General features: G+C 63.6%; 101 protein-coding genes, 2 tRNA genes and 1 pseudogene (2 of these 104 cut by a window edge). 45 read left to right on the top strand and 59 right to left on the bottom strand.

Features of this window, described 5'->3' with window-relative positions; translation table 11 throughout:
- Window positions 1-1,266 carry the 3' end of a hybrid sensor histidine kinase/response regulator gene (locus IFT98_RS09370; RefSeq protein ID WP_192048166.1) on the top strand. Its footprint begins 1,500 nt before the window's first position, so the window shows 1,266 of its 2,766 coding nt (coding positions 1,501-2,766); the start codon falls outside the window, past its left edge; it ends in the stop codon at window positions 1,264-1,266.
- Between the two features lie 140 nt (window positions 1,267-1,406).
- Here the strand turns inward: IFT98_RS09370 and cobJ are convergent, their stop codons facing one another.
- From cobJ to cobG, 4 genes are read right to left on the bottom strand one after another with little or no spacing between them, the layout of a single operon-like run.
- Window positions 1,407-3,098 carry a precorrin-3B C(17)-methyltransferase gene (gene cobJ, locus IFT98_RS09365; protein ID WP_192048164.1) on the bottom strand — a complete coding sequence of 564 codons (1,692 nt, stop codon included), beginning with the start codon at window positions 3,096-3,098 and terminating at the stop codon, window positions 1,407-1,409.
- On the bottom strand, window positions 3,098-3,829 hold the full coding sequence (locus IFT98_RS09360) for a precorrin-2 C(20)-methyltransferase (RefSeq protein WP_122796484.1): 732 nt from the start codon (window positions 3,827-3,829) through the stop codon (window positions 3,098-3,100). Before IFT98_RS09360 ends, cobJ begins: the two co-directional genes overlap by 1 nt.
- Window positions 3,829-4,455 carry a precorrin-8X methylmutase gene (locus IFT98_RS09355; RefSeq protein WP_192048162.1) on the bottom strand — a complete coding sequence of 209 codons (627 nt, stop codon included), beginning with the start codon at window positions 4,453-4,455 and terminating at the stop codon, window positions 3,829-3,831. The genes IFT98_RS09360 and IFT98_RS09355 overlap by 1 nt, the downstream gene beginning before the upstream one ends.
- Window positions 4,448-5,965 carry a precorrin-3B synthase gene (gene cobG / locus IFT98_RS09350; protein WP_244650913.1) on the bottom strand — a complete coding sequence of 506 codons (1,518 nt, stop codon included), beginning with the start codon at window positions 5,963-5,965 and terminating at the stop codon, window positions 4,448-4,450. Before cobG ends, IFT98_RS09355 begins: the two co-directional genes overlap by 8 nt.
- Before the next feature lie 42 nt (window positions 5,966-6,007).
- Between cobG and cbiE the strand changes: the two genes are divergently transcribed.
- From cbiE to IFT98_RS09265, 17 genes are all read left to right on the top strand, one after another.
- Window positions 6,008-7,216 carry a precorrin-6y C5,15-methyltransferase (decarboxylating) subunit CbiE gene (cbiE, locus tag IFT98_RS09345; RefSeq protein WP_192048160.1) on the top strand — a complete coding sequence of 403 codons (1,209 nt, stop codon included), beginning with the start codon at window positions 6,008-6,010 and terminating at the stop codon, window positions 7,214-7,216.
- The gene (locus IFT98_RS09340) at window positions 7,209-8,306 is read left to right on the top strand and encodes a cobalt-precorrin-5B (C(1))-methyltransferase (RefSeq protein WP_192048159.1); all 1,098 of its coding nucleotides are present in this window, start codon (window positions 7,209-7,211) and stop codon (window positions 8,304-8,306) included. The genes cbiE and IFT98_RS09340 overlap by 8 nt, the downstream gene beginning before the upstream one ends.
- On the top strand, window positions 8,303-9,025 hold the full coding sequence (locus tag IFT98_RS09335; protein ID WP_192048158.1) for a cobalt-precorrin-6A reductase: 723 nt from the start codon (window positions 8,303-8,305) through the stop codon (window positions 9,023-9,025). The genes IFT98_RS09340 and IFT98_RS09335 overlap by 4 nt, the downstream gene beginning before the upstream one ends.
- A 183-nt stretch (window positions 9,026-9,208) precedes the next feature.
- Complete coding sequence (locus IFT98_RS09330) at window positions 9,209-9,691, top strand: copper chaperone PCu(A)C (RefSeq protein WP_446730819.1); 483 nt, start codon at window positions 9,209-9,211, stop codon at window positions 9,689-9,691.
- Window positions 9,692-9,695: 4 nt separating this feature from the next.
- Window positions 9,696-10,130, top strand: coding sequence for a DUF2946 domain-containing protein (locus tag IFT98_RS09325; RefSeq protein WP_192048157.1), 435 nt, complete (start codon window positions 9,696-9,698; stop codon window positions 10,128-10,130).
- A gap of 158 nt (window positions 10,131-10,288) precedes the next feature.
- Window positions 10,289-11,650 (top strand): PepSY-associated TM helix domain-containing protein, encoded by a 1,362-nt coding sequence (locus tag IFT98_RS09320; RefSeq protein WP_244650912.1) that lies wholly within the window; start codon window positions 10,289-10,291, stop codon window positions 11,648-11,650.
- 329 nt (window positions 11,651-11,979) lie between these two features.
- Window positions 11,980-13,245, top strand: a complete 1,266-nt coding sequence (gene urtA, locus IFT98_RS09315) for an urea ABC transporter substrate-binding protein (protein ID WP_192048155.1) — start codon at window positions 11,980-11,982, stop codon at window positions 13,243-13,245.
- Between the two features lie 330 nt (window positions 13,246-13,575).
- Window positions 13,576-15,141, top strand: a complete 1,566-nt coding sequence (gene urtB, locus IFT98_RS09310; protein WP_192048152.1) for an urea ABC transporter permease subunit UrtB — start codon at window positions 13,576-13,578, stop codon at window positions 15,139-15,141.
- A complete protein-coding gene (gene urtC, locus IFT98_RS09305; protein WP_122796493.1) occupies window positions 15,141-16,220 on the top strand; it encodes an urea ABC transporter permease subunit UrtC in 1,080 nt (359 codons plus the stop codon). The genes urtB and urtC overlap by 1 nt, the downstream gene beginning before the upstream one ends.
- Window positions 16,217-17,077, top strand: coding sequence for an urea ABC transporter ATP-binding protein UrtD (gene urtD / locus IFT98_RS09300; RefSeq protein WP_192048145.1), 861 nt, complete (start codon window positions 16,217-16,219; stop codon window positions 17,075-17,077). The genes urtC and urtD overlap by 4 nt, the downstream gene beginning before the upstream one ends.
- Before the next feature lie 64 nt (window positions 17,078-17,141).
- Window positions 17,142-17,840 carry an urea ABC transporter ATP-binding subunit UrtE gene (gene urtE, locus IFT98_RS09295; protein ID WP_122480328.1) on the top strand — a complete coding sequence of 233 codons (699 nt, stop codon included), beginning with the start codon at window positions 17,142-17,144 and terminating at the stop codon, window positions 17,838-17,840.
- Window positions 17,841-17,870: 30 nt separating this feature from the next.
- Window positions 17,871-18,710: an urease accessory protein UreD gene (locus tag IFT98_RS09290; RefSeq protein WP_192048144.1), complete on the top strand. Its 840-nt coding sequence runs from the start codon at window positions 17,871-17,873 to the stop codon at window positions 18,708-18,710.
- Between the two features lie 169 nt (window positions 18,711-18,879).
- Window positions 18,880-19,182: an urease subunit gamma gene (locus tag IFT98_RS09285; protein WP_049861996.1), complete on the top strand. Its 303-nt coding sequence runs from the start codon at window positions 18,880-18,882 to the stop codon at window positions 19,180-19,182.
- A gap of 9 nt (window positions 19,183-19,191) precedes the next feature.
- Window positions 19,192-19,710 carry a GNAT family N-acetyltransferase gene (locus IFT98_RS09280; RefSeq protein WP_192048143.1) on the top strand — a complete coding sequence of 173 codons (519 nt, stop codon included), beginning with the start codon at window positions 19,192-19,194 and terminating at the stop codon, window positions 19,708-19,710.
- Window positions 19,711-19,744: 34 nt separating this feature from the next.
- Window positions 19,745-20,050, top strand: coding sequence for an urease subunit beta (locus tag IFT98_RS09275; protein ID WP_192048142.1), 306 nt, complete (start codon window positions 19,745-19,747; stop codon window positions 20,048-20,050).
- A gap of 41 nt (window positions 20,051-20,091) precedes the next feature.
- A complete protein-coding gene (gene ureC / locus IFT98_RS09270) occupies window positions 20,092-21,792 on the top strand; it encodes an urease subunit alpha (protein WP_192048141.1) in 1,701 nt (566 codons plus the stop codon).
- A gap of 128 nt (window positions 21,793-21,920) precedes the next feature.
- On the top strand, window positions 21,921-24,506 hold the full coding sequence (locus tag IFT98_RS09265; RefSeq protein WP_192048140.1) for a membrane-targeted effector domain-containing toxin: 2,586 nt from the start codon (window positions 21,921-21,923) through the stop codon (window positions 24,504-24,506).
- Between the two features lie 5 nt (window positions 24,507-24,511).
- On the opposite strand, the gene IFT98_RS09260 is transcribed toward IFT98_RS09265, so the two are convergent.
- Window positions 24,512-25,483, bottom strand: a complete 972-nt coding sequence (locus tag IFT98_RS09260) for a DnaJ C-terminal domain-containing protein (protein WP_192048139.1) — start codon at window positions 25,481-25,483, stop codon at window positions 24,512-24,514.
- A gap of 235 nt (window positions 25,484-25,718) precedes the next feature.
- On the opposite strand from IFT98_RS09260, the gene IFT98_RS09255 reads away from it, so the two are divergent.
- Window positions 25,719-26,990 (top strand): Hsp70 family protein, encoded by a 1,272-nt coding sequence (locus tag IFT98_RS09255; protein ID WP_192048138.1) that lies wholly within the window; start codon window positions 25,719-25,721, stop codon window positions 26,988-26,990.
- An 89-nt stretch (window positions 26,991-27,079) separates the two neighbouring features.
- On the opposite strand, the gene IFT98_RS09250 is transcribed toward IFT98_RS09255, so the two are convergent.
- Window positions 27,080-28,090, bottom strand: a complete 1,011-nt coding sequence (locus IFT98_RS09250; protein WP_122801427.1) for an AI-2E family transporter — start codon at window positions 28,088-28,090, stop codon at window positions 27,080-27,082.
- Between the two features lie 238 nt (window positions 28,091-28,328).
- Here IFT98_RS09250 and osmE point away from each other — a divergent pair, with 238 nt between their 5' ends.
- Both osmE and IFT98_RS09240 read left to right on the top strand, forming a co-directional pair.
- A complete protein-coding gene (osmE, locus tag IFT98_RS09245; protein WP_122480337.1) occupies window positions 28,329-28,676 on the top strand; it encodes an osmotically-inducible lipoprotein OsmE in 348 nt (115 codons plus the stop codon).
- A gap of 169 nt (window positions 28,677-28,845) precedes the next feature.
- The gene (locus IFT98_RS09240; RefSeq protein WP_122714645.1) at window positions 28,846-29,385 is read left to right on the top strand and encodes a ferritin-like domain-containing protein; all 540 of its coding nucleotides are present in this window, start codon (window positions 28,846-28,848) and stop codon (window positions 29,383-29,385) included.
- A gap of 333 nt (window positions 29,386-29,718) precedes the next feature.
- Here the strand turns inward: IFT98_RS09240 and IFT98_RS09235 are convergent, their stop codons facing one another.
- Window positions 29,719-31,791: an AsmA family protein gene (locus tag IFT98_RS09235; protein WP_192048137.1), complete on the bottom strand. Its 2,073-nt coding sequence runs from the start codon at window positions 31,789-31,791 to the stop codon at window positions 29,719-29,721.
- Window positions 31,792-32,306: 515 nt separating this feature from the next.
- Between IFT98_RS09235 and IFT98_RS09230 the strand changes: the two genes are divergently transcribed.
- From IFT98_RS09230 to IFT98_RS09200, 7 genes are all read left to right on the top strand, one after another.
- Window positions 32,307-32,804: a hypothetical protein gene (locus IFT98_RS09230; protein ID WP_192048136.1), complete on the top strand. Its 498-nt coding sequence runs from the start codon at window positions 32,307-32,309 to the stop codon at window positions 32,802-32,804.
- Window positions 32,805-32,951: 147 nt separating this feature from the next.
- Complete coding sequence (locus IFT98_RS09225) at window positions 32,952-33,578, top strand: TetR family transcriptional regulator (RefSeq protein WP_122796504.1); 627 nt, start codon at window positions 32,952-32,954, stop codon at window positions 33,576-33,578.
- A 157-nt stretch (window positions 33,579-33,735) separates the two neighbouring features.
- Window positions 33,736-34,236 carry an urease accessory protein UreE gene (gene ureE, locus IFT98_RS09220; protein WP_122714641.1) on the top strand — a complete coding sequence of 167 codons (501 nt, stop codon included), beginning with the start codon at window positions 33,736-33,738 and terminating at the stop codon, window positions 34,234-34,236.
- A complete protein-coding gene (locus tag IFT98_RS09215; protein WP_192048135.1) occupies window positions 34,233-34,907 on the top strand; it encodes an urease accessory protein UreF in 675 nt (224 codons plus the stop codon). The genes ureE and IFT98_RS09215 overlap by 4 nt, the downstream gene beginning before the upstream one ends.
- A 10-nt stretch (window positions 34,908-34,917) precedes the next feature.
- Complete coding sequence (gene ureG / locus IFT98_RS09210; protein ID WP_122714639.1) at window positions 34,918-35,532, top strand: urease accessory protein UreG; 615 nt, start codon at window positions 34,918-34,920, stop codon at window positions 35,530-35,532.
- Window positions 35,533-35,589: 57 nt separating this feature from the next.
- Window positions 35,590-36,162 (top strand): HupE/UreJ family protein, encoded by a 573-nt coding sequence (locus IFT98_RS09205; RefSeq protein ID WP_192048134.1) that lies wholly within the window; start codon window positions 35,590-35,592, stop codon window positions 36,160-36,162.
- Window positions 36,163-36,256: 94 nt separating this feature from the next.
- Window positions 36,257-37,345, top strand: a complete 1,089-nt coding sequence (locus IFT98_RS09200; RefSeq protein WP_192048133.1) for an AGE family epimerase/isomerase — start codon at window positions 36,257-36,259, stop codon at window positions 37,343-37,345.
- A 12-nt stretch (window positions 37,346-37,357) separates the two neighbouring features.
- Here IFT98_RS09200 and IFT98_RS09195 read toward each other — a convergent pair whose 3' ends face one another.
- The 6 genes from IFT98_RS09195 to IFT98_RS09170 all read right to left on the bottom strand — a co-directional run bounded on the left by IFT98_RS09195 (window position 37,358) and on the right by IFT98_RS09170 (window position 43,939).
- On the bottom strand, window positions 37,358-38,125 hold the full coding sequence (locus tag IFT98_RS09195) for an SDR family oxidoreductase (RefSeq protein WP_122796509.1): 768 nt from the start codon (window positions 38,123-38,125) through the stop codon (window positions 37,358-37,360).
- Window positions 38,126-38,854: 729 nt separating this feature from the next.
- Window positions 38,855-39,571: an ABC transporter ATP-binding protein gene (locus tag IFT98_RS09190; RefSeq protein WP_122714635.1), complete on the bottom strand. Its 717-nt coding sequence runs from the start codon at window positions 39,569-39,571 to the stop codon at window positions 38,855-38,857.
- Window positions 39,568-40,443 (bottom strand): ABC transporter ATP-binding protein, encoded by an 876-nt coding sequence (locus tag IFT98_RS09185; RefSeq protein ID WP_122796510.1) that lies wholly within the window; start codon window positions 40,441-40,443, stop codon window positions 39,568-39,570. Before IFT98_RS09185 ends, IFT98_RS09190 begins: the two co-directional genes overlap by 4 nt.
- Window positions 40,440-41,744, bottom strand: coding sequence for a high-affinity branched-chain amino acid ABC transporter permease LivM (gene livM / locus IFT98_RS09180; RefSeq protein ID WP_192048132.1), 1,305 nt, complete (start codon window positions 41,742-41,744; stop codon window positions 40,440-40,442). The genes IFT98_RS09185 and livM overlap by 4 nt, the downstream gene beginning before the upstream one ends.
- A 2-nt stretch (window positions 41,745-41,746) precedes the next feature.
- A complete protein-coding gene (locus IFT98_RS09175) occupies window positions 41,747-42,661 on the bottom strand; it encodes an ABC transporter permease subunit (RefSeq protein WP_122480658.1) in 915 nt (304 codons plus the stop codon).
- A 144-nt stretch (window positions 42,662-42,805) separates the two neighbouring features.
- The gene (locus IFT98_RS09170) at window positions 42,806-43,939 is read right to left on the bottom strand and encodes a branched-chain amino acid ABC transporter substrate-binding protein (protein ID WP_192048131.1); all 1,134 of its coding nucleotides are present in this window, start codon (window positions 43,937-43,939) and stop codon (window positions 42,806-42,808) included.
- Window positions 43,940-44,434: 495 nt separating this feature from the next.
- On the opposite strand from IFT98_RS09170, the gene pncB reads away from it, so the two are divergent.
- Window positions 44,435-45,634, top strand: a complete 1,200-nt coding sequence (gene pncB, locus IFT98_RS09165) for a nicotinate phosphoribosyltransferase (protein WP_192048130.1) — start codon at window positions 44,435-44,437, stop codon at window positions 45,632-45,634.
- Between the two features lie 132 nt (window positions 45,635-45,766).
- On the opposite strand, the gene azu is transcribed toward pncB, so the two are convergent.
- The 4 genes from azu to IFT98_RS09145 form a co-directional block, all read right to left on the bottom strand.
- Window positions 45,767-46,216, bottom strand: a complete 450-nt coding sequence (gene azu, locus IFT98_RS09160) for an azurin (RefSeq protein WP_192048129.1) — start codon at window positions 46,214-46,216, stop codon at window positions 45,767-45,769.
- A gap of 105 nt (window positions 46,217-46,321) precedes the next feature.
- Window positions 46,322-47,212 (bottom strand): transglutaminase family protein, encoded by an 891-nt coding sequence (locus tag IFT98_RS09155; RefSeq protein WP_122714630.1) that lies wholly within the window; start codon window positions 47,210-47,212, stop codon window positions 46,322-46,324.
- On the bottom strand, window positions 47,212-49,698 hold the full coding sequence (locus IFT98_RS09150) for a circularly permuted type 2 ATP-grasp protein (RefSeq protein ID WP_122796515.1): 2,487 nt from the start codon (window positions 49,696-49,698) through the stop codon (window positions 47,212-47,214). The genes IFT98_RS09155 and IFT98_RS09150 overlap by 1 nt, the downstream gene beginning before the upstream one ends.
- A gap of 84 nt (window positions 49,699-49,782) precedes the next feature.
- A complete protein-coding gene (locus IFT98_RS09145; RefSeq protein WP_192048128.1) occupies window positions 49,783-52,155 on the bottom strand; it encodes a transglutaminase family protein in 2,373 nt (790 codons plus the stop codon).
- Between the two features lie 227 nt (window positions 52,156-52,382).
- On the opposite strand from IFT98_RS09145, the gene IFT98_RS09140 reads away from it, so the two are divergent.
- On the top strand, window positions 52,383-52,622 hold the full coding sequence (locus IFT98_RS09140) for a hypothetical protein (protein WP_192048127.1): 240 nt from the start codon (window positions 52,383-52,385) through the stop codon (window positions 52,620-52,622).
- Between the two features lie 30 nt (window positions 52,623-52,652).
- Here the strand turns inward: IFT98_RS09140 and IFT98_RS09135 are convergent, their stop codons facing one another.
- From IFT98_RS09135 to rnr, 8 genes are all read right to left on the bottom strand, one after another.
- Entirely contained in the window at window positions 52,653-54,956 is a 2,304-nt protein-coding gene (locus tag IFT98_RS09135; protein WP_122714627.1) for a YgiQ family radical SAM protein, read from the bottom strand.
- A 237-nt stretch (window positions 54,957-55,193) separates the two neighbouring features.
- On the bottom strand, window positions 55,194-56,591 hold the full coding sequence (gene dnaB / locus IFT98_RS09130) for a replicative DNA helicase (protein ID WP_122480359.1): 1,398 nt from the start codon (window positions 56,589-56,591) through the stop codon (window positions 55,194-55,196).
- 127 nt (window positions 56,592-56,718) lie between these two features.
- Entirely contained in the window at window positions 56,719-57,165 is a 447-nt protein-coding gene (gene rplI / locus IFT98_RS09125) for a 50S ribosomal protein L9 (protein WP_122480360.1), read from the bottom strand.
- 21 nt (window positions 57,166-57,186) lie between these two features.
- The gene (locus IFT98_RS09120) at window positions 57,187-58,083 is read right to left on the bottom strand and encodes a hypothetical protein (protein ID WP_192048126.1); all 897 of its coding nucleotides are present in this window, start codon (window positions 58,081-58,083) and stop codon (window positions 57,187-57,189) included.
- Window positions 58,084-58,121: 38 nt separating this feature from the next.
- Window positions 58,122-58,352: a 30S ribosomal protein S18 gene (gene rpsR, locus IFT98_RS09115; RefSeq protein WP_008368574.1), complete on the bottom strand. Its 231-nt coding sequence runs from the start codon at window positions 58,350-58,352 to the stop codon at window positions 58,122-58,124.
- A 28-nt stretch (window positions 58,353-58,380) separates the two neighbouring features.
- Entirely contained in the window at window positions 58,381-58,806 is a 426-nt protein-coding gene (rpsF, locus tag IFT98_RS09110; RefSeq protein WP_056844368.1) for a 30S ribosomal protein S6, read from the bottom strand.
- Between the two features lie 234 nt (window positions 58,807-59,040).
- Window positions 59,041-59,790, bottom strand: coding sequence for a 23S rRNA (guanosine(2251)-2'-O)-methyltransferase RlmB (gene rlmB / locus IFT98_RS09105; protein WP_192048125.1), 750 nt, complete (start codon window positions 59,788-59,790; stop codon window positions 59,041-59,043).
- The gene (gene rnr, locus IFT98_RS09100) at window positions 59,787-62,432 is read right to left on the bottom strand and encodes a ribonuclease R (protein WP_192063051.1); all 2,646 of its coding nucleotides are present in this window, start codon (window positions 62,430-62,432) and stop codon (window positions 59,787-59,789) included. The genes rlmB and rnr overlap by 4 nt, the downstream gene beginning before the upstream one ends.
- Before the next feature lie 226 nt (window positions 62,433-62,658).
- Between rnr and IFT98_RS09095 the strand changes: the two genes are divergently transcribed.
- The 4 genes from IFT98_RS09095 (at window position 62,659) to IFT98_RS09080 (ending at window position 65,838) form a co-directional block, all read left to right on the top strand.
- A tRNA-Leu gene (locus IFT98_RS09095) sits at window positions 62,659-62,745 on the top strand.
- 186 nt (window positions 62,746-62,931) lie between these two features.
- A tRNA-Leu gene (locus tag IFT98_RS09090) sits at window positions 62,932-63,018 on the top strand.
- 253 nt (window positions 63,019-63,271) lie between these two features.
- Complete coding sequence (locus IFT98_RS09085) at window positions 63,272-64,288, top strand: extracellular solute-binding protein (RefSeq protein WP_192048123.1); 1,017 nt, start codon at window positions 63,272-63,274, stop codon at window positions 64,286-64,288.
- On the top strand, window positions 64,285-65,838 hold the full coding sequence (locus tag IFT98_RS09080) for an ABC transporter permease (protein WP_192048122.1): 1,554 nt from the start codon (window positions 64,285-64,287) through the stop codon (window positions 65,836-65,838). Before IFT98_RS09085 ends, IFT98_RS09080 begins: the two co-directional genes overlap by 4 nt.
- A gap of 182 nt (window positions 65,839-66,020) precedes the next feature.
- On the opposite strand, the gene IFT98_RS09075 is transcribed toward IFT98_RS09080, so the two are convergent.
- The 12 genes and pseudogenes from IFT98_RS09075 to IFT98_RS09020 all read right to left on the bottom strand — a co-directional run.
- Window positions 66,021-67,955, bottom strand: coding sequence for a methyl-accepting chemotaxis protein (locus IFT98_RS09075; protein WP_192048121.1), 1,935 nt, complete (start codon window positions 67,953-67,955; stop codon window positions 66,021-66,023).
- 141 nt (window positions 67,956-68,096) lie between these two features.
- A complete protein-coding gene (locus tag IFT98_RS09070; protein ID WP_192048120.1) occupies window positions 68,097-69,386 on the bottom strand; it encodes an adenylosuccinate synthase in 1,290 nt (429 codons plus the stop codon).
- Between the two features lie 54 nt (window positions 69,387-69,440).
- Window positions 69,441-70,628, bottom strand: coding sequence for an ATP phosphoribosyltransferase regulatory subunit (locus IFT98_RS09065; RefSeq protein WP_192048119.1), 1,188 nt, complete (start codon window positions 70,626-70,628; stop codon window positions 69,441-69,443).
- A gap of 235 nt (window positions 70,629-70,863) precedes the next feature.
- A complete protein-coding gene (hflC, locus tag IFT98_RS09060) occupies window positions 70,864-71,733 on the bottom strand; it encodes a protease modulator HflC (RefSeq protein ID WP_122480370.1) in 870 nt (289 codons plus the stop codon).
- On the bottom strand, window positions 71,733-72,917 hold the full coding sequence (gene hflK, locus IFT98_RS09055) for an FtsH protease activity modulator HflK (RefSeq protein WP_192048118.1): 1,185 nt from the start codon (window positions 72,915-72,917) through the stop codon (window positions 71,733-71,735). The genes hflC and hflK overlap by 1 nt, the downstream gene beginning before the upstream one ends.
- A gap of 96 nt (window positions 72,918-73,013) precedes the next feature.
- Window positions 73,014-74,315 carry a ribosome rescue GTPase HflX gene (gene hflX / locus IFT98_RS09050; protein ID WP_122480372.1) on the bottom strand — a complete coding sequence of 434 codons (1,302 nt, stop codon included), beginning with the start codon at window positions 74,313-74,315 and terminating at the stop codon, window positions 73,014-73,016.
- Between the two features lie 12 nt (window positions 74,316-74,327).
- Complete coding sequence (gene hfq / locus IFT98_RS09045; RefSeq protein ID WP_043191144.1) at window positions 74,328-74,588, bottom strand: RNA chaperone Hfq; 261 nt, start codon at window positions 74,586-74,588, stop codon at window positions 74,328-74,330.
- 94 nt (window positions 74,589-74,682) lie between these two features.
- A complete protein-coding gene (gene miaA, locus IFT98_RS09040) occupies window positions 74,683-75,654 on the bottom strand; it encodes a tRNA (adenosine(37)-N6)-dimethylallyltransferase MiaA (RefSeq protein ID WP_192048117.1) in 972 nt (323 codons plus the stop codon).
- A 2-nt stretch (window positions 75,655-75,656) separates the two neighbouring features.
- On the bottom strand, window positions 75,657-77,552 hold the full coding sequence (gene mutL / locus IFT98_RS09035; RefSeq protein WP_192048116.1) for a DNA mismatch repair endonuclease MutL: 1,896 nt from the start codon (window positions 77,550-77,552) through the stop codon (window positions 75,657-75,659).
- Entirely contained in the window at window positions 77,552-78,961 is a 1,410-nt protein-coding gene (locus tag IFT98_RS09030; RefSeq protein WP_192048115.1) for an N-acetylmuramoyl-L-alanine amidase, read from the bottom strand. Before IFT98_RS09030 ends, mutL begins: the two co-directional genes overlap by 1 nt.
- 16 nt (window positions 78,962-78,977) lie before the next feature.
- Entirely contained in the window at window positions 78,978-79,448 is a 471-nt protein-coding gene (gene tsaE, locus IFT98_RS09025; RefSeq protein ID WP_192048114.1) for a tRNA (adenosine(37)-N6)-threonylcarbamoyltransferase complex ATPase subunit type 1 TsaE, read from the bottom strand.
- A pseudogene (locus IFT98_RS09020) lies at window positions 79,436-80,242 on the bottom strand (NAD(P)H-hydrate dehydratase); the annotation flags it as partial. The pseudogene IFT98_RS09020 and the gene tsaE, both read right to left, overlap by 13 nt.
- Window positions 80,243-80,383: 141 nt before the next feature.
- Between IFT98_RS09020 and queG the strand changes: the two are divergent.
- Entirely contained in the window at window positions 80,384-81,454 is a 1,071-nt protein-coding gene (gene queG, locus IFT98_RS09015) for a tRNA epoxyqueuosine(34) reductase QueG (RefSeq protein ID WP_192048112.1), read from the top strand.
- Here queG and IFT98_RS09010 read toward each other — a convergent pair.
- The 6 genes from IFT98_RS09010 to IFT98_RS08985 all read right to left on the bottom strand — a co-directional run bounded on the left by IFT98_RS09010 (window position 81,439) and on the right by IFT98_RS08985 (window position 85,829).
- Entirely contained in the window at window positions 81,439-82,047 is a 609-nt protein-coding gene (locus IFT98_RS09010; protein WP_122714612.1) for a trimeric intracellular cation channel family protein, read from the bottom strand. The two genes, queG and IFT98_RS09010, sit on opposite strands and share 16 nt — an antisense overlap.
- A gap of 103 nt (window positions 82,048-82,150) precedes the next feature.
- On the bottom strand, window positions 82,151-83,230 hold the full coding sequence (locus IFT98_RS09005; RefSeq protein WP_244650911.1) for a 2Fe-2S iron-sulfur cluster-binding protein: 1,080 nt from the start codon (window positions 83,228-83,230) through the stop codon (window positions 82,151-82,153).
- Window positions 83,231-84,133: a diiron oxygenase gene (locus IFT98_RS09000; protein ID WP_192048265.1), complete on the bottom strand. Its 903-nt coding sequence runs from the start codon at window positions 84,131-84,133 to the stop codon at window positions 83,231-83,233. It abuts the gene before it with no gap.
- Window positions 84,134-84,193: 60 nt separating this feature from the next.
- Entirely contained in the window at window positions 84,194-84,421 is a 228-nt protein-coding gene (locus tag IFT98_RS08995) for a hypothetical protein (protein WP_192048110.1), read from the bottom strand.
- Between the two features lie 5 nt (window positions 84,422-84,426).
- Entirely contained in the window at window positions 84,427-85,134 is a 708-nt protein-coding gene (locus IFT98_RS08990; RefSeq protein WP_192048109.1) for an MOSC domain-containing protein, read from the bottom strand.
- Window positions 85,131-85,829: a glutamine amidotransferase gene (locus tag IFT98_RS08985; RefSeq protein WP_192048108.1), complete on the bottom strand. Its 699-nt coding sequence runs from the start codon at window positions 85,827-85,829 to the stop codon at window positions 85,131-85,133. The genes IFT98_RS08990 and IFT98_RS08985 overlap by 4 nt, the downstream gene beginning before the upstream one ends.
- A gap of 28 nt (window positions 85,830-85,857) precedes the next feature.
- Between IFT98_RS08985 and IFT98_RS08980 the strand changes: the two genes are divergently transcribed.
- Window positions 85,858-87,168 carry an aminotransferase class I/II-fold pyridoxal phosphate-dependent enzyme gene (locus IFT98_RS08980; RefSeq protein WP_192048107.1) on the top strand — a complete coding sequence of 437 codons (1,311 nt, stop codon included), beginning with the start codon at window positions 85,858-85,860 and terminating at the stop codon, window positions 87,166-87,168.
- A gap of 113 nt (window positions 87,169-87,281) precedes the next feature.
- Here IFT98_RS08980 and orn read toward each other — a convergent pair whose 3' ends face one another.
- A complete protein-coding gene (orn, locus tag IFT98_RS08975; RefSeq protein WP_122480385.1) occupies window positions 87,282-87,824 on the bottom strand; it encodes an oligoribonuclease in 543 nt (180 codons plus the stop codon).
- Between the two features lie 95 nt (window positions 87,825-87,919).
- On the opposite strand from orn, the gene rsgA reads away from it, so the two are divergent.
- A complete protein-coding gene (rsgA, locus tag IFT98_RS08970) occupies window positions 87,920-88,951 on the top strand; it encodes a small ribosomal subunit biogenesis GTPase RsgA (RefSeq protein WP_122714605.1) in 1,032 nt (343 codons plus the stop codon).
- Here rsgA and IFT98_RS08965 read toward each other — a convergent pair.
- Window positions 88,945-89,883 (bottom strand): LysR family transcriptional regulator, encoded by a 939-nt coding sequence (locus IFT98_RS08965; RefSeq protein ID WP_192048106.1) that lies wholly within the window; start codon window positions 89,881-89,883, stop codon window positions 88,945-88,947. The genes rsgA and IFT98_RS08965 overlap by 7 nt on opposite strands.
- Before the next feature lie 98 nt (window positions 89,884-89,981).
- Between IFT98_RS08965 and IFT98_RS08960 the strand changes: the two genes are divergently transcribed.
- Window positions 89,982-91,157, top strand: a complete 1,176-nt coding sequence (locus IFT98_RS08960) for an aspartate aminotransferase family protein (RefSeq protein WP_192048105.1) — start codon at window positions 89,982-89,984, stop codon at window positions 91,155-91,157.
- Between the two features lie 197 nt (window positions 91,158-91,354).
- Window positions 91,355-91,822 (top strand): toll/interleukin-1 receptor domain-containing protein, encoded by a 468-nt coding sequence (locus IFT98_RS08955; RefSeq protein ID WP_192048104.1) that lies wholly within the window; start codon window positions 91,355-91,357, stop codon window positions 91,820-91,822.
- A 34-nt stretch (window positions 91,823-91,856) separates the two neighbouring features.
- Here the strand turns inward: IFT98_RS08955 and motB are convergent, their stop codons facing one another.
- Both motB and motA read right to left on the bottom strand, forming a co-directional pair.
- The gene (gene motB / locus IFT98_RS08950) at window positions 91,857-92,882 is read right to left on the bottom strand and encodes a flagellar motor protein MotB (RefSeq protein WP_192048103.1); all 1,026 of its coding nucleotides are present in this window, start codon (window positions 92,880-92,882) and stop codon (window positions 91,857-91,859) included.
- A 3-nt stretch (window positions 92,883-92,885) separates the two neighbouring features.
- Complete coding sequence (gene motA, locus IFT98_RS08945) at window positions 92,886-93,737, bottom strand: flagellar motor stator protein MotA (protein ID WP_122480391.1); 852 nt, start codon at window positions 93,735-93,737, stop codon at window positions 92,886-92,888.
- A gap of 169 nt (window positions 93,738-93,906) precedes the next feature.
- Between motA and IFT98_RS08940 the strand changes: the two genes are divergently transcribed.
- The 4 genes from IFT98_RS08940 to IFT98_RS08925 all read left to right on the top strand — a co-directional run bounded on the left by IFT98_RS08940 (window position 93,907) and on the right by IFT98_RS08925 (window position 99,138).
- Window positions 93,907-95,433: an HDOD domain-containing protein gene (locus IFT98_RS08940; RefSeq protein ID WP_342214144.1), complete on the top strand. Its 1,527-nt coding sequence runs from the start codon at window positions 93,907-93,909 to the stop codon at window positions 95,431-95,433.
- Between the two features lie 43 nt (window positions 95,434-95,476).
- Window positions 95,477-96,292, top strand: a complete 816-nt coding sequence (locus tag IFT98_RS08935; RefSeq protein WP_192048102.1) for a rhodanese-like domain-containing protein — start codon at window positions 95,477-95,479, stop codon at window positions 96,290-96,292.
- A 9-nt stretch (window positions 96,293-96,301) separates the two neighbouring features.
- The gene (gene asd, locus IFT98_RS08930; RefSeq protein WP_192048101.1) at window positions 96,302-97,201 is read left to right on the top strand and encodes an archaetidylserine decarboxylase; all 900 of its coding nucleotides are present in this window, start codon (window positions 96,302-96,304) and stop codon (window positions 97,199-97,201) included.
- A gap of 155 nt (window positions 97,202-97,356) precedes the next feature.
- Window positions 97,357-99,138, top strand: coding sequence for a molecular chaperone (locus IFT98_RS08925; RefSeq protein WP_192048100.1), 1,782 nt, complete (start codon window positions 97,357-97,359; stop codon window positions 99,136-99,138).
- A gap of 12 nt (window positions 99,139-99,150) precedes the next feature.
- On the opposite strand, the gene serB is transcribed toward IFT98_RS08925, so the two are convergent.
- Window positions 99,151-100,101 (bottom strand): phosphoserine phosphatase SerB, encoded by a 951-nt coding sequence (gene serB, locus IFT98_RS08920; protein ID WP_244650923.1) that lies wholly within the window; start codon window positions 100,099-100,101, stop codon window positions 99,151-99,153.
- A gap of 192 nt (window positions 100,102-100,293) precedes the next feature.
- On the opposite strand from serB, the gene IFT98_RS08915 reads away from it, so the two are divergent.
- A complete protein-coding gene (locus IFT98_RS08915) occupies window positions 100,294-101,796 on the top strand; it encodes a HAMP domain-containing protein (RefSeq protein ID WP_122714598.1) in 1,503 nt (500 codons plus the stop codon).
- A 59-nt stretch (window positions 101,797-101,855) separates the two neighbouring features.
- Here IFT98_RS08915 and IFT98_RS08910 read toward each other — a convergent pair whose 3' ends face one another.
- The 9 genes from IFT98_RS08910 to IFT98_RS08870 all read right to left on the bottom strand — a co-directional run bounded on the left by IFT98_RS08910 (window position 101,856) and on the right by IFT98_RS08870 (window position 111,178).
- On the bottom strand, window positions 101,856-102,560 hold the full coding sequence (locus IFT98_RS08910) for a PqiC family protein (RefSeq protein ID WP_122714597.1): 705 nt from the start codon (window positions 102,558-102,560) through the stop codon (window positions 101,856-101,858).
- A gap of 169 nt (window positions 102,561-102,729) precedes the next feature.
- A complete protein-coding gene (gene parC / locus IFT98_RS08905; protein WP_192048099.1) occupies window positions 102,730-104,985 on the bottom strand; it encodes a DNA topoisomerase IV subunit A in 2,256 nt (751 codons plus the stop codon).
- Window positions 104,986-104,992: 7 nt separating this feature from the next.
- Window positions 104,993-105,517: a retropepsin-like aspartic protease family protein gene (locus IFT98_RS08900; protein WP_192048098.1), complete on the bottom strand. Its 525-nt coding sequence runs from the start codon at window positions 105,515-105,517 to the stop codon at window positions 104,993-104,995.
- Window positions 105,514-106,500, bottom strand: a complete 987-nt coding sequence (locus tag IFT98_RS08895; RefSeq protein WP_446730826.1) for an esterase-like activity of phytase family protein — start codon at window positions 106,498-106,500, stop codon at window positions 105,514-105,516. Before IFT98_RS08895 ends, IFT98_RS08900 begins: the two co-directional genes overlap by 4 nt.
- Before the next feature lie 8 nt (window positions 106,501-106,508).
- Window positions 106,509-108,413, bottom strand: coding sequence for a DNA topoisomerase IV subunit B (gene parE, locus IFT98_RS08890; protein ID WP_043191207.1), 1,905 nt, complete (start codon window positions 108,411-108,413; stop codon window positions 106,509-106,511).
- A 35-nt stretch (window positions 108,414-108,448) separates the two neighbouring features.
- Window positions 108,449-109,057 carry a YqiA/YcfP family alpha/beta fold hydrolase gene (locus IFT98_RS08885; protein ID WP_192048097.1) on the bottom strand — a complete coding sequence of 203 codons (609 nt, stop codon included), beginning with the start codon at window positions 109,055-109,057 and terminating at the stop codon, window positions 108,449-108,451.
- A gap of 152 nt (window positions 109,058-109,209) precedes the next feature.
- The gene (gene cpdA, locus IFT98_RS08880; RefSeq protein WP_192048096.1) at window positions 109,210-110,025 is read right to left on the bottom strand and encodes a 3',5'-cyclic-AMP phosphodiesterase; all 816 of its coding nucleotides are present in this window, start codon (window positions 110,023-110,025) and stop codon (window positions 109,210-109,212) included.
- A gap of 92 nt (window positions 110,026-110,117) precedes the next feature.
- On the bottom strand, window positions 110,118-110,606 hold the full coding sequence (locus IFT98_RS08875) for a DUF1249 domain-containing protein (RefSeq protein WP_197976610.1): 489 nt from the start codon (window positions 110,604-110,606) through the stop codon (window positions 110,118-110,120).
- Entirely contained in the window at window positions 110,561-111,178 is a 618-nt protein-coding gene (locus IFT98_RS08870; protein ID WP_122796546.1) for an NUDIX domain-containing protein, read from the bottom strand. Before IFT98_RS08870 ends, IFT98_RS08875 begins: the two co-directional genes overlap by 46 nt.
- A gap of 198 nt (window positions 111,179-111,376) precedes the next feature.
- Between IFT98_RS08870 and IFT98_RS08865 the strand changes: the two genes are divergently transcribed.
- Entirely contained in the window at window positions 111,377-112,123 is a 747-nt protein-coding gene (locus tag IFT98_RS08865; RefSeq protein ID WP_185794968.1) for an RsiV family protein, read from the top strand.
- Here IFT98_RS08865 and cytX read toward each other — a convergent pair.
- Together cytX and thiC are read right to left on the bottom strand one after the other, a co-directional pair.
- Entirely contained in the window at window positions 112,092-113,375 is a 1,284-nt protein-coding gene (gene cytX / locus IFT98_RS08860; protein WP_192048095.1) for a putative hydroxymethylpyrimidine transporter CytX, read from the bottom strand. The genes IFT98_RS08865 and cytX overlap by 32 nt on opposite strands.
- A 161-nt stretch (window positions 113,376-113,536) precedes the next feature.
- Window positions 113,537-114,607: the 3' portion of a phosphomethylpyrimidine synthase ThiC gene (gene thiC / locus IFT98_RS08855; protein WP_192048094.1), read on the bottom strand. The gene runs 834 nt beyond the window's last position; only the last 1,071 of its 1,905 coding nucleotides appear in the window; its start codon lies off the right edge, out of view; the stop codon is at window positions 113,537-113,539.

The raw sequence follows: 114,607 nt of genomic DNA, 5'->3' as shown, positions 1-114,607 counted from the left end.
CAGGTTCCGCGAGTCATCAGCGGGGATCCGACGCGTCTGCGCCAGGCGCTGCTGAGCCTGCTGGACAACGCGCTGAAGAAGACCGACCAGGGCGAGATCCTGCTGGTGGTGGCGCTCGACCAGCGCAGCGCTACCCCGCGCCTGCGCATCGCCGTGCAGGACAGCGGCGAGCCGATGCCGGGCGCCGAACGCGAAGCGCTGCTGCACACCGAATTGCGCAGCACCAACCTGCTCGACGGCAACCGCCTGAGCGGGCACCTGGGGCTGGTGATCGCACGCCAACTGGTGCTGTTGATGAAGGGTGATTTCGGCATCAAGAGCGGCAGCGAGCATGGCAGCACCCTGTGGCTGACCCTGCCGCTGGATCCGCAACGCCTCGAGCAGCCTGCTTCGGACCTTGATCTGCCGCTCAAGAACGCGCGGGTGCTGGTGGTCGACGACAACGAGACATGCCGCAAGGTGCTGGTGCAGCAGTGCAGTGCCTGGGGCCTGAATGTCAGCTCCGTGCCGTCGGGCAAGGAAGCCTTGGCCTTGCTGCGGACCAAGGCGCATTTGCGTGACTATTTCGACGTGGTCTTGCTGGACCAGAACATGCCCGGCATGACCGGCATGCAACTGGCCGCGAAGATCAAGGAAGATCCAAGCCTGAACCACGACATTCTGTTGATCATGCTGACCGGCATCAGCAATGCGCCGAGCAAGGTCGTGGCGCGCAATGCCGGGATCAAGCGCATCCTGGCCAAACCGGTGGCCGGCTACACCCTCAAGACCACGTTGGCCGACGAGCTCAGCCACCGCGGAGAAAGCGAGGCACCGCCACTCGCTGCCGCCCACCTGGCGCCTATCGATCTGCCCAGTGATTTTCGTATTCTGGTGGCCGAGGACAACAATATCTCCACCAAGGTGATCCGCGGCATGCTCGGCAAGCTCAACCTGCATCCCGACACGGCCAGCAATGGCGAGGAAGCCTTGAAGGCGATGAAGGCCCAGCGTTACGACCTGGTGCTGATGGACTGTGAAATGCCGATTCTCGACGGCTTCTCGGCGACCCGTCAGTTGCGGGCCTGGGAAATGGGCAACCAGCGCGTGCGCACACCGGTGGTGGCGCTGACCGCGCATATTCTCAGCGAGCACAAGGAGCAGGCGCGCCAGGCCGGCATGGACGGGCATATGGCCAAGCCAATCGAAATGTCACAGTTGCGCGAGCTGGTGGAGCACTGGGCCTCCCAGCGCGAGGCCATCGTGCCGCCTTTGAAAACCCTCTGACCTTGCACGTGCCCCTGTAGCAGCGGCGCGAGCCGCGTCGGCGGCAAACGCGGTGTATCAGGAAATGCGCGGTGCAGCCGGACGCGGCTTGCGCCGCTGCTACAGGGGGCGTTCGGCGGCGGTTGGTGTTCGTTTGTAGATCAGGGTTTCGTGCCGTACCAGCGTGGGGTGTATACCCAGGTGCCGCCTGCGGCCTTGGCGAAGGTGCAGGTGGTGGAGGAGCCCACCAGCACCATGGTGCGCATGTCCACCTGTTCGGGCGTCAGCTCGCCCAGCGTTATGACCCGCAGGGTCTGGCCGGGACGGCCGATGTCGCGGCCCAGCACCACGGGGGTGGCAGGCGTGCGATGCAGGCGAACGATGTCCAGCGCCTTGCCCAGTTGCCATGGCCGCGAACGGGAAATCGGGTTGTAGAACGCCAGGGCCAGATCAGCCTGACAGGCCAGGTCCAGGCGCTTCTCGATGATTGCCCAAGGTTTGAGGTTGTCGGACAGCGACAGCACGCAGAAATCGTGGCCCAGCGGCGCGCCGGCCTGGGCCGCCGTGGCCAGGGAGGCCGACACGCCGGGCAGCATCTGCAGCTCTACCGCGTGCCAGCTCGGGTCGTCGGATTCGTGCAGCGCCTCCAGCACCGCAGCCGCCATGGCGAACACGCCGGGGTCACCGGACGATACCACCACCACCGAGCGCCCCTGAGCGGCCAGTTCGAACGCGTGCCGGGCACGCTGCATCTCTTCGCGATTGTCGGTGCAGTGCAGCACCTGATCGGCGCGAAACGGGCCGGCCATGCGCACGTAGGTTTCGTAGCCCAGAACGTCGTTGGCACGCGCCAGCTCCGCCTTGACCGCCGGGACCATGAGGTCGGCGGCCCCGGGGCCCAGGCCGATGACGGCCAGACGTCCGCGCGGCCGGCCAATGCCCGACAGGTCCAGTGGCTGCTCGGCCATGGCGATCGCCAGATGTTCGCCGATCGCCACGGGCGACGACTGCGGCACCGCGTGGCCGGCCATCTGCACCAGCGAGCCCTGCGCCGTGGCAAACCGCAGCGGCACGCCCAAGTCGGCGGCAGCGTCGTGCAGTGCCGGATCGGCCATGGCGCACTCGTCCGCCAGCAGGCACGCCAACGCAGGCAGGGCAATATGACAGCCCTGCAGTGCATCGCGTACGGCTTGCGCGAGGTGGGGCAGCGCTGCATTCACCGCCACCAGCACGCTGCGCGGATGGATGAGCAGTTCGTGGGCAACCGGTGCCCGCGCGGCGCTGCCGACATGGATGGTCAGTCGCGCCTGTGCGTCCTTGGGCAACCGTGCGTCGTCCAGCCAGGGCGCGGCGCCTTCGACGCGTACCCGCTCACCGGCGAGCAGATCGGAAACGAAGCGCTTGCCCAGTTCCAGGTCGGCCAGGGCATAGCCGCTGGGCGGATTGAGCAGGCAGGTACCGAAACGCAACTCGCCGCTGGTGGTGATCGCCGCGGCGGCCCCCAGGCCTGCGCCAATCTCGCGAGCCAGCACGTTGACCCCGGCCAGGCCACCCAGCAGCGGCACCACGGCGCTGCCGTCTTCGGCCACGGCCAGCACCGGCGGTTCGGCGCCCTTCTCCAGCAGCAGCGGCGCCAGGCAGCGGATGACGATGCCCGCCGCGCACAGGGCAATGATCGGCGTGTCCTGTCGATACAACTGACGCAGGGTGGCGCCGAAGTCCTCGTAGCTGCGGTCGACACCGGTCACGCGCTCGGCCAGGCCGTGGATCAGCGCCTGTGGATAGAGTTGCTGCAGGCGCCGCGCGGTGGCCAGGGCGCCGCTGCCGAGAATGACGATTGCGGGAGCGTGCATCAGCCTTGCCACCTCTCACCGGGAACGATGATCAAGGAAAAATAGGGCGACGAGGTCGGATCGACTTCGGCCAGGGGGACGATCTTCTGATTGGCCATGGTGGCGCGCTCGACGTACAGCGCTCGCTCGGCCAGGCCAAGCTCGGTCAGCACCTGGCGAACCTTGGGAAAGTTGCGGCCCAGCTTCATGATCACGGCGGCGTCGGCGTCGGCCAGGCGCCGCTTGAGGTCGTCCGCCGGCAGCACGCCAGACAGCACCGAGAGGCTCTGGTTGCGATACACCAACGGTGCACCCAGCACCGAAGCACCGCCGAGCATCGAACAGACGCCAGGGATCACCTGGGCTTCATAGCGCTCGGCGAGCCGGTCGTGCAGGTACATATAGGAGCCGTAGAAGAACGGATCGCCCTCGCAGATCACTGCCACGTCACGGCCGGCATCCAGGTGCGCGGCGACGTCCAGGCTGGCGGTGTCGTAGAAATCGCTGATGACCTGTTCATAGGACAGCGGCGCGGGCAGTGCCTCGGTAGTGACCGGGTAGACCAGCGGCAGCAGGGTTTGCAGAGCCTGCAGGTGGCCCTCGATGATGCCGAAGGCGTTGCCCTTCTTGCCCTTGGCAACGAAATAGGCCACCACAGGCGCCTCGCGCAACAGGCGCAGCGCTTTTACGGTGATCAGTTCGGGATCGCCTGGGCCTACGCCCAGTCCCAGCAGACGGCCACGCGGTTGCATCACTCGACCTCCGTGGCCAGTGCATTGACCGCTGCGGCAGCCATGGCACTGCCACCCTTGCGGCCTTCGACGATGACGAACGGCACACCACGGCTGTCCGCCGCCAGCATCGCCTTGGACTCGGCCGCGCCGACGAAGCCGACTGGAAAGCCGAGGATCAAGGCGGGCTTGGGCGCGCCGGCATCGATCATGTCGAGCAGGTGGAAGAGCGCGGTGGGGGCGTTGCCGATGACCACCACCGCGCCCTCCAGATGGGGTCGCCACAGCTCCAGCGCAGCCGCCGAGCGGGTGTTGCCCAAGGCTTGGGCAAGGGCTGGCACGCTGGCGTCCTTGAGGGTACAGATCACCTGATTGTTGGCGGGCAGCCGGGCGCGGGTGATGCCCTCGGCGACCATGCGCGCATCGCACAGGATCGGCGCGCCGGCAGCGAGGGCGTCGCGTCCGGCCTTGCCGGCGCCGGGCGAGAAGCGCAGGTCCTGGACGACATCGACCATGCCGCAGGCGTGAATGACCCGCACGGCGAGTTTCTCCAGGTCGGCGGGGATCTGGTCCAGCTTCGCTTCGGCACGAATGATGGCGAAGGAGTTGCGATAGATCTCCTGACCATCGCGGATGTAGTCAATCATGGGTGTCGCTCCGTGAGCGGTCGCGCAGCAGGGCAGCGGCCGCATCCAGTGAAAGATGGCGCGCGAGCAGAGTCCCGAACCCGGGTCGTTCGGCGTCGCGCAGATACAGGTCATAGTGGCCGGCACTGCTGGCCAGCAGGGTCGCCGGGGCGACATGGGCCGCGGCGCAGGAACGTGGGCAGCCGCTCAGATGTACGCTCAGGGGCGCCTGTGCAGGCAGCAAGGTGGCAAGGCGAACGGCATCCGCCTTAGTGTCGGCCAGGCCCTTGGCACAGCCGCTGGCGCCCGTGCAGGCGATCATGGCCGCCAGTGGCTGCTGCGCGCTGGTGATGAAACCCAAGTGGGTCAGGGCCTGGAGCACGGGTTGCGGATCGCGTAGATCAGGCAGCAGCAGGCCTTGCCATGGGGTCATGCGCAGGGTGCCGTTGCCGTGATCACGAGCGAGCTGGGCGGCGCCGCGCAGCATGGCCGGGGTCAGCCGGCCCAGGGGGGCCAGGGTGCAGATGAAGCTCACGCCTGGTTGGCGCTGTGGCTGGATGCCCAGTTCGAAAGCGGCCAGCGGCTTGTCCAGTGGTGCAGAGCAAACAGGCAGACCCAGGGTGCTGAGGAGTGCCTGGGTGGTGTCAGTGGCGGCCTCTTCGCGGGCAGAGCCCGCTCCCACAGGTGCAGCAATCTTGCCTGCCTTGGCTGTGGGGGCTGGCATGGTGGTATCAGCGACGAGGAGCCTGTGGGAGCGAGGCGGGCGGCTGAGTTCTCTGCCTGCGAAGACGGCGTCGGCAAGCAGATCGCGCATTCGCGTGTGTTCAGGGCGCGCCAGTTCGAGGAAGCGGTCCAACACCGCCACCACCAGGGCATGGCCTTGGTCAAAAGGCACGGCGCCCACGGCAGGGTCGCTCCCGGGACCGCCGGCCAGGCCGAACGCCCACCAGCATTGCCCATCACGTTCGAAGGCCGACAGCCACAGATCGTGGTGATGCTCGAGCATCGCCAGGCGCTCGCCGCCGTGCAACTGCACCGCGAACTTGGCCGACAGCGCATGGAAGCGCGGCTCGGTTTCCAGGCTGTGGATGACCTGGGCCGCCAGTGGGCGCGTGTCGACGACCTGTTGGGGGTCGATGCCGGCGGTGGGGCTGAGCATGACATTGCGCACGTCGTCACCGGCCGCGTCCCGTGGACCCAAGCCAGCCTGCAGCAAATGCTCGATCAAGGCCTGATGACGTTCACCGATACCCCGAATCTGCAGATTGCTGCGGTTGGTCGCCTCGATCGTCCCCTGAGCGAACCGCTCGGCGGCTTCGGCCACCGCTTCGGCCTGGTCGGCACCCAGTTCGCCACCGGCCAGTTTGATGCGGCAGATCCCCCCGTCCAATGCCTGCACGATACGCAGCAACCCCGGACACGCCGAGGGGCGGACAACGTTCGAGGTCTTGTTCAAAGGGGCACCGGACACGCGCGAAAAACCACTGGAATGGGTAAGGCGCGGTATTATGCCTGCTTTGGCCGAAGGCATGAAAAGTCTGCCCGTCGGAATAGCTTTGTATGAGGGATATTCATGTCGGCCTGGCTGACCCTGGTAGGTATCGGTGAAGACGGATTTGCGGGCCTGGGCAAACAGGCGCGACGTGCATTGTTGAGCGCGCGGCGCATCGTCGGCTCGCCCCGCCAGCTCGAACTGCTGCCGCGCTGCGTCGTCGGTACCCGCGTTGCCTGGCCCAGCCCGTTCAGCCTCGATGCAGTACTGTCCGAGCCCGGCGAGGCGGTCTGCGTGCTGGCCAGTGGTGATCCGATGCTCTATGGCGTCGGCGCCAGCCTGGCGCGGCAAGTCCCGGCAGCGCAGATGCACGTGCTGCCCTCGCCGTCTTCCTACTCACTGGCCGCCGCGCGTCTGGGCTGGCCATTGCAGGACGTGATGACCCTGTCGGTGGTCGCCCGTCCGGTCGCGGCGCTGGCCGTGCACTTGTACAGCGGCCAGCGCTTGCTGGTGTTGAGCAACGATGGGGCAAGCCCGCAAGCCGTTGCGCAGTTACTGCGCGAGCGCGGCTTCGGCCCCAGCCGCATGACCGTGCTCGAGCACCTGGGGGGGGCCGGCGAACGTCGTATCGACGGTACCGCCAACGATGACTTCAGCGAGATCGCCGCACTCAACCTGATCGCCATCGAATGCCAGGCAAGCCCGGACGCCCCGCGGCTGTCCCCCCTGGCCGGCTTGCCCGACACTGCCTTTCGCCACGATGGCCAGTTGACCAAGCGCGATATTCGCGCGGTGACCCTGGCTCGTCTGGCACCCCAGCCAGGCGAGCTGCTGTGGGACGTCGGTGCCGGCTGTGGCTCGATCGGCATCGAATGGATGCGCGCCCACCGCAGTTGCCGGGCCATCGCGGTCGAATCCGACGAAGGCAGGCAAGCCTTGATCGAACACAACCGTGACGCTCTCGGCGTGCCGGGTCTGCAGCTGGTGAGCGGTCGGGCGCCGCAGGCCCTGGCCGGGCTGGCCATGCCTGACGCGATCTTCATTGGCGGCGGCGTTACCCGCGAGAACGTGCTGACCGACTGCTGGGCGGCGCTGAAACCCGGCGGCCGTCTGGTGGCCAACGCGGTCACGCTGCAAAGCGAAGTGGCGCTGGTGCAGTGGCGCGAGCGCCACGGTGGCGAACTGACCCGGCTGCACATTGCCCAGGCCTGTCCGTTGGGCGAGTTCGACACCTGGCGCCAAGCGCTGCCGATCACCCTGCTCGACGCGGTCAAGCCTCTCGATGCGTGAAGAAACAGCGGAGCAGCCGGCGCCACTGCGCAGCGGCCTGACCACTGGCAGCTGCGCCACGGCCACCAGTCTGGCCGCCGCAAGGCTGTTGCTCGGCGGTGGAGCCAGCGATGCGGTGCATATCGTGCTGCCCAAGGGCAAGCAGGTGTCGATGCGTTTGGAGTTCTGCCGGCTGAATGCCGAGGGCGCTGAAGCGGGTACCTTCAAGGACGGCGGCGATGACCCGGACGTAACCCACGGCGCGCTGCTGTACACCCGGGTGCGCCTGCTCGATGAGCCTGGCATCCGCTTTTTGGCCGGTGATGGCGTGGGCACGGTCACCCGACCGGGGCTGGTGCTGGGCGTCGGTGAACCGGCGATCAATCCGGTGCCGCGGCGGATGATCAGCGAGCATCTGGCGCGCTTGGCCGAGGAACAGGGCTACGGCGGCGGCTTCGAGGTCACTGTCAATGTCGAGAACGGCGCCGGCCTGGCGCTCAAGACCATGAACCCGCGCCTGGGCATCCTCGGCGGGCTGTCGATCCTGGGCACCAGCGGCATCGTGCGGCCGTTCTCGTGCGCCGCCTACATCGCCTCCATTCATCAAGGCATCGATGTGGCGACCACCAACGGCTACCTGCACATCGCCGCGTGCACCGGCAATGCCAGCGAGGACACCATGCGCCAGGTCTACGCATTACCCGAGATCGCCCTGATCGAGATGGGCGACTTCGTCGGCGCGGTACTCAAGCACCTGCGCAAGGTGCCGGTGGACAAACTCAGCCTGTGTGGCGGTTTCGGCAAGATCAGCAAGCTGGCGGCGGGGCACATGGACCTGCACAGCCGGCATTCGAGCATCGACCTGACGCAATTGGCGGGCTGGGCGCGCGACATCGGCGCGAACAGCGACCTGCAAGCGCGGATCTGCGCGGCCAATACCAGCCAGCAAGCGCTGGCCCTGGCGCATGCCGAGGGCGTGAAGCTGGGCGATGAGGTCTGCCGCCATGCCTGGCGCTTCGCCTGCAGCGTGGTGCCTGATCAGGTTCAGGTGGAGGTGTTCGCGATCGACCGCCAAGGTGGCATCGTCGGCTGGGCGGGGACGAAGCCATGAAGCGCATTCTGCTGCTCGGTGGCGTGACCGAGGCCTTGGCGATCGCACGGACCTTGGGGCCTGAGCATGTCTACAGCCTGGCGGGCGTCGGTCGTGTGCCGACCGATCTGCGTTGTCAGGTGCGTGTCGGTGGGTATGGCGGGGCTGAAGGGCTGGCAGCCTACATTCGTGACGAGGGCATTACCCTGCTGGTGGACGCGACTCATCCCTATGCGGCGCAGATCAGCGCCAATGCTGCGAAGGCAGCGGGCCTGGCCGGCATCGCGTGCTGGGCCTTGCGCCGTCCGGCCTGGGCGCCTGGGGCGGGTGACGACTGGAGAGAGGTAGTCGACTGGGCTGAACTGGTGCAGGCGCTGGCACCGTTTCAGCGACCGCTGTTTACCCTGGGTCGCGAACCTCTGCAGCACCTGCACGAGATCCCCCCGCATCAGCATTGGACCCTGCGGGCGCTGGACCCCTACCCAGGCACGGCGCAATGCGAGGTCATCGGCGCCCGTGGTCCTTTCTGTCTGGACGACGAGCGCGCCTTGTTTGCCAGCCGCCGGATTGACGTGCTGATCAGCAAGAACAGCGGCAGCGGCGCCACCGAACCCAAGCTGCAGGTGGCGCGGGAGTTGGGGTTGCCGGTGTTGGTGCTCAAGCGCCCGACGCTGCCCGCGGTGGATCGCATGTTCATGGATGCGGCTTCATTGCAGGTGCAGATGAATCGCGGTGCCTGATGACGCGGCTTGCGCCGCTGCTACAGAGCATTGCGGTGCCTGATGATGCGGCTCGCGCGGTGCATCAGATTTATTGCGGTTACCGCCGATGCGACTTGCGCGGTGGACCAGATTTATTGCGGATGCCGCCGATGCGGCTTGCGCCGCTGCTACAATGGCGGCTTTCGTACCGGGGTGTCTGCGATGAAAAGATTCTGGTCTGCCTGTGTGCTCATGCTGCTTGCTGCGGCCGCACAGGGCGACGTCCGTCAATACAAAGCGGGTGACCTGCTCATCGTCGAACCCTGGTCCCAGGAACTGCCACCCGGCTCGCCGACAGCGGCGGTGTACTTCGAGCTGCGCAACCGCGGGCTCGACGACGACACGCTGACCAGCGTCGACACGCCCATCGCCGGCGAGGCGCAGCTGCATCAACACATCAACCAGGACGGCATGATGAAGATGCAGCAGGTGCAGGGCGTGACCATTCCGGCCAGCGGCCATGCAGTGTTCGCGCCCATGGCATTTCATGTGATGCTGCTGGATCTCAAACTGAGCAGTCCATTGCAGACGGGCCAGCATTTTCCCGTGACGCTGCACTTCGCCAAGGCAGGTGATTTCGTTGTGCAAGTGCAGGTACTCAAGCAGGCGCCCGCGCAGGATGAGGCCGCCGAGCATGCGCATTGACTGAATGAACGCGCTGAGCGCCAAGCGCCCTCCTTCCACGCCGTCTGCCAAGGCGCGCGCCAGCTGGATCAGCCTGTTCGCGATGCTGATGATGTTCATCGGCCCGCTGATTTCCCAGTCCATGCCGATGGACCACCGGATGTCCAGTGTGGTGCTGGACAGCGCCGTGCCCGTCATGGACATGCCCGCCATGGACCACCAGGCTCATGGCGAGCATCACGGCAGCGCCGCGAGCGGCAGCGACCTGCACGTGCTGATGGAAAAGTGCGGTTACTGCAGCCTGTTCTTCCATTGCCCGGCGCTGCCTCAGGCGCTGGCCATTGCGGGGGCGAATGCGCAGCGCCCGCACAGTGTCTTCATGGCCGAGCCCCGCGCGGGGCATGCGACACAAGCCGTGTTCCTCGGCGCACGCACGCGTGCACCGCCTTCGTTGGTTTGAGCTTCAACACCAGACCTACATAAGCTTGTGTGCTGTCAACGCGGGCCTCTTCGCGGGTAAGGCTCGCTCCCACGCGGGGGCGTGGTTGACCTGTGGAAGGGGACGGACAGCGCATGGGTCACTGTCGAGAACACGAAAAGTCGGAACACGTCTTGCCCATGAAAACCTCTTTCTACAACCTTGCCTGGCGTTGGCATTTCTACGCCGGGCTGTTCGTCGCGCCGTTCATGATCCTGCTGGCGCTGACTGGAATCATCTACCTGTTCAAGCCACAGCTGGACCCCTGGATGTACCGCGACCTGCTCACGGTGCCGGTGGCCGAACAGCGCCTGAGCGCCGATGAGTTGCTGTTGCGAACCCACAACGCCTACCCACGTGGCGCCATCGGCCAGTACCTGCCGCCCAGCACCGCCGAGCGCAGTGCCCAGTTCGTGGTGCATGCCGATGGCCGCGAACTGAATGTGTTCGTCAACCCCTATACCGGCGAGTTGCTGGGCGAGCAGGATGCCAAGTGGAACCTGCAGGCCGTGGCCAGGGCGTTGCACGGCGAATTGATGGTTGGCACGGTCGGCGACCGGCTGATCGAGCTCGCCGCCGGCTGGGGCATCGTGCTGGTGATCTCCGGCCTGTACCTGTGGTGGCCGCGCGGCACTGCGGCCAGCGGCGTGCTCTGGCCGCGCTGGCGCAGCCGCGGTCGAGCGTTTTGGCGCGACGTCCATGCGGCGGTGGGTTTCTGGGGTGCGGCGTTGTTGCTGGTCATGCTGCTCAGCGGCATGACCTGGACCGGTTTCTGGGGCAAGCAATATGCCCAGCTGTGGAACCAGTTTCCCGCCGCCATGTGGAACGACATGCCCACCTCCGATGAGCAGGCTGGCAGGCTCAACCAGGCCCACCGGCAGACCGTGCCATGGGCCATGGAACACACACCGATGCCGCAGTCCGGCGGCGCGCACGCCGAACACATGGCCCATGGCGAGCACGCGCAGGCCTCGGCGGCGCCGCAGATCAGCCTGCAGAGCGTGGTCGACACCGCCACACGTTTGCAGGTGGAACCCGGCTACAGTATTACCCTGCCAACCACCGCGAGCGGCGTGTTCACCGTGGCGGTATTCGCCGACGATCCGCGCAACGACGCGACCTTGCACATCGATCAGTACAGCGGTCGGGTTCTGGCCGACGTGCGCTGGGCACAGTACGGCCTGGTCGCCCGAGCTACCGAAACCGGCGTGATGCTGCACGAAGGCAAGATGTTCGGCCTGGTCAATCAGATCATCGTGCTGCTGGTTTGCCTGATGATCCTGCTCAGTTCGGTCAGCGGCCTGGTGATCTGGTGGAAGCGCCGGCCTCAGGGGAAGCTTGGGGTACCGCCACTGCGCCATGATCTGCCGCGATGGAAGGTGGCGGTCGGGGTGATGGGTGCGGTAGGCGTGTTGTTTCCGTTGGTGGGTGTGTCGCTGTTGCTGATCTGGGCCGTGGACCAGATGGTGGTCCGCCTGCGGCCGTCGATCGAAGCGATCTGAGTCATCCAGCTGTATCTGTGGTGCGACCGGACGCGGCTCGCACCGCTGCTACAGGGAATTCGCGGTCCCCGTAGCAGCGGCGCAAGCCGCGTCAGCGGCGCACGCGATCTGCCTGACCGACCACGCACGAAGTCAGGTGCACCAATACCACTCAAGCCTGCGCACCATCCTGCCGGTCGAGCACCAGCACGGTGCGCGCCGCTGCGTTGCCTCGCCGCAACCGGCTCGTATTGCGCCCCTGCGCGACTCCGGCACACCCCTTGCAATACTCCAGCGAGAAGTCCCCACCTGCCGCACCGGAACAACATTCCGTACATGGAGATTGCACAATGAAGCGTCGCAGCTTGATCAAGGCGTTCACCCTTTCCGCATCGATCGCTGCCATGGGTTTGTCCTGGACGATCCAGGCTGCCGAGACCATCAAGGTCGGCATCCTGCACTCGTTGTCCGGCACCATGGCCATCTCGGAGACTTCGCTGAAAGACATGGCCTTGATGACCATCGACCAGATCAACGCCAAGGGTGGCGTCAATGGCAAGATGCTCGAGGCGGTGGTGGTGGACCCGGCGTCCAACTGGCCGTTGTTTGCCGAGAAAGCCCGTCAGTTGATCACCCAGGACAAGGTGGCGGTGGTCTTTGGCTGCTGGACGTCGGTGTCGCGCAAGTCGGTGCTGCCGGTCTTCGAAGAACTCAATGGCCTGCTCTTCTACCCCGTGCAGTACGAGGGTGAAGAGATGTCGCCGAACGTGTTCTACACAGGTGCCGCGCCCAACCAGCAGGCGATCCCGGCGGTCGAATACCTCATGAGCGAAGACGGCGGCGCGGCCAAGCGCTACTTCCTGCTGGGCACCGATTACGTCTACCCACGCACCACCAACAAGATTCTGCGCGCCTTCCTGCACTCCAAGGGCGTGGCCGACAAGGACATCGAAGAGGTCTACACCCCGTTCGGTCATTCGGACTACCAGACCATCGTTTCCAACATCAAGAAATTCTCCGCCGGCGGCAAGACTGCGGTCATCTCCACCGTCAACGGCGACTCCAACGTGCCGTTCTACAAGGAACTGGCCAACCAGGGCCTGAAGGCCACCGACGTACCAGTGGTGGCGTTCTCGGTGGGCGAGGAAGAACTGCGCGGCATCGACACCAAGCCGCTGGTAGGCAACCTGGCGGCATGGAACTACTTCCAGTCGGTGGAGAACAAGGAAAACACCAAGTTCGTTGCTGACTGGAAAGCCTACGCCAAGGCCAAGAACCTGCCGAATGCGGGCACCGTGGTCACCAATGACCCGATGGAAGCGACCTACGTGGGCATCAACATGTGGGCACAGGCCGCCAACCAGGCCAAATCCACCGACGTGGACAAGGTGCGTGAGGCCATGGCCGGGCAGACCTTCGCCGCGCCGTCGGGTTACACCCTGACCATGGACAAGACCAACCACCACCTGCACAAGCCGGTGATGATCGGCGAGATCGAAGACAACGGTCAGTTCAACGTGGTGTGGCAGACCAAGGAGCCGATCCGCGCCCAGCCATGGAGCCCGTACATTCTTGGCAACGACAAGAAGCCGGATCATGCGGTGAAGAGCAACTGATCCACATGGCTTCGAAGGGGCTGCGCGGTGCGTCAGACAGACCGCGGTGCGCTTTTCGCGGCCGATGACCGCTCCCACAGGTTTGCCGGTGTTGCCTTTGTGGGAGCGGTCTGTGGCCGCGAAGGGCTATCGCGGTACATCTGGTAGACCGCGGTGCTCTTTTCGCGGCCGATGACCGCTCCCACAGGTTTGCCGGTGTTGCCTTTGTGGGAGCGGTCTGTGGCCGCGAAGGGCTATCGCGGTGCATCTGGTAGACCGCGGTGCTCTTTTCGCGGCCGATGACCGCTCCCACAGGGGGGCGGGTGTTGCCTTCAATTCCAAGGACTTGCAATGTCCCTATTCAGATTCCTTCTCGCTGTCGTTCTGCTCTTGCCCATGATGGCCAGCGCCAACGATGCCAGCGATTTCACCAGCGCCTCATCCGCCGAGCAGGTTCGCCTGCTGGAAGCCTGGGCTGCGCAGCCCGAGCCGTCGCGTTTGGCGCTGCTGACCGCCCTTCAGGATGGCCGAGTGGCAGCCGATGCCGGGAAAAAACCGTTCATCGAAACCAATGGCCAGATGACAGCGGCCGACGGCACCGCCGCAGCCGTGGAACCGCTGCGCAAGTTGCGCCTGAACAATCGCCTGCGCGGCCTGGTGGAAACCGCCCTGGCCAGCCACCAACTGCTGAGCACCGACGCTCGGGTGCGCTTGGCCGCCGCGCAGCAACTGCAACGCTCGGCGCAGCCCAACCAGCTGCCCTTGCTCGACCGGCAGACTGCCGGTGAACAGGACCAGACGGTGAAAACCGCCTTGACCCTGGCCCTGGCCAATCTGCAACTGGTCGATCCCGAACCCACCGTGCGTCTGGCTGCGGTACGCCTGCTGGGTGAAACCGGCGAGCCACTGGCGCGCACCCGCCTGGAAAATCTGCTGGCGCCCGGTGTCGAGACGGACGCCGCCGTGCGCACCGCTGCCAAGACCAGCCTGGTTCAAGTGAAGCGCAAACTGATGATCGGCGACATCCTGGGCCAGGCCTTCAGCGGCATGTCTTTGGGTTCGATCCTGCTGCTGGCCGCCCTGGGCCTGGCAATCACCTTCGGCCTGCTTGGCGTGATAAACATGGCCCACGGCGAGATGCTCATGCTCGGTGCCTACTCCACCTACGTCGTGCAGATGCTGGTCCAGCGCCTGGCGCCGGGCGCCATCGAGTACTACCCGTTGATCGCCCTGCCCGTGGCCTTCTTCGTCACCGCTGTGATCGGCATGGTGTTGGAACGCACCGTCATCCGCCACCTGTACGGACGCCCCCTGGAAACCCTGCTGGCGACCTGGGGTATCAGCCTGATGCTGATCCAGGCGATTCGCCTGATCTTCGGTGCGCAGAACGTGGAAGTGGCCAACCCGGCCTGGCTCTCCGGCGGCTGGCAGGTGCTGCCCAACCTGGTGCTGCCGTACAACCGCATCGTCATCATCGCTTTCGCCTTGTCCGTGGTGGTGCTGACCTGGCTGCTGCTGAACAAGACCCGCCTGGGCCTGAACGTGCGCGCCGTGACCCAGAACCGCAACATGGCCGCCTGCTGCGGTGTGCCCACCGGCCGGGTCGACATGCTCGCCTTCGGCCTGGGCTCGGGCATCGCCGGCCTGGGTGGTGTGGCGCTGAGCCAGATCGGCAACGTCGGCCCCGACCTGGGGCAAAGCTACATCATCGACTCGTTTCTGGTGGTGGTGCTCGGCGGCGTCGGCCAACTGGCCGGTAGCGTGTCCGCCGCGTTCGGCCTGGGCATCGCCAACAAGATCCTGGAACCGCAGATCGGTGCGGTGCTCGGCAAGATCCTGATCCTCGCGCTGATCATTCTGTTCATCCAGAAACGTCCGCAAGGCCTCTTCGCACTGAAAGGACGGGTGATCGACTGATGAACCAGCCATTGATGCTCACTGCTGCGCAGAAAGCCGGGCCGAAAGTGACCCTCGCCATCGGCGTGGTGATCCTGTCGATCCTCATCGCCCTGCCGCTGCTGTCACTGCTGCCGGCCAGCAACGGCTTGCAGGTCTCGGCCTACACCCTGACCTTGGTCGGCAAGATCCTCTGCTATGCCATCGTCGCCCTGGCACTGGACCTGGTCTGGGGCTACGCCGGCCTGTTGTCGCTGGGCCACGGGCTGTTCTTCGCCCTTGGCGGCTATGCCATGGGCATGTACCTGATGCGTGAGGCGGCCGGCGATGGCTTGCCGGCGTTCATGACGTTTCTCTCGTGGACCGAGCTGCCCTGGTTCTGGGTCGGGACCGAGCACTTCCTCTGGGCCATGTGCCTGGCGGTACTGGCTCCAGGCTTGCTGGCACTGGTGTTCGGTTTCTTCGCCTTCCGTTCGCGGATCAAGGGCGTGTACTTCTCGATCATGACCCAGGCGCTGACGTTCGCCGGCATGCTGCTGTTCTTCCGCAACGAGACGGGTTTTGGCGGCAACAACGGCTTCACCAACTTCCGTAGCATCCTGGGCTTCAGCATCACCTCCCAGGGCACCCGTGCCGTGCTGTTCCTGCTCACCGTGGCGCTGTTGGTGCTCAGCCTTTATGTAGGCTGGCGCCTGGCCCGCAGCAAGTTCGGCCGGGTGCTGACCGCACTGCGCGACGCCGAGAACCGCTTGATGTTCTGTGGTTACGACCCGCGCGGTTTCAAGCTGTTCGTCTGGGTGCTCAGCGCAGTGCTGTGCGGCCTCGCCGGGGCGCTGTACGTGCCGCAGGTGGGCATCATCAACCCCAGCGAGATGTCGCCGACCAACTCCATCGAGGCCGCCGTCTGGGTGGCCCTGGGCGGACGCGGCACGCTCATCGGGCCGCTGCTGGGTGCCGGCATCGTCAATGGCATGAAGAGCTGGTTCACCGTGGCATTTCCTGAATACTGGCTGTTCTTCCTTGGTGCGCTGTTCATCATCGTGACCTTGTACCTGCCCAAGGGCGTGATCGGCCTGTTGAAAAAGAGGGGTGAACAATGAGAATCACCGCAACCGCCGAGTTCATGCTCGAACCCGTGCTGGATCCCAACAGCGACGCCGGGACCAGCCGTGATGCCATTGGCCTGGGCCAGGCCAGCGGACCGGGGCTCAACACCCGCCACGGGACCATCCTGACGTTGGAGGACATCAGCGTCAGCTTCGACGGCTTCAAGGCGTTGAACGACCTCAATCTTTACATCGGCGTGGGCGAGCTGCGCTGCATCATCGGCCCCAACGGTGCCGGCAAGACCACCCTGATGGACGTGATCACCGGCAAGACCCGGCCCACCACGGGCAAGGCCTGGTTCGGCGAAACTCTGGACCTGACCCACATGAGCGAGGTGCAGATCGCCCAGGCCGGCATCGGCCGCAAGTTCCAGAAGCCGACCGTGTTCGAGGCCTTGAGCGTTTTCGAGAATCTGGAGTTGGCGCAGAAGACCGACAAGTCGGTCTGGGCCAGCCTGCGTGCGCGGCTGACGGGCGAGCAGCGCGACCGCATTGCCGAGGTGCTGGAGACGATCCGCCTGAGCGCGTCGGTCGATCGCCCGGCCGGCCTGCTGTCCCATGGCCAGAAGCAGTTTCTGGAAATCGGCATGCTGCTGGTGCAGGACCCCCAGCTGTTGCTGCTCGATGAGCCGGTGGCGGGCATGACCGATGCCGAAACCGAGTTCACCGCCGAACTGTTCAAGACCCTGGCCGGCAAGCATTCATTGATGGTGGTGGAGCACGACATGGGCTTCGTCGGCTCGATTGCCGACCATGTGACGGTGCTGCACCAGGGCAGCGTGCTGGCCGAGGGTTCGCTTGAGGCGGTGCAGGCCGATGAGCGGGTGATCGAGGTTTATCTGGGGCGTTGAGGTCCGTTCGCGGCCACTGACCGCGAGAGGCCCGCCCGGACATTGCAAGAACAAGGACAAAACCATGCTCCAAGTCGACCAGCTTCACCAATACTACGGCGGCAGCCACATCCTGCGCGGCCTCTCGTTCGCCGTGAACATCGGCGAAGTGACCTGCCTGCTGGGGCGCAACGGCGTCGGCAAGACCACCCTGCTCAAGTGCCTGATGGGCTTGATCCCGGCCAAGCAAGGCAGCGTGGCCTGGGAAGGCAAACCGATCACCGCTTTCAAGCCACACCAGCGGGTGCATGCCGGCATCGCCTATGTGCCGCAGGGTCGCGAGATTTTCGGCCGCCTGACGGTCGAGGAAAACCTGCTGATGGGGCTTTCACGCTTTCCCGGCAGTGAGGCTCGCGAAGTGCCGGCGTTCATCTACGAACTGTTTCCGGTGCTGCTGCAGATGAAGCACCGCCGCGGTGGCGACCTCTCTGGCGGCCAACAGCAGCAGCTGGCAATCGGGCGGGCGCTGGCCAGCCGGCCGCGGCTGCTCATCCTCGACGAGCCCACCGAAGGCATCCAGCCCTCGGTGATCAAGGAAATCGGTGCCGTGATCAAGCAGCTGGCCGCGCGCGGCGACATGGCCATCTTGCTGGTCGAGCAGTTCTATGACTTCGCCGCCGAACTGGCCGATCAGTATCTGGTCATGTCGCGCGGTGAAATCGTTCAGCAGGGTCGAGGTGAAAACATGGAATCGGAGGGTGTACGCGGCCTGGTAACCATTTAATCTGCCGCGACCCGAACAAGAATGAAGGTCATGAATCTACCCGTCACTTCCATGCCCTACACGCCCAGCTGGCACGCCCGGCTGGAGCTGGGGTACGCGCGGTTCGGCGACAGCACGCGCCCGACCCTGCGCCGCCATTTCGGCCCATTGCGGGTGCAGAAGCACCTCTATGCCGAAGGGCCCGAGGTGTGCCAGCACATCATTGTGCATCCGCCTGGCGGCATCGCCGGGGGCGATCGGCTGGACATCAGTGCCCGGGTCGATGCCAACGCCTGGGCGCAACTGACCACGCCCGGCGCCGCAAAGTGGTACCGCGCCAACAGCCCTGCCTATCAAAGCACCGAATTGCATGTGGCCGCGGGCGCTACTCTGGAGTGGCTGCCCCAGGAGACCATCGTCTACAGTGCCGCCCAGGCCGAACTGGATACCCGTATTCACCTGCAAGGTGATGCCCGGCTGCTCTACTGGGACATCGTCGCCGTGGGACGCCCGGCGGCGGCCGAGCGTTTCGACCAGGGGCATTTTCAGTCGCGCCTGGAAATTCGCCGCGACGGCGAGCTGCTGTGGCATGAACGCCAGCGCATCATCGGTAACGATGGCTTGCTCGACTCGGCCGTGGGCCTGGATGGCCAGCCGGTGTTCGCCACCTTGCTGGTGACCGGCGAGGTCGACCCCGCCCTGCTTGAACGCTGCCGGGCACTGCCGACGCGCGTACGCGGCGACCTGAGCCAGTTGCCGGGGTTGCTGGTGGCACGCTGCCTGGCCGACGAGGCGCTGCATGCGCGCGACTGGCTGATCGAACTGTGGACGCTGCTGCGCCCGGCCGTGCTCGGCCGCGAAGCGCTGGCGCCGCGGATCTGGAGCACCTGATTGAATCTGCCAGCCCGTTCGCGGCCGCTGACCGCTCCCACAGGCGATCTGCCGGATACCTGCTTGCGGCGGCCGGCCACGCCCACAGGCGATCTGCCGGGTAGCTGCAGGAGCGGCCAGTGGCCGCGAAGAAGCCCTCACTGCCAACCCATATTCTGAAGGAACACCCATGGACCTGACACCCCGCGAAAAAGACAAGATGCTCATCTTCACCGCCGGCCTGGTAGCCGAGCGCCGTCTGGCCCGTGGCCTCAAGCTGAACTACCCGGAAGCCATGGCGCTGATCTCCGCGGCCCTGCTCGAAGGCGCCCGCGACGGCCAGACGGTCGCGCAATTGATGCACTACGGCACCACCCTGCTCAGCCGCGAACAGGTCATGGAAGGTATTCCGGAAATGATCCCGGAGATCCAGGTGGAAGCCACGTTTCCCGACGGCACCAAACTGGTCACCGTCCATCAACCCATCGCCTGAGGCACGGCCATGATTCGTGATGCAAGCGAGCACGATTTGCCAGGGATCTGCGCGATCTACAACGATGCAGTGCTCAACACCACGGCGATCTGGAACGAGAAGCCGGTTGACCTGGCCAACCGTCAGGCGTGGTTCGAGGCGCGCCAGGCGCAGGGTTATCCAATCCTGGTCGTCGAGGAACGGGGCGAGGTCACCGGCTACGCATCCTTCGGCGACTGGCGACCTTTCGAAGGCTTTCGCTACAGCGTCGAGCACTCGGTGTACGTGCGCAACGACCAGCGCGGCAAAGGTCTCGGCGCGCGGCTGATGCAGACGCTCATCGAGCGTGCTCGCGAGAGCGGCAAATACGTCATGGTGGCCGCCATCGAAAGCGGCAATCAGGCATCGATCCACTTGCACGAACGCCTGGGCTTCGTCACCACCGGGCAGATGCCGCAGGTAGGCATCAAGTTCGGCCGCTGGCTGGACCTGACCTTCATGCAACTGGCGCTGCAGCCGGGCGCCGAGCCGCCCCGGGCCTCGGCTTGAAACGTTGTCTTTCTTCGCTTCGAGGAGCTATTTCATGATTCCTGGCCAATACCGGATCCAGCCTGGCGACATCGAGCTCAACGTCGGCCGGCGCACCCTCAGCCTGACCGTGGCCAACAGCGGCGATCGGCCCATTCAGGTGGGGTCGCACTATCACTTCTTCGAAACCAACGACGCCCTGCATTTCGACCGTGCGGCGACGCGGGGCATGCGCCTGAACATTCCCGCTGGAACCGCCGTGCGTTTCGAACCGGGCCAGAGTCGCGAAGTGGAACTGGTGGACCTCGCCGGCCTGCGCCGGGTGTATGGCTTCGCCGGGCGCATCATGGGTGACCTCTGATCCCACAGGGTCCACACACAACTGAATTCCAGGGCATACCGATGAAGATTTCCAGACAAGCCTACGCCGACATGTTCGGCCCGACCGTCGGTGACAAGGTCCGCCTGGCCGATACCGACCTGTGGATCGAAGTGGAAAAAGACTTCACCACCTACGGCGAAGAAGTGAAATTCGGCGGCGGCAAGGTCATCCGCGATGGCATGGGCCAGGGCCAGCTGCTGGCCGCCGAAGTAGTCGACACGCTGATCACCAACGCCCTGATCATCGATCACTGGGGCATCGTCAAGGCCGACGTCGGCCTCAAGAACGGGCGCATCGCGGCGATCGGCAAGGCCGGCAACCCCGACATCCAGCCTGACGTGACCATCGCCATCGGCGCCAGCACCGAGGTCATCGCCGGCGAAGGCATGATCCTCACCGCGGGCGGCATCGACACCCACATCCACTTCATCTGCCCGCAGCAGATCGAAGAGGCGCTGATGAGCGGCGTCACCACCATGATCGGCGGCGGCACCGGGCCGGCCACCGGCACCAATGCGACCACCTGCACCTCGGGGCCGTGGCACATGGCGCGCATGCTCCAGGCCGCCGATGCGTTCGCCATGAACATCGGCTTCACCGGCAAGGGCAACGCCAGCCTGCCCGAGCCGCTGATAGAGCAGGTCAAGGCCGGGGCCATCGGTCTAAAGCTGCACGAAGACTGGGGCACTACCCCGGCAGCCATCGACAATTGCCTGAGCGTGGCCGATCAATACGACGTGCAGGTTGCGATCCACACCGACACCCTCAACGAGTCGGGCTTCGTCGAGACCACTCTGGCCGCCTTCAAGGGCCGCACCATCCACACCTACCATACCGAAGGCGCCGGCGGCGGCCACGCCCCGGACATCATCAAGGCCTGCGGCTTCGCCAATGTGCTGCCCAGCTCGACCAACCCGACCCGTCCGTTCACCCGCAACACCATCGACGAACACCTCGACATGCTCATGGTCTGCCACCATCTGGACCCCAGCATCGCCGAAGACGTGGCCTTCGCTGAAAGCCGCATTCGGCGCGAAACCATCGCCGCCGAGGACATCCTGCACGATCTCGGCGCGTTCTCCATGATCAGTTCCGACAGCCAGGCCATGGGCCGGGTCGGCGAGGTAATCACACGCACCTGGCAGACCGCCGACAAGATGAAGAAACAGCGCGGTGCACTGGCCGAGGATGCCGAGGGCAACGACAACTTCCGCGCCAAACGCTACATCGCCAAGTACACCATCAACCCCGCGATCACCCACGGCATCAGCCATGAAGTGGGTTCGATCGAGGTCGGCAAATGGGCGGACCTGGTGCTCTGGCGACCGGCGTTCTTCGGCGTCAAGCCGACCTTGATCCTCAAGGGTGGTGCCATCGCCGCCAGCCTCATGGGCGACGCCAACGCTTCGATCCCGACGCCGCAACCGGTCCACTACCGGCCCATGTTCGCCAGCTTCGGCGGTTCGCGTCACGCCACCAGCCTGACCTTCATCAGCCAGGCCGCGCTGGACGCAGGCGTGCCCGAGCAATTGGGCTTGAAAAAGCAGATCGCGGTGGTCAAGGGCTGTCGCTCGGTGCAAAAGACCGACCTGGTCCACAACGGCTACCTGCCTGACATCGACGTCGACCCGCAGACCTACCAGGTCAAGGCCGATGGCGTGCTGCTGTGGTGCGAGCCGGCGGATGTGCTGCCCATGGCGCAGCGCTATTTTCTGTTTTGAGAAGACCTTCCCGAAAACGCAGTCGTGAAATCGAGGTCATGATTTGCGCACAGGCGGCCTATCTATATAGGCCGTAGTCCCCCGACGGTTTTTCTATGGTGCAGCTCCATCGATCCAGGAGCTACACCATGACCGGCGCCACCCCGCTATCGGCTGAAAACGTCAGCCTCATCGCCAACCGCTACTACGAAAACTTCCCCGACCTGCGCGAGTGCGCGCGAGACTGGGGCATCAAGCTGCTCAAGTTCCATACCACGCTGGACCTGGACCCGGACACCGTCTATTGGCACGACTTCGACAACGCCCAGAACAGCCCTCGCGCGTTTACCGGACAACAACACATCGGCAAGCCCAAGGAAACGCTGACCGTTACCGAGTTGGTGCTGCGCCGGTTCAACACGTTCTATCAAGTGAACTTCGACCTGCTCGATCAGATGTCCGGGTTCTATACCGTCCAGCAAGCCGGGATCTACAACGACACGAACGAAGTGCCACTGGCGCCTTCGCAGATCATGAAGGAATTCTGGGCAACGGATTTCTCGACCCACTATCAGAAGCGCCTGGACATCTTCCTGCGCGACTACGCCGATGACGGTCGGGTACTGATCAAGATCCTGTTCTTCAGTTTCGTCTGGAACGCCTACAACAGCGGTGCACTGAGCAACAAGGAGCTCAGACTGGTGTTCGATGCGTTCGCCGGGCCGGTTGCAGGCCCGCCCACCCTGGAGGACCTGAAGCGGCTGCACAAGACCCGTACCCTGACCACGATCAAGAGCTTCACCCTGGGTGACCTGACATCGTTCGACATATTGCGCATCACCACCGGTCAGGGGCCGGAAATCCTCTACATGCCGGCAGGCTGGTTCAGAACCTTTCACAACGAACAGCAGATGTACCAGTGGGTTGCCGAGACAGCTGCGCAAGAGCAGGGGCGTGAACGCCTCATCGCCCATTTCGATACACCGGGCGAATCGGTGGTGCCGCCGCGCACACTGTTGCTGGCAACGTTGGAGCGCATACGCACCACGCCGTGGGAGGCCGGACAGCGCTTGCTCAACGGCGTCGCCGTGACCATCGAAGAGGATGTATTCGCGTTCCTCTTCAACACGGTTCGCACGCGTTTGAAACTCGACGCCAAACTCTTGTTGAACAGCAATCGTGAGCTGCGCAAGGAATTGTTTCTGGTCGATCTGGAGGCGTTCATGCGGATCGTCACGCCCATGGCGCCGGGCGATCCGTTGGTAGCGCTGGTGGCCGTGGCGGCAGGGTCGATCGCTTTTGGCAGCCACCTGGCGAAAGCTGTGCACGGATCTTCGCAGAAAGTACGTCAGGCAGCCTTCAGGGCGGCAATCCTGGATGCGCTGAACATCCTCATGGACATGCCACTGTTGCGCGGCGTGGGTGAGGAAGCCATCGGCGAACTGGGCAACTTCGAGGAACTGGGCGCCGCGCTCGATCTGGATACAGCGGACCTGAGTGCGACAGACCTGGCTCAGATCGACCGCGTGATTCCCGGTGGCTCACCACTGGACCTCATCGCAACGGGTGAAGACCTGACCGGATTGCTGGAGGGCACCGGCATCTATCAAGGCGTGTTCACTACGCCCGAGGGCCAGCACTACATTCGCCTGGAGGGCAAGGTCTTTCAGGTCAGCTACATCACCACGCTGGAGCGCTGGGTGATCGTCGATCCAATCGCCCCCGAACAGATCACCGGCAGCTACCCTGTGCAGCGAAGCTGGAAAGGTCACTGGGAGCTGTTCACGGTGACTGCCCCCGAGACCGTGGCCGCAAGCACCGATGCGCTGGCTGCGTTCGACACGGCGCCAGACTTTCGCGACATTACCGCCATGCTGATCAAACCCGATGCGCAGCAGTTGATGACCGGGCCGATCGACAGCGTGCTGCGCACCGGGCGCTCACAGTTGATCGCGCTGCGCAGGGCCTTGGGCGACGAAGCCGAAGCCTTCTTCCTCACCTCGACCCCGCAGCAGAGCCCACGCTTGCCGAAGGTGAGCAGCACCATGACGCCCAAGGAATTTTTCACTCAGGTGTATGCCAGCAATACCGGGTTGGTGGTCAATGAATCCAGGAATGCCGTTGGCAGCTGTCAGCTGCTGATCAAGTACATGTCCACGCTCAAGGCGCAGCAGGTCAAGACGCTGTACGTGCAAGGCTTGCTCAAGGATCTGCACCAGGACCTGCTCGACCGGTTCCAGAGGACGGGAACACTGGGTCGCGATCTGGAAAAGACCCTACGCGACCTGCACAACCGTGGCACTACCCTGGACAGCGGCCGCTACACCCTGCGCCAGGTATTGGTGGAAGCGCGGCGCCAGGGCATCAGCATCAAGGCACTGGACTGCGCCGCCAGCCTGTCGACCGACGGCCTGAACAACCCTGCACCGCATCTGCAGCAACGCCTGCGCGTCTACTATGCGTACAAGCGGATCGAGATGCTGCAGAATCTCAAACCCGATGAAAAGTGGCTGGCGCTGACCGATCAGACCATCGCCAACCACTATAGCCGCACCCCTGGGCTGGCCAACCTGACCGGTACTCCCAGCTTGCGGGTCAGCGTAGTGGACAGCGAACAACCGCTGCGTTTCGGTCTCGACCCGGGCGAAGTGCTCACGCCCGGCCTCATACCGATTCGCGGCGACATCAGCCTGAAGATGCCTTCGGGCGGCCGACGTGGCGGTACCGAGGCCTAGCGATATCAGCGTCCCCAGTTCTCGCGCGGGTCGAATTCGGCGTGTTTGGCCAGGGCCGCCCAGGCCGCCTTGGTCGCCTCGTCAGCCTGTGCGGGCATCACTACCTTCAACTGCGCGAACAGATCGCCTCGTCCGCCGAGCTTGTTCTTCAAACCCATGCCCTTGACCCGCAGGCGCTGGCCGTTCTGGCTGTCCGGGCGGATCGTCAGGTTGATCCGCCCGGTCAGCGTAGGCACCGCGACCTTGGTGCCCAACGCCACTTCCCAAGGCGCCAGCGGCACCTGGATGATGAGGTCGGGGGCGTCCACCTCGAACAAGGGGTGAGCCGCCAGGCGCAGGGTCAGGAACAGATCGCCGCTGGCACCGCCCGCTACACCCGGCGCGCCTTGGCCCTTGAGACGAATGCGTTCGCCGTCGGCAACCCCGGCGGGGATCTTCACGTTGAGATTCTTGACCACATCGGTCAGACGCTGACCGCCGGCATTGTATTGCGGCACCTTGAAGCTGATCTTCTTCGACTCTTCGGCCAGGGTTTCCTCCAGCGATATCGTCAGCTCCATTTCCACATCCTGACCTTTGCGTGCAGCGCTGCGCTGCTGGCCGCCACGGCCGAACGGGTTGCCACCGGGCTCACCACGACCGCCGCCGTTACCGAAAATGGTGCTGAAGAAGTCGGAGAAATCGCCGGCGTTCTCTTCGTGGAAACCACCGCCGCCGCGACTCTGCCACCCTGGCGGGCCCTGGAACGGGCGACCATGCTGGCCATACTTGCGCAGCTCGTCGTATTCGGCGCGCTTGTCGGCATTGCTCAGCGCCTCATAGGCTTCGCTGGCCTCCTTGAACTTGTCCTCGGCGTCCTTTTCCTTGCTGACGTCGGGGTGATATTTGCGCGCCAGCTTGCGGTAGGCGGTCTTGATCGCCTTTTCGTCCGCCGTCGGCTCGACGCCCAGAATCTTGTAATAGTCTTTGAAATCCATCTAAGCATCACCATCAATGAGCGAATGCGCGCCGCCCGCGCCTACTGGTCGGACTCGGCAACGCATGGGAAGTTTATCGGCTGCAGGCCACTGGATGTGAACAGTGGGTTGTACAGCACGGTCGATGGCTAGAAGGTTGGGGCCACTGGCGCACTTTCAAGGCAGTCGCAGGCCTTGATTCTGTACGCAACTGGCATACACTGCGCGGCCGTTTTTTGAACAGACCCGCCTCGCCATGAAAAACGCATCCCCGGCCCGCGCCTGCGGCATCGACTTCGGTACTTCCAACTCCACCGTCGGCTGGCACCGCCCGGGCAGCGAGACACTGATCGTACTGGAAGACGGCAAGATCACCCTGCCCTCGGTGATCTTCTTCAACTTCGAGGAGCGGCGTCCAGTGTACGGGCGCCTGGCGCTGCACGAATATCTGGAAGGCTACGAAGGCCGCCTGATGCGCTCGCTCAAGAGTCTGTTGGGCTCCAAGCTGATCAAGCACGACACCAGTGTGCTCGGCACGGCGATGCCGTTCAAGGACCTGCTGGGCCTGTTCATCGGCGAGCTGAAGCACCGCGCCGAGGCCAACGCCGGGCGTGAATTCGACCAGGTCGTGCTGGGGCGACCAGTGCATTTCGTCGACGACGACGCGGCCGCCGACCAGGAAGCCGAAGACACCCTGGCCGAGGTGGCGAAAAAGATCGGCTTCAAGGACGTGTCCTTCCAGTTCGAGCCGATTGCCGCGGCTTTCGACTACGAGTCCACCATCGAGCGTGAGGAGCTGGTGCTGATCGTCGACATCGGCGGAGGTACCTCCGACTTTTCCCTGGTGCGCCTGGCCCCTGAGCGGCGTGCGCTGGACAACCGCGTGGACGACATTCTGGCCACCGGTGGCGTGCACATTGGCGGCACCGACTTCGACAAGCAGCTCAGCCTGCAGGGCGTGATGCCGCTGTTCGGCTACGGCAGCCGGATGAAGAGCGGCGCCTTCATGCCTACCAGCCACCACATGAACCTGGCGACCTGGCACACCATCAACTCGGTGTACCTGCAGAAGGCGCAACTGGCCCTGGCCAGCATGCGCTACGACATCCAGGACACCGACGGTATCGACCGCCTGTTCAAGCTGATCGAGCAGAAAGCCGGACACTGGCTGGCGATGGAAGTCGAGGAAACCAAGATCCAGCTCACCGAAGCAGCCGGTCGCCACTTGCCGCTGGATCGCATCGAGCCCGGACTGAGCGTGGAGCTGAGCCGAGCATTGTTCGAAAGCGCCATCGATGGCCTGCTCGAGCGCGTGCGTGGCAGTGTGTCGGAGTTGCTGAATCGGGCAGGCGTGGGCGTGGAGCAGGTCGACACGGTGTTCTTCACCGGCGGTTCCAGCGGCATCCCGGCCTTGCGCCACGGCGTGGCGGCCATGCTGCCCAATGCGCGGCACGTGGAAGGCAATATCTTCGGCAGCATCGGCAGCGGCCTGGCCATCGAGGCCCGCAAGCGCTACGGCACCGAGTAAGGCAGGTCCGGCCTCTTCGCGGGCACAGGGCTCGCCCACAGGAGCGGGCCGGGCGGCGAGCCCTCTGCCCGAGAAGAGGCCAGTAAGCCCTACACCAACTGCGCCTGTCTCAACTCACTTTTCAGATAGGCATAATAGATCGGCCCCGCCACCACCCCGGGCAGTCCGAACGCTGCCTCGAATATCAGCATGGCCAGCAGCAGCTCCCATGACTTGGCACTGATCTGCCCGCCCACGATCCGCGCATTGAGGAAGTACTCGACCTTGTGGATCAATATCAGATAGCCCAGCGCTGCAATCGCCACCCAGATCGACAGCGACAATCCGACGATGGTGATCAAGGTGTTCGAGATCAGATTGCCGATTACCGGCAACAACCCGAGCAGGAAGGTCAGCACGATGAGGGTTTTGGTGAGCGGCAGCTTGATCCCGCACAGCGGCAACACCACGGCCAGGAAAATGGCGGTGAAGAAGGTGTTCAGCAGCGAAATCTTGATCTGCGCGAAAACGATGTTGCGAAAGGCCCGCACCAACAGCGCCAGGCGATCGAACAATGCCGCCGCCAGTGGTTTGCGCTGTCCGGGATCAGGAATGGTCTGCAGCGCGATGATGGCTCCCAGCACCATGCCGATCAGCAGGGTCACGAACATGTGCGCCGCATCCTTGCCCACCAGTTGCAGATCGCTCAGGTGCTTGCTCAACCAGCCGCTGATGGCCACGCGAAACTCGGCGGCACTGGCCGGCAGGTAGGCGTCGATGAAAGGCGGCAACTGGCCGCGGGCGCGGTCCACCACGCCCATGAACTTGTTCAGTGAAGCGCCGGGGTTTTCCGCTTCGTGCAGGATGAAACTGATGACGCCGGCGAACAGCAGCGCCAGGCTGCTGACCACCAAGGTGCCCAGCAGCGCCACTGCCACCCACCGTGCACGCCGCCCCGCAATCAGGCGTTCCAGTTGCGGCGTGAGCATGTTGACCAGTTCGAATACCAGCAGGCCGGCCAGCAAGCTCGGCAGCAGGCGCATCGGCAAGACCAGCAGAAGGCCGCCGAACACCAGAATCCAGCTGGCGATCAGCACTTGACGCGAAGAAAACATGGGCATAAAGCCTCAGAAGCGAGCGATTCGAAAGGACAGGCAGTCTGCCAGCGTTGCGAGCGAAGGGCCAGTAGGCGGACGCATGCCGATCCGTGGCTAAATTGCGTCATTTGTTTTCCATCGCAGCCAGTCTCCATGCGCTCTGCAGACGCTTTGCTGGCTGAAAGATTTCAGAACTATCGCGCGGTCGATGCGCTCCAAGCATCACGGGGCCACTCACGGCCCATCGAAGGAGCGACTCCCCATGTACAAGCAATCTTTGGCAGCACTCTTTGCCGTGGCCGCGCTGGCTGGCTGTTCATCGAACACCACCGTGCAGAACCCGGTGGACTTCGTGACCTACCGTGACGCGCCACTGGTCAAGCAGGTCGAGAAAGGCATGACCATGCAGCAGGTTCTGGCCATCGGCGGCACGCCTTCGACCGTCGTTGCCGGCACTGCCAACTCCATGTACGGCACCTGCAACAACTACATCCTGACCCGTGAAGGCCATCAGCAGCCTTACTACGTGAGTTTCGACAGTTCGGGACATGTTGCCACCAAGGGCTTCATGACCTGCGAGCAACGCAAGCTCAACGAAACCGCGCCGTAATCCTGCCTCAGGCGGCTGACGAAAGGCCCTCCCCAGGCCATTTGTAATAAAACTTTTCGTCGCCGCCGCGACTCACAACTGTGTAGCGAGACCTATGTACCGATCCCGCCGGGCCCCGAATTCGGGGCAACAGAGCGCGACGGCCAAAACCGTATAGCTGGAGACAACCATGATCGACCTCGAAACTTCCCAACTGACATCGGTAGCAGAACTGCGCGCCCGCGCGCGCCAGCACGTCGAGAACGGCGCGGTCACCGAAGGTTACGATGCCGATCGCGAAGAGATCATCAAGCTGCTCAACAGCTCGCTGGCGACCGAGCTGGTGTGCGTGCTGCGCTACAAGCGCCACTACTTCATGGCCAACGGCCTGAAGGCGAGCATCGCAGCCGATGAATTCAAGGAACACGCCGAGCAGGAAGCCGAGCACGCCGACAAGTTGGCCGAACGTATCGTGCAGCTGGGTGGCGAGCCGGAATTCAACCCCGACCTGTTGACCAAGAATTCCCACGCCCAGTACGTTGCCGGCAACAGCTTGAAAGAGATGGTCTACGAAGACCTGGTGGCCGAGCGGATCGCGATCGACAGCTACCGCGAGATCATTCAGTACATCGGCGACAAGGACCCGACCACTCGCCGTATCTTCGAAGACATCCTGGCCCAGGAAGAAGAACACGCCGATGACATGGCGGACATCTACGGCGCGCTGTAACAGCCTGCCGCAGGTCCCAAGCCAGAACTTCGGTTCTGGCTTTTTTGTGCCTGACGGCCGCGTCAGACCAGACGTGTTTCAACTGATACACCGCGGGGCCCGTTTCGCGGCCGATGACCGCTCCTACAGGAGTACCGCAAGCCCCTGTGGGAGTGGTCCGTGGCCGCGAAGGGCGCGACTCGATTCACCTGATACACCGCAGGGCCCATTCGCGGCCGATGACCGCTCCTACAGGAGTACCGCAACCCCATGCAGGAGCGGTCCGTGGCCGCGAAGGGCGCGACTTGGTTCAACCGGCGCGCCGCAGCGCTCGGGAGCACCCCTCGAACCGTCTCAGGAAGCAGGCACGGTCTTGGGTGCCTTGCCCGACTTCATCTGCTCCAGCAAAGGCGTGCACTGGTTCGGCTCGCCGCCGCTGGGCGCGACCAGCGCCAGCAGGCCCGCCGCAGGCCCGATGGTAGCGCCCAATGCGACCATGCCTGCACCGCGTAGCAACAAAGGCACTGCCTGCACCCCGGCATTGGGCTTGGCGAACGGGCCGCGGACATACAACGGCGAGCGCAGCGACAGCAGGCGGAAGCCCTTCGACTCCGGCGAGATCTTCAGATCCAGTTGTTCCTGTTTGAAATTCACCGTGCCGTCGACGTAGATGATCGCGTTCTCGGTATCGAAAACGAACAGGTCGGTGCTGGCCAGCCCGTTCTTGATGCCCAGCGAGGCCGCCGCGCAATTGATCTCCACTTCCTTGTCGCCGAAGATCTTGCCGACCAGGTAATTACCGACGTTGAGTCCGGCAATTTCCATCAGGTCCCGGCTCACGGCACCATCATTGACCAGCATCTTCAGATTACCGTCCGCTGAACCCAGCAACGCCGCCACCGAGTTGCCGGTGCCGGTGATGTCCGCATCGCCGTTGAGCTGGCCGAAACTGGTACGCATGGGCTCGAACGTGGGAAACAGCTGCTTGAGCTGGAACCCGCGCGCGGTCAATTTGGCACGACCCTGCAAGGGCGTAGTGCGGCCGTTCAGCGAAATCTGCGCATCGAGCTTGCCACCGGCCACACCGAAGCGCAGAGGTTCCAGGCGCAGGTTGCCGTCATTGAGCACCACATGGGTGTAGAGATCGGTGAATGGCAGTTCTTCGCTGTGGACGATCTTGCGTCCGGTGAATTCGACATCGGCGTCCATGGCACGCCAGCGGTCGGTCTTGAACTCTTCGACGGGCAGCACCTTGCCAGTGGGCTGCTTGCTGGCCCCGCCCCGAGCTTTCTGCTCGGTATTGGAATCGGCGCCGATCAAAGGCTTGAGGTCGGCGAACAGCAACTGGTTGGACACCAGAGCGCCGCTCAGCTTGGGCCTTGGCTGACTGGCGACGAAGCCCAGATCACCATGAATGTCGCTGTTGCCGATCTTGCCGTTGAAGCCTTCATAGCGAAACGACGCACCGCCGGGCTCGTGCAGTTTGACCAGCAAGTGCCCATCGGTTTCGTAGGCGGGAGAATCCGGCAGGGTCACGCCAGTCAGCGGGTACAGGTTGCCTAGGCTGCTGCCACTCAGGCGCAGGCGCAGATCCAGGGCGCCGAGATTGCGCGGGTCGGTCAGGGTACCGGCCACTGCCGCACGGGTATCGGCAATGCGCAGGTCGACCTGCACGGGAAACGGTCGCGTCGCATCCTGCAGCGCCAGCAGCCCGCCGATCTTGCCTGAACCCGACAGCGGCAGGTCTTTGTAGCGGCCATCGACCTTGAAGCCGAAGGCATAGTCCTGTGCACTGGCGCCCTGGTCAGCGACTTTCTTCGCCGCACTGCTGCCGACGATATCGCTGAATGCAATGGGCTTGCCCAGTGGGTCGATCAACACCTTGACCGAGGTCTTGAGTGTCTGGTCGTCGAAAGCCACCACGCCTTTGTCGAAGCCTATGGCACCGATGTCCATGACCCATTTGGAAGGCTCGGCATTGGGGTCTTTTTCGTCGAACTTAAAGGTCCAGTTGGCGCGCCCATCTGCCAAGCGCTGCAGGGCAACGTCGGGGCCGGTCAGGTCGATACGCGGTATGACCACCCGCTGAGCCAGCAGCGGCAGGGGCGAGAGGCGAAACTCGACCTTCTGCAGGCTCGCCATCTGGGGTTTCTGCGACCAGTCGGGATTGCCCAGAGTGATGTCTTGCGCGACGAAGCGCGGCCACGGCACCCAGGCACGCCAGCCGCCCTCATCCGTTTCACGCTGCCAGTGCACAGCAAGGTCGCCATTGATGGCGAAGGGCCGATGCAGGGCTTCGGATACTTTTTCGTTGAGCGTGGGCTTGATTCGATTCCAATCGAAGGTGGCGATCACCACCACCAATATCACCAGCAGGACCAACAGGCTGCCCAGGGTCCAGGCGATGATTTTACGTGGGCGCGTCATTGCGGGCTCCTTGAGACTGCGTGCTCCCGCGAGCACAGAGGTTGCTACCTAACAAGGGTAGGACTGATAAACGCCTCGAGGGTTTAGTTTTTGGGTTTTTCGAGCCCGGACGCGAGCCGCTTCAACGGCGGATGCGGTGTGCCTGAACCCGGACGCAGCTTGCGCCGCCGCTACAGGGATCGCGGTCTGCCCCCTGTAGCAGCGGCGCGAGCCGCGTCGGCGATACATGCGATCTGCCTGATCCAACGTGGTCAACCAGGACGCGGCTCGCGCCGCTGCTACAGGATTTTAGCGTCGCTCCTTCATCGACGTTACCGATGGTGACGCTCGACAACGGTGCCCAGGGCCCGAGAATTCACCGCACTGGTGCACTGAAACCTCCGATCTAGAGCCCTCGCGGCAAAACATCATTTTCGTTGATTGTTACCATTGCCTTTATGAACTTTTCTATCGAATTTCAAAGAGTAGCATTGGCTCTGTACCCAATTACTGCCCTCCCAAGGAGCGCCTACATCATGAAACGCCAATTGCTGCTTTCCCTGACTCTCTCGGTCCTCGCTGCCAACGCTTTTGCCATGCCAGCCGCCGATCAAAGTGTTTCCGCCGAACTGCGTTCCAGCGCTGCCAGCTTCAGCCAGCCCTACCTGGCCGAAGACGGTTCCGATCGCACCCCACAAGGCGCTGTCGCCGAAAACGGTTCGGACCGTACTCCACAGGCCACCTTCGCCGAAGATGGCGCGGATCGCACTCCACAAGGCACCTTCGCCGAGAACGGTTCCGATCGCACCCCACAGGCCACCTTCGCCGAAGACGGCGCGGACCGCACTCCACAGGGCACCTTTGCCGAGGACGGCTCGGACCGTACCCCACAAGGCACCTTCGCCGAGAACGGTTCGGACCGCACCCCACAGGCTACCTTCGCTGAAGACGGCGCGGACCGCACTCCACAAGGCACCTTCGCTGAGAACGGTTCGCAGCGCCTGCTCGATCGCCAAGGTCAAGCCAACGCATGATGCTGCGGTTTGATCTATCCGACGAAGCCCGGTCTCCCCAAGCCGGGCTTGCCGCCTGCGCATAACCCACCACATCGCCTGCTTGGTTCGACGCCCCGCCTGTCAATTTGCTAGAGTTCGTTGCTGCCCTTCACAGAAGCTCCGTCGATGTTGCCTCGCGCCGAACAGAAACAGCAGACCCGCCTCGCCCTCCTCGAAGCAGCACGCCAATTGATGGCGGCCGGTCGAGGCTTCGGCAGTATCAGCCTGCGCGAAGTTGCCAAGGCTGCCGGCATCGTTCCCACCGGTTTCTATCGCCATTTCGACGATATGGATCAGCTCGGCCTGGCCCTGGTCAACGAAGTGGACGCCACGTTCCGCGCCACCCTGCGTCTGGTTCGTCACCATGAAATAGTGGTCGGCGGACTCACTGCAGCCTCCGTGCGCATCTTTCTCGACGGGGTCGCTGCCAACCGCCCGCAATTCCTGTTTCTCGCCCGCGAGCAATACGGCGGTTCCCTGCCCGTCCGCCAAGCCATTGCCAGCCTGCGCGCCGGCATCAGCGCCGACCTGGCCACCGACCTGGGCTCCATGCCCAAATGGCAGCACCTGAGCAGCGCGTCACTGCAGGTGATGGCCGATCTGGTCGTCAAAGCCGTATTTGCCACGCTCCCCGAGCTGATCGACCCACCGGCGGCCGACTTGCCGGCCCACCTGACCCCGGAGGCGAAGATCGGCCAGCAATTGCGCTTCATCTTCATCGGCGCCAAATACTGGAAGGGCCTCAGTCAGTAACGCCTGCGCCACCTGCCGGTGCACGCGAACACCTAGCGCACCGAACAAGTGCACGAAATCGCCCTCTTTTCTGGCGGCTGCCCTTGGTTATCCGCCATTCTTGGGTTGGCAAGACACTTGCTCTGCATTGGCCACTGCTCTGAAAAGGACGCCGCCAATGCTGGTTATCCATCGCCGAATCGCCCCTGCGGGCCAATGGGCTGCCGAACTGCACTTGAACTTCGAGGCCCGCAGCAAAAGTCGCCTGCGCTGTTTCAGTGCCGAGGGTGAAGACGTCGGTCTGTTTCTGGAACGCGGTCAACCTCCGTTGCACGACGGTGAATGCCTACAGGCCGAGGACGGCCGCGTAGTGCGTGTTTGCGCACGGCCCGAGGCGCTGCTTCATGTCACCTGCAGCAGCGCCTTCGAGCTGACGCGCGCTGCCTATCATCTGGGCAATCGCCACGTGGCCCTGCAAGTCGGTGACGGCTGGCTGCGCCTGCTCGACGACTACGTGCTCAAGGCCATGCTCGAACAGCTTGGTGCGCAGACCGAGCCGCTGCTTGCGCCCTTCCAGCCAGAACATGGTGCCTATGGCGGCGGTCACCATCACTCCCGTCATGGCGAAGAAGACTTCAACTACGCGCCCAAACTGCACCAGTTCGGCGTGCGCACGTGAACAACGCCTGGGCCCTGCTGCGCCTGGCCAGCCCGCAGTTGCCGATTGGCGGCTACAGCTACTCGCAGGGCCTGGAGATGGCCGTGGAAAACGGCACGGTGACCGATGCACAGAGCGCCCATCGCTGGATCGCCGACCAACTGCTGCTCAACCTGGCACGTTTCGAGGCCCCCCTGCTGCTGGCCCACTGCGTGGCCGTCGCCGAAGAGGACTGGGGACAACTGCTGGAGTTGTGCGCCGAACACCGCGCGAGTCGAGAAACCCGCGAGCTGCAACTCGAAAGTCGGCAAATGGGCTACTCGCTCAAGCAGCTGTTGCTCGGCCTTGCCGAACTGGACACACCGGCCCGCCACTATCTGGCCCAACTCGAAGAACCCCACCTGGCGCTGGGTTGGGCGCTGGCCGCGCGCGCCTGGAATATCCCTGCACAGGATGCCCTTGCGGCCTGGCTGTGGAGTTGGCTGGAAAACCAGTTGGCGGTGCTCATGAAAACCCTGCCCCTGGGCCAACAGGCCGCTCAGCGCCTCACCACACAACTGCTGCCGACGCTGCAGCAGGCACAGTTCGATGCCACCGAACTGGATCCCCGACACTACGGCAGCGCCGCCTTCGGCCTGTCATTGGCGAGCATGGCCCACGAGCGCCAGTACAGCCGCTTGTTCCGTTCCTAGGAGAATCACCATGAATACCCAACCCCTGCGTGTCGGTATCGGAGGCCCGGTAGGCTCCGGCAAGACCGCGCTGACCCTGGCCCTGTGCCTGGCCCTGCGTGATCGCTACAACCTGGCGGTGGTCACCAACGACATCTACACCCGCGAGGACGCCGACTTTCTGGTGCGCAACCAGGCACTGGCGCCCGAGCGCATCATCGGCGTGGAAACCGGCGGTTGCCCGCACACCGCCATCCGCGAAGACGCATCGATCAACCTGGAAGCCGTGGACCAGCTCAACCGGCGCTTTCCGGGCCTGGATCTGATTCTTGTGGAGTCGGGTGGGGACAACCTGTCCGCCACCTTCAGCCCCGAACTGTCGGACCTGACCATCTACGTGATCGACGTGTCCGCTGGCGACAAGCTGCCGCGCAAAGGCGGTCCTGGCATCTGCAAGTCCGACCTGTTGGTGATCAACAAGATCGACCTGGCGCCGCTGGTAGGCGCGTCACTGGAAATGATGGACGGTGACACCCGACGCATGCGCGGCGAAAAGCCGTTCGTCTTCAGCAACCAGAAAACCGGGCAGGGTCTGGAGCAGATCATTGCCTTCATCGAACGCCAAGGCCTGCTCGACGCCGCCTGAACCCCGCGCGCCCTTGCCCGCAATCACCGTGATCACGACGATAAGGAACCGACACGCATGACCTTCAAGACGCTTTTCACCTGCGCAGCCCTGCTGCTGACACCGGCCGTGGCCTTCGCTCATCCGGGCCACGGCGACAATGGCCTGCTGGCTGGCATCGGTCACCCTCTGGGTGGTCTGGACCACCTGCTGGCCATGCTTGCCGTCGGCCTGTGGGCGGCGCAGCAGCAAGGCGCGGCACGCTGGGCCCTGCCCTGCACCTTCGTCGGCACCATGCTGATCGGTGGGCTGCTGGGTTTCGCCGGCCTGCAACTGCCTGCACTGGAAAGCGGCATTGCCGCCTCGGTACTGGCGCTGGGCCTGGCCGTGGCACTGGCCGTGCGGCCACCGTTGCTCTTGGCGGTGGTGGCCACTGCGCTGTTCGCGTTGTTCCACGGCGTCGCTCACGGCCTGGAATTGCCGGACATGTCCAGCCCGGTTGCCTATGCCGCCGGTTTCGTCGCGGCGACCGCAGCCCTGCATGCGGCGGGTTATGCCGTCGTTCGGTTCCTGCCAACGGCAGCGGCGCCGCTGGTGCGCGTGGCCGGTGCTCTGTCGGCATTGACCGGTGCCTGGCTGCTGGCCGGCTGATGGCGGCGCGGCCCTCTGTCCGGGGGCCTTGCTTTAGGAGCCGTGCCCGACACCTGCTACCATGTCGCGCAAAACGCCTGCGATGATCCCGCCAATGCCCGACCCAACGCTGCACGCCGCCCTGGCGGCCACCCAAGCGCACTTTCGCGAAATCGTATTGCCACTCTGGCAAGGGGCCGGCTTCGATAGCGAACTCGGCTTGCCGTTCGAAGCCGTAAGCGCTGCCGGCCAGCCGTTGCCGGCGCAGCGCTACCGCGCCATGGCCTGCGCCCGTCAGCTGTACGTTTTTTCCAGCCTGATCGAGCAACCCGGTGCCCGCGAACACGCCGCCACCCTGTTCCGTTCCCTGCAACGGCATTTCCACGATGCCGAACACGGCGGCTGGTTCTACAGCATCGACGCCCAGGGTCGCCCGCTGGATCGACGCAAGGATCTCTACACCCACGCGTTCATCGTCTTCGCCTGCGCGCACTACTGGGCCAAAGTGCGCGAACCGCTGGTGGAATCGGTGCTCAATGCCGCACTCGAGGTGATTGCGACACGGTTTTCCACAGATGACGGCCTCTACGAAGCCGTGCTCGGCGAAGACTGGGCGAACCTGGGCAGCGGCCCGCTGCAGAACCCCTTGATGCACCTGGCCGAAGGCTTTCTGGCAACCCTGGCAGTGCGTGACGACCAACCCACGCAAGCGGCGCTGCAAGCGCTGTGCGACGCCATGCAGGCGCGCTTCGTGGAGCCCGAGCACGGGATCATGCTGGAGAAGCCGCGCGGTGCAGTGGACAACTGGTTCGAGCCGGGTCATCAGTTCGAATGGCTGTTCCTCGTGCAGACCTCACCGCTATTACAGGGCAGTGCGCTGCACCTCTCCCTGCAGCGCGCCTTCGGCTATGCACAGCGCACAGGCGTTCGGGACGGCGTGGTCATGAGCATGCTCACGCTCGACGGCCAGGTACTGGACGCCACCCAGCGTATCTGGGCACAGGCCGAATACCTGCGAGCGCTGACCTTGCAGCCCGGTGCAGCGGTCACTGCGCAACTACAGGTGCTGCGCGGGCGCTTCCTGCACCCTGGCGGCTGGCACGAATGCCGTGATGGCACTGGCATGGTCAGCCGCACCGACATGCCATCGACCACCCCCTACCACCTGCTGACCTGCTACCAGGGCCTGCAGGCGTTCATCTGACACGGGGGCCGATCACGCCTTGCCTGGACGCTCCACGGCGAAGCCGGCCCACGACTGCGTGACCGGCATCACTTCCAGGCGATTGATGTTGATGTGCGCAGGCTGGGTCAGAATCCAGTGAATGGTTTCGGCAATGTCCTGCGGCTGGATCGGATTGGCGCCGGCATAGGTAGCGTCGTAACGTGCCTGGTCGCCGCCGAAACGCACCAGGGAGAACTCGCTCTCGCACATCCCAGGTTCCAGGTTGGTGACGCGCACGCCGGTGCCTTGCAGGTCACAGCGCAGACTCAACGAGAACTGCCCGACAAAGGCCTTGGTGGCGCCGTAGACGTGGCTGCCGGGATACGGGTAATTGCCCGCCACGGAACCCAAGTTGACGATGGTGGCGCCCTTGCCGTGGGCAATCAGACGCGGCAGCAACAGCCGCGTTGCGTAGATCAGGCCCTTGACGTTGGTATCGACCATGGTGTCCCAGTCGTCCAGATCGCACTTGGGCGCAGGATCGGCACCCAGTGCCAGACCGGCGTTGTTGACCAGCCCACTGATACTGGCGAACTCCTCGGGCAATCCGCCAATGGCGGCCTCCATGGCCTTTCTGTCGCGCACATCGAGCACCAGCGGATGCACCCGCGTCTTTGCCGACAGCTCTTCGCTCAGTGCCGTGAGGCGCTCTTCGCGACGGCCGGTGAGGATCAGCGACCAGCCTGCCTCGGCAAAACGGCGAGCGCAGGCTTCGCCAAATCCGGACGTGGCGCCAGTGATGAATACCGTGGAAGTCATGCGGGTCTCCTGCGGGGGTAGCCACGGAGCGTACCCACGCAATGCGCAGGCCGTTCGAACCGTCGCCACCGTGAATGGGGTTTTGCAGAATGCCCGGCGGATCGACCGTATGCAACTGATCAATAATCGAGCAGGGCCCTCAAACCCTCGTGGCTGCGGGCCCAGGCGTGGTTACCCGCATCTTATCCACAAGCGGTTCCACAGAGATTGGGGGCAACTTCGGCCTGCACGACTGTGTCGAAAGCCAAGCTGGCTGGACGCCATTAGAATTTTTTGGCTTGACCGGCCGGATGCAATGCGTATGCAGAAACCACATTCAGTTTGCAGGGGTCACACGACCAAAGGCGCAACGCCAGTGAAACCGCCACTTTTCGAGGTATTTCCAAGGCTTGTTCACAGACTTATCCACAGGATGACCGGGTACTGTCACTCTGATTGGCACGGTGGATAAAACAGTTGACAAACGCCGCTCGTGCGACTCGAGAATGCACTGTGCGATTTTTGATCAATAACCTGCAGGCCACGTGCTACGCGGCTTGCAGGGGTATACCACCAACTTGTCCACAACCGGTTCCACAGCAATTGGGGACAAGCGTGGATTGTGGCGTTTCAGTGACCAACAGTGGTTTTATGTCGCACGTGGAGGTTCCAGCGAATTTGTTTTCCACAATTGTGCAAGGCAATGAAAAACGCCCCTGACGGGGCGTTCGATGGGCCGTTCAGGTGTTTTCAATGACCGCCAAGATACGCGTTGCGCACCTCGTCGTTGCTCAACAATTCACGCCCCGTCCCGGTCAGGCGTATCTCGCCGTTGACCATCACATAGGCGCGGTCGGAAAGCCGCAGCGCATGGTTGGCGTTCTGTTCGACCAGGAAGATGGTCATGCCGCTCTGGGCCAGCTCGCGCAGGGTCGAGAAGATCTGCTTGACCACGATCGGTGCCAGCCCCAGCGACGGCTCGTCGAGCAGCAGCAGCTTGGGTCGACTCATCAGCGCACGGGCGATCGCGAGCATCTGCTGCTCGCCTCCGGACATGGTCATGGCACGCTGATTGCGCCGTTCCTTGAGCCGTGGGAACAGCTCGAACATGCGCTGCATGTCTTCGCTCGAGTGCTTGTCGCCGATGGGGATGGTGCCCATCATCAAGTTTTCTTCCACCGACATGTCGGGAAACACCCGGCGGCCTTCCGGCGACTGAGCGATGCCGTTCGAAGCGATGTAGTGGGACGACTTCTGGGTGATGTCGGTGCCCCGGTAGATGATCTGCCCCGCACTGGCGCGCGGTTGGCCGAAGATCGACATCAGCAGCGTCGACTTGCCCGCACCGTTGGAACCGATCAGGCTGACCGTCTCGCCCTCGTTGATGTGCAGCGAGACTTTCTTCAGCGCCTGGATCGGGCCGTAGTGAACGTCGATCTCCTTCATTTCGAGGATGGGCGTACTCATACCAGCTCCTCCTCTTCGGCACCCAGGTAGGCCGCGATCACCTTGGGGTCGTTGCGGATCTGCTCGGGGCCGCCCTTGGCGATCACATTGCCGTGGTCCAGCACCACGATGTCGTCGGAAATGCTCATCACCATGCCCATATCGTGCTCGATCAGCACTACCGTCATATCATGCTCGTCACGCAGCAGGCGGATCATTCCGCTCAGCGCCTCGGTTTCCTGGGGGTTGAGGCCCGCCGCCGGTTCGTCCAGGCAGATCACCTGGGGCCGCGTGCACATGGCCCGGGCGATCTCCAGACGGCGTTGCTGGCCATAGGAGAGCTCACCGGCCAAGCGGTTGGCGCAGTTCACCAGGTCAACCACCTCCAGCCAGTAAAACGCTGTCTTGATAGCGTCCTCTTCGGCCTTGCGGTAGCCACGGGTGTTGAAGATGCCTGCCAGCATGTTGCGGTTGACCCACATGTGCTGGGCCACCAGCAGGTTTTCCAGCACCGACATTTCCTTGAACAGACGAATGTTCTGGAAGGTCCGGGCCAGCCCTGCGCGGTTCACCAGGTGAGTCCCGCCGAACATCTTGTACCAGACGCGGCTGGCGAAGCTGCGTGGCGACACGAAGTCGGTGGCCTGGAACGGCTCGCCGAGCAGCTTGATGACGTTGGTCTTCTGGCCACGAGCGTTGAGTTCGATGCGCCCGCCAGTGGCTTTGTAGAACCCGGTGAGGCAGTTGAAGACAGTGGTCTTGCCTGCGCCGTTGGGGCCGATCAGGGCAAAGATCGAGTTGCGCCTGACCTGCAGGCTGACATCGCTCAAGGCCTTGATGCCACCGAAATGCATCATCAATTTCTCGACCGAAAGAATGACTTCGTTACTCATGGCGTAGTCCCCTTGGCGTCGATCAATGCGCCCTTGACTGGCTTGATGCCGGTACGGCTGATACGGATCAGGCCACGTGGTCGCCAGATCATCATCAGCACCATCAATACGCCAAACAGCAATACCCGATACTCGGAGAAACTGCGCAGCAGCTCCGGTGCCACGGTCAGCACGAAGGCAGCAATCACCACGCCCACGGTGGAACCCATACCGCCCAGCACGACGATGGCAAGGATCAGCGCCGACTCGAAGAAGGTGAACGAGGTCGGGTTGACGAAGCCTTGGTAGCTGGCGAAGAACACCCCGGCCAGGCCGGCGGTGGAAGCACCGATGGTGAATGCCGAAAGCTTGACCAATACGTGGTTCAGGCCCATCGAGCGGCAGGCGATCTCGTCCTCGCGCAGGGCTTCCCAGGCACGCCCTACCGGCATGCGCGTGAGCCGATGCTTGACGTAGAGGACGGCCAGTACCACCAGGAACAGCACGGCGTAGATGAACACGAATTTCAGGTCGGGGTTGTATTCGAAGCCAAAGTACTCGTGGATCGGCACCCCGCCGTCACGGGCGCGACGACCGAACTCCAGGCCGAAGAAGGTGGGCGAAGGTACCGGCACACCATTGGGACCGCCGGTGAACGACAACCAGTTGTTGAGCACCAGGCGAATGATTTCGCCGAAGCCCAAGGTCACGATGGCCAGGTAGTCCCCGTGCATTCGCAGCACCGGGAAACCCAGTATGCACCCCGCCAGCGCCGCCGCGATCGCGGCCAGCGGCAACGCCGACCAGAAGCCCAGGCCCAGGTACTGGTAGCCCAAGGCGAGGCCGTAGGCGCCGATGGCATAGAACGCCACGTAGCCCAGGTCGAGCAGACCGGCCAGACCGACCACGATGTTCAGGCCCAGGCCCAGCAACACGTAGATCAACCCGAGAATGACCACGGTGAGGATGTACTTGTTGGCGAAGATGGGGAACACGATGGCGATCACGATCAGCGCTGGAATGATGAAGCGCAGCCGCGACTTGTAGTCCGGCGGCAGCACGTGCACACCCGACCCCGAACTTTCGAAGCTCTGGGAAATGCTGCGGCCACGCGGTGTCTGCAGGAACAGGCTGAGCAGGAAGCGTCCGGCCATGACCGCTGCCACCAGCCAGGCGACGCGGGCCGGTTGCAGGTTGAAGCTGTAGCCGTCGAGCACGATGCCGACGATGGGGCCGAACACGATCAGCGCCAGCAGGCCGGCAATGACCATGTCGACCAGGCTTTTCTTGATATCGATAGGTTTGGCAGTAGGTGCGGACATACTTATACCTTCGCCACGAGTGGGCGACCCAGCAGGCCTTGGGGACGGAAGATCAGAATCAGCACCAACAGGCCGAAACTGAACACATCCTTGTAGTCGGAGTTGATCAAGCCGGAGAACTGCGATTCGGCAACACCCAGTATCAAGCCACCGAGCATGGCCCCGGGCAGTGAGCCGATGCCACCCAGCACCGCTGCGGTGAACGCCTTGATGCCGATGATGAACCCGGCGTAGAAGTCGAACGTGCCGTAGTTCATGGTGATCAACACGCCGGCCAGCGCCGCCATGGCCGCGCCGATGATGAAGACGTAGGAAATGACCCGGTCGGTGTTGATCCCCAGGATCGAGGCCATCTTGCGATCCTGCTGGGTGGCGCGGCACATGCGCCCAAGCTTGGTGAACTTGATGATGTAGGTCAGCACGCCCATGCCCACGAAGGCGGCAATGAGGATGAAGATCTTGGTGTAGGTGATCTGCACGAAACCGGTGCCCACTTCAAGGCGCCAGGCCCCTTCGAGCAGGGTCGGCACGCCTTGCTGGCGAGCGCCCTGGCTGATCTGCGCATAGTTCTGCAGGATCAGCGATATGCCGATGGCGCTGATCAGCGGCGCCAGCCGGGTCGAGTTGCGCAGCGGCTTGTAGGCCACGCGCTCGATCACGAAGCCGTACACACCGGTCACCACGATGGTGAACACCAATGTGCCCAGGATCAGGAACGGAAAGGATTCGAGGCCGAAGAACGACAGCACGGCCAAGCCAATGGCGGCCAGATAGGCACTGATCATGTAAACGTCGCCGTGAGCGAAGTTGATCATGCCGATGATGCCGTAGACCATGGTGTAGCCAATGGCGATCAAGCCGTACACCGACCCCAGGGTCAGGCCGTTGATCATTTGTTGCAGGAAGATACCGTCCATCATGCACTCTCGCGAACGTCTGGAACCGCGCACCGCGCAAGGTGCGGGCAGGCGTTGGCCTGCCCGCCACCCGTCAGGCGGTATTGAGGGAAACGTGGGCCACCCCAAGGGCGGCCCGGACTGGCATGCGCCAGCGCAAGCGTCCTACTTCTGCTGTTCCAGCTGCTTGTACTTGCCTTCGGCGTTCCACTGGTAGACCACGTAGTCGGACACTTTCAGGTCACCCTTGGTGTCCCAGGCCTTCTCGCCCATGACGGTCTTGACCGGGTTGGCCTTCAGCCACTTGGCAGCCTCTTCGCCCTTGTTCGACTTGGCGCCGTTGAAGCCTGCGGCCAAAGCCTGCAACGAAGCGTACGCGTACAGAGTGTAGCCTTCAGGCTCGTAGCCGGACTTGCGGAACTCGTCCACCACCGCCTTGCTGTCGGGCAGCGCGCGTGGATCGGCGCCAAAGGTCATGTAAACGCCGTCGACGTATTGCGCGCCGCCGGCAGTGGTGACCAGCTCGTCGGTGACGATGCCGTCATCGGACATGAACTTGACGTCCTTGAGGCCCTGCTCGCGCATCTGCCGAACAAGCGGACCAGCCTCGGGATGCAGGCCGCCGAAATACACCACGTCTGCGCCCGTGGAGCGGATCTTGGTGACCAGGGCGCTGAAGTCTTTCTCGCCGCGGGTCAGGCCTTCTTCCAGCACCGGTTTGACACCGCGAGCGGTCAGTTGCTTGGCGGTGGCATCGGCGAGGCCTTTGCCATAGGTGTCCTTGTCGTTGATGACTGCAACTTTCTTGCCTTTGAGCACATCGACGATGTAGTTGCCAGCCACGATGCCCTGTTGGTCGTCACGACCGCACATGCGCAGGATGGTGTCCAGACCGCTCTCGGTCACCTGCGGGTTGGTCGAACCCGGGGTGATCATGAGGATGCCGCCATCCGCGTAGATGGACGATGCGGGGATGGTGGACGAGGAGCAGAAATGGCCGACCACGCCGATGACCCCATCCTGCTCCAGCTTGTTGGCTACAGCCACAGCCTGCTTGGGCTCGCAGGCATCATCGCCGGCCACCAGCACGATCTTCTCCCCGTTCACGCCACCGGCCTTGTTGATGGCGTCCGCTGCCGCTTGTGCACCCTTCATGTACTGTTCGCCGAACGATGCGTTGGCACCGGTCATCGGCCCTGCTACGCCGATCTTAACGTCGGCTTGAACAATCGACGAAGCGCCCAGCGCAGCTGCCACTGCGAGAGCCAGAAAACCTTTCCTGTAAAACGTCTGCGACATGAGTGGTGCTCCTGAATTTTTTTGGTTGGCACTACAGCTTCAGCGCATTGCTCCGAGCAAGCGCCGTGCCAGCGCATTTGCCCAACTTGCGCAGTTTTCATTTTCAAGCGCACAGAGTCGGGCCATGACCATTTCCTACAGGTCGTGCAACCGTCTGGCACGGGGATGGTGACACCCATAAACAGCGCGGGTACAACCCAGGCGCGCCATCATTGCAACCCCTCGCGGCGCTGGTGGGCAACCATGCTGTAACAGCCGACGTAACCGAAGTGCACACTGTCGGTGCATAACCGCTACACCGCGCACCACACGATGCTTGCGCTGCGTACCGAGCGGGCGCTGCAGACCGCCACCGTCGGCATCCCGGCCGCATCGGCACAGGTACGCATTGCAAGGGCACTGTCGCGCCCACCCGCGCTCCAAAAAGCTGGCAGAATGTGCCCTTACTGTGCGCCACCGTCGTTCCAAACAAGGCACGCGGTTCTGGAGACCCTGATGAGCGAGAGCGTGTTCGCCGATCGCATCGTGCAAAATCTGCTCGACACCGATCTTTACAAGTTGAGCATGATGCAGGCTGTACTGCACAACTACCCCAACGTCGATGTCGAGTGGGAGTTTCGTTGTCGCAACGGCGAAGACCTGCGGCCCTACCTGAACGACATTCGTGAACAGCTCGAGCAGCTGTCCGAATTGAGCCTGGGCCCGGACCAGCTGAGCTTTCTGGAAGGCATCAATTTCATGAAGCCCGACTTCCTGCGCTTCCTGGGTCTGTTTCGCTTCAACCTGCGCTACCTGAGCATCGGCATCGAGAACGACCAGCTGTTCATTCGCCTGCGCGGGCCGTGGCTGCATGTGATCCTGTTCGAAGTGCCACTGCTTGCCACGGTCAGCGAGGTGCGCAACCGCATTCGCTATCCCGATGTGTTGCTCAGCCAGCCGCGGGAAAAACTCTATCGCAAGTTCGAATGGCTGCAGGCCAATGCCAGCAGTGAAGAGCTGGCCGAATTGCAGGTGGCTGACTTCGGCACCCGTCGACGCTTTTCCTACAAGGTGCAGGAGGAAGTGGTCACGGTACTCAAGCACGAGTTTCCGGGGCGCTTCGTCGGCACCAGCAACATGCATCTGGCTCGTCAGCTGGATCTCAAGCCGCTGGGCACCATGGCCCACGAGTGGATCATGGCTCACCAGCAACTGGGGCCGCGCTTGATCGACAGCCAGATCGCCGCCCTCGATTGCTGGGTGCGCGAGTACCGTGGCCTGCTCGGCATCGCCCTCACCGATTGCATCACCATGGATGCGTTTCTCGGGGATTTCGACCTGTACTTCGCCAAGCTATTCGATGGCTTGCGTCACGATTCGGGTGACCCGGTGGTCTGGGCAGAAAAGGCCATCGCTCATTACCGCAAGCTGGGCATCGATCCGATGACCAAGACCCTGGTGTTTTCCGATGGGCTGGACCTGCCCAAGTCGCTGCAGATATTTCGCGCACTGCGCGGGCGCATCAATGTGAGCTTCGGTATCGGCACCAACCTGACCTGCGACATTCCGGGCGTGGAGCCCATGAACATCGTGCTGAAGATGACCGACTGCAATGGCCAGCCAGTGGCGAAGATTTCCGATGAGGCCGCCAAGACCCAGTGCCGCGACCCGAATTTCGTCGCCTACCTGCGCCACGTGTTCAAGGTGCCTGGTTGAAGCCAGTACACGCAATGGCGGACGTCCTGTGGGAGCGGTCCGTGGCCGCGAAAAGGTCAACGCGGTGAATCAGGCATACCGCGTCGCCTGCTTCGCGACCGATGACCGCTCCTGCGTGGTCGAGGCGAACACTCAATCGACCAGGGTCACTGCCCCTTTCATCATGGCCAGATGACCCGGGAACGAGCAGAAGAACAGGTATTTCTGCTCTGCCGACAGTTTCGACACATCGAACGACACCGAATCCTTCTCCCCGGCGCCGATGACCTTGGTGTACGCAATCACGCGCTCGTCGCCTTTTTTCAGGTAGCTGTTGTCGATGCCGGCGCTCATGCCGTCCATCGCGATGCCGCGGGCATCGTCCTGCTTGCTCAGGACCCAGTTGTGCCCCATGACTTCCTTGGGCAGGCTGCCGGAATGGGTCAGGTTGACCGTGAACGTCTTGCAGCTCTTGCTGATCTCGATAGCCTTCGTGCCAAAGGTCATCTGGTCGGTCGAATCGACGGTGGTGGAACACTCGGCCGCCAGCAACTGACCGCTGGCCAACGCGAGCACCGATACCGCTAAAGCTTTTGCGAACATGTGAGTCTCCAGGCAGGGGGAAAGGCTACGGCGGCCATCATTTCACGATTGGCCGCAGGCTGCAGCAATCTGCCAGCAGTCAGACATCCGCGGTAAACATTCGGCTCAAGCCATTGGCAGGACAGTCACGCGCACCTCGGGATCATGCCCGCCGCCGCCCAGAATCACCCCGCGCAAGGGCGACACGTCGCTGAAATCACGCCCCCATGCCAGGGTAATGTGTTCCAGCCCCGGCTGAACGTTGTTGGTGGGGTCGAAATCGACCCATCCCAGCACCGGGCAGAACACCGACACCCAGGCGTGCGACGCATCCGCACCGATCATCCGCGGTTGCCCTGGCGGTGGCTGGGTCAGCAGATAGCCGCTGACGTAGCGTGCCGCCAAGCCGCGGGAGCGCAGGCACGCCAGCATCAGGTGGGCAAAGTCCTGGCAGACGCCCCGGCGGTTCTCCAACACCTCGACCAAGGGCGTCGCCACCTGGGTGGCCATGGCATCGAACGTGAACTCGCTGAAGATCTTCTGCATCAAGGCCTGCGCCCCCTGCAACATCGGCCGGCCGGACGGAAAGCAACTGGCGGAAAACGCCACGAAGCTTTTTTTCAGGCGCACGTAGGGGGACTCGAAGCGGTAGCGACAGGCTTGCAGCACCTGCGCCGCGACTGGCCCACCGCTGTAGCACAGGGCATCGCGGGTCGACTCCCAGGCCGGCGATAGGGCGAGCACGAGCGGCATTCGTGGCAGCACCTCGACATGCAGACGCGCGCCGACCCTGAGCTCATCGTGAGGGCGCTCGAAGGCCAGCCGCGTCAGCGGATTGCCGAACACATCGAGCTCATCGGTACGCCGAGTCGGTTCGGGACTGATCTGCAGTGCTTGCTCGTGGCACACCTGCCACGCGCAAGGCCTGGGCCACAGGTGCGCCAGCTGCTTGGCCAGCGACACCGGACTGTCGTAGCAATAACGGGTGTCGTGAACGATCTGGTAATGCGCGCTCATCACACCGACACCGTTTGCTGGCTGACATCATCGACATGGACGAAATGGCGCAACGCCAGGCGGTCCGATACCTGAACGCTGACACTGGCGATATCCTGCAGCAGGCTGCGCAAGCCCTCGAGCACGGCGCGCACGCTGGCTTCACCGAACAGCGCATTTTCCAGGGTGCCCAGGTCGAAGCGGGCCACACGCTCGATGAGCGGCTCCAGGGCACGATCCACCGGCATGTCGAACTCATCGCTCAGGCGGCGCACGGCCCGCGCCACCAGCTTGAGCTGGAACAACACCGCGTGGGGGTTCTGCGCGTCGAGCAGGAGCAGGTCCAGCACGGGTATCAACTGGGGCACGGCCAGATAGCGCGAGCGATAGGTGATGCTGCTGTTGCCTAACTCGAGCAGCCAGTCCAGGCCTGCCTGATCGTCCAGGGCATCGCTTGCCAGAAACGCCGACAAACCATTGCTGAGAAACTGCAGGCGTTCGATGCGCCGTCCGATCATCAGAAACCGCCAGCCTTCATCGCGCGTCATGTCGTCGAGCGCAAAACCGGACAGCGCGGCGAGGTTCATCACCAACCGATTGAGAAAGTCGAGCGACTCGCCCAGGTCCGGCACGTCGACTTCGAGCATCAGTGACTCGCGCTGCAGTTCGCCCAACGCCTGCCAGTTCTCTCGCGACAACTTGCCGCGCACCTGAAACGCCGCCCACTGCAGACGCTGCAGGTTGGCGCGCAGGCTGAACGCCCAGTCTTCGCCGCGCAGGGCGGTCAGCAGGCGCTCGCGCAGGTCGCCCTCTTCGGGCAACAGGTGCAGGCTCTCGGCAAGATCGACGGCGGCCTGCAAGGCCTGTGGATCGTCGCCGTCCAGGTAGCGGCCGAGAATGATCCGCAGCAGCCGCGCACTGCCGTCGCAACGCTCGCAGTAACGGCCGAACCAGAACAGGTTTTCCACCACCCGCGAAGGCAGGTAGGGATCCATGCGCACCAGGTCATGAACGCCGATGGTCCGCTGCGCCCGCCACTGCTCGCCGACCGGAGCGTGCTCGCCCAACACCCAGGTGTCCTTGCTGGCGCCGCCGTGCTGCATCGACACCACTTCGGCATCGGCGTCCGTGGCCACCCGGGTCAAGCCACCGGGCAAGACCCGGTAACCGTCGGCAGCGGCGACCGCAAACACGCGCATGCCGATCGCCCGTGGCTGCAGGTGGTTGCCGTGGCAGTGCCACACCGGCGCCTGGGACAGCTGAGCCATTTCCTGGGCAACGTAGGCATAAGGCCGGGCCTGAATGCGTTCGGTCAGCGCCTGCCGCTGGGCAGCGTCCAGGTCTCGACCGAACACCGGACCGAAGTTCTGCGATGGAAAGGCCGGCTTGATCACCAGCGCGTCCAGCCGCTCGAGGGCCTGGGCCAGCACCGGCGGCTCGCCGCACCACCAGGTGGCGATGGAAGGCAGGATCAAGGTTTCGCCGAACAGGTGCTCGCAGATCCGCGGCAGAAAGCCCAGCAGCCCGGGCGATTCGAGCACGCCGCTGCCCAAGGCATTGGCCACCATCACATTGCCTTGGCGCACGGCGTCGAGCAGGCCGGGCACGCCCAGAGCCGAGTCGGTGCGCAACTCCAGGGGGTCGCAGAAATCGTCGTCCAGGCGGCGCATGATCGCGTGCACCCGGCGCAGACCGCTCAAGGTTTTCAGGTAGACGGTCGCTTCGCGCACGGTCAGGTCACTGCCCTCGACCAGCGGATAGCCGAGCTGGCGCGCCAGGTACAGATGCTCGAAATAACTTTCGTTGAACCGCCCAGGCGTCAACAGCACCACCAGCGGCGCCTCGTTGGCGCTGGCTGCCAGACGGCTCATGGTGTCTTGCACGGTGCGGAAGAAACCGGCCATGTGCTCCACTTTCAAGTCGCGGTACAGCTCGGGAAAGGTCCGCAACAGGCCCATGCGGTTTTCCAGTGCATAGCCTGCGCCGGAGGGCGCCTGGGTTCGATCGGCGGTGACCCACCAGCGTCCATCGGGTGTGCGCGCCAGATCCGCAGCATACAGGTGCAGGAACGTGCCTTGCGGCGGCTGCATGCCCTGGCACGGCCACAGGTAGTTGTTGTGCCCGAAGATCAGCTCGGCGGGCAGCAGCCCTTGGGCAATCAGCGTTTGCGGGCCGTAGATATCGGCCAGCACGGCGTTGAGCAAGCGTGCCCGCTGGGCGATGCCCGCCGCGACCTGTCGCCATTCGTGGGCAGGAATGATGTGCGGCAACAGGTCCAGCTCCCATGGCCGATCGGCCCCCTTGGGGTCGGCGTAGACGTTGTAGGTGACGCCGTTTTCCTGGATCTGCCGTGTCAACGACGCCTGGCGCTGCGACAACTGGCCTGGCGCACTGCGTTGCAGATGCTCGAACAGGCGCTGCCAGTGCGGGCGCACGCCGCCATCGGGGTCGAGCATTTCATGATAGGACCCGCCGGACAGCGAGTAACGATCAAGCAGGTCAGACATGGCGAAGCTCGGGGGCAGCGGTGAGAAGAACGATTATCGCAGCCTGCACGATGCACGGATACCGTCCATGGGGCACACCTCGCCTCAAGGGGCGCGGCGCATGTCCAGGGTCATCGGCAAGTCATCGTCGACCTTGAGCGGCGGCAGCACCAGCCTGCCGGGGCTGTGGCCAATTCGGAAGAACCGCGCCATACGCCGGCTTTCTGCTTCGTTGGCATTCACCGGTGGGCTTTCGTAGTTGCGCCCACCAGGGTGAACGGCATGGTATTGGCACCCCCCCAGCGAGCGCTGCGTCCAGGTGTCGACGATGTCGAAGGTCAAGGGCACATGAACCTGGCCGGCGACGTGATCGCCGTGATCCGTCTGCCAGGCACGGTAGCGCACCCCCGCAACGAACTCGCCCGCCCGACCGGTGGCGGTCAGCGGCAAGGGCCGGCCATTGACGGCCAGCCGGTAACGATCCGCCAGCAACCCGGTGACGCGCACCTGCAGGCGTTCCAGCGATGCGTCCGGGGACTGCGGTGCGCCACTGGCACTGCCTCGTCCGGGGCCAGGCTCCAGGGCGTGGCGCAGTTCCACGGCAATACCTTCTACAACGCAGTCGCCCATCGCTGGAAAACGAAACGCCCGTTGTGCGGCAAACCATCCGGCATCCACGGCATAGCCGTGTGCATTGAGATCGTCGATCACCTCGGCGAAATCGCGCTCGATGAAGTACGGCAACATGAAGCGGTCGTGCAGCTGTGTGCCCCAGCGGGTGAGCCTGGCCGGTGCGTAGGGCAGGCGCCAGAAGCGCGCCACCAGGCTGCGCAGCAACAGTTGCAAAGCCAGGTTCATGCGCCCGTGGGGCGACATTTCCAGGCCCTGCAGGCGCAGCAGACCCGCCCGCTCTCCCGGCCCGTCGCCATCCAGCCGGGCGATGCAGAACTGCGCACCAGCAGGGTCACCGGTCACATCCACCAGCAGATGGCGCAGCACACGGTCGATCAGCCCCGGCGGGCACGGCACGCCGACAGCGGGCAATTGTGCCAAGGCGATCTCGAGTTCGTACAGCGCATCGCTGCGCGTTTCGTCGACCCGCGGGGTCGGCCAGGCAGTGCCACTGAACAGATACGATAAAGCCGGATGATCATGCCAATACCCGATCAGACTGCGCAGCAGGTCGGGCCGCCGTAGAAACGGCGAATCCGCCGCCGTCGTCCCACCGAGCAGCAACGGATTACCCGCGCCGGTGCCGGTCTGCCGACCATCGATCATGAACCGCTGAGCCTCCAGGCGACACTGTCGGGCCTGCTCGTACAGCTCATCCACACCCTGGACCGACTGTGCCCAACCCGTGGATGGGGGCATGTCGACGCTGAACACGTCGGGCATCGACGTGGCCTTGAAACGACTGGCAGGCGTGTCGCTTCGAGCGTCCCACCTCGCGCAAGCATCGCCATCCATGGCCACGAACGTCGGCTCGCTGCCAATGCCCAGGCGCACATCCATTGCCAGCAGATCGGCATCGACCCGTTGCCCCACCACCTGCATGCCCGCCCATTGCTCTTCGCTCAAAGGCCAGGTGACGCGTGGCGTCTGCCAGATACGCTGCACCGACATCCGGTGCGAAAACGTCACTTCGCACGGCTCTACCCGCCCACTGATCGGCGCCGCCGACGAAGGCTCGGGGCTGCACGCCAAGGGAATGTGGCCCTCCCCGGCAAACAGCCCGGACGTGGCGTCCAGACCGATCCAGCCAGCACCGGGCAGATACACCTCGCACCACGCGTGAAGATCGGTGAAGTCGACATCGGTACCCGACGGACCGTCCAGGGCCTGCTCGTCGGCAACCAGTTGGATCAGGTAACCGGAGACGAAGCGCGCGGCAATCCCCAGCCGGCGCATCAGCTGCACCAGCAACCAGGCGGAATCGCGGCACGAACCGGCACCGGTGAGCAGCGTGTGCTCCGGCGTCTGCACGCCCGGCTCCATGCGCAGCAGGTAGCGAATGTCCTGGCTGAGTTGCTGGTTCAGCCTGACCAGGAAATCGATACTGGGGATCGGCGTACGGTCGATGCCGTCAAGGTACGCTTGAAACCTCGGCGTCAGGGCCAGGGTTTCCAGATAGGGGGCCAGCTCATGCTGCTCTTCGTCGGTGTACGCGAAAGGCATCTGCTGCGCATGCGGCTCGAGAAAGAAATCGAAGGGATTGAACACCGCGATCTCGGCAACCAGGTCCACTTCGATGCGCAGCTCGGTGGCCTTCTCCGGAAACACCAGGCGGGCCAGGTAATTGCCCTGCGGGTCCTGCTGCCAATTGATGAAATGCTGCGCTGGCGACACCTTGAGGGCATAGGAAAGCACCCGCGTACGGCTGTGCGGCGCGGGGCGCAGACGCACCACCTGGGGGCCGACGTCGATAGCGCGGTCATAGCGATAATGGGTGACATGGTTCAATGCGACATGAATCGACACGGCGAGCCTCCTGCGAGCCTGGAAGGTAAGAGAACGGCGCAAGACTTATGCCATGAGCGGGCTTGCACACACTGCCCTGCGCAGCCGCTACAGATCAGACGGCTGCAGGCGTCCAGGTTGTAGCAGCGTCGCATACATTGGCCATGTCGTGGTGCGATAAACCTGTATTGCTCAGGCCGGGTCCGCTCAATCTAATCTGGGGACTCACTCAATCAGGAAACATCGACATGACAACAGAGCACGACACTTCTGCCGCACAACCACTGGCCACGCCGCAAGCGGTCCGAAAGCGCAAGGGGCCGTTCGACCCTCCGCAGGCATTGATCGACGCGCTGCGACGTGCGAGCGAGGACGGGGTGATAGACACGGCAAACAACGCCGCTCATTCCGCCATCGCTCAACGCCGGCCACGACCTTCACCTTCAAACCCGCACGAAGACAAGGCCGGCATTTCCATCGAGCCGTAAGCCAAGCGGCTCACGGCACCCGAGCGAACCTCAGCGCGGCAGCACTGGCTGGCGCGCCGGCTTGCTCTTGCCCTTGCCGGGCTTGGCGGCCTGCTGGCGATCCTTGGCGGCCTGCTTGCTGCGCGCCTCGGCGGCAGCCTTGGCCTGCTCGCGCTTGTCCCACGGCTTGGACCCGTCACTGGCACGCGGCGGCAACCCGGTGTGCTGAGTCAGGATGCGCGTTTCCTTGGCCACCTTGTGGCTGCCGGCAGGCGTGGAATTCTTGCGTCGCGCACTCTGGTAGGTGTCGGTAGCCGGCTGATGCAACGGAATCAGCTGGTTTTTACCCGGACCGATCAGGTCGGCACGGCCCATGCGTTCCAGTGCCTCGCGCAGCATCGGCCAACCCTTGGGGTCGTGATAGCGCAGGAACGCCTTGTGCAGGCGGCGCTGCTCCTCGCTCTTGACGATGGTCAGGTTGTCGCTCTTGTAGGTGACCTTGCGCAACGGGTTCTTGCCCGAGTGGTACATCGCCGTGGCCGAAGCCATCGGTGAGGGGTAGAACGCCTGCACCTGGTCGGCACGGAAACCGTTGCCCTTGAGCCACAGCGCCAGGTTCATCATGTCTTCATCGGTGGTGCCGGGGTGGGCGGCGATGAAGTACGGGATCAGGTACTGCTCCTTGCCCGCCTCTTTCGAGAACTTCTCGAACATGCGCTTGAATTTGTCGTACGAGCCGATACCCGGCTTCATCATCTGATTCAGCGGACCTTCTTCGGTATGCTCCGGGGCGATCTTGAGATAGCCGCCAACGTGGTGCGTCACCAGCTCCTTGACGTACTCGGGGGACTCCACCGCCAGGTCGTAGCGCAGGCCCGAGGCAATGAGGATCTTCTTCACGCCCGGCAGTGCCCGCGCGCTGCGGTACAGCTGGATCAACGAAGAGTGGTCGGTGTTCAGGTTCGGGCAGATCCCCGGGAACACGCACGACGGCTTGCGGCACGCGGATTCGATTTCCGGGCTCTTGCAGGCGATGCGGTACATGTTCGCGGTCGGGCCGCCGAGGTCGGAGATCACTCCGGTAAAACCCGGTACCTTGTCGCGGATCTCTTCGATCTCGCGAATGATCGACTCTTCGGAACGGTTCTGGATGATCCGCCCTTCGTGCTCGGTGATCGAGCAGAAGGTGCAGCCACCGAAGCAGCCGCGCATGATGTTCACCGAGAAGCGAATCATGTCGTAGGCCGGAATTTTCTGGTTGCCGTACGCCGGGTGCGGAACCCGCGCATAGGGCATGCCGAACACGTAGTCCATTTCCTCGGTGGTCATGGGAATGGGCGGCGGGTTGAACCACACGTCCACTTCGCCATGCCGCTGCACCAAGGCACGGGCATTGCCGGGGTTGGTTTCCAAGTGCAGCACGCGATTGGCGTGGGCGTACAGCACGGCGTCACCGCGCACCTTTTCGAAGGACGGCAGGCGGATCACCGTCTTGTCCCGCGTCATCCGCGGGCTTGCCAGGATCTGCACGACCTTGGCTTCGTTCGGGTCTTCGAGGTTGCCCTTCTCCTGCTCGATGGCGCAGGCCTGGGTGTCCTGAGTGTTCACGTACGGGTTGATGATCTTGTCGACCTTGCCCGGCCGGTCGATACGGGTCGAGTCGACCTCGTACCAGTCCTTGGGCGTATCGCGGCGAATGAACGCAGTGCCGCGAATGTCAGTGATCTCTTCGACCTTCTGACCGTACGACAGGCGCTGGGCCACCTCGACGATGGCGCGCTCGGCGTTGCCGTACAGCAGGATGTCGGCGCAGGCGTCGATCAGGATCGAATGGCGGACCTTGTCCTGCCAGTAGTCGTAGTGCGCGATGCGGCGCAGCGATGCCTCGATGCCGCCCAGCACGATCGGCACATGCTTGTAGGCTTCCTTGCAACGCTGGCTGTACACCAGGCTGGCGCGGTCTGGCCGCGAGCCCGCCTGGCCGCCGGGCGTGTAGGCGTCGTCGGAACGCACCTTCTTGTCGGCGGTGTAGCGATTGATCATCGAGTCCATGTTGCCGGCCGCGACACCGAAGAACAGGTTCGGCTCGCCCAGCTTCATGAAGTCGTCCTTGGACTGCCAGTTCGGCTGGGCAATGATGCCCACGCGAAACCCCTGGGCTTCCAGCAGCCGGCCAATGATGGCCATGCCGAACGACGGATGGTCGACATAGGCATCACCGGTAACGATGATGATGTCGCACGAATCCCAGCCAAGCTGATCCATCTCCTCCCTGCTCATGGGCAGGAAAGGCGCTGGGCCGAAGCATTCGGCCCAGTATTTGGGATAGTCAAAAAGCGGCTTGGCTGCTTGCATGTCGATGACCGTATGAAAAATCGCGGGCGCGGAATATAGCACAAAAAATAACCAATTCCGATGGCTTTAGTCGGAAATAGGCGACGAAGAATTTTATCCGGTAGACCTGACAAACCGCAGTGCCCCCTTCGCGGGCAGAGGGCTGGCCGCCCGCCCCGCTCCCACAGGGGCCGCATGCCGCGCCGCCTTTTTGTGGGAGCGGGCTCTGCCCGCGAAGGGGCCGGGCCTGCTGAGCCGCTACTCGTCGTCGTCGAAGTTGTAGCTGCCCGGCGCCAGGTTTTCGAAACGCGTGTATTTACCGATGAACGCCAGGCGGATGAAACCGATCGGGCCGTTACGCTGCTTGCCGATAATGATCTCGGCAATGCCCTTGTGCTCGGTGTCAGGGTGATACACCTCGTCGCGATAGACGAACATGATCACGTCGGCGTCCTGCTCGATGGCGCCGGATTCACGCAGGTCGGAGTTCACCGGACGCTTGTTCGGCCGCTGCTCGAGCGAGCGGTTGAGCTGCGACAGCGCCACTACCGGGCAATTGAACTCCTTCGCCAGCGCCTTCAACGAGCGAGAGATCTCGGAAATCTCGTTGGTACGGTTGTCGCCGCTGGAACCGGGGATCTGCATCAACTGCAGATAGTCGATCATGATCAGGCCGATCTCGCCGTGCTCGCGCACCAGGCGACGGGTACGTGCACGCATCTCCGACGGGCTGATACCTGCGGTATCGTCGATGAACAGCTTGCGGTCGTTGAGCAGGTTGACCGCCGAGGTCAGGCGCGGCCAATCGTCGTCGTCCAGGCGGCCCGAACGCACCTTGGTCTGATCGATACGCCCCAACGAAGAAAGCATACGCATGATCAGCGAGTCACCTGGCATTTCCAGCGAATACACCAGCACGGCTTTCTCGCTGCGCAGCACGGCATTTTCCACCAGGTTCATGGCGAAGGTGGTCTTGCCCATGGACGGCCGGCCGGCGACGATGATCAGGTCGGCCGGCTGCAGGCCACTGGTCTTCTCGTCCAGATCGGTGTAGCCGGTGGACAGGCCGGTAATGGCTGCATCGGTATTGAACAGCGTGTCGATGCGATCGATGGCTTTGGTCAGCAGGTCGTTGACGCTGACCGGGCCACCGGTCTTGGGCCGCGCTTCGGCGATCTGAAAGATCTGCCGTTCGGCCTCGTCGAGAATTTCGGCAGCGTTGCGCCCCTGCGGATTGAACGCACTGTCGGCGATCTCGCTGCTGATGCTGATCAGTTGACGCAGGGTGGCACGCTCGCGGACGATCTGCGCGTAAGCCTTGATGTTGGCCACCGACGGCGTGTTCTTCGCCAGCTCGCCCAGGTAACCCAGGCCTCCGACCTGAGTGCCCTGGCCTTCCTTGTCGAGCTGTTCGTGCAGAGTCACCACATCGAAAGGCGTGTTCTGATCGGCCAGCTTGGCGATGGCGCGGAAGATCAGCCGATGGTCATGACGATAGAAATCGCCGTCCGACACCTGATCCAGCACACGTTCCCAGGCGTTGTTGTCCAGCATCAAGCCGCCGAGCACGGCCTGCTCGGCCTCGACGGAATGCGGCGGCACCTTGAGGGCAGCGGTTTGCAGATCGTATTGCTCGGGAGCGGATATCTCGTTCATGGCCACTTGAAATTCGGGTTGCAGAAAACAGCGTCTTCACAAAAACAATTCACAAAAACAAAGGGCACGACCTGTGAACAGGTCGTGCCCGATGTTAAACCGCCTGGCACCAGAGGTGCCAGCCGACTTATGCAGCTACTACGACAACGCGTACGGTAGCTTCAACGTCGCTGTGCAGGTGCACGGCTACGTCGTATTCGCCAACGTTACGGATGGTGCCGTTCGGCAGACGCACTTCAGACTTGGCCACTTCCACGCCGGAGGCGGTCAGGGCGTCAGCGATGTCGTGGGTGCCGATCGAACCGAACAGCTTGCCTTCGTCGCCAGCGGTGGCAGTGATGGTCACTTCCAGCTCGGCCAGTTGGGCAGCACGCGTTTCGGCCGAAGCCTTCTTGTCGGCAGCTGCTTTTTCCAGCTCGGCGCGACGCTCTTCGAACGCAGCCAGGTTGGCAGCGGTCGCAGCGGTAGCCTTGCCGAATGGCAGCAGGAAGTTACGACCGTAACCGGCCTTAACATTTACCTTATCGCCCAGGTTGCCCAGGTTGGCGACTTTTTCCAGCAGGATCAGTTCCATTTGGTATAAACCTCTTAACTTTTAACCTTCACCGTTCGCGGAATCGCTATCGGTACCTTTCGGCCCGATGCGGCCGCGAAAATCAATCAGGCTGTCGACAATGGCCAGGACCACGAGCAACGGATAGATCAGCTGCATGAACAGCACGAGCGTGACGTACATCCCCACGAGCCAGAACCTGCCCAGCTTGCCCGCCTTGACCAGCCCATGCATCAGGGCCAGCCCGGCGAACACCAGCGGTACGCTGCACAGCGGCGTCAACATGGCCATCTGAGGTCCGAAGTTCGGACCGATGAGCATGCACGCCAGCAGCAGTACCGCCGGCCAGAGTGGAATGCGAATGGCGCGAAACTCGCGGCCAAAACCACCCGGGTTGTACAACGCCGCCTGCCAGTAACGCCCCAGTATCAGGGCTGCCACGCTGACGACTTGCAACAAGGCCGCTATCAAACCGTTTAGCACCGGCGCAATGAGGCTGCCAAGGTTGGCCCGCTCCTCTACCGACATCTGCTGGTAGAGACCACCGAGCATCTGCGGCAGACGTTCGTTCAACGCCTGCGCCAACGCTTCGATGGGTTCGCGAAACACAACGCCCAACAACACTCCGTACACCAGCCCCAGCGCTATGCTGGCCAGCAGCACGCGATTCCAGGCCCACCCCGCGCGCAACAGCGCCGCGAGCCCCAGTGCGCCCAGCAACACCATCAAGGTGCGCGGTTCACCGAAGTACCACCAGGCCAAGGCCGGCAGCAGAGCCCAGATGAGGACACCAATGGCGTCACTCATGCCGCGCCGCAGGTACACCAGGCACGCTGCGGCAGCACTCAACCAGAACAACAGCGGCAATGCCGCGCATCCGACCACTACCAGAGTGGCCTGCATGCGACCGCGCATGATGAAATCAGCCAGGGCACGCATGCGTATCTATCCTTTTACTGCGTATCGACAACCCGGTCTCAGCGGCCGTGGCTGTCGGTGTAGGCCAGCAGGGCCAGGAAGCGGGCGCGCTTGATAGCGACGGCCAGCTGACGCTGATAACGAGCCTTGGTACCGGTGATACGGCTTGGAACGATCTTGCCGGTTTCGGATACGTAGGCTTTCAGAGTGTTGAGATCTTTGTAGTCGATCTCCTTCACATCTTCAGCGGTGAAGCGGCAAAATTTACGACGACGGAAGAAACGTGCCATGTAATGGGCTCCTCAAAAGGTCCGTGGATTACTCGTCAGCGTTATCGCTGGCGTCGCTGTTGTCGCTGTCATCGCCATCGGCGTTGTCAGAGTGCTCAGGACGGTCACGACGCTCACGGCGCTCGCTGCGGTTTTCTTCTGCCTTGAGCATCTCGGACTGGTCGGTGACGGCTTCGTCGCGACGGATGACAAGGTTACGGATCACGGCATCGTTGTAGCGGAAGTTGTCTTCCAGCTCGGCCAGGGCCTTGCCGGTGCACTCAACGTTCAGCATCACGTAGTGAGCCTTGTGAACGTTGTTGATGGCGTAGGCCAGTTGACGACGGCCCCAATCTTCCAGACGGTGGATCTTGCCGCCGTCTTCTTCGATCAGCTTGGTGTAACGCTCAACCATGCCGCCGACTTGCTCGCTCTGATCCGGGTGGACCAGAAAGATGATTTCGTAATGACGCATGAATGCTCCTTACGGGTTGTAGCCTGCCGCCAGAGCGGTCAGACAAGGAGTGAATGACACTGTGTGTCTTGCCTTGTGGCTTGTCGATAGAGGCGCACGAGTGCACCAGCCATCACGGCAAGGGGCGCAATTGTAGAGAAGGGGGTGGGGGGAAGCAAGGGGATTGGTGAATATTTGAACAGCAGTGGCGTCGCAGCCGACCCCTTCGCGAGCAGAGGGGCCGGCCCGGGTGGATCATTTCTTCTTGGCGTTACGCTGACGAACCGCTTCGAACAGACAGATACCGGTCGCCACCGACACGTTCAGGCTGCTCACGCTGCCCGCCATCGGCAGTTTCACCAGGTAGTCGCAGTGCTCGCGGGTCAGGCGACGCATGCCCTTGCCTTCGGCGCCCATGATCAGGATGGTCGGCCCGGTCATGTCCTGCTGGTAGATCTCGTTTTCCGCCTCGCCGGCGGTACCCACGACCCACAAGCCACGCTGCTGCAGTTTTTCCAGGGTACGCGCCAGGTTGGTCACGGCCACCAACGGAATTACTTCTGCCGCGCCGCAGGCCACCTTGCGCACGGCCGGGGTCAGGGTGGCGGACTTATCCTTTGGCACGATCACGGCCAGCGCTCCAGCCGCATCGGCGGTACGCATGCAGGCACCCAGGTTGTGCGGATCGGTCACGCCATCCAGGACCAGCAGCAACGGCGGGCCCTCGGTGCGATCCAGCAGTTCGTCGAGCATCGCTTCGCCCCACACCTGGCTCGGACTGACCTCCGCCACTACACCCTGGTGGACGCCTTCGACCCATGCATCCAGCTCACGCCTCTCGGCCTGGCCAACCGCCACGCGATTCTGCGTTGCCAGCTCTACCAGGGTCTGCACCCGCGGCTCGCTGCGGCCATCGGACAACCAGATCTGCTTGACCCGCTTGGGGTGATGACGCAGCAACGCCTCCACGGCGTGCACGCCATAGATCTTTTCCAACTGACTCATGACTTGGCCTTGGGCTTGCGGCTACCCGACTTCGATGGACCCTTGCGGTGCTTGGTCGCCTTGGCATCGCCTCCGCCACCCGCGCCACCAGTACCGCCATTGCGGCTGCCGGAAGCCTTGGTCGAGCCGCCCTTGGCCGCGTCGGCAAGCAGGGCCTTCTTCATTTCCCGGCTCTTGCGCACCTCGGCGTTCTGCGCGGCGGCATCGGATGCCCGATAGACCTCGTCGCTGTCGGCCTTGCGCGCCTTGCTCGGGGCAGCGCTGCGCTTGGCGGCGGCAGCGGCTGGCTTCTCGGCGGGGGTCTTTTCGACCGCAGGCGTGGTCGGGTAGCTCTTGGGCTTGCCGGCCGGCGCGTCGGCCTTGCGGTTCTTGCGCCCGATCGGCTGGTTCAGCGTTGCCTCGCCAATGCCGAAATCGATCTTGCGCTCGTCCAGGTCGACCCGCATGACCTGCACTTCGACCGTGTCGCCCAGGCGGAAATTACGCCCGGTGCGCTCGCCGGCCAGGCGATGGTGGATCGGGTCGAAATGGTAGTAGTCGCCCGGCAGCGCGGTGACGTGCACCAGGCCTTCGACGAAGATGTCGGTCAGTTCGACGAACAGGCCGAAACCAGTCACGGCAGTGATCACGCCCGGGAAGGTTTCGCCTACGCGGTCCTTCATGAACTCGCACTTGAGCCAGTTGACCACGTCACGGGTGGCTTCGTCGGCGCGGCGCTCGCTCATCGAACACTCTTCGCCCAACTGTTCCAGCGCCGCTTCGTCGTACGGATAGATCCGCGCCTTGGGAATGGTCGGAGCACCGGCGCGCTTGACGTGCGGGGTGTCCTGCTTGGAATGGATCACACTGCGGATCGCCCGGTGCGTGAGCAGGTCGGGGTAGCGGCGGATCGGCGAGGTGAAGTGGGTGTACGCCTCGTAGTTCAGGCCGAAGTGACCATGGTTGTCGGCGCTGTACACCGCCTGGCTCAGAGAGCGCAGCATGACGGTCTGGATCACGTGGAAGTCCGGGCGACCCTGGATGGTTTCCAGCAGCGCGCGGTAATCCTTGGGCGACGGACCGTCCTTGCCCTTGTTCAGCGACAGGCCAAGCTCGCCAAGGAAGGCACGCAGTTTTTCCAGACGCTCCGGGGGCGGGCCGTCGTGGACGCGATACAGAGCAGGGATCTCGTGTTTCTTGAGGAACTCGGCAGTGGCCACGTTGGCCGCCAGCATGCATTCCTCGATCAGCTTGTGGGCATCGTTGCGGATGGTCGGCTTGATCTCGGCGATCTTGCGCTCGGAGCCGAAGACGATACGGGTCTCCTGGGTCTCGAAATCGATGGCACCGCGCACGTGGCGCGCCGACAGCAGCACCTTGTACAGAGCATACAGCTGCTTGAGATGGGGCAGCACATCGCCGAACTCACCGCGCAGGGTCTTGGCTTCGCTGCTGCGCGAATGCTCGAGCAGGGTGCTGACCTTGTTGTAGGTCAGGCGCGCGTGGGAGTGGATCACGGCTTCGTAGAAGCTGTAGTCGGTCATCTCGCCGGTCTTGGAGATGGTCATCTCGCAGACCATGGCCAAGCGGTCGACATGGGGGTTCAGCGAACACAGGCCGTTGGACAGCTGCTCGGGCAGCATCGGAATCACGCGCTCGGGGAAGTACACCGAGTTGCCACGTACCTGCGCCTCGGTATCGAGCGCCGAGCCAAGCTTCACGTAGCTGGACACGTCGGCAATGGCGACATACAGGGTCCAGCCGCCGTTGAACAGGCGCAGCTTGCTCTTGGCTTCGCAATAGACGGCATCGTCGAAGTCGCGCGCGTCTTCGCCGTCGATGGTCACGAACGGCAGATGACGCAGGTCGATGCGTTTCTCCTTGTCCTTGTCTTCCACCTGCGGCTTGAGCTTGGCGGCCTCCTTGAGCACGGCCTCTGGCCATACGTGGGGAATGTCGTAGGTACGCAGGGCGACGTCGATTTCCATGCCGGGCGCCATGTAGTTGCCCAGCACTTCGACGATGTCACCCTGAGGCTGGAAGCGCGCGGTTGGCCAGTGGGTGATCTTCACCCCGACGAATTGGCCGATCTTCGCGGCGCCGTGGCGACCGGGGGTGATCAGCACTTCCTGCTGCACCTTGGGGTTGTCCGGTGTCACGAAACCAATGCCGCCTTCTTCGAAGTACCGGCCAACGATGGTTTCATGGGCACGCGACACGACTTCGACGATCACGCCTTCACGACGGCCGCGACGGTCGAGGCCGGAGACTCGGGCCAGGGCACGGTCGCCATCGAACACCAGACGCATCTGCGCCGGGCTCATGAACAGGTCGTCGCTGCCGTCGTCGGGGATCAGGAAGCCGAAACCATCGCGGTGGCCGCTGATGCGGCCGGCGATCAGGTCCAGCTTGTCCACCGGAGCATAGGTGCCACGACGGGTGTAGATCAGTTGCGCATCGCGCTCCATGGCACGCAAGCGGCGGCGCAGGGCTTCCAGCTGGTCCTCGGTGGTGAGGCCGAACTCGTCCACCATCTGCTCGCGGCTGGCGGGAGAGCCGCGCTCGTCGAGGTGCTTGAGGATCAGCTCACGGCTGGGAATGGGGTTTTCGTATTTTTCCGCTTCACGAGCGGCCTCGGGATCGAGGGTCTGCCAATCGGCCATTAGAGAGAATTCACCTTGTCTATATAGGCGTTAGTTTGGCATACGCGTATTGAAACGGGAAATTTCAGGCGCTGCCTGCCAGTTAAAAGCCCTGCCCCGAGGTCGAAAACAGTGTCCGGGACGCCACTGGAGAATTTTAGTCGATTTTTCTTGCCATGGGGGTTTACAGCGTAAAGAGCGCTCCGTATAGTGCGCGCCATCGACAACGCACAGCGTTGCAGATGCTGCCCAGATGGTGAAATTGGTAGACACGCCAGCTTCAGGTGCTGGTGACCTTACGGTCGTGGAAGTTCGAGTCTTCTTCTGGGCACCAATTCAGGACACGAGATTACATCAATCTTGTGCCACTCACAAAAGCCCGCGAAAGCGGGTTTTTGCGTTTCGGGCCTTTGTCAGGCAGTTGGATGTTTTGAATTAACAAAATCAAAACAGGGGTTTACAGATCAAAAAGGCGGTCGTATAGTGCGCCCCATCAACGGCGTACAACGCTGCTGATGCTGCCCAGATGGTGAAATTGGTAGACACGCCAGCTTCAGGTGCTGGTGACCTTACGGTCGTGGAAGTTCGAGTCTTCTTCTGGGCACCAATTCTTTACAAGAACCCGCGAAAGCGGGTTTTTGCGTTTCTGGCACCCCAAAATCTCCCCACCATTCTCCCGTAGGAGCGGTCCGTGGCCGCGAAACAGGCGACGCGGTCTTCCCGATACACCCCAAGGCGCCCTTCACGGCCGATGAACGCTGCTACGGAGATGCCTCGTGTGGATCCGGAAAGCCACCTGAGAACTTATATCGTTTACAATTGTTTCAAGATTCCGCTGTCCTGCCGTAAGGAAGTTGCTCATGCCCACACGAACTCCCCAGTCCCTTTTTCGCGCACTGGCTGCATGCCTGCTGAGCACGGCACTGGCCGCCCCGTTGGTCCAGGCCGCCGACAAGGTCGAGCTGACCCTCTACAACGGTCAGCACAAGGAAATAGGCGAGGCCATTGCACAAGCCTACGAGGCCAAGACCGGGATTCACGTCAATGTCCGCAAGGGCAGCAGCAATCAATTGGCCAGCCAGGTAATGGAAGAAGGCGAACGCTCTCCGGCGGACCTCATCTACACCGAAGAGTCGCCCCCTCTGAACAATCTGGGCGAGAAAGGCTTTCTGGCCAAAATCGACGCCAGCACCCTGAGCATGCTGCCGCCTGAATACGTCGCCAAGGACGGTTCGTGGATGGGTGTGACCGCTCGCGTTCGCGTCGTGGCCTACAACCCAAAGCTGATCGACGAGAAAGACCTGCCCGAAACGGTCCTGGAATTCGCCGAGCCGCAATGGCAGGGCAAGGTCGGTTTCGTGCCCACCAGCGGCGCCTTCCAGGAGCAAGCCGTGGCCATCATCAAGCTGCACGGTCGCGAAGCCGCCGAGGAATGGCTGACCGGTCTGCGCGCCTTCGGCAAGACCTACACCAACAACATGGTCGCTCTCAAGGCGGTGGAAAACGGCGAAATCGCCACCGTTCTGGTAAACAACTACTACTGGTTCGCACTCCAGCGCGAGAAAGGCCAGCTCGACTCCAAACTGCATTACTTCAGCAACGGCGACGCCGGCGGCCTGATCACCATTTCCGCTGCTGCGGTCCTCAAGTCCAGCAAGCATCCGCGCGAAGCCCAGGCGCTGCTCGCCTACATGGCCAGCGAGGAAGGCCAGCGCGTCATCACCCAGACCACTGCCGAGTACCCACTGCACAAAGGCATGGTCTCGGACCGTGGCCTGAAGCCGTTCGAAGAATTGCAGGCCCCAGCCATCACCCCAGCGGACATCGGCAATGCCGAGGACGCCCTGGACCTGGAACGGGACGTCGGCCTGAATTGACCACTTCTCTCGTCGTGCCTGCAGGGCGGCGCAAGCGCCCCTCGATCTGGGTGCTCGTACCCGTCCTGCTGCTGGTCGGGCTGAGCCTGCTGCCTCTGCTCTACGTTGGCCTGAAGGCGTGGCAAGCCGGCCTGCATGAAGCCATCAGGCTGCTGTGGCGCCCCTACGTGCTGCGTTTGCTGGGCAACACCCTGATGTTGATGGCCGGCGTGACGGCGGCCTGCGTGATCATCGGTGTGAGCCTGGCCTGGCTGCTCGAGCGCAGCGACCTGGCTGGCCGACGTCTCTGGGGCGTGATCCTCTGCCTGCCGTTCGCGGTGCCCGCCTTCGTCAGCGGCTTTACCTGGGTTTCGCTCAGCTCGCGATTCGAAGGATTGGGCGGCGCCATTCTGGTGATGACCTTGTCGAAATACCCGCTGGTGTTTCTGCCGGTCGCCGCCACGTTGCGCAACCTGGACACCTCTCTGGAGGAATCGGCGCGTACGTTGGGGCAGAACCGCACGGGGGTGTTCTTCAAGGTCACGCTGCCGCTGCTGTGGCCGGCGGTGCTGGGCGGGGCGCTGCTGATCGCGCTGCACATGCTGGTGGAGTTTGGCGCCCTGTCGATCCTGGGGTTGCAGACCTTCACCACAGCGATCTATCAACAGTTCGAACTGGAATTCAGCAACACCAATGCGGCAATGCTGTCGGCGCTGTTGCTGGTTCTGTGCCTATTGCTGCTGTGGCTGGAGCTGAAGGTTCGTGGCAATGCGCGTCACATTCGCACCGGTCAGGGCGCAGCCCGCCGTGCAACCCCTTTGCGGCTCGGCGCCTGGCGCGTGCTGGCGCAGTTGTGTTGCCTGCTGCTGGTGGTCGTTGGCAGCGGGGTGCCACTGGCCATGCTTGGCTATTGGCTGCTGAAAGGCTCGTCGGCGGCCTTTCCCGCAGCGGCCATCGGCGAGGCACTGTTGACCTCGCTGTCATTGGCTCTGGGGGGCGCGGCCCTGTGCCTGGCGCTGGCATTGCCCGTGGGCCTGCTGGTGGTACGCCACCAGGGCCGCCTGGCCATCTGGGCAGAACGCTTGCCCTACCTGCTGCATGCACTGCCTGGGCTGGTGATCGCTTTGACGCTGGTGTATTTCGCCCTGCACTACGTTCCGGCGATGTACCAGACCACAGGGCTACTGTTGCTGGCCTACGCGCTGCTGTTTCTGCCCCTGGCGCAGGCGCCGGTGCGTACTGCCCTGAACAAGGCCGCGCCTGCGCTCGAAGAAGCGGCACGTACCCTGGGCGCCACGCCGTTCACCGCGTTCTGCCGGGTGACTCTCCCGATCATCTTCCCGGCAATGGCGGCGGCATTCGCGCTGGTGTTCCTCGATGGCATGAAGGAACTGACCGCCACGCTGGTGTTGGCCCCAACTGGCATGACGACGCTGGCAACCGAGGTGTGGTCGCACACCTCGAACATGGAATTCGCCGCCGCCGCGCCCTACGCGGCACTGCTGATCCTGATTTCCGGCGTGCCGGTGTACCTGCTCACCACCCGTATGTACCTGAACCGCACAGAGTGAAGCCACGCAATCCTGTAGGAGCGGTCCGTGGCCGCGAAAGGGCACCGCGGTTCGTCAGACAGACCGCAGCGCGGCCTTCGCGGCCGATGACCGCTCCCACAGAGAAGCCACGCAGTCCTGTAAGAGCGGTCCGTGGCCGCGAAAAGAGCGCTGCGCTTCGTTAGAAACACCGCAGCGAGGCCTCAGGCGCGGAATTGGCCCAGGCTGGCTTTGAGCTGGGCAGCGAGCTTGTCCAGTTCCCGGCTGCTGGCCGTGGTCTGCTGTACGGCGAACGCTGCTTTTTCTGCCTGGGCGTGAATCACCTGCACCCTGCCCTTCACAGCCTGCGCGCCTCGTGCCTGCTGTTCGGCAGCCTGCGTTGCCAGGCCGATCGCCGAGTGCACCTGCTCGACCGAAGCCTGCACCGCCTGCTGCAACCGCGCGCTGTCGCGCAGCACCGCCAGCCCTTCGTCCGCCTGCCGTCCGGCCTGGCCGATAGCCGCAACCGCCTCCCGCGCACCGGCCTGCAGCGCGCCGATATGGGCCTGGATATCGCCGGTCGAACTCTGCGTCTTGCTCGCCAGAGCACGCACCTCATCGGCGACCACAGCGAAACCGCGGCCGGTCTCACCAGCCCGCGCCGCCTCGATGGCGGCATTGAGCGCCAGCAGATTGGTTTGCTCGGCGATCCCATGGATCACTGTCAACACCACTTCGATCTGCTGGCTCTGCTCGGCCAGGCGCTCGATCACTTTGGAACCGTTCTGTACCTGGCCGGCCAGCGCCTCGATCAGACCTCCGACCTGTTCCGAGGCACGGGTATTGTCGTCCGTGGCCTTGCGGATCTGCGCCACCTGCTGCAAGGCCGACTGCATCGCCTGACTCTCCGCCTGAGCTTCATCGGCCATCTGCGACAGGTCGTGCAGGCTCTGCGCCACTTCATCGCGCTGCAGTTGGGCGGCGTCATCGGCGCCGGCGTTGCGCTGAGCCATGCTGCCGATTTCGACGCCGGTCTTGTGCGCCACCTCGCCCGCCTCGCGAACGATAGGCTGCAGCTTGTCGACAAACCGATTGACCGCCGCCGCCATGTCGCCGATCTCGTCACGGCTGTGGATCGCAACCCGCTTGGTCAGGTCACCCTCACCCGCAGCCAGGTCGTCCAGCGCGCCGACCAGCAGACGCAGGCGGTGCACCACGCGCCGCCCCAGTACCGCGGCCAGCACCACCAGCATGACCATGCCGACCAGGGCCAGACACAGCCCGATGCGCCAGCGCAACTGCGCCGCAGCGGCCTGCACCGTGCTGTGGGTATTGGCCTGCATGGTCGCCGCCGCCGATTCCGCCGACTGCAGACGCGCCTGCAGCGCCTTGGCACTTTCGGCCGAAGCCCCTTGCAGACTTTCGCCCACCAACTGCCCTGCACTGGCAATCAATGCCGCGAAGCGCTTGTCCAGCTCGGCCACCTCGGCCTCCACACCGGTGCGCGAGACAGCCATCAACACCCGGCCGATCTCTGCGCCATTGGGGTTGATCGAGGCCTCGACATAGATCACCGCCGGATCCGTCTTGGCCGCATTGAGTACCTTGTCCAAGGCTCGCTCACCCGCACCCTTGGCCAGCAGCGCCTGGTTGATGGGGTTGTCGCGGTTCAAGTAGCGGGTCAAGTGCTCGCCCTGAGCGTCGTTGTAGATCACGAACAGTACGTTGGGATTGCGCTGGGCGCGGCGGGCGAACTCGGAAAGCGTCGGCACATCGTTGTCCCACATTGCCCGCGGCGCGACGGAGGCCAGCAATTCGGCCATGTCGGTGGCCGATTCCTGCAGGTCCTTGTCCAGCGTGGCGCGGATCTGCGCCTGCTCGCCGGTCAGACGCGCCGACAAACCGGCACTCAGGCGCTGGCGGGTATTGTCCGAAAGACTCTCGAGGCCGGAAGACACTTCCGCGCTCGCGCTTTGCAGCTCGCCCGTCAGCCGTTGACTATCCTGAGCCATGCGACGGTCCAGGTCCGATTCAAGCGCGGTGACCGTGCTTCGGGTCAGCGCAATGGCGGCCAGCACCTGCACCAAAAGAGCGATGCCCAAGGCGATGAAGACCGGACGCAGCAAACTGCTGCGCAGAAGAGAAAGGACAGCGGACATGTGAATCCCCTTTTTATTGACGCCATTCTGATGATGGCGCCTGATTGAGGACTCACACAGCAAAGGCCGTGCCGAGGTTTGCCCGTTGCTTGAACGACAAAGGGCCCCGAAGGGCCCTGTGCTGTGTTGCGCGAACCGCTGTCAGCCGAACGGATGACGCAGCACGATGGTTTCGTTGCGGTCTGGCCCGGTCGAGATGATGTCGATCGGTGCGCCGATCAGCTCCTCGACACGCTTGATATAGGCACGAGCGTTGGCGGGCAGCTCTTCCAGGGTTTTGGCACCCACGGTCGACTCGCTCCAACCCGGCACTTCTTCGTACACGGGCTGCAGGCCCACGTAGCTGTCAGCGTCCGTAGGGGCTACGTCCTTGCCTTCTGCATCTTTGTAACCGGTGCAGATATTGATGGTTTCCAGACCATCGAGTACGTCCAGCTTGGTCAGGCAGATGCCCGAAATGCTGTTCACGTCGATAGCGCGGCGCAGGATGACAGCGTCGAACCAGCCACAACGACGAGCACGGCCGGTGGTCGCGCCAAATTCGTGGCCCTGTTTGGCCAAGTGCGCACCGACTTCGTCGAACAGCTCGGTCGGGAACGGACCCGAACCGACACGGGTGGTGTACGCCTTGGTGATGCCCAGGATGTAGTCCAGGAACATGGGACCCACGCCCGAGCCGGTCGCAACGCCACCCGCGGTGGTGTTGGAACTGGTCACGTACGGGTAGGTACCGTGATCAATGTCCAGCAGCGAACCTTGGGCACCTTCGAACATGATGTCCTTGCCGGCGCGACGCAGGTCGTGCAGTTCGGCAGTCACGTCCAGCATCAGCGGCTCGAGCAGCTCGGCGTATTCCTTGCACTCGGCCAGGGTCTTTTCGAACTCGATGGCCGGCTCTTTGTAGTAACCCACCAGCATGAAGTTGTGGTAGTCCACCAGCTCACGCAGCTTGTCTTCGAAGCGCGGCATGTTGAGCAGGTCGCCCACACGCAGGCCGCGACGGGCAACCTTGTCTTCATACGCGGGGCCGATGCCGCGACCGGTGGTGCCGATCTTCAGCTCGCCGCGGGCCTTTTCGCGGGCCTGATCCAGCGCCACGTGGAAGGACAGGATCAGCGGGCAGGACGGGCTGATACGCAGGCGCTCGCGCACCGGTACGCCTTTCTCTTCCAGCTTGGTGATCTCACGCATCAACGCGTCAGGTGCAACTACCACACCATTGCCGATCAGGCACTGGACGCCTTCGCGCAGCACGCCCGACGGGATCAGGTGCAGGACGGTTTTCTCACCGTCGATGACCAGCGTGTGGCCGGCGTTGTGGCCGCCTTGATAGCGCACCACCGCGGCCGCATGTTCGGTCAGCAGATCAACGATCTTGCCTTTGCCCTCATCACCCCATTGGGTGCCCAGGACTACGACATTCTTACCCATAACACTTGTCCTCATTCGCGCAAACTTGGTGCCGGCAGCGGCCGGCGGGAAAACTCAAGAGGCCAGTGGCAGCACTTGCCATTGCCCGTTCTGCTGAATCAATTGACAGTCGCAATCTGCCTCGCCGGCAGCCTCGATCGTCTGTCCCGGCAAGGCCTGGACCACGCGCCGGCCCTCGCGGCGCAGCTGGCAGACTGCCTGCCACAGAGCCGCATCGGTGCTGTCAGGCATCCAGACGCCACCAGCAGGCAGTTCGATCCGGGCCCGACCCAGGGTCACCAGGGACTTGAGGTCCGTGGAGAAACCGGTTGCCGGGCGGGCGCGACCGAAGTCCGCGCCGATGTCGTCGTAGCGGCCGCCCTGGGCAATGGACTGGCCCATGCCTGGAACGAACACGGCGAACACCACGCCGGTGTGATAGTGATAACCGCGCAACTCGCCCAAGTCGAAGTACAGCGGCAATTGCGGAAAACGCAACGACAGCCGTTCGGCAATCGCCAGCAGGTCGTCCAGCGCGGTCATCACCGGCGCCGGTGCATTGGCCAGGCGTACCTTGGCCTGCGCCAGCACTTCGCGACCGCCACACAGGCCAACCAGGGCACGCAGCATCTCGGCAAGGTCCGCTTGCAACCCTTCGGTGAGGACGATCACTTCGTCGATGGCCTTGCGCTGCAGGGCATCGAACAACTGCTGCTCGACATCGCCCGACAGCCCGGCCGCACGGGCCAGGCCGCGGTAGATACCGACGTGGCCCAGATCCATGTGCACGTCTGGCACATCGGCCATTTCCAGCATGGTCAGCATCAGGCTGATGACTTCCACGTCGCTGCTCGGACTGGCGTCGCCATACAGCTCGGCGCCCAGCTGGATCGGGCTGCGCGAACTGGACAGTGCCCGCGGCTGTGCGTGCAGCACACTGCCGGCATAGCACAGGCGGTTCGGCCCTTCACGGCGCAGGGTGTGCGCGTCGATGCGCGCCACCTGGGGCGTGATGTCGGCACGAAAGCCCATTTGCCGACCCGATTGCGGGTCGATCACCTTGAAGGTGCGCAGATCCAGATCCTGGCCAGCACCGGTCAGGAGCGACTCGAGGTATTCGATGTGCGGCGTCACGACGAACTCGTAACCCCAGCTCTGGAACAGGTCCAACACCTGACGCCGCGCGACTTCGATGCGCGCAGCCTCGGGCGGCAGTACTTCTTCGATGCCATCTGGCAGCAGCCAGCGGTCTACCGTTGCCATTACGCCTTTCCCCTATGATCCGGGCGGCCTGCCGTCGGGCTAGCCTTGAGTGAAGCAGAAATCGCCCACCGCAAGCAGGTCGCGGGGCAATGTCCTCATGAACCGGGCCTATGAATCGGCCAATCTATGTTGCAGACGCAAAAAAGCCGGGAATTTCCCGGCTGCCGCATCATACACACGTTTCGCCGATCGTTCACCCCGCCAAACGGTTAAACCGCCCGGCGGGGAAAGCCGATCAGGGCTTGTACTTCTCCATGAAGCGGAAGAAATCGCTTTTGGAGTCCAGCACCATCACGTCGCTCTTGTTGGCGAAGCTCTGGCGGTATGCCTGCAGGCTGCGGAAGAAGGAATAGAATTCCTGATCCTGTCCATAGGCCTGGGCGTAGATGGACGCTGCCTGCGCATCGCCGTCACCACGCGCTTCCTCGGACTCGCGATAGGCTTCGGCCAACAGCACGCGACGCTGACGATCGGCATCGGCACGGATGCCTTCTGCCAGTTCGTTACCCTTGGCACGGTGCTCGCGCGCCTCGCGCTCACGCTCGGTGCTCATGCGCTCGAACACGCTGCGGTTGACTTCCTTGGGCAGGTCGATGGCCTTGACGCGCACGTCGATGACCTCGATACCCAGCTCCTTGTCCGCCATGCGATTGAGCGACGTGGTGATGTCGGACATCAACGCGTCACGCTCGCCCGACACCACTTCGTGCAGGGTGCGCTTGCCGAACTGGTCCCGCAGACCCGATTCGAGGCGGCGTGACAGACGCTCGTCGGCGATCTGCTTCATGCCGGAAGTGGCGGTGTAGTAGCGCTCGGCATCCTTCACACGCCACTTGGCGTAGGCATCGACCATCACCGCTTTCTTCTCCAGGGTCAGGAACCGCTGGGTCGGGGCGTCGAGGGTCATCAGCCGCGCATCGAACTTGCGCACCTGGTTGACGTACGGCAGCTTCACATGCAGACCAGGCTGGACATCGGCCTGAACCACGCGGCCGAACTGCAGGAGTACCGCACGTTCGGTCTGCGCGACGATGTAGAAGCAGTTCCATGCTGCCACCGCCAGAACGACGGTGACGACAAGGGCGATCACAGATTTATTGCCCATCAGCGACTCTCCCTTGAACGCATTTCACGCTGTTGCTGCTGCAGGTCGGCCGCAGCACGTGCGCCGGCGGCGTCGCTGGCCGAGGCCGGCGTGCTGGCGGCAGGCGTGCTGCTGTTGTTGCGGTCACCACCGACCATCTTGTCCAGCGGCAGGTAGATCAGGTTGTTCTGCCCTTCCTTGCTGGCCACCAGCACCTTGCTGGTGTTGCTGTATACGTCCTGCATGGTTTCCAGGTACAGGCGCTGACGGGTCACGTCGGGAGCCTTGCGGTACTCGGTGACCAGCTTGGTGAAGCGGTCGGCCTCACCCTTGGCGCGCGATACCACTTCGTCGCGGTAGCCGTTGGCATCTTCGATGATACGCTGGGCCTGACCGCGAGCCTCGGGAATCACGCCGTTGGCATAGCCTTCGGCCTGGTTGCGCGAGCGCTGCTCGTCTTCCCGGGCACGGATCACGTCGTCGAAGGCTTCCTGCACTTCACGCGGGGCTGCCGCGCTCTGCACGTTTACCTGGGTGACGGTGATACCGGTCTGGTAGGTGTCGAGGAAACGCTGCAGGCGCTCCTTGATCTCGCCGGCCATCTGCTCGCGGCCTTCGGTCAGCACCTGGTCCATCGCGGTGGAACCCACCACATGGCGCAGCGCACTGTCGGTAGCATGTTGCAGGCTGATTTCAGGCTGGTCGACGCGCAGGACGAAGTCCTGCAGGTTGGTGATCTTGTACTGCACGGTCAGCGGCACTTCGACGATGTTCTCGTCTTCGGTGAGCATCTGCCCCTGCTTGGTATACGAACGCTCGCGCGTGACGTTTTCCAGATACTTGCGGTCGATGGGCGGGAAATAGATATTCAGGCCCGGGCCCACCGTTTCGTAGTACTTGCCGAAGCGCAGCACCACGGCTTGCTCCTGCTCGTCGACCACATACACCGCGCTGTACAGCCAGATCGCGCCAAGCACGGCAAGGCCGATGCCCAACAGGCCGAGTCCACCGCCCTTGGACGTGCCTCCGCTGTCGCCACCGCCACCTGTGCGTTTCTTTCCACCACCGAACAAACCGTTCAGGCTGTCCTGCAGCTTGCGGAAGGCCTCGTCGAGATCCGGTGGCCCCTTGCGGTCGCCTCCACGGCGTTTACCACCCCAAGGATCTTGATTGTTCGAGTTGCCACCCGGCTCATTCCAAGCCATAGCGCTCTCCATCTGATAAAGCAAAGACGCACCCACGGCGCGCCGACCAATGCTACAGAATGCCCGACATGACAGCACAGCTGCCACGCGAGGCTTTTATTGCAAAGTGTGTTGCTCGATGAATTCAGCGGGCTCCATGCCTTCGCGACTGACCAGGCGATTGAGCTCCGCACGCGGCAAACGTATTGCCAGCAAACTGCCACCCTGCTCATCATGCGCTTCGCTTTGCACCGCGCCCAGCGAAAACAGCTGTGCACGCAGGCGGCCCAGTGTCTGGCCCAGCTGCAGCGTTCCGACGAACAGGTCTTCGCCCAGCAACTCGGCGACCGCTTGCTTGACCAGCTCGAGGCCGCGCCCATCGCGCGCCGACACCCAGACCCTGACCGGCTTGCCGTCGGCATCGCGCTGTATCTGCGGCTCGACGTTCTCGAGCAGGTCGAGTTTGTTATACACCTCGAGGATCGGCAAGCCTTGCGCACCGATCTCGGTGAGCACGGCCATGACCTGTTCGATCTGCGCCATGCGCTCGGGCTCATGGGCGTCGATCACGTGCAGCAGCAGGTCGGAGTTGCTCGACTCCTCGAGGGTGGCGCGAAACGCTTCGACCAGCTTGTGCGGCAGGTGGCGAATGAAGCCCACCGTGTCGGCCAGGATCACCGGCCCCAGGTCGTTCAATTCGAGCCGACGCAGGGTCGGGTCGAGGGTGGCGAACAATTGGTCGGCCGCGTACACCTCGGACTGCGTGACGGCGTTGAACAAGGTCGACTTGCCGGCGTTGGTGTAGCCCACCAGGGACACCGACGGGATGTCGGCACGCCGGCGGCCGCGTCGTGCCTGCTCGCGCTGGCTGCGAACCTTTTCCAGGCGCTGCTTGATCTGGCGCAGGCGAACCCGCAGCAGACGCCGGTCGGTTTCCAGCTGGGTTTCACCCGGGCCGCGCAGGCCGATACCACCGCCCTGGCGCTCGAGGTGAGTCCAGCCACGAACCAGCCGCGTGCTCATGTGCTCGAGCTGGGCCAGTTCGACCTGCAGCTTGCCTTCATGGGTACGGGCGCGTTGCGCGAAGATATCCAGGATCAGACCGGTCCGGTCCAGCACGCGGCACTCGAAGACTTTCTCGAGGTTGCGTTCCTGGCTGGGTGTGAGGGTGTGATTGAAGATCACCAGATCGGCGTGCTCGGCCTTGACCTGGTCACGCAGTTCCTCGACCTTGCCGCTGCCGATCAGAAATTTGGCACTGGGCCGATGACGGGCGACATTGACGAATGCGACAGTTTCGGCGCCGGCCGAGATGGCCAGCTCCTGAAACTCCTGCGGGTCTTCGCGCGCCTCAGGGTCCTGACCATCCAGATGAACGAGGATCGCTCGCTCACCACCACCGTGGCGCTCAAAGAACAAGGCAGACTCCTATCAAGCGTTACCTGGGTCGGTGTCGCCCTGCTCGGATTCGGTCGCGCTTGGCAGACGAATCGGACGCACCGGTACAACCGTGGAAATCGCGTGTTTGTAGACCATCTGGCTGACCGTGTTCTTCAGCAGGATGACAAACTGGTCGAACGATTCGATCTGGCCCTGCAACTTGATACCGTTCACCAGATAGATCGAGACGCCGACCTTCTCTTTACGCAAGGTGTTCAAGTAAGGGTCTTGTAGCGAATGCCCTTTTGACATGTGCCGCACTCCTTTAAGGATCAATAGTGGAAAAGCTTTGAAAAGATGAAGGCTCTGACCGTCAGACCCCAAGGATAGACGGCAATTGCGGGACTCAGCTCAATATGGAGGCCGAACCCAGGTATTTCAAGGTGCGAGGCAGATTGTCACCGGCCAGGCTGTCGAGCCAGTGCAGATCGGCCCAACCGCGCAACCAGGTAAACTGCCGTTTGGCCAATTGGCGCGTGGCGATGATGCCGCGTTCGCGCATCTGCACCTCGGTCAGCTTGCCATCCAGATGATCCCAGACTTGCCGATAGCCCACCGCTCGTATAGACGCAAGCCCTGCATGCAAGTCACTTCGAGCACGCAAGGCAGTGACCTCGTCGACGAAGCCTTGTTCCAGCATTTGTCCGAAACGCACGGCAATTCGCTCATGCAGCACCGAGCGATCGGCGGGTGCGATTGCCAAGTGGGCCACAGTATAGGGCAATTGACCGCTTGCCAATGCGCCTGCCTCGGTACTTTGCGCAGATTGTCGCGCGCGCAGCTCGGTCATGCTCGAACCACTCACGCGGTAGACCTCCAGCGCTCGAATCAGACGTTGCGGATCATTGGGATGAATGCGCGCGGCGGAGACCGGATCGACCGCCGCAAGCTGGTCGTGCAATGCCTGCCAGCCGTGCAGCGCGGCCTGCGCTTCCAGATCGGCGCGCACCTGGGCATCGGCGCCCGGCATGTCCGCCAGCCCTTCGAGCAGGGCCTTGAAATACAGCATGGTGCCGCCAACCAGCAGCGGGATGTTGCCCCGCGCGGTGATCTGCTCCATGGCTTGCAGGGCGTCGCGGCGAAAATCGGCGGCGCTGTAGCTTTGCGCCGGATCGAGGATGTCGATCAGTGCGTGCGGATGGGCGTCGAGCACCGCCCGCGACGGCTTGGCGGTGCCGATGTCCATGCCGCGGTAGACCAGCGCCGAATCGACGCTGATCAGCTCGCACGGCAGCACCTTGCTCAGCTCGATGGCCAGGTCGGTCTTGCCGGCGGCGGTGGGCCCCATGAGGAAGATCGCCGGAGGTAGGCCACTCATGCTCAACGCCCGCGCAGGAAGAGTTTGTCCAGGTCGTCCAGGCCCATTTGGGTCCAGGTCGGCCGGCCATGGTTACACTGGCCACTGCGCTCGGTGTTTTCCATATCGCGCAGCAGGCCGTTCATTTCCGGAATGGCCAGGCGCCGGTTGGCGCGAATGGCACCGTGGCAGGCCATGGTGCCCAGCAATTCGTTCAAATGGGCCTGGATACGGTCGCTGGTGCCGTACTCCATCAGGTCGGCCAGGACGTCGCCGACCAGGCGATTGGCCTCGGCCTGCTTGAGCAGTGCCGGGATCTGGCGTATGGCCAGGGTTTCCGGACCCAGGCGCTGCAGCTCGAAGCCCAGGCGCTGGAACCACGCCGCGTGCTCCTCGGCACAGTCCGCCTCGCGTTGGCTCATGGCCAGCGATTCGGGCACCAGCAAGGGCTGCCCGCTCAGGCCTTCGCTGGCCATGGCGATCTTCAGACGCTCGTACATGATGCGCTCATGCGCCGCATGCATATCCACCAGGACCAGCCCCTGGGCGTTTTCAGCGAGGATATAGATCCCCTTGAGTTGCGCCAGCGCGTAGCCCAGCGGCGGAATGTCACCCTGGCTCGGCGGCAGGCTGGGGATCGGCGCGGTGCTGCTGCCGGCGGTGGGCAACGGGGCGAAGAATTCCCGGTAGGCGCTTTGCGCCTCGGCCACTGGCAGCGCAGCGGTCGGCCGCGGCGTGTATGAATAACCGCCGCTGGAACCACCACTCGACTGCGGTTGGGCCATCGGTGAGTGCAGCAGGTTGGCCGCCAGGCCCATTTCACCCTGAGGGCCGAACTCGCCTGCCTGGGCCCCGCTCGGCCGCAACGGCTGGGCCTGCGCCGGCGCGCTCGCCAACTGGTCTTCCGGACGCACATCAGCCAGCGCCCGGTGCAGTGTGCCGTAGAGAAAGTCATGCACCATGCGCCCGTCGCGAAAGCGCACTTCATGCTTGGTCGGGTGCACGTTGACGTCGACCACCGCCGGGTCCACTTCCAGAAACAGGACGAAGGTCGGATGACGGCCGTTGAACAGCACGTCGCGGTAAGCCTGCCGTACCGCGTGGGCCACCAGCTTGTCGCGCACCGCTCGGCCGTTGACGAAGAAGTATTGAAGGTCGGCCTGGCTGCGCGAAAACGTCGGCAAGCCTACCCAGCCCCACAGACGCAGGCCGTTGCGCTCTACCTCGATCGGCATCGCCTGTTCGAGGAACGCCGGCCCGCAGACCGCGGCGACCCGCCGTGCACGGGCAGTTTCGTCATGGGCCTCATGCAAGCCAAGGATGCTCTTGCCGTTGTGCCGCAGGTGAAAGCCGACGTCGAAGCGCGCCAGCGCCAGGCGCTTGATGACTTCCTGCAGGTGGTCGAACTCGGTCTTTTCGGTCTTGAGAAACTTGCGCCGTGCAGGCGTATTGAAGAACAGGTCGCGCACCTCCACCGAGGTGCCCACTGGGTGCGCCGCAGGCTGCACACGGGCATCCATGTCGCGGCCTTCGGTTTCCACCTGCCAGGCCTGATCGGCGGCCGCGGTGCGCGAGGTGAGGGTGAGCCGCGCCACCGAACTGATCGAGGCCAGTGCTTCGCCGCGGAACCCCAGGCTCATGACACGCTCGAGGTCCTGCAGGTCGCGGATCTTGCTGGTGGCATGGCGAGCCAGGGCCAGGGGCAGGTCGTCGGCCGAGATGCCGCCACCGTCGTCGCGCACGCGCAGCAGCTTGACGCCGCCCTGCTCGACCTCGATGTCGATGCGGCGGGCGCCGGAGTCCAGGCTGTTTTCCAGCAGCTCCTTGATCACCGAGGCGGGTCGTTCGACCACCTCGCCGGCCGCGATCTGGTTGGCGAGCCGCGGACTGAGCAGCTCGATACGCGCCGATTCAACCATTACTGGGACGCCAGCGCAGTACTAGGAATGGTGACTTCCTGGCCGATCTTCAATTCATCGGTTTTCAGGTCATTGGCGCTGCGCAAGGTGGCGATGCCCAGGTCGTAGCGCGCCGCCAGCATGGCCAGGGTTTCGCCGGGACGCACCACGTGAGTGCTGGGGCCGCGGGCAATCTTGCCGGTGTCGCGCAACCAGGCCATGTAGGTGCCCGGCGGCGGGTTCTGCTGGAAGAACTGCTTCACGCCGGTACGGATGGATCGCGCCAGCGCCTGCTGGTGACCCGAGCTTTGCAGCTTGTTGGCTTCGTTGGAGTTGGAGATGAACCCGGTTTCCACGAGGATCGATGGGATGTCTGGCGATTTCAACACCATGAACCCGGCCTGCTCGACCCGACGCTTGTGCAGCGGTGTCACCTGGCCGATATTGCTCAACACTTTCTGGCCCACATTGAGACTGGAAGTCAGCGAGGCGGTCATCGACAGATCCAGCAACACGCCGGCCAGCATGCGGTCCTTGTCATCCAGGCTGACGTTCCCGGCGCCACCGATCAGGTCCGAACGGTTCTCGGTGTCGGCCAGCCAGCGAGCGGTTTCCGACGTGGCGCCGCGCTCGGACAAAGCAAACACCGAGGCTCCGAAGGCCGCCGATGACGGCGCGGCGTCGGCGTGAATGGACACGAACAGGTCAGCGCCCTTCTTGCGGGCGATTTCAGTGCGCCCGCGCAGCGGAATGAAGTAGTCGCCGGTGCGCGTCAGCTCGGCGCGAAAGCCTTGTTCGGCGTTGATCTGGCGCTGCAGTTCCTTGGCGATCTGCAACACCACGTCTTTTTCGTGCTGCCCGCGCGGGCCCGAGGCGCCCGGGTCTTCGCCGCCGTGGCCGGCATCGATGGCGATGACGATATCGCGCTTGCCGTTGGGCACCGGAGTCAGCTTGATGGCCGGACGCGTCGGCGTCACCGGCACCGCCGGCGTGATGGCCACGGCCGGCTGGGGTGGCGTGGGCTCGGCATCGGCCGCCGAGTCGAACAGGTCGACCACCAGGCGGTTGCCATACTGCTGGTTGGGCGCAAGCGTGAAGCTTTTCGGGGTGATGGCCTTTTTCAGATCGACCACCACGCGCAGATCGGTAGGCGTACGCTGTGCCGAACGCACGCTGGTGACGGGCGAGTCACCAGGGGCCACGCTCAACGGACCGGCTGCAGTGGCGCCGTTGATGTCGATGACCAGTCGATCGGGTGACGACAGCGTGAACACACTGTGCTGGACGGGACCTGTAAGGTCGAAGACCAGCCGGGTGTTGTCCGGCGCTCGCCACAAGCGCACGCTCTTGACTTGTGTAGCGGCCACGGCATTGACGACAAAACCCGTCAACATCAGACCAACGACCGCGACCAGCGCGCGAATGCGCATACCTAACCCCATCAATTTATTTGGATTTCTGTGCCACAGCGGCACACCAGGACTCACCGCGTGAGCCCTGTGGCGATAACTTCAACAGCCTTCCAGCCGCTTGCGGGCTTATGGTAATGGTCAGGTCCGGCTTTGGCAAAAAGCCTGCGCCCTGTCGGGGCCACTCGATCAGGCACAAGGCGTCCTCTTCAAAGTAGTCGCGGATGCCCAAATACTCCAATTCCTCTGGATCAACAAGACGATAGAGGTCGAAGTGAAAGGCTTTTATAGGGCCGATCTCGTAGGGTTCGACCAGGGTGAAGGTGGGGCTCTTGACTGCCCCAACGTGGCCCAGGCCGCGGATCAAGCCTCGGGAAAAGGTGGTCTTGCCGGCGCCCAGATCACCCTCCAGAAAGATCAATCCGCCGCCTTGGGTAATCTCTGCCATGCGCGCACCGAACGCGAGCATGGCCGGCTCGCCTTCCAGGTAGATTTCTACTTCAGACACGGATAATGCTCCTTGAGCAACTGACGAATGGCAGGTATCAGATCGCTGGCCGCCAAACCACGGCCGCCCTTGCCCAGACGCTCTCCGGCGCAGGCATGCAGCCACACCCCCAGGCAGGCCGCATCGAAGCCATCCATGCCTTGAGCACGCAGCGCACCGACCAGCCCGGCGAGCACGTCGCCCAAGCCACCGGTGGCCATGGCGGGATGACCCTGCTCGCAGATCGCCAGGCGCCCATCGGGCGCTGCAATCAGGCTGCCCGCACCCTTGAGCACGCACACCGCCGAATACTGACGCGCCAGGCGCAGGGCCGCCGCAGGGCGATCGTCCTGAACTTGCGTGGTGGAGATACCGAGTAGTCTGGCCGCTTCCCCTGGATGCGGGGTCAGCACGGCATCGGCCGGCAGCGCCACCGCGCCCTGAGCCAACTGATTCAGTGCATCGGCGTCCCAGACCTGAGGCTTGTCCTGGCTGGCCGCCACCGACAGCAGGCTGCGGCCCCAGCTGGCTTGCCCAAGGCCGGGCCCGACCACCAGCACCGTGGCAGCCTCGGCCAGCGCCCGGAGCTGGTTGGCCGAGGCGATATCGGCAACCATCACTTCCGGCAGACGCGCCAGCGCCGGCGCCACGTGCTCGCCGCGGGTGGCCAGCGTTACCATGCCGGCCCCGCTGCGCAGGGCACTCTGCGCGCTGAGCAAGGCCGCGCCGCCGGTGCCATGGTCGCCACCGATCACCAGTACACGGCCGTACATGCCCTTGTGCGCATCCATCGGCCGCGCGGCCAGAACCGGCAAGGTGTCAGGGTTGAGCTGCACGGCGGCCGAAGGCTGGCGTTGCTCTGCGTCGGGAATTTGCGTGTCTGGCGGCATGCTTGAACCTTTGCTGTCGATGTCTGGCAGAATTATACCCACCTCCGCACCGGTTTCCTCGCTCGCATGTCTGCTCCCACCATCGACCTTCCCGCCCTGGCGCTCTCCATCAAGCAATGGGGACGCGAACTGGGTTTCCAGCAAGTTGGCATCGCAGGCCTGGACCTTGGCGAGCATGAACGACACCTGCAGCGCTGGCTCGATGCTGGCTATCACGGCGAAATGGACTACATGGCCGCCCATGGCAGCAAGCGCTCACACCCCGAGCAACTGGTGCCGGGCACCTTGCGGGTCGTTTCGCTGCGCATGGACTACCTGCCCGGCGACACACAAATGGCGCAACGCCTGGCGCAGCCGGAAAAAGCCTACGTCTCGCGCTATGCTCTGGGCCGCGACTACCACAAGCTGATCCGCAAACGGGTGCAGCACCTGGCCGAGCGCATCCAGCAGGACATCGGCCCGTTCGGCTTCCGCGCCTTCGTCGACAGCGCGCCGGTGCTGGAGAAAGCCATTGCCCAGGAAGCGGGGCTGGGCTGGATCGGCAAGAATACGCTGGTACTCAACCGCAAGGCAGGCAGTTACTTCTTCCTCGCCGAACTGTTCGTCGACCTGCCGTTACCGGTCGACCCGCCCCACGCCAGCGAGCATTGCGGACGCTGCACGGCCTGTTTGGATATCTGTCCTACCGCCGCCTTCGTCGGGCCCTACGTACTGGATGCTCGTCGCTGCATTTCCTATCTGACCATCGAGCTCAAGGGCCCCATTCCTACCGAGCTGCGGCCGCTGATCGGCAACCGTGTGTTCGGTTGCGACGACTGCCAGATCGTCTGCCCGTGGAACCGCTTCGCCCGCCCTTCGGGCGAAGGCGATTTCCAGCCGCGGCATCAACTGGACAATGCCGAACTGGCGCAGCTGTTTTTGTGGGATGAAGACCGGTTTCTGAACAGCACCGAAGGCTCGCCCCTGCGCCGCGCCGGTTACGAGCGCTTTCTGCGCAACCTGGCGGTGGGGCTGGGCAACGCACCGTCGAGCATCCCGGTGCTCGAAGCCTTGAAGGCACGCCGCGAGCACCCCAGCGCACTGGTCCGTGAACACGTCGAATGGGCCCTGGCGGCCCACGCTCAACGGTCGTCGTAGACGAACTTGGGCATTTCCCAGTGGAAACGGATAGCCAACAGGCGCAGCAGAAAACCGCCGAACAGGGTGATCGACAGCGCCTGAATCGGCACCAGCTCCAGGTAGGTGCAACCCAGAAAGCACCACGCCGCAGCGAATGAGACGCTGGCATACAGCTCACGGCGGAACACCAGGGGAATGTCGTTGCAGAGGATATCGCGCAGGATGCCGCCGAAGACCCCGGTGATCATGCCGCTGATGGACGCCACCAGATAGTCGTGGCCCAGCTCCAGCGCGGTCATGGTACCGATCAGGGTAAACGCCACCAGCCCCAGCGCATCGAGCACCAGAAACAGCGAGCGCAGGCGGCGCATGAGTGGCGCGATGAAAATCGTCACCAGCGCCGCCACGCTGGTGAGCACCAGGTATTCGGGATGCTTGACCCACGTCAGCGGGTAGTGGCCCAGCAACACGTCGCGCATCGAGCCACCGCCGAGTGCGGTCACACAGGCGATCAGCACCACACCGAACCAGTCCATACCGCGCCGCCCTGCGGACAAGGCACCGGTCATGGCTTCAGCGGTGATGGCGATGAGGTAGAGGGTCAGCAGCATGGGAACCTGGGGCCAAAGGCAGCGGGATAGGCGCGGTAGCGACTGCAACACGGGCGCCGCGATGAGCTCCCATGATACCGAGCACGGACTTGCGTTGTCCGCTTCAAGAGGTCCGGAGACACAGCGTGAGCTCATCGCCCACAGGATAGCTGCAACACGCCAATGCGTACCCAGCCGCGCGCTCCTGTGCGCTCAGTGCAAAATCGGCCTCGCTGCGACAGTCCCCTTTCAAGACCTTGATCTTGCAGGCACCACAGATTCCAGCACGACACTGACTGCGCACTTTCAGGCCCTGGGATTCCAACTGCGCAAGCAGGGTCAACGAATGAACCGCCTCGAACTCGACCCCCGACGCGGGTATCTTCAAACGCACTGTTCCAGTGTCGGCCTGCTTGGCGGGCAACGGCGAATCGGCCGAGCTGAATGCTTCGATAAAGTACTGGGCCCCACCATGCCGAACCTTCATGGCCCGGTGTATTTCTACGGCGAATGCTTGGCTTCCGCAGATTACAATGCCTTGCGACGCCTCCAGGGCGTCCAGTACCCGCTGGCTTGGACGCCCCCTCCACAAGCAGCCTTTGTCTTGGTACAGCGACTGGCGGGTGACATGGATGCGCAAGGTGAACCAGCGTTCGGCAAGCTCCAGGGTCATCAACTCGGCGAAGCATGGCACGGCTTCCAGAGAGGGCGTGCACAACAATAACGTGATCCGTGGCACTCGGCGGCCTTGCCGTGCCCATTGCCTGAATTCGCGTATCAATGCCCAAGGCAAGGTAAAACCGATACCACCAGCCAACAGCGCTACGCTATCCAAGCCTGAAAGCTGCTGCGCCGTGATGTCTCCTGCAACGCCCACACAGCGCACCAAGGCGCCGACCATCAGATGATTGAACATCGTCTCTGACAACCCTTTGGAAGGCACACGCTGGACGATGATCTCAACCTGCCAGCGCGTGGGGCAGGCCACTATCGAATAGCAGGCCGTGCGAACTTGACCGGTAGCACCTGCGTATTCAAGTATCAGGTAACGGCCTGGGACATATTCTTCTTCACGCTGTTCATCGAGCACCGTGAAGACAAATCTCCTCGCGTTCTCGGCAACGTCGCATGCCACATCACACCGTAGAAAACCTGGCCCAACTGGCTCTACGGCAGATGAATTGTTCTTGGCCGAAAGCACCATCTATTCTAGACCTATACGTGCAAGGAGACTGAAAACCGACTCGGTGTAGACCTCTACTTCGCTTGATCGAGAACACTCCAGAAGCATTGCCTCATACCCCTGGAATCCCGCTAGAGAAAGCGCCCGAGCCCAGGCACCCAGTTCGTTATCGGCAAACATCTCCACCGTCTTGGCAATTACAGCCTGCAAGTACGTTCGTTCGCCGACACTTAGCGTGTGGACGATATCGCACGCTACAAAACTGAAAACACTTGAATGGCTCCACTCATCCACCGCGTGAGTACGAGTCACCTCATGGCACACCTGCTGGATGGAGTCATCCTCGGACAAGGTCTTCAGGTAGTCAGTGATCAAGGTTTCACTGGCACAGGCAATACCGAATCGAGTGAGCCGCCGCTGCCACTCAGCCATACATGTGGACAATATCTGATCGCGCCAGCGGATAAGATTGAAGTCGCTGAAATCGAGGTAGGGCAGCTTTCGGTTCAGATAGATGTAATTGCATGCCGTGACCGACATCTTGGTGTGGAGCGCTTCGTCGAGCAGCGCCTCAGACATCACTCGCTGCAGGATGTCACGGTTGCGAGACTCGACAGGTGGCCTTTTGATGATGTCCTCGCAGGCCGGTGTCACGATGTCGCATTCGATATAAATGGTTTTGAGGTTATAGATAATCCAGCCATAGGACAGACATCTGGATTTCATTTCGGCCGTAGCCGCCTGCCAGGCTGGATGACTTCGAAACGGAACCAGCGACTCGCTAAAGTCCAACCTGCCGTGCTCGAAGAGCAATTGACTGTAAGGAGTCGCGTCGTTGTTGACTGCCGCCCGCACGACCCACAAAGAAGACAGTTTCTCCAGCATGTTCCTGACGCCATCATGGCTTTCCGGACCAACTTCCATATTCACTTGCTGCGTACCTCTTTACCCGTGATGTTCAACCAATGACGCCATTGATGGCATTCAAGTCTTTGCGAATATGCCCTGCGCATACAGCACGCGAATTCCGTCAGGCGTGGATTCCAGCAATCGGCGCTCACCCGTTTTGCGTTGTATGTCGAGGGTGTAGCCCTCGCCTTCGGGGAACCGGCGGACCACATCTGCCAATGCATGCTCGGCAGCGGCATGCTCTATATCGAACTGGCACCAGTACGCCCGGTGCAATTGAACGATGACGCGAAAGTGCTGCATGGTTTCTACTCTCCTGAAAGGGGACCCAGCACTCGGCTGGCCCAGTTCTCGATCTGGCCCGTTGTCAGGCGCCGCTCCACGAGTGAGCGCCAGGATGGTACGAGCGGCAGTTGCGCAAGTTGGCTCAACTCATCGAGGTCCAGCGGCCGTTCGTACAACAGCGCGATGACTCTGCGCAACGGCCATCGAGGGATGGGGCGATCCTGGAGCACCATTGCGTCGCCTGCTTGCAGGACACCGCCCTCGAGGACCCGGTAATACCAGCCGGTCATTGCACTGGCCTGCATGCGCAAGGCCATATCGCTCACCTCGAAGCGGTCGCTGAGCTTCCAGCAAGGCTGGCGGGTCTGGCTGACTTCGAGGAGCACGTCGCCGCAGCGAAAGATGTCACCCAGGCAAACCGTGTTTTCGTCGAGACCGACAGTCGACAGGTTCTCGCCGAATGCGCCTGGCCGTGCAAGGCGTGGATGCTCGCCGATGAGCTGTGTCCACTCCTGGTAGTGCTCGAACGGGTAGTGGTGAAGGGCTTTGTCGGGGCCTCCATGGATGCGGCGGTCCCCCTGCTCATCGCCTGTTATTCCCAGCGTTCCCACTTCAACCGGTCCGCACACCGACTCCTTGTCGATACCTGTGAAACTGCCTGGGCGCGTAAAACGGCGAGACTTGCCCGCGAGCACGTGCCGCAACTCGATGACGGACCTCGCCCCACTCATCGCAGGCGCGCCAGCCAGTCGATCAGGATCGTGCCGGCTGCTTCTACGCCTGCAGAACCCATGGCCTGGGCCTGGGCGCGCAGCTCGCGGGGGTCGATTCGCTGTTGATGCAGTTCGTTGGCATGGCCGACCAGCCATGCTTCGAGTGCCTGCGGTGCCACCTCGAGATGAAATTGCAGCGCGAGCACCTGATCGCCCACGCTGAATGCCTGATGGGGGCAGGCCTCGGTGCTGGCGAGCAGTGTCGCCTGGGGTGGTATCTCGAACTGATCGCCGTGCCAGTGCAGCACGGGTGTTCCGTGCACCAGCGGCGTGAGGACCGAGGCGCGCCCGGCTTCGGTCAAGGTGACGGGGCCGAAACCGATTTCCGTGTGGCCCATGGCGGCGACGCCCGCGCCCAGGGCACGGGCGATCAACTGGGCGCCCAGGCAGATACCCAACAAGGGTTTGCCGCTGCCCAGGTGTTGGCGGATGAGTTCGAGTTCGTCCAGCAAAAATGGATATGAGGCGTCATCGAAAGCACCGATGGGCCCACCCAGAATGATCAGCAGGTCTGCCGAGCTCACATCCAGCGACGCCAACGGATGCAGTGGCGCCTCCACCATCTGGATTTCATAGCCTTCGGCTTCCAGCACCGCAGCCAGGCAACCCAGGTCTTCGAAGGCGAGATGCCGCAATACCAACGCACTTTTCATTTATGTACCAATACAATAATATGAATGTATGAATACATTATTGACGAACGCGCGCACTGCCGTCGAGATCGCGGATGCCATCGAGCGACAGATACGGCAAGGTGATTTGCTTCAAAACGCTTCGCTGCCTTCGGTTCGCGACCTGGCAGTGCAGCTCAAGGTCAGCCCCAATACCGTTGCGGCGGCCTACAGAAGGCTGCGCGACAGCGGCATGGTGGTGACCGACGGGCGCCGCGGCACGCGCGTCAATGCACCTGGGTCGCAGGTCGCCGAACACGGCTTCGTTATTCCTCAGGGCCTCGACGACATGGCCAGCGGCAACCTGGATGCCGCGCTGTTGCCAGCCGCTGATCACGGCTGGCTGCTGCGCAACTTCAAGCAGGATGGTTTCGACCAGTTCGGCGATGATCCACAGCTATCCGGCCTGGCACGCGACTGGCTCGTGAGCCAGCGATTGCCCAGCGAGCACGTGGGCGTGTATTGCGGGGCGCTGGACGCTGTGGAGCGGGCACTGCGGGCGCGCTGCCGACCCGGCGCCACGGTACTGATCGAAGATCCGTGCTGGCCGCCGTTGCGCGACCTGCTGACCGGGCTGCAGCTCAAGCCGATGATACTGGCCATGGACGACCACGGCGCGCTGCCACCGGCGCCCGAGGTGCTGCGCGGCGCAGCCGCCGTGGTACTGACTCCCCGCGCGCAGAATCCCACCGGCTGTTCGTTCGACGCCAAGCGGTGGCGGCAGTGGTCACAGGCCATGCAGGGCGCTACCCAGACCTTGCTGGTAATCGACGATCATTGGGGGCCGTTGAGCCAGGCCCCGGCTATCGATCTGCAGCCACTGCCGCAACATTGGCTCTATGTACTGTCGACCAGCAAGTTCATCGGGCCCGACCTGCGCGTGTCGATTGCGGGCGCCAGCGCTTCCTTGCACGCCGAGATGCAACGTCAGCAGCGGGTCGGTCCGCGCTGGGTCAGTCTGCTGCTGCAACGGCTGACCGCCCACCTTTGGAACGCGATGCTGCAAGCGGATCGTTTGACGGCAGTTGGCGCCAACTATCGAAGTCGACGGCTTTCGCTCATCGAAGCGCTCGAACTCAACGGTGTGAGGTTGTGCGGCGCTGGTGAAGGTCTGCACCTGTGGCTGCCGGTCACTGACGAGACATCGACGGTGCAGGCCCTTGCAGCCGCCGGCTGGGCGGTCCAGGCGGGCCAGCCGTTCCGGTTGCAGAGCGGGCCGGCGGTGCGTGTCAGTGTCGGTAACCTGGCTCATGCCGATATCGCGCGGTTGGCCGCCGATATCGCCAGTGCCATGCAGGCACCGCGGCGTCGGGTGTATTGAGAGAGGTAGGCTTGAGGGCCCCTTCGCGGGCTAAGAACCCGCTCCCACATGGGCCTCTTCATGGGCTGAGAGCCTGCCACCCACCCCGCTCCCACAGCAGGTTTTTCCGAGCTTCAGAACTTGATGAAGTGCTTGCGGTAGTGTTGCAGCTCGGCGATGGATTCGCGGATGTCGTCCAGGGCCAGGTGGGTGCTGCCCTTCTGGAAACTGTCCTTGACCTCCGGGGCCCAGCGCGCGGCCAGCTCCTTGAGCGTCGAGACATCGAGGTTGCGGTAGTGGAAGTAGTTTTCCAGTTCGCGCATGTGGCGGTAGAGGAAGCGGCGATCCTGGCAGATGCTGTTGCCGCAGATCGGCGACTTGCCCTTGGGCACCCATTGCTCGAGGAAGGCAATGGTCTGCGCCTGGGCATCGGCCATGCTGACGGTGCTCTCGCGGACCCGCTGGGTCAGGCCGGAGCCGCCGTGCTGACGGGTGTTCCACTCGTCCATGCCGGCGAGGATCTCGTCGCTCTGGTGGATGGCGATGACCGGGCCTTCGGCGAGGGTATTGAGGTCGCTGTCGGTGACGATGGTGGCCATTTCGATGATGACATCGTGATCCGGGTCCAGGCCGGTCATTTCCAGGTCGATCCAGATCAGGTTCTGTGGGTTCTGCATGAAAGTCTCCTCGGCGTAGCTGCGCAGTTTAGCGTAGCCGGCCGTGCTAGTATCCCGCCTTCGTCAACACCTGCATTCATTTACACGGAACACACATGGCCAAACGCCAACTGAACCGCCGCCAGAACTGGCGTATCGAAAAAATCCAGGGCGAGCGCGCTGCCCGCGCCGCCAAGCGCGAGTCCCAGGCCCTGGAGACGCTCGAAGGCGGCGACCTGGGCCCCGAGCAGACGGGGCTGGTGATCGCGCACTTCGGTGTTCAGGTGGAAGTCGAGGCACTGGAAGGCGAGCACGCCGGCCAGGTCTGCCGTTGCTATCTGCGGGCCAACCTGCCAGCGCTGGTCACCGGCGACAAGGTGGTCTGGCGCGCGGGCAATCAGGGCATCGGTGTCATCGTTGCCCAACTGCCGCGCAGTACCGAGCTGTGCCGCCCCGACAGCCGCGGGCAGCTCAAGCCGGTCGCGGCCAACGTCGACCTGATCGTCATCGTGTTCGCGCCCATGCCCGAGCCCCATGCCAACCTGATCGACCGCTACCTGGTAGCCGCCGAACACGCGGGCATCCATCCCCTGCTGCTGCTGAACAAAGCCGATCTGATCGACGAGCAGAACGCGCCGGCGCTCAACGCGCTGCTGGCGGTGTATCGCCAGCTGGGTTACCCGCTGCTCGAGGTCTCGGCCCATCAGGGCGATGGCATGCAGCAATTGCAGGCACGCCTGGATGGTCACATCAGCGTATTCGTCGGCCAGTCCGGCGTGGGCAAGTCATCGCTGGTCAACAGCCTGCTGCCTGAAGTGCAGGCCCGCGTGGGTGCGCTGTCGGAATGGTCCGGCCAGGGTACGCACACCACGACCACCGCGCGCTTGTTCCACTTCCCCGGTGGCGGTGAACTGATCGACTCCCCCGGCATCCGTGAATTCGGCCTGGGCCATGTCAGCCGCGCCGACGTCGAAGCCGGTTTCATCGAGTTCGCCGACCTGCTCGGCACCTGTCGTTTCCGCGACTGCAAGCATGACCGCGAACCCGGTTGCGCCCTGCTTGCGGCACTGGACGATGGCCGAGTGCAACAGCAGCGCATGAACAGCTACCGCTCGATCATCGCCAGCCTGACCCAGGACACCTACTGATTCAGGGCACCTGCTGATCCTCGGGCCGGCTGCGGCCCGAGGGTCTGGACGATGTAGTCCACGAATGCACGCAGCTTCGGCGAACGGTATCGCGCCTGTGGATAAAGCAGGTGCATGGGTCTGCCGGGTAACGCGTATCGAGCCAGTACCTGGATCAGCTTGCCTTCCTCGAGATCGCCACGCACCAGCACGTCGGGAAGCATCACCAGGCCCATGCCCGCCAAGGCGGCCTGACGCAGTCCGGCGCTGCTGTTGGTGACCAGGCGCCCGCGAACATCGACGCCGATCGTTCCAGTGGGTCCCTGCATCGACCAACGCTTTTGCGTCCCGCGCCATTCATCGCCCGGGTTGTACATGAATTGCAGGCACTCGTGCGCGGCCAGCTCTTCGGGGTGGCCAGGCGTGCCATGGCGACGCAGGTAGTCCGGGGACGCACAGATGCTCAGTCGATAGTCGTCCAGGGGACGTGCAATCAAGGTCGAGGGCTCCAGATTACCCAAGCGCAGGGCGGCGTCGTACTGACCGTCGAGCATGTCCTGTACCTGATCGCCGAGGCTGAGGCTGACGCTGATCTGTGGGTAACGCTGCAGAAACCCCGCCAACGCCGGCGCCAGGCACTCGGCGCCGAACGTGGGCGGGGCGGTGATCCGCAACAGTCCCTGCGGGGTGGCTTGGGTGTGTTCGGCCCAGCGCTCCGAATCGGCGACCAGCCCCAGCACCTCCAGGCAGCGCTGGTAGTAGGCCTGGCCCGCATCGGTCACCTGCTGACGGCGCGTCGTGCGCAGCAACAGGCTTACCCCCAGACGCTGCTCCAGTGCCTGCAAGTGGTTGCTGACCATGGTCGTGGACAAGTCGCAGGCCTTGGCCGCCGCCGTCATGGTGCCTAGCTCCACAACTTTCACGTACACCTGCATGGCTTGGAACAGATCCATTATCAACTCCTGGTGAAAAGTGCATCCAGTCTAGCGGCGTTTATCCATCAGAGCTTGAAGGGAATACTGCGGATTCATTCCCTGCCGAGAAATTCGCGATGAGCGCCAGCCACCTGATGCCTACCTATCAACCCTTGCCCCTGATGTTCAGCCGCGGCCTCGGTACTCGCCTGTGGGACGACAGCGGCCGCGAATACCTGGACGCACTGGCCGGAGTAGCGGTGACCAACGTGGGCCATAGTCATCCCGATGTGGTAGCCGCCATCACTGAACAAGCCGGGCTGTTGCTGCACACCTCCAACCTGTATGCCATCGACTGGCAGCAACAGCTGGGTGCGAAGCTGGCCGAGAAGTCCGGCCTCGCCCTGGCGTTCTTCAACAACTCGGGAGCCGAGGCGAACGAGACCGCGTTGAAGCTGGCCCGCCTGCATGGTCATGCCCGCGGTATCGCCCGCCCCCTGGTGGTGGTCATGAACAATGCCTTTCACGGGCGCACCCTGGCCACCTTGGCGGCCAGCGACGGCGCTCACCTGAGCGCCGGACTGGGCCAACTGCCGGGAGATTGCGTCAAGATCCCCTTCGCCGACCTCGACGCGCTGGCCAACGTCACCCAGGCGTTCGGCCAGCGCATTGCGGCAGTGCTGCTCGAGCCTATTCAGGGTGAAAGCGGTGTCCATGTCGCCTCCGCGGCCTACCTGCGGGCCCTGCGTGAGCACTGCGACCACCATGGCTGGTTGCTGATGCTCGATGAGATCCAGAGTGGCATCGGCCGCACCGGCCAGTGGTTCGCCTACCAGCATGCGGGCATCCAACCGGATGTGATCACGCTGGCCAAGGCTCTGGGCAACGGCATTCCGATCGGCGCCTGCCTGGCCAGCGCGGCAGTAGGCCGCCTGTTCACGCCCGGCAGTCATGGCAGCACGTTCGGCGGCAACCCGCTGGCCTGCAGGGTTGGCTGCACGGTGCTGGACATCATCGAGCGCGAGCGGCTGCTGGACAATGCGGCGCGTCAAGGGCGAGTACTGCTCGAACGGTTGCGCAGCGAAGTGGGAAACCTGCCCGGGGTCAAAGCGGTTCGGGGCATGGGCCTGATGATCGGCATAGAGCTGGACCGGCCCTGCCGCGAGCTGATGCAGCGGGCGGCGCAAGAGCATGCCCTGTTGATCAACGTAACCCGCGGCACCACCCTTCGCCTGCTGCCGCCGCTGACCCTGAACAACGCCGAGGTCGAACGTATCGTAGCGACGATGCGCGCGCTGCTGCAGGCGCCATAGGGCCGGACAATAGGAACCAACTGTAAGGAAATTTACCTGCGGCGGTAGGGATTGTCTCTTTTCAATGACATCCCTTGCCGCTTAAACGGCATTGAACAATCTTTCAACCTTCCACACTCACGATGAAGGTTTTCCATGTTCGACCTGCCCGTTGCCTGCCTGCGCCTCGCACGACCGATTGCTGGCGGGAGTCGGCGATGAGCGTGTTCATCGGCTACCAGCATGCCGATCATCCACACGCGCTGCGGGTCCGCAAGCAGCTGCGCAGGGCCGGGATCGAGGTACGCATGGACGTGATGGACTTCGAATCGCTGACCACCCTGCATGTCACCGAGACAATCACCGCGCACATCCGCGACTGCACCCACGTGATCCTGATGATGTCCCACAGCAGCGCCCGACGTTGGTGGATACCCTTCTCCATCGGCGAGGCAACCTCGTGGGACCGGCGCATCTGTGTGTATCGAATGGGCGACCAGGCGCTGCCCGAATACCTGGCTCATTGGCCAACCCTGACACGCACGCAGCAATTGGACTTCGTCATCGAGGCCTACCACCGCGAGGCAGCCCTGCGCATGCCGACCAGTCAGCATGAAACGCCGCTGCATGTGCGAGCGCGAGATATCCACAGGGGCCTGCGCGAACGCATCGGGCGTGGATTCTAGAACAGACCCAGCGTCTGAAAGGCTGCGCGGCCCATCAGGGCGCGGGCTTGCCCGGTTCGACCATCTTCGTCGAGCCGTCTTCGAAGAGGTTCAGCCGCTGGCGCAGCTCGCGCGGCTGCACCGGCGCATCGGGATCACCGATCGACGCGCCAGGAGGACTGGCGGCTGGAGGCGCATCGGGGGCTGGCGTTTCCAGGGCTGGTTGCTCGCCTTCGATATCGCGCTGGGCCTTCTTGGTCAGCACTACGATATCGATACGGCGATTGATGGAATTCAACGGATCCTTGCGGTCGAACAGCGAAGACGAGCCATAGCCCACTACGCGCGCGATCTGCTCTTCAGGGTAGCTGCCGGCCACCAGCGCGCGACGCGCGGCATTGGCGCGGTTGGACGACAGCTCCCAATTGCCGAAGCCGCCCGCCGCACTGCCGGCGTAGGGCTTGGCATCGGTATGACCACTGACGCTGATCTTGTTCGGCACCGCCTTGATGGTGTCCGCCATGGCCAGCAGGATGTCCTCGAAATAGGGTTTGAGCCGCGCACTGCCCAGGTCGAACATCGGCCGATTCTCGGCGTCGGTTATCTGGATGCGCAAGCCGTCCTGAGTGATTTCGAAAAGGATCTGGTCCTTGAATTTCTGCAGCTGGGGGTTTTCGTCGACCTTGTTCTGCAGTTCCTGCAGCAACAATTCGAGGCGTTCCTTTTCAACCTGCTGGGCCACTTGCTCGGCCTGCTCGGCCGCGACCTGGGTCGAGGTCTCGGGCTTGGGCGGCGACACCTCGACGTCCGGATTCAGCGTCTTCTCAGGCGATAGCTGGGGCGAGCCGCCCAAGTCGATGACATAGGGCGTGCCGCTTTCGGAGAAGCCGATCGGGTCCTTGAAGTAGCCAGCGATGGCGATCTTCTGTTCAGGCGTGGCTTCGGACAACAGCCACAACACCAGGAAGAACGCCATCATCGCCGTCGCGAAGTCGGCGAACGCGATCTTCCAGGCGCCGCCGTGGTGGCCGCCGCCAAAGCGCTTGACCCGCTTGACGATGATGGGCTGGTTGTTTTCCATGACTCAGCGACCGCGTACGGCTTGTTCGAGTTCGGCGAAGCTGGGCCGGTGCGCCGGGTACAACACCTTGCGCCCGAACTCCACGGCCAGCGACGGCGGCATGCCCGAGGCCGAAGCCACCAGCGACGCCTTGATGGCCTCGTAGACGTTCAGTTCTTCCTTGGCATCATGGGCCAGGCAGGTCGCCAAGGGCCCGAAGAAACCGTAGGCCGCCAGGATACCCAGGAACGTACCGACCAGGGCGGCGCCCACGTGACCGCCGATCGCTGCCTTGTCGCCATCACCCAGCGAGGCCATGGTCACGACGATACCCAGGACCGCCGCAACGATACCGAAACCGGGCAACGCATCGGCGATGCCGGTGACAGCGTGGGACGGGTGCTCGAGCTCTTCCTTCATGCTCAACAGCTCCATGTCGAACAGACCTTCGAGTTCGTGTGGGGCCATGTTGCCCGAAGACATGATGCGCAGGTAATCGCAGATGAACGCCATCATCTGCTCGTCCTTGAGGAGGGCTGGGTACTTGGCGAAGATCGGGCTGGCGGCGACGTCCTCAATGTCGGCCTCGATGGACATCATGCCCTCGCGACGGCTCTTGTTGAGAATCTCGAACAGCAGGCTCAGCACTTCCAGATAGAAGGCATGGCTGAAGCGCGACTTGAACATCTTCAGCGACTTCTTCAGCACGATCATGGTGGTGCTGCCGGGGTTGGCCTGCAGGAACGCGCCCAGTGCGGCGCCACCGATGATCAGCACCTCGAAGGGCTGCACCAGGGCGGCCAGCTGGCCGTGGGAAAGCACGTATCCGCCCAGCACGCTCGCGAACACGACAATGATGCCGATGATTTTAGCCATGGATAAAAAACACTTCAGAAGTCGGGTTCAAGGACGAAAAAGATGATGTTGAATCTGTTGTTCTCCTTATCGGCAGAACTGCGCCAGACTATAGGCAGCGGTTTTCAAAAGCCAGTTTGGTCCGTTCGTGTAGTCGGCCTGCATTCAGGCATGCATCAGGATAAGCATAGTGTCCAACGCCAAGCCTCAAACCCTAGACACCTGGCTCGCACTGCTCGATGGCGTGCGTCTGCCGATCCCCAGGCTTTACCACGACAAGGTTCGCGCGGCGATCAAGGACAGGCGCCGCTCGCTGCGCGACATCGCCGACCTGATGCAGCACAGCCCGGCGCTGGTGCTCAGCGTGATGCGCGAAGCCAACCGGCATGCCAGCAACAGCCTGGCGGAACCGGCGGAAAGCCTCGAAGTTGCCCTGAATCGGTTGGGTCTGTCGCGCACCGAAGAGTTGTTGATGCGTTTGCCTGCGCTCGAGCCGCAGCAGATGCCCCTGACACTGCGCCAGTTGCAGATGGTCAGCCAGCACGCCAGCCAGCAGGCCAATGGCCTGTTCGCGGCACGGCTGGCACGGCTGTGGCAGGAGATCCACTGGGGCAGCCTGTTGTTCCTGTCGCCGCTCTGGCCCCTGGCTGCCACCTACCCTGAGCTGCTCGATGAATGGGAGCGGCGGGTCATTGCCGAAGGCGAAGCGGCGGCCACGGTCGAGCAGGCCTTGTTCGGCGTACCGCTGCTGGTGCTTTGCCAGGCGCTGGCGCAGAAATGGCGTCTGCCGGCCTGGGTGCTGCACGGTTATGGCCTGCTGCTGGGGGAACGTCGAGCACTGGTGCAGGCGCTGCACATCGCCCGCGACAACCAGCATCGCCTGCGCCAGCAACAGCAGCTGGACGACGAGCCGGCGTTGCGGCGCTGGTTGAACCAACCGGCCAATACCATCCTGATGGCCAACGGTCTGGCCCTGGCGGCGCAGCACGGCTGGTTCACCCCCCACCTGCAGCGCTGGCAGTACCTGAGTTGCCTCTACCTGCAAGTGCCGCTCGAACAGGTGCAGCAACAGGTCCATCAACACGCGGTGCACAGCGCCCGTGTGCACTGGGCTGCCGACTTGTGGCATCCGGCGCGCAGCCTGCCGTGGCCGCCGCAGCACACGCTCGCGACGCAGGACAGCGAACCGGCACCAGCCCCTGCGCCGAGCGAAGCGGCACTGACGAGCTGGCGGCATCTGTGCACGCAGCTGCTGGCCACACCGACGCCTTTCAACAATGCCTTGCACCTGACCACCTGTGCACGCGATGCATTGCTGGCGTGCGGCATGCAGCGCGTCATGCTGCTGATGGTCGACCGCAGCCATGGCAGCCTGCGCGTGCACCAGAGCGCCGGGCTGCCCAAGGAGGCGGCCGCGTTGAGCCTGGGCATCGAGCACAGCAGCCTGTTGCAGCGGCTGCTCGCCCAACCGACCCAGTTGCGCATGAACACCGCCAACAGTGCACAGCTCCAGGCGCTGCTGCCGGCAACCCTGCGCGCGCTGTTCCGCGGTGAACACCTGCTGCTGCGCTCGCTGGGCGTCGAAGGCCGGGTACACACGCTGCTGGTCGCCGACCAGGGCGGACGCCCGTTTTCCGAGATCAGCGTGCAGGGCTTCGGCAAGACCGCACAGTGCATCGAGCGCGCGCTGGACACCTTTACCAACCGCAGCCGGTGAGGCTTGCGCTACAATCGCCGTTCCGTTTCGTCTGGAGACCCGAATGCCTGACTTCTCTGGCCTGCCCCTGGTGATCGAGCCCGATGAGCTGGACACCCGGCTCGATGCCGCCAACCTGATCGTGGTCGACCTGACCAGCGCCGCACGTTATGCGTCCGGGCACATCCGCGGGGCGCGTTTCGTCGATCCCAAGCGTACCCAATTGGGTCAGCCACCCGCACCGGGGCTGCTGCCTGGGCTGGCGGCACTGGAGCAGCTGTTCGGCGAGCTGGGGCACAACCCGCAGGCGACCTACGTGGTCTACGACGACGAGGGCGGCGGCTGGGCCGGACGCTTCATCTGGATGCTCGACGTGATCGGTCATTCCCGCTATCACTACCTCGATGGCGGCATTCTGGCATGGGAAGCGGCCGGCCTGCCGCTCAGCCAGGACACGCCAGCCAGCGCCGGTGGCCCGCTGCCGCTGACCCTGCACGACGAGCCCACCGCCAGCCGCGAGTACCTGCAAAGCCGCCTGGGCACCAGCGACCTGGCCATCTGGGATGCCCGCGGCCCGCTGGAATACTCGGGCGAAAAAGTGCTGGCAGCCAAGGCGGGGCACATTCCCGGTGCAATCAACCTGGAGTGGACTGCGGTCATGGATCCGGCGCGCCAGCTGCGCATTCGCAGCGATGCCGCTCAGATGCTCGACGGCCTGGGCATCACCGCCGACAAGGAAATCATCACTCACTGCCAGACCCATCACCGCTCTGGTTTCACTTATCTCGTGGCCAAGGCGCTGGGCTATCCACGCGTCAAGGGCTATGCCGGTTCCTGGGGCGAATGGGGCAACCACCCCGACACCCCTATCGAAGTTTAAGGACACTCAATGAAAGATCGCTTGTTCATCATCAGTCAGTACCTGCTGCCCCATCACCTGCTCTCGCGCCTGGCCGGGTGCGTTGCCGAGTGCCGCTCGCGCTGGTTCAAGAACGCCTTCACCCGCTGGTTCGCCGAGCGCTACAACGTCGACATGTCGCTGGCCCAGGTCGAGGACCTGAGCGCCTACGAAAACTTCAACGCCTTCTTCACCCGTGCCTTGAAGCCCGATGCCCGCCCGCTGGACCCGACCCCCGGTGCAATCCTCTCGCCAGCCGACGGCGCCATCAGCCAACTGGGCACCATCGAACACGGTCGCATCTTCCAGGCCAAGGGCCACAGTTTCAGCGTGCTCGAACTGCTGGGCGGCGATCCAGACAACGCCGCCCCCTTCATGGGTGGCAAGTTCGCCACCATTTACCTGTCACCTCGCGACTACCATCGGGTGCACATGCCACTGGCGGGCACCCTGCGTGAAATGATCTATGTGCCGGGGCGCATCTTCTCGGTCAACCAGACCACCGCCGAGAACGTGCCTGAACTGTTCGCGCGCAACGAACGGGTGGTGTGCATCTTCGACACCGAACGCGGACCGATGGCCATGGTGCTGGTGGGCGCGATGATCGTCGCCTCGATAGAAACCGTCTGGGCGGGCCTGGTGACGCCACCCAAGCGCGAACTCAAGACCTTTCGCTACGACGAAGCCGCTCGCGCGCCGATCCATCTGGAGAAGGGTGCCGAGATGGGCCGCTTCAAGCTGGGCTCCACCGTGGTCATGCTGTTTGGCCCGGAACAGGTCCAATGGGCCCATCATCTGGCCAATCTTTCACCGGTGAACATGGGCCAGGGCCTGGGACTTGCGCACAGTTCGACCGCGGCCGCGTCGGCGACGCCTACCCCGGTGATCTGAGCCGCGCGGACGGCACGGCGCAGCCTCGGCGACATCGGGGCTGCGACCGTTATCCAATGCTGTTAGAGTCCTTGCATACGGCCAAATGAATGGCCTGTCTTTTTTCGTCGTTCAAGCCCTCGAGCGACGACCTGAGTTGAACCGGGAAACGACCGATGTCGCCACGCCCCCCTCTGTTGTTGCGCGCACCGACGCCATCGCAGTTGAGCCTGACCTTCTGCGAAGCGACCCCGCGCGACCTCAAGCGCTGGATTGCCAAGCTGCCCAAGGCCAATCTGGGGGAAACCGCCCGATTGCTGTACCAGGGCCTGGGCGAGCTCAACCAGCTGCTCACGCCCAGCGAAAACCGCCTGCAACTGCTCGAGCTGCTGCGGCCCGAGGTGTATTTCGTCTGCAAGCATCTGGAACGACACTTCCTCAACCAGTCTATCGTTCTCGACGAGCGCTCGCGCAAGGTCGCCAACCTGTGCCAGGCCCTGCAGAACCATCTGGCCATCGGCTACAAGCAGATCGTGCTGCGCATCAGCGCCACCTACGCGAAAGACCGTGCCTCCAAGGATCGCGCCACCCTCCTGGCCACCGCCGCGCAGCGCGCCCTGCACTGTCTGAATGGGCCGGTGATGCGTGCCAGCCTGCTGTATTGTCCGGTGCCCGACGGGGTCTGGCTGGAATTGCACCAGCTATACCAGGCAGCCCTGGCGCATCAGTTGCAGAACGTTCCGATCAACGATCCGCTGGCCGCTCATGGCACGACCCTGAGCGTGCAGCAAAGCTACACCGCCGCCTTGTTGCTGGGCAGCTCACGCTGCAACCAGATGCGCCAGCAGGCGATCCTGCGTCTGGCCGAAGTGCTCGAGGCCTGGAGCCTGCTGGTGCGTGTGCAGCCTGCCACCCTGGCTTCGAGCCTGTTCGCCATGGCGCCCGACGAAGACAGCCCGCCGCGCTACAAGACGCTGTATGAAGAGGATCAGCTGCCGCTGCTGGTCGGGCTCGATCCGGCCGATCTGGTCGAGGCCATCAAGGCGCATCTGGAAATGCCGGTCGAGCAGCGTGCGCAGTCGCGCCTGATCCCCAGCAACTTCAGTATCGATCTGCTGCAACACGTGGCGGCCGCCTGGGGCGATGTGGCGGAACGTACCTTTACCCGCACCCCTGGCCAGGGCAACCTGACGGTGTGTATCGGTATGAGCGCGCTGCATTACTACATCGGCGGCGAGCGCTCCTTCAGCGAGATCCTCAAGCGCCCGGCCCTTTCCCAGAGCGCGCAGTTCGTGCCGGGCGCCGCCACCCAGTCATGGAGCAGGCCGACCGAAACCGATCGGCACGGCGACTACGAAGAAATCCAGTACGACCTGCCAAGCGGCGAAGGCAGCGGCGCCGCCAGCGCGTCCAACAATGACCAGCACTTCCCTACCTACGCCCTGCAGATCGTCAACCACAGCCCCGGCGGCTACTGCCTGGCATGGCCAAGGGAAGTTCCACCGCAGCTGCAGGCCGGAGAAATGATCGGTATCCAGGACACTCAGGCCCAGGGCTGGAGCGTGGCGGTGGTGCGCTGGATCCGTCAGGTGCGCAGTGGCGGTACGCAGATGGGCATCGAGCTGGTGGCACCGCACGCGCAGCCATGCGGTCTGCAACTGGTACGCGTCAGCGAGCAGAACAGCCAGTTCCTCCGCGGCTTGTTGCTGCCGGAGATCCGCGCCATCGACATACCTGCCTCACTGCTGGCGCCGCGCATGCCGTTCCAGGAAGGCAACAAGGTGATCATCAACACCCAAGGTGAAGAACGCCCGGCCGGCCTTGGTCAGCGCATGACCGGCACCGGCAGCTTCAACCAGTTCGAATACCACCTGCTGGAAGTGGCCACACCGGCGCCGGCCGGTGCCGACGATGCTGCGCCCGAAGAAGACTTCGATTCGCTGTGGAAAGACCTCTGAGCCAGCCTGCGTTCAGTCGCGGCGGCCCAGCAGGTACAGCACGGCGTCCAGCCCCAGCACGCTGATGGCCTGACGCGCCGACTGCCGCACCAGCGGTTTGGCACGGAACGCCACGCCCAGGCCTGCAATCGCCAGCATGGCCAGGTCGTTGGCGCCATCGCCCACGGCGAGGGTCTCGCTCAACTCCACACCTTGTTCACGAGCCAGCTGCTGCAGCAGGTCGGCCTTGCGCTGGGCGTCGACGATCGGCTCGACTGCCAGGCCGGTGCATTTGCCGTCGACCACCTGCAATTCGTTGGCGAACACATGGGTGATACCCAGGCGCTCCTGCAACTGCCTGGCGAAATAAGTGAAGCCACCGGACAGAATGGCCGTCTTCACACCCATGCGGTTGAGTTCGGCGAACAAGCGCTCGGCCCCTTCACTCAGGCGCAGTTGAGCACCGATGTCATCGAGTACCGCAACGTCGAGACCATCGAGCAGTGCCAGACGCGCCTTGAAGCTGGCGCGAAAATCGATTTCGCCGCGCATGGCCTGCTCGGTGATGGCCGCGACGCGTTCGCCGATGCCGGCCGCCTTGGCCAGTTCGTCGATCACCTCGGCCTCGATCAGGGTCGAATCCATGTCGAACACCGCCAGGCGTGGGTGTCGGCGCTGGGGTGACTCGGGCTGGTAGACGATGTCCAGACCCAGCGCAGCGCTCAGTTCCAGCACCTGCCCGCGCAATTGCAGCGGCTGCTCCAGCGTGCCAAGCAGGCCCAGCTCGAAACAGGCGTTGCCGCCCACGGCGGCAGACAGGCGTTCGATGCTCGCCAACGCCAAGCCATGCTCGCTCAGCAGGCTGACCACCTGCTGCAAGGCGGGGTGACCGACCTGGCGCCCCATCACGCTGACCACATGTTCAGCCGGCGTGGCGGACTGGGCGGCGCTGAACGTGGTATCGGCGGCCAGAGCGGCGCGCAAGGCATCGGCGATGCCCGACTGCTCCTGAGCGGTGATGTTGAGCAGGACGATTTCGCGCAAGAGGCACCCCGTTTCATGAAAAAAAACGCATTCTAACCACTTTCAGTGACCATCGGGCACAGGCAGCGCTTTGCCGCTCGGAGGGGGGTCGTTATACTGCGCGCCAACTTCACGGACAAAGAGCCGCGCTCAGTGAACCGGCCTACGCCAGTCAAAACCGACAACTTCTTCCTGCTGATCTTCCGAGCCGTGCGCCACCGTCGAGTGCCCCTGGCTTTGCGCATCGCGTTCACCAACATCGTGCTGGTTGCCATTGCCCTGGTGATCTACGCCTGCGTCATGGGTCTGCAGTTCAAGCAGGCCATGCACGAGCAGGCCGACGCGGTGGGGCAGAGCCTGACCACGCAGACGGCCACGTCCGCCACCGAGCTGCTGGTGTCCAACGACATCCTCAGCCTCAACGTGCTGCTCAACAACTTGGTGAAGAACCCGCTGGTCGCCCACGCGGCGATCTTCAGCCCGGACAACCGCATTCTCGCCGAAGCCGGCCAGCGCCCCAAGAGCGGCCTGCTGGGGCAGAGCCAGGGGCTGTACGAAACGAAGATCAACTTCCAGGATGCGCTGGCCGGGCAACTGCGCATCAGCCTGGACATGAACCAGTTCCAGCAGCCGTTGACCATCAGCCTGCAGAGCATGGGTGTGCTGGCGGGCATCCTGTTGGTGCTGGCACTGGCTTTGAGCCTGCGGTTGGGTCGTTACATCTCCACGCCGCTGCTGCAGCTGCGGGTCTGGTTGCGCAACCCCGACGAGTTCACCCCGGCCACTCAGCGCACCGACGAGATCGGTGATCTGGCGCGGCAGTTGCACGCGCAATTGGCGCCCGAGCCGCGCGAGCCGGAGGTCGAGCCCGACGACACGGACGAAGACGACGAGCCGCAAGCGGCGCCACCCGTGCGCACGGCAACCGCCAGGCCGGGTCCCTTCCCTCCCGTGGCAGCCAAGCCGGTAAAACCGGTCATGCGCCAGATTCACGCGGACGAAGACGAAGAAGACTTCGGCGACGATCCGTTCTCCGATCTGCGCGAAACCCCGGTGGCCGTGATCAAGCAGCCGACCACGGCCGTGGCCCGGGTGCACACCGACAGCGCTGTGCTGGCCGTGCAACTGGGCGCGCAGGAACAACTGCGTCGCCTGCCCAAGGCACGCCTGGCCGAGTTGCTGGAGCGTTACCACGACTGTCTGCAACAGGCTGCCTCGCTGTACGAGGGCGAAGTGCACATGCTCAACGATGGCAGCACGCTGATGCTGTTTCACAGCGAGCACAGCGGGGACGACTACCTGACCAACGCGATCTGTTGCGGCGAACTGTTGCGCGCCCTGGGCCATGCCTTGCAGATCGAGGTCGCCGACAGCGGCATCACCCTGCAACTGCAGTTGGGGCTGGTGCTCAGCGATGACGTTCATGGCTTGAATTCCATCGACCTGCTGCTGACCGAATCGGCGCAGGATGCACTGGCGCTCTCCCAGCACAGTCGCAACCTGCTGCTGGTGGTGCGCGAGATCGGCGAAGACCCGCTGATCCGTCAACGCGCGCGCATTCGCTCGATCGCCAGCCCTGAAGGCGCCTGTTGCGTCGAGCGGCTGCTGGAGCCCTACCCGTCCCTGCTGGAACGCCAACTGGCACGAATCAGCTGATCGGTTGAGCGATTGCCCACAAAAAAGCCCGCAACGCGGGCTTTTTTGTGGGCGCCGTTCTAGAAGCGGAACACTTCCAGATCGGTACGGATGGGCGTAGCCAAGGGAATCCGCGACTTTTCCTGCTCGCGGCGCACCTGCGCCGGCGCGGATTTGCGCTCCTCGACCAGCGCCGGCTGGTTGGCCAGCGGCTTGAGCGCCGCCGTCAACTGTGCGGCCAGGCGCTGAAGCAGAACGCCCTGGGCCTGGACTTGATCCGCAGTACCGCCGTCATGCTTTTCTTCAAGGTGGACGATACGGTTGTCGCGTACCTGCCCGCGGCGGTCCAGGACGCGCCACTGGGCATCCAGTATCGCCGGCTGGCGGCTGCCCGAATCGAGGCGGGTGATCGACAACAGTACCTGGGCGTCAGGCGTGAAGTTGGCTGGCGTGGGTGCCAGCACTACGCGCTGGCTGTCCAGGCGCCAAGCCATCTGGCGCAACAGCAACTGGTCGATGTCTGCAGAAAGACTGCCGGCCCAGCGACCGTCGGTGGACGCCCTCAGGCTGCCATCGGACTGGCGCTGCAGCAGCGTTTCGCGCTGCAGGTAGTCAGCCACGGATACTGGCCCCAGCAGCACGGCCATGCCGCGGCTTTCCTTGGGCAGCCCGGGGTTGCCGCTGTCGAGCTGATACAGGGCCACTGGCTGATGCGTGCTGCATCCGGCCAGTCCCAGCACGCCGCTGAGCAATAGAATCACGGGGAGGCGCAACAGTTTCATCATTTCATCCAGGCGGCTGCCACACGGCAACCGCAGCAATACTTGACCGGGTCGTCTGGACGCTGCCGCTTGGCAGCGCCGCGAAAGGGCCTATCATCCGTGAATCCGCGCCCCGACTCCAGTGCTAGTACGTCGAACGGCAGCACTGCCGCCGTCCGGGCGCGATCGTCGATCAGAGGTTTTCCACGACCAGGGCGTCGACGCGCTGGAAACCGCGGGGCAGCTTGTTGCCACGCCGACCGCGCTCGCCTTTATAGTGCTCGAGGTCGTCGGGCTTGAGCGACAGCGTGCGTTTACCCGCCTGCAGGACCAGGGTCGAGCCTTCGGCAACCACTGCCAGGTCAGTGACGAATTCTTCACGGCTGGCCACTCGATCACCGGGAATGCCGATGATCTTGTTGCCTTTGCCCTTGCCCAGTTGCGGCAGGTCGCTGATCTTGAATACCAGCAGGCGCCCCTCGGTGGTCACCGCGGCCAGCCAATTGCGTTCGCGATCGGGTACGGCACGCGGGTTGATCACCTTGGCCCCTTTGGGCAGGCTGAGCAGCGCCTTGCCAGCCTTGTTCTTGGCCTGCAGGTCTTCGCCCTTGACCACGAAGCCGTAGCCGGCGTCCGACGCGATGACATACAACGCGTCGTCGTCGGGCAGCATCACGCACTCGAAGCTTGCGCCGGGGGGCGGCGTCAGCCGGCCGGTCAGCGGCTCGCCCTGGCCTCGGGCCGAAGGTAGGGTGTGCGCGGCCACCGAGTAGCTGCGCCCGGTCGAGTCGATGAATACCGCGAACTGGTTCGAGCGCCCGGTGGCCGCGGTCTTGTAGCCGTCGCCGGCTTTATAGGAGAGGCCCGTGGCGTCGATGTCGTGACCTTTGCCACAACGCACCCAGCCTTTTTCGGACAGCACCACCGTCACCGGCTCGGTCGGCATCAGCTCGTTTTCCGACAGCGCGCGCGCTTCGCTGCGCGCAACGATCGGCGAGCGACGCGCGTCGCCATAGGTTTCGGCGTCCTTGATCAGCTCGGCGCGCACCAGCTTCTTCAGCTTGCTTTCGCTGCCCAGCAGCGCCTGCAGCTTGGCGCGCTCCTTGGCCAGTTCTTCCTGCTCGCCACGGATCTTCATTTCTTCCAAGCGCGCCAGCTGACGCAGGCGCGTATCGAGAATGTAGTCGGCCTGGATCTCGGTGAGGGCAAAGCGTTCGATCAGGCGCGCCTTGGGATGCTCCTCGGTGCGGATGATGTGGATCACTTCATCCAGGTTGAGGAAGGCGATCAGCAAGCCGTCCAACAGGTGCAGGCGACGTTCGACCTTGTCCAGGCGGAACTGCAGGCGACGGCGCACGGTGTTGACACGGAACTCCAGCCATTCGACCAGCAACGCGCGCAGGTTCTTTAACTGCGGGCGCCCGTCCAGGCCGATGATGTTGACGTTGACCCGGTAGGTCGACTCCAGATCGGTGGTGGCGAACAGATGCTGCATCAGATCGTCGACTTCGACGCGATTGGAGCGTGGAATGATGACGATGCGACACGGATGCTCGTGGTCGGATTCGTCACGCAGGTCCGCCACCATCGGCAGCTTCTTGGCCTGCATCTGCGCCGCGATCTGTTCCAGCACTTTGGCGCCGGACACTTGGTGCGGCAAGGCGGTGACGACGACGTCGCCGTCTTCCAGGCGATACACCGCGCGCATGCGCACCGAGCCGCGACCGGTCTGGTAGATTTTCAGCAGATCGGCGCGCGGGGTGATGATTTCCGCTTCGGTCGGGTAGTCGGGGCCCTGGATGTGTTCGCAGAGCTGCTCGATCGTCGCCTTGGGCTCGTCGAGCAGGCGCACACAGGCGCTGGCCACTTCGCGCAGGTTGTGCGGTGGAACATCGGTGGCCATGCCTACGGCAATGCCGGTGGTGCCGTTGAGCAGGATATTGGGCAGCCGCGCCGGCAGTACCGACGGCTCGTCGAGGGTACCGTCGAAATTCGGCACCCAGTCCGCCGTGCCCTGCCCCAGCTCGGTGAGCAGCACCTCGGAATAGCGCGACAGGCGCGCCTCGGTGTAGCGCATGGCCGCAAAGGATTTCGGATCATCCGGCGCGCCCCAGTTGCCCTGGCCATCGACCAGCGTGTAGCGATAGCTGAACGGCTGCGCCATCAACACCATGGCCTCGTAGCAGGCCGAGTCGCCATGGGGGTGGAACTTGCCGAGCACGTCGCCCACGGTGCGCGCGGACTTCTTGTGCTTGGCGTCGGCGTCCAGGCCCAACTCGCTCATGGCATAGACGATGCGTCGCTGGACCGGCTTGAGGCCATCGCCAATATGCGGCAGGGCGCGGTCCATGATCACGTACATGGAGTAGTTGAGGTAGGCCTGTTCGGTGAAGTCAGCCAGGGACCGGCGTTCTACGCCGTCAAGACTGAGATCGAGGGAATCGCTCATGCAAGCCTCATCGTTTCGTGGTCTGGCGCAGCAGCAAGTTGCCACCGCGCTGAGTGAATTCAAGTTGTTTCAGAGCGCTCATGCCCAGCAGCACCTGGTCGCCGTCGAAGCCCGGCACCACCAGGGCGCGGACATTGCTCAGGCGGATATCGCCCAGCTGCAGAGTGGCGATCTCGGTGCGGTAGCCTTGGGTCTTGCCGTTGGCAGTGGTGAGCAGCACCGGCGCCCCGCGTGCCAATTCAAGCTTGCGCGCTACCGCTTCGGGCATGGCCACATCGGTGGCGCCGGTGTCGAGCATGAACTGCACCGGCTGCCCATTGATGAAGCCGCCGCTGACGAAGTGCCCCTGGCCATTGCCGGCCAATTGCACTTCCACGTAGCCGTCGCCGTGCTGGGAAACCGGCACGGCATTGGGGTTTTCGCGACGCTGCTCCCAGTCACCGAAGAACTGCGTGGCCAGGTACAAGGCTGCGGCCCAGGCCAGCAGCATCAACACCTTGCCAGTGCGTCTGCCCGGTGCGGCCTGGCTCATGGCGCCGCGCTCCAGCCGCCGGCGGGGGCCGCGAAACGCCAGACCACCGGGCGACGCTCGCCATCGGCGCGGGCCCATTGGTTGTTGTCGGTGCCCACCCACGCCCCCTCGGCATCGACGCTCAGCGCTTCGGTCAGACCGTAGGGAGCATCATAACGGCGGGCCGGCAACAGCGCCTCGGCGGCGAACGACCAGCAACGCTCGACGGCAGCCGTGTCCGCATCGCGACGACAGATGCGGTAGGCATTGCGTTCCAGCGTGAACAGCTTGCCATCGAACCAGGCCAGATCGGCAAAATCGCGCGGCATGTGCCGGGCCCGGGGAATCTGCACCGGCAGGGCTTCCACACCGCCTTCGGCAAGCAGTACGCAACGCCCCTCACAACTCCAGCTCAACGGCCGCTTGCGAACGGCCAACAGGCCGCGCTGCTGACGTTCGGCCGCCAGCCACAAGCGGTCGCCGGCCGGGTTGACGGTTAGCCCTTCGAACAGGGCATTGAAATGCAACAGCAGATTGCTGGCACGTGCCTGACTGACCAGGGTCGGGTCCAGGGGCAACCATTTCGGCTCGCCCGACACGGGAATCTGCAGCACCGCCACGTGAGCTTCGCTGACCAGGTATTGGTTGCCTCGGGCATCGCAGCTGATGCCTTCGAAATCCAGGTCGCCGCCGCGCACGAAGGCCGCCGCCCAACTGCTCATGCGCAGACGAACAGGCAGGCCGCTGGGCGGTACCGGCGGCGCCTTGAAGGTTACGGCCGTGGCCTGCCAGTCGGGGGTCGAGGTGTCGAGTCGATAGACCGTACCGTCCTCCCGGTCCGAAACGGCCCACAATGCCTTGCGGCACAGCGCCAGCCCGGACAGATTCCCGCTGGGCATGCCGTCCACCGCGTGCTCGCCGACCAGGGTCAGCTCGGGCACGGGTGGTTTCCCCGACGCCACGGCCAGCGTCGGCAGGGCCAGGGCGAACAGGGCTGTCAGCAGCGCTGCGATCAAGCCAGCACCTCGGCCAGATTGCCCTTGGACTCGAGCCACGCCTTGCGGTCGCCCGCACGTTTCTTGGCCAGCAGCATGTCCATGATCTCGGTGGTCCCGGCGAAATCGTCCAGGGTCAGTTGCACCAGGCGGCGGGTGTTGGGGTCCATGGTGGTTTCGCGCAGTTGCGGCGGGTTCATTTCGCCCAGGCCCTTGAAGCGCGTGACCTGCGGCTTGCCGCGTTTCTTTTCGGCGACCAGGCGGTCGAGGATGCCGTCGCGCTCGGCCTCGTCCAGGGCGTAGAAGATCTCCTTGCCCAGGTCGATGCGGTACAGCGGCGGCATGGCGACGTAGACGTGACCGGCGTCCACCAAAGGCCGGAAGTGCTGGACGAACAGCGCGCACAGAAGGGTCGCGATGTGCAGGCCGTCGGAGTCGGCGTCGGCCAGAATGCACACCTTGCCGTAGCGCAGCTGGCTGATATCGGCGGCACCGGGATCGACGCCGATGGCCACGGCAATGTTGTGCACTTCCTGGCTGGCGAGTACTTCGCTGCCGTCCACTTCCCAGGTGTTGAGGATCTTGCCGCGCAACGGCAGGATCGCCTGGAATTCCTTGTCCCGTGCCTGCTTCGCCGAGCCACCTGCCGAGTCGCCTTCGACCAGGAACAGCTCGGAGCGGGCTGGGTCCTGGCCGGCGCAGTCGGCCAGCTTGCCGGGCAATGCGGGGCCCTGGGTGATGCGCTTGCGCTCGACCTTCTTGCTCGCCTTGAGGCGGCGCCCGGCGTTGCTGATCGCCAGTTCGGCCAACTGCATGCCCAACTCGGGATGGGCATTGAGCCACAGGCTGAAGGCGTCCTTGACCACGCCAGAGACGAACGCGGCCGCCTCGCGCGAGGACAGCCGCTCCTTGGTCTGGCCGGAGAACTGCGCATCCTGCATCTTCATCGAGAGCACGAAGGCGATGCGTTCCCAGATATCTTCCGGCGCCAGCTTCAAGCCGCGCGGCAGCAGGTTGCGGAACTCGCAGAACTCGCGCATCGCATCCAGCAGACCCTGGCGCAGCCCGTTGACGTGGGTACCGCCCTGGGCCGTGGGAATCAGGTTGACGTAGCTTTCCTGAACGCTGTCGCCACCTTCGGGCAACCACAGCAGTGCCCAGTCCACGGCTTCCTTGTTGCCCGCCAGGCTGCCGCAGAACGGCTCGTCGGGCAGGCGAGCGAATTCGGTGACCGCGTCGATCAGGTACGAACGCAGACCGTCTTCGTAATGCCATTCAACCTTCTCGCCGCTGCCCTTGTCTTCGAAGCTGACCAGCAGGCCGGGACACAACACCGCCTTGGCCTTGAGCACATGCTTGAGGCGGCTGACGGAAAACTTCGGCGAATCGAAGTATTTCGGGTCCGGGGCGAAGTACACGCTGGTGCCGGTGTTGCGCTTGCCGACGGTGCCGATGACTTCCAGATCGGTGGCCTTGAAGCCATCGGCGAAGGTCATCTGGTACTCGTTGCCGTCGCGCTTGACCCTGACCCGCACCTGATTGGACAAGGCGTTGACCACCGAGATACCGACCCCGTGCAGGCCGCCGGAGAATTGGTAGTTCTTGTTGGAAAACTTGCCGCCCGCGTGCAGCTTGGTGAGGATCAGTTCGACGCCGCTGACGCCTTCCTCGGGGTGGATGTCCACGGGCATGCCACGGCCATCGTCGGACACTTCCAGAGAGTGATCGGCGTGCAGGATGACCTGAATGGACCGCGCATGGCCCGCCAGGGCTTCGTCGACACTGTTGTCGATGACTTCCTGGGCCAGGTGATTGGGCCGACTGGTGTCGGTGTACATGCCCGGGCGCTTGCGCACCGGGTCGAGGCCCGAGAGGACTTCGATGGCGTCTGCGTTATAGGAGCTAGCGCTGGGATTGGCCATGGGGTCTCGTCGTCAGTCGTTCGTGAAAAGAGTGATCAAAGCTGGGCAAAATCGACGGCCTGGTAACGCGCCGCGTCGATGCCGGCGAATGCCAGCAGCGCTGGCAACTTCTGCGCAAAGCCTTGGAAGCCGTGGTCGCCGCCGTTTTCGATGTGTACGCTGCAGGCCTGGTAGAAGGCCGCCGCCTGGCGATAGTCGAGGGTTTCGTCGCCGGTCTGCAGCCACACTTGAAGCCGCTCGGGATCGGTAGGCGCCGGCACTTCCAGCTCGGCCAGCGCCGTGACGTGGTCGCGGGTCAACTGCCAGCGTTCGCCCGTGTAGTGGTTGGTCTGCATCCCCAGGTAGCCATCGAACAGACGGTGCGGATTGACCACCGGGTTGATCAACAATGCCTTGAGCCCGAAGCGCTTGGCCAGGTGCGTCGCATAGTAGCCGCCGAGGGAGCTTCCCACCAGCAATGGCGCGTCGAGCTCCGCCAGTGCGGCTTCCAGCTGGGCAATGGCCTGGCGCGGATGGTGGTGCAGCGCCGGCGCGCGAAGCTGGTCGGCCAGGCCGATGCGTTGCATCAGCGCGCTCAGCTGGCGGGCTTTCTGCGAATCCGGCGAACTGTTCAGACCGTGAATGTAGAGGATCGAACCGGGCATGGGGGCCTCCGGGCATAGAGATGGCGCGCAGTTTACCTTGTCGGGGGTGCAGTTGGGGTGTTGGTGCGTCGGTATATGGGCAAGCCGCAAGCCTGGCACGAAACCCCGTGGGAGCGGGCTCTGCCCGCGAAGGCCGCGCTACCGCCCCTGAGTCAATAACCCGCGGCGTTCAGGTCGGGGGTAAAGGTGAAGTTTGCCAGGCGCGACACGCCTGTCTCGATCTGCCCATCGGGCATCAGCCGCAGCCAGCGGTATCCCGGCGCTCGGTCGTCCAGGGCGAAATCCTCGCTGCCTGGCAGAAACTGAATGCCCGTGGACGGCGACGCCAGCAGGCGCAAGCCATGGGCGTGACGGTCGATTTCCTGATGCACATGCCCCCAGAGCAGGCCCCGCGCCTGAGGGAAACGCGCGAGCAGCTCGAACAGGGCCTCAGCGTTGCGCAGCCCGATGGGCTCTATCCATTGGCTGCCGATCGCAACCGGATGGTGGTGCAGACACACCAGGTGATGCTTGTGCGGTGCTTCAACGAGCGCCCGCTCGAGCAACTGCAACTGGTCGTCGGCCAGATAGCCGGCTGCCGAACCAGCGATGGTCGAATCGAGCAGGGTCACCCGCCAGGCGCCCACGTCCGCCACCGGCTCCAGCCACTGGGTGCCCTGGGCGGCCTGCTGCATGAGCGCAGGCTGGTCATGGTTGCCGGGCAGCCAGCGCGCCGGTGCGCAAATGACCTGGGTGGCCTGCGCGAACGCCTGGTACGACGCCAGCGTGCCGTCCTGGGACAGGTCACCGGTGGCGACCAGCAAGTCGATGCGTGGCTGTTCCATGAGCACCTGCGCGACCACCTGCGCCAGGCTTTGGCGCGTGTTCACGCCGAACATGGCGCCGTCGGCTTCGGCCACCAGATGACTGTCCGAAAGCTGCACGAGCAGCACCGGGGCATCGACAGTGGGATCAGATAGGCTCGGCAAGACCGTCTCCAGGCGAAAGGGGCAACCGGCAAATTATGCGCAGCCTGGATGGCAAGGGCAATGCGACGTGCGGCGTTCGTGCAGGACGATGCTCAGCGTACCGCTTCGTACTCGTGGCCACAGGCCAGGCAATGACTCAGCCACTCGCCAAGGAACAGGTTGAGCTGAGCCTTTTCGTCAGGCTGGTGCATGGCCGCATTGGGATAGGGGTAGACACTGCGGAAACGCCGAGCATGCTCGGCACTGACGACTTCGGCCATGCGCGCATCGTGGTACACCTGCACTTCCATCTGCGGCACCGGCAGCCATGGCAGGCTGTGTTCCTGGCGTACGCGCAGGGTGGTGGTGTACGGACAGGCCAGCAGCACCTCCAGCGTCAGCACACCGAGCATCTGGTCGGCCTGGGTCATGGCGATGCGGCGCGACACCTGCTGGCTGCGCATGTCCGGCAGCAGGCGCATGAGCCGCGCATAATTGGCTTCGCAGGCAGCCTGCAGGCCGACCAGATCGACCCGGTAGCGCTCGCGCAACGGACTCACGACCACAGCCCCCTGACTTCGTCGCGGTTCAGGGCCAGCCATTGAATGGCGATGATCGCTGCCGCGTTGATGATTCGACCATCGCGCACGGCCTGCAGGGCATCGTCGAATGCCCAGACCCTGACGCGGATGTCCTCGCCCTCTTCTTCCAGGCCATGCAGGCCACCCGCGCCCTCGCTGCTGCAGCGGCCCAGGTAGAGGTGCACGTACTCGTCGCTGCCACCGGGAGACGGGAAGTACTTGCTGATCGGCCACAGCGCTTGGATCTGCAGGCCCGCTTCCTCGTCGGCCTCGCGGTGCGCGACTTCCTCGGGCAGCTCGTCCTTGTCGATCAGCCCGGCAACCATTTCGATCAGCCAGGGGTTGTCGACCTTGCCCACCGCGCCGACCCGGAACTGCTCGATGAGCACCAGTTCGTCGCGAGCGGCGTCGTAAGGCAACACGCACACGGCATCATGGCGCACGAACAATTCGCGGCTGATCTGCTTGCTCATGCCACCGTTGAACAGCTCGTGGCGCAGGAACAGCTTGTCCAGTTTGTAGAAGCCCTGGAAGCAGAGCTCGCGCTTGTCGATTTCGACCGCTGTAGGCATCGACCGGGATGAATCTGACATGGAAAAACCTCTTACTCGTGCATGCAGCATGGGGCCATCCTAACCGCGATGCGCCTGTATTGCAGCCCCCTTTGAGGTGAAGCCGCAAGCCTCGGGATAGGCGGTTGAGCGAGCAGGCATTAAGATTGCGCAGCTGGCGAACCGACGGTTCGACCGGCAGTCCAACCACGATAATTCCATTACCCGCCAAGGACCCTCATGTCGTTTCTCAAGTTCGCCTCCGTGGCCTGCGTCGCCCTGACCCTGGGAGCCTGCTCCAGCCTCTTCCAGCCCAACTACCGGGCGCCGCTGGACACCAAGCGCGAGGCTTTCGAGCACCTCAAGCCTGGCTGCGACAATCAGGATTGCCCGCTGGTGAACATCGACGTGGTGCACTTTCCCGACGAGCCGGGCCTGGATGCAGCCATCGACAAGCGCTTGCGCGAGATGACCGTCAACACCCCCGACGCCCGCGTGCCGGCGACCCTGAAGGCCTACGAAGAGCAGTTCATGCGCGAGGCCCAGCCACGCTACAGCAGCTACCTGCAAGCCAAGGTACGCGAACAGCATGACGGCATTGTTGTGGTCGAGCTGTCCAGCTACGCCATGACCGGCGGCGCCCATGGCATGCCCGGGCGCGGCTTCATCAACTGGTCGCGTCGCGAGCACCGCGAGCTGACCCTGCAGGACATGCTGGTCCCAGGCCAGGAGCGAGCGTTCTGGCAGGCCGCCGAAGAAGCCCACCGCGGCTGGCTGGTCGCCAGCAAACTGGACAAGGACGCCGAGTTCATTCGCCAGTGGCCCTTCCAGCAAACGCCGAACATTGCGCTCACCTATGGGGGCGTGGTGCTCAAGTACAACGTGTACAGCATCGCCCCCTACGCAATGGGCCACCCGGAAGTGAAGATTGCCTACCCGCGCCTCAATGGCGTGATCAAGCCCGAGCTGTTCCCGGGCCGCGGTTGAGCGCTCGCTCGATCAGGTAGTACAGCAACCCGGCCACCAGCAGCGCTGGCAGAGTTGCGCCGATCTGCGGGTACAGATTGGCCAGCCCATGGTACAGGCACACGCCGCCAAGCCAGGACAGCAGTGCACTCCAGCGCACGGCGCGCGGTTCGACCTGGGCCGAACGCTTGCGCAGCACGAAGTGGTCCATCAGCACCACGCCGAACAGCGGCGCGAACACCGAGCCGATCAGCAGCAGGAAGTTCTGGTACTGCGCCAGCGGTGCCAGGCAGGCGATCAGCGTGCAGATGATACCGATGGCCAGAGCCAGGTGTTCGACCTTGAGCCCCGACAGCAAGCTGGTCGATACGGCTGCCGAATGGATATCGGCGAAGGCGTTCTCCGACTCGTCCAGCAAGATCAGCAGCAGCGGTATGCCCAGGCCGGCACCGGCCAACGCCAGCAGCAGCGCATTGACTTCGCCGCTGGGCGCGAACGCCAGGGTGTAGGCGACGCCCAGGCTCATCAACCAGAAGTTGCCGATGAAGAAACCCACGGCGGTTCCGCCGAACACGTTTCTGGCGCGCTTGCCGAATCGCGAATAGTCGGCAATCAGCGGCAGCCATGACAAGGGCATGGCGATGGCGATGTCGAAGCCCGTGGCCAGGTCCATGGAGCCGTCGCCAGCGGTGTTCCACAGGGTAGTCAGGTCGGCCTTGGCAAACAGGTTCCAGGTCAGCCACAGACACGCCGCCAACAGCAGCCAGATACCCCATTTGCGCAGCACCTTGCGCACGAAGGTCAGCGGTCCGGTGACCGCCAGCAATGTCGCCAGGCCGCCGAAGAACAGCGTCCACAGCCAGGGGTTGCTGCCCAGGCTGTCCTCACCGAACGCGCGCGTGCCCAGCAGGCTGGCGGCATCGCGCATGACGATGATCTCGAACGAACCCCAGCCGATCAGTTGCAGCAGGTTGAGCAAGGCCGGAACGCTGCCGGCGCCGCGACCCAGGGTCAGGCGCAGGGCCGCCATGGCGGAGAGTCCGGTGTCGCTGCCGATGACGCCGACCGAGGCGAGCAGCAAAACACCCACCAGGGTGCCCAGGAAGATCGCCGCCAGTGCGCCGGCGAGGCCCAGGCCAGGCGCCAGCAGGGCGCCGGTCTGCAGCACCATGAGGCCCACGCCCAGGGAAAACCACAGGGAGAACAGGTCGCGCCCGCCCAGCACACGCTGGGCGGTGGACACTGCGATATCGGGAGAATAGGAGGTTTTCAATGGATGGGCTCGAGTGGAAATGGGTCGAAGGTTGTTGGGGCATTGGCGGAGAGTCAGGTCGAACGCGGTGCGGCTTTCGCGGCCGATGACCGCTCCCACAGGGATCGCGATCCTGTGGGAGCGGTCTGTGGCCGGCAAGGCCGTACCACCGAAGATACTGACTAGACCTTTTGGTACAGCTGGCTGCCTTCCTGCTTGAAGCGCTGCGCCTGCTCGCGCATCCCCTCTTCCACGCTCAGGTCGACGGCTTCGATCTTCTGGTTGGCCGCGTACTCGCGCACTTCCTGGGTGATTTTCATCGAGCAGAACTTCGGGCCGCACATCGAGCAGAAATGCGCGACCTTGGCCGAATCCTTGGGCAGGGTTTCGTCGTGGTAGGCGCGCGCGGTGTCTGGATCCAGCCCCAGGTTGAACTGGTCTTCCCAGCGAAACTCGAAGCGCGCCTTGCTCAAGGCGTTGTCGCGGATCTGCGCGCCCGGGTGTCCCTTGGCCAGGTCGGCGGCATGGGCGGCAATCTTGTAGGTGATGATGCCGGTCTTCACGTCATCCTTGTTCGGCAACCCGAGGTGCTCCTTGGGCGTCACGTAGCAGAGCATGGCGCAGCCGAACCAGCCGATCATCGCCGCACCGATGCCCGAGGTGATGTGGTCGTAGCCCGGCGCGATGTCGGTGGTCAGTGGGCCAAGGGTGTAGAACGGCGCTTCGTCGCAGCACTCCAGCTGCTTGTCCATGTTCTCCTTGATCAACTGCATCGGCACATGCCCCGGACCTTCGATCATGCACTGCACGTCGTGCTTCCAGGCGATCTTGGTCAGCTCGCCGAGGGTTTCCAGTTCGCCGAACTGGGCTTCGTCGTTGGCGTCGGCGATCGACCCGGGACGCAGGCCGTCGCCCAGGGAAAAGCTGACGTCGTAGGCCTTCATGATCTCGCAGATCTCGTCGAAGTGCGTGTAGAGGAAGTTTTCCTTGTGATGCGCCAGGCACCACTTGGCCATGATCGACCCGCCGCGACTGACGATGCCGGTGACCCGCTTGGCCGTCAGCGGTACATAGCGCAACAGCACGCCGGCATGGATGGTGAAGTAGTCGACGCCCTGCTCGGCCTGCTCGATCAGAGTGTCGCGGAACAGCTCCCAGGTCAGGTCCTCAGCCGCGCCGCCGACTTTTTCCAGGGCCTGATAGATGGGTACGGTGCCGATCGGCACGGGCGAGTTGCGGATGATCCACTCGCG

Source organism: Pseudomonas sp. CFBP 8770 (assembly GCF_014841705.1).
Classification (GTDB): domain Bacteria; phylum Pseudomonadota; class Gammaproteobacteria; order Pseudomonadales; family Pseudomonadaceae; genus Aquipseudomonas.
This window is presented reverse-complemented; position numbering and strand designations above follow the sequence as displayed.

What these genes read in the sequence shown, in the direction of transcription:
- IFT98_RS09075 (WP_192048121.1), bottom strand. Translation starts at nt 67,955, where the DNA reads ATGTCCGCTGTCCTTTCTCTTCTGCGCAGCAGTTTGCTGCGTCCGGTC.
- urtB (WP_192048152.1), top strand. Translation starts at nt 13,576, where the DNA reads ATGTCCCTATTCAGATTCCTTCTCGCTGTCGTTCTGCTCTTGCCCATG.
- urtD (WP_192048145.1), top strand. Translation starts at nt 16,217, where the DNA reads ATGAGAATCACCGCAACCGCCGAGTTCATGCTCGAACCCGTGCTGGAT.
- cobJ (WP_192048164.1), bottom strand. Translation starts at nt 3,098, where the DNA reads ATGCACGCTCCCGCAATCGTCATTCTCGGCAGCGGCGCCCTGGCCACC.
- IFT98_RS08980 (WP_192048107.1), top strand. Translation starts at nt 85,858, where the DNA reads ATGAATACATTATTGACGAACGCGCGCACTGCCGTCGAGATCGCGGAT.
- IFT98_RS09240 (WP_122714645.1), top strand. Translation starts at nt 28,846, where the DNA reads ATGATCGACCTCGAAACTTCCCAACTGACATCGGTAGCAGAACTGCGC.
- IFT98_RS09140 (WP_192048127.1), top strand. Translation starts at nt 52,383, where the DNA reads ATGACAACAGAGCACGACACTTCTGCCGCACAACCACTGGCCACGCCG.
- hflK (WP_192048118.1), bottom strand. Translation starts at nt 72,917, where the DNA reads ATGGCTTGGAATGAGCCGGGTGGCAACTCGAACAATCAAGATCCTTGG.
- IFT98_RS08960 (WP_192048105.1), top strand. Translation starts at nt 89,982, where the DNA reads ATGAGCGCCAGCCACCTGATGCCTACCTATCAACCCTTGCCCCTGATG.
- IFT98_RS09155 (WP_122714630.1), bottom strand. Translation starts at nt 47,212, where the DNA reads ATGAGCGCGCATTACCAGATCGTTCACGACACCCGTTATTGCTACGAC.
- asd (WP_192048101.1), top strand. Translation starts at nt 96,302, where the DNA reads ATGAAAGATCGCTTGTTCATCATCAGTCAGTACCTGCTGCCCCATCAC.
- parC (WP_192048099.1), bottom strand. Translation starts at nt 104,985, where the DNA reads ATGAGCGATTCCCTCGATCTCAGTCTTGACGGCGTAGAACGCCGGTCC.
- IFT98_RS09005 (WP_244650911.1), bottom strand. Translation starts at nt 83,230, where the DNA reads ATGGTGCTTTCGGCCAAGAACAATTCATCTGCCGTAGAGCCAGTTGGG.
- queG (WP_192048112.1), top strand. Translation starts at nt 80,384, where the DNA reads ATGTCTGCTCCCACCATCGACCTTCCCGCCCTGGCGCTCTCCATCAAG.
- IFT98_RS09175 (WP_122480658.1), bottom strand. Translation starts at nt 42,661, where the DNA reads ATGGACGGTATCTTCCTGCAACAAATGATCAACGGCCTGACCCTGGGG.
- IFT98_RS09255 (WP_192048138.1), top strand. Translation starts at nt 25,719, where the DNA reads ATGAAAAACGCATCCCCGGCCCGCGCCTGCGGCATCGACTTCGGTACT.
- pncB (WP_192048130.1), top strand. Translation starts at nt 44,435, where the DNA reads ATGAGCGAGAGCGTGTTCGCCGATCGCATCGTGCAAAATCTGCTCGAC.
- osmE (WP_122480337.1), top strand. Translation starts at nt 28,329, where the DNA reads ATGTACAAGCAATCTTTGGCAGCACTCTTTGCCGTGGCCGCGCTGGCT.
- IFT98_RS09230 (WP_192048136.1), top strand. Translation starts at nt 32,307, where the DNA reads ATGAAACGCCAATTGCTGCTTTCCCTGACTCTCTCGGTCCTCGCTGCC.
- IFT98_RS08910 (WP_122714597.1), bottom strand. Translation starts at nt 102,560, where the DNA reads ATGATGAAACTGTTGCGCCTCCCCGTGATTCTATTGCTCAGCGGCGTG.
- azu (WP_192048129.1), bottom strand. Translation starts at nt 46,216, where the DNA reads ATGTTCGCAAAAGCTTTAGCGGTATCGGTGCTCGCGTTGGCCAGCGGT.
- IFT98_RS09200 (WP_192048133.1), top strand. Translation starts at nt 36,257, where the DNA reads ATGCCCGACCCAACGCTGCACGCCGCCCTGGCGGCCACCCAAGCGCAC.
- IFT98_RS09135 (WP_122714627.1), bottom strand. Translation starts at nt 54,956, where the DNA reads ATGCAAGCAGCCAAGCCGCTTTTTGACTATCCCAAATACTGGGCCGAA.
- orn (WP_122480385.1), bottom strand. Translation starts at nt 87,824, where the DNA reads ATGCAGAACCCACAGAACCTGATCTGGATCGACCTGGAAATGACCGGC.
- urtE (WP_122480328.1), top strand. Translation starts at nt 17,142, where the DNA reads ATGCTCCAAGTCGACCAGCTTCACCAATACTACGGCGGCAGCCACATC.
- IFT98_RS09280 (WP_192048143.1), top strand. Translation starts at nt 19,192, where the DNA reads ATGATTCGTGATGCAAGCGAGCACGATTTGCCAGGGATCTGCGCGATC.
- IFT98_RS08985 (WP_192048108.1), bottom strand. Translation starts at nt 85,829, where the DNA reads ATGAAAAGTGCGTTGGTATTGCGGCATCTCGCCTTCGAAGACCTGGGT.
- IFT98_RS09320 (WP_244650912.1), top strand. Translation starts at nt 10,289, where the DNA reads ATGAAAACCTCTTTCTACAACCTTGCCTGGCGTTGGCATTTCTACGCC.
- IFT98_RS08995 (WP_192048110.1), bottom strand. Translation starts at nt 84,421, where the DNA reads ATGCAGCACTTTCGCGTCATCGTTCAATTGCACCGGGCGTACTGGTGC.
- mutL (WP_192048116.1), bottom strand. Translation starts at nt 77,552, where the DNA reads ATGGTTGAATCGGCGCGTATCGAGCTGCTCAGTCCGCGGCTCGCCAAC.
- urtA (WP_192048155.1), top strand. Translation starts at nt 11,980, where the DNA reads ATGAAGCGTCGCAGCTTGATCAAGGCGTTCACCCTTTCCGCATCGATC.
- rpsF (WP_056844368.1), bottom strand. Translation starts at nt 58,806, where the DNA reads ATGCGTCATTACGAAATCATCTTTCTGGTCCACCCGGATCAGAGCGAG.
- IFT98_RS09010 (WP_122714612.1), bottom strand. Translation starts at nt 82,047, where the DNA reads ATGCTGCTGACCCTCTACCTCATCGCCATCACCGCTGAAGCCATGACC.
- hfq (WP_043191144.1), bottom strand. Translation starts at nt 74,588, where the DNA reads ATGTCAAAAGGGCATTCGCTACAAGACCCTTACTTGAACACCTTGCGT.
- IFT98_RS09290 (WP_192048144.1), top strand. Translation starts at nt 17,871, where the DNA reads ATGAATCTACCCGTCACTTCCATGCCCTACACGCCCAGCTGGCACGCC.
- IFT98_RS09085 (WP_192048123.1), top strand. Translation starts at nt 63,272, where the DNA reads ATGCCCACACGAACTCCCCAGTCCCTTTTTCGCGCACTGGCTGCATGC.
- IFT98_RS08900 (WP_192048098.1), bottom strand. Translation starts at nt 105,517, where the DNA reads ATGAGCCAGGCCGCACCGGGCAGACGCACTGGCAAGGTGTTGATGCTG.
- IFT98_RS09185 (WP_122796510.1), bottom strand. Translation starts at nt 40,443, where the DNA reads ATGAGTAACGAAGTCATTCTTTCGGTCGAGAAATTGATGATGCATTTC.
- IFT98_RS09225 (WP_122796504.1), top strand. Translation starts at nt 32,952, where the DNA reads ATGTTGCCTCGCGCCGAACAGAAACAGCAGACCCGCCTCGCCCTCCTC.
- cobG (WP_244650913.1), bottom strand. Translation starts at nt 5,965, where the DNA reads ATGCCTTCGGCCAAAGCAGGCATAATACCGCGCCTTACCCATTCCAGT.
- IFT98_RS09360 (WP_122796484.1), bottom strand. Translation starts at nt 3,829, where the DNA reads ATGCAACCGCGTGGCCGTCTGCTGGGACTGGGCGTAGGCCCAGGCGAT.
- IFT98_RS09000 (WP_192048265.1), bottom strand. Translation starts at nt 84,133, where the DNA reads ATGGAAGTTGGTCCGGAAAGCCATGATGGCGTCAGGAACATGCTGGAG.
- IFT98_RS09150 (WP_122796515.1), bottom strand. Translation starts at nt 49,698, where the DNA reads ATGTCTGACCTGCTTGATCGTTACTCGCTGTCCGGCGGGTCCTATCAT.
- IFT98_RS09250 (WP_122801427.1), bottom strand. Translation starts at nt 28,090, where the DNA reads ATGCCCATGTTTTCTTCGCGTCAAGTGCTGATCGCCAGCTGGATTCTG.
- IFT98_RS08875 (WP_197976610.1), bottom strand. Translation starts at nt 110,606, where the DNA reads ATGGCTGGCCCTGAACCGCGACGAAGTCAGGGGGCTGTGGTCGTGAGT.
- rpsR (WP_008368574.1), bottom strand. Translation starts at nt 58,352, where the DNA reads ATGGCACGTTTCTTCCGTCGTCGTAAATTTTGCCGCTTCACCGCTGAA.
- dnaB (WP_122480359.1), bottom strand. Translation starts at nt 56,591, where the DNA reads ATGAACGAGATATCCGCTCCCGAGCAATACGATCTGCAAACCGCTGCC.
- miaA (WP_192048117.1), bottom strand. Translation starts at nt 75,654, where the DNA reads ATGAGTGGCCTACCTCCGGCGATCTTCCTCATGGGGCCCACCGCCGCC.
- IFT98_RS09285 (WP_049861996.1), top strand. Translation starts at nt 18,880, where the DNA reads ATGGACCTGACACCCCGCGAAAAAGACAAGATGCTCATCTTCACCGCC.
- IFT98_RS08955 (WP_192048104.1), top strand. Translation starts at nt 91,355, where the DNA reads ATGAGCGTGTTCATCGGCTACCAGCATGCCGATCATCCACACGCGCTG.
- ureC (WP_192048141.1), top strand. Translation starts at nt 20,092, where the DNA reads ATGAAGATTTCCAGACAAGCCTACGCCGACATGTTCGGCCCGACCGTC.
- IFT98_RS09275 (WP_192048142.1), top strand. Translation starts at nt 19,745, where the DNA reads ATGATTCCTGGCCAATACCGGATCCAGCCTGGCGACATCGAGCTCAAC.
- IFT98_RS09070 (WP_192048120.1), bottom strand. Translation starts at nt 69,386, where the DNA reads ATGGGTAAGAATGTCGTAGTCCTGGGCACCCAATGGGGTGATGAGGGC.
- IFT98_RS08965 (WP_192048106.1), bottom strand. Translation starts at nt 89,883, where the DNA reads ATGGATCTGTTCCAAGCCATGCAGGTGTACGTGAAAGTTGTGGAGCTA.
- urtC (WP_122796493.1), top strand. Translation starts at nt 15,141, where the DNA reads ATGAACCAGCCATTGATGCTCACTGCTGCGCAGAAAGCCGGGCCGAAA.
- ureG (WP_122714639.1), top strand. Translation starts at nt 34,918, where the DNA reads ATGAATACCCAACCCCTGCGTGTCGGTATCGGAGGCCCGGTAGGCTCC.
- rnr (WP_192063051.1), bottom strand. Translation starts at nt 62,432, where the DNA reads ATGGCCGATTGGCAGACCCTCGATCCCGAGGCCGCTCGTGAAGCGGAA.
- rlmB (WP_192048125.1), bottom strand. Translation starts at nt 59,790, where the DNA reads ATGAGTCAGTTGGAAAAGATCTATGGCGTGCACGCCGTGGAGGCGTTG.
- IFT98_RS09330 (WP_446730819.1), top strand. Translation starts at nt 9,209, where the DNA reads ATGAAAAGATTCTGGTCTGCCTGTGTGCTCATGCTGCTTGCTGCGGCC.
- IFT98_RS09325 (WP_192048157.1), top strand. Translation starts at nt 9,696, where the DNA reads ATGAACGCGCTGAGCGCCAAGCGCCCTCCTTCCACGCCGTCTGCCAAG.
- IFT98_RS09340 (WP_192048159.1), top strand. Translation starts at nt 7,209, where the DNA reads ATGCGTGAAGAAACAGCGGAGCAGCCGGCGCCACTGCGCAGCGGCCTG.
- IFT98_RS09355 (WP_192048162.1), bottom strand. Translation starts at nt 4,455, where the DNA reads ATGATTGACTACATCCGCGATGGTCAGGAGATCTATCGCAACTCCTTC.
- IFT98_RS09235 (WP_192048137.1), bottom strand. Translation starts at nt 31,791, where the DNA reads ATGACGCGCCCACGTAAAATCATCGCCTGGACCCTGGGCAGCCTGTTG.
- cbiE (WP_192048160.1), top strand. Translation starts at nt 6,008, where the DNA reads ATGTCGGCCTGGCTGACCCTGGTAGGTATCGGTGAAGACGGATTTGCG.
- IFT98_RS09065 (WP_192048119.1), bottom strand. Translation starts at nt 70,628, where the DNA reads ATGGCAACGGTAGACCGCTGGCTGCTGCCAGATGGCATCGAAGAAGTA.
- IFT98_RS08870 (WP_122796546.1), bottom strand. Translation starts at nt 111,178, where the DNA reads ATGTCAGATTCATCCCGGTCGATGCCTACAGCGGTCGAAATCGACAAG.
- IFT98_RS09190 (WP_122714635.1), bottom strand. Translation starts at nt 39,571, where the DNA reads ATGAGTACGCCCATCCTCGAAATGAAGGAGATCGACGTTCACTACGGC.
- IFT98_RS08935 (WP_192048102.1), top strand. Translation starts at nt 95,477, where the DNA reads ATGCCTGACTTCTCTGGCCTGCCCCTGGTGATCGAGCCCGATGAGCTG.
- motB (WP_192048103.1), bottom strand. Translation starts at nt 92,882, where the DNA reads ATGGAAAACAACCAGCCCATCATCGTCAAGCGGGTCAAGCGCTTTGGC.
- IFT98_RS08885 (WP_192048097.1), bottom strand. Translation starts at nt 109,057, where the DNA reads ATGCCCGGTTCGATCCTCTACATTCACGGTCTGAACAGTTCGCCGGAT.
- ureE (WP_122714641.1), top strand. Translation starts at nt 33,736, where the DNA reads ATGCTGGTTATCCATCGCCGAATCGCCCCTGCGGGCCAATGGGCTGCC.
- IFT98_RS09170 (WP_192048131.1), bottom strand. Translation starts at nt 43,939, where the DNA reads ATGTCGCAGACGTTTTACAGGAAAGGTTTTCTGGCTCTCGCAGTGGCA.
- IFT98_RS08925 (WP_192048100.1), top strand. Translation starts at nt 97,357, where the DNA reads ATGTCGCCACGCCCCCCTCTGTTGTTGCGCGCACCGACGCCATCGCAG.
- IFT98_RS09265 (WP_192048140.1), top strand. Translation starts at nt 21,921, where the DNA reads ATGACCGGCGCCACCCCGCTATCGGCTGAAAACGTCAGCCTCATCGCC.
- rplI (WP_122480360.1), bottom strand. Translation starts at nt 57,165, where the DNA reads ATGGAACTGATCCTGCTGGAAAAAGTCGCCAACCTGGGCAACCTGGGC.
- IFT98_RS09205 (WP_192048134.1), top strand. Translation starts at nt 35,590, where the DNA reads ATGACCTTCAAGACGCTTTTCACCTGCGCAGCCCTGCTGCTGACACCG.
- IFT98_RS08865 (WP_185794968.1), top strand. Translation starts at nt 111,377, where the DNA reads ATGTCGTTTCTCAAGTTCGCCTCCGTGGCCTGCGTCGCCCTGACCCTG.
- motA (WP_122480391.1), bottom strand. Translation starts at nt 93,737, where the DNA reads ATGGCTAAAATCATCGGCATCATTGTCGTGTTCGCGAGCGTGCTGGGC.
- IFT98_RS09120 (WP_192048126.1), bottom strand. Translation starts at nt 58,083, where the DNA reads ATGCGTGCCCTGGCTGATTTCATCATGCGCGGTCGCATGCAGGCCACT.
- IFT98_RS09195 (WP_122796509.1), bottom strand. Translation starts at nt 38,125, where the DNA reads ATGACTTCCACGGTATTCATCACTGGCGCCACGTCCGGATTTGGCGAA.
- IFT98_RS08990 (WP_192048109.1), bottom strand. Translation starts at nt 85,134, where the DNA reads ATGAGTGGGGCGAGGTCCGTCATCGAGTTGCGGCACGTGCTCGCGGGC.
- IFT98_RS09030 (WP_192048115.1), bottom strand. Translation starts at nt 78,961, where the DNA reads ATGCGCATTCGCGCGCTGGTCGCGGTCGTTGGTCTGATGTTGACGGGT.
- livM (WP_192048132.1), bottom strand. Translation starts at nt 41,744, where the DNA reads ATGTCCGCACCTACTGCCAAACCTATCGATATCAAGAAAAGCCTGGTC.
- parE (WP_043191207.1), bottom strand. Translation starts at nt 108,413, where the DNA reads ATGGCCAATCCCAGCGCTAGCTCCTATAACGCAGACGCCATCGAAGTC.
- rsgA (WP_122714605.1), top strand. Translation starts at nt 87,920, where the DNA reads ATGGCCAAACGCCAACTGAACCGCCGCCAGAACTGGCGTATCGAAAAA.
- hflC (WP_122480370.1), bottom strand. Translation starts at nt 71,733, where the DNA reads ATGGGCAATAAATCTGTGATCGCCCTTGTCGTCACCGTCGTTCTGGCG.
- IFT98_RS09260 (WP_192048139.1), bottom strand. Translation starts at nt 25,483, where the DNA reads ATGGATTTCAAAGACTATTACAAGATTCTGGGCGTCGAGCCGACGGCG.
- IFT98_RS09335 (WP_192048158.1), top strand. Translation starts at nt 8,303, where the DNA reads ATGAAGCGCATTCTGCTGCTCGGTGGCGTGACCGAGGCCTTGGCGATC.